This window comes from Streptomyces sp. NPDC014727, from assembly GCF_043083485.1.
Taxonomy (GTDB): Bacteria; Actinomycetota; Actinomycetes; order Streptomycetales; family Streptomycetaceae; genus Streptomyces.
Genome location: NZ_JBIBYR010000002.1, coordinates 367,423 through 482,765, shown reverse-complemented (window position 1 = coordinate 482,765; position 115,343 = coordinate 367,423). Strand labels below are relative to the sequence as shown.

The 115,343-nt window shown below is 69.9% G+C and carries 95 protein-coding genes and 2 pseudogenes (2 of these 97 only partly in view); 45 read left to right on the top strand and 52 right to left on the bottom strand.

Features of this window, described 5'->3' with window-relative positions:
- Positions 1-213: the 3' end of a class F sortase gene (locus ACF1B9_RS05820; protein ID WP_391739266.1), read on the top strand. Its footprint begins 513 nt before the window's first position; 213 of the gene's 726 nt are visible here — the last part of the coding sequence; its start codon lies off the left edge, out of view; it ends in the stop codon at positions 211-213.
- A gap of 122 nt (positions 214-335) precedes the next feature.
- Positions 336-518: a hypothetical protein gene (locus ACF1B9_RS05815; protein WP_391739265.1), complete on the top strand. Its 183-nt coding sequence runs from the start codon at positions 336-338 to the stop codon at positions 516-518.
- 285 nt (positions 519-803) lie between these two features.
- Here the strand turns inward: ACF1B9_RS05815 and ACF1B9_RS05810 are convergent, their stop codons facing one another.
- The 8 genes from ACF1B9_RS05810 to ACF1B9_RS05775 all read right to left on the bottom strand — a co-directional run bounded on the left by ACF1B9_RS05810 (position 804) and on the right by ACF1B9_RS05775 (position 8,384).
- Positions 804-1,415 (bottom strand): response regulator, encoded by a 612-nt coding sequence (locus ACF1B9_RS05810; RefSeq protein WP_391739264.1) that lies wholly within the window; start codon positions 1,413-1,415, stop codon positions 804-806.
- Positions 1,412-2,602, bottom strand: coding sequence for a sensor histidine kinase (locus ACF1B9_RS05805; RefSeq protein ID WP_391739263.1), 1,191 nt, complete (start codon positions 2,600-2,602; stop codon positions 1,412-1,414). Before ACF1B9_RS05805 ends, ACF1B9_RS05810 begins: the two co-directional genes overlap by 4 nt.
- Positions 2,599-3,339, bottom strand: coding sequence for an ABC transporter permease (locus ACF1B9_RS05800; RefSeq protein ID WP_391739262.1), 741 nt, complete (start codon positions 3,337-3,339; stop codon positions 2,599-2,601). The genes ACF1B9_RS05805 and ACF1B9_RS05800 overlap by 4 nt, the downstream gene beginning before the upstream one ends.
- Entirely contained in the window at positions 3,336-4,271 is a 936-nt protein-coding gene (locus ACF1B9_RS05795) for an ABC transporter ATP-binding protein (RefSeq protein WP_391739261.1), read from the bottom strand. The genes ACF1B9_RS05800 and ACF1B9_RS05795 overlap by 4 nt, the downstream gene beginning before the upstream one ends.
- 234 nt (positions 4,272-4,505) lie before the next feature.
- A complete protein-coding gene (locus tag ACF1B9_RS05790; protein ID WP_391739260.1) occupies positions 4,506-6,305 on the bottom strand; it encodes a hypothetical protein in 1,800 nt (599 codons plus the stop codon).
- A 430-nt stretch (positions 6,306-6,735) separates the two neighbouring features.
- The gene (locus ACF1B9_RS05785; RefSeq protein ID WP_391739259.1) at positions 6,736-7,182 is read right to left on the bottom strand and encodes a DUF6113 family protein; all 447 of its coding nucleotides are present in this window, start codon (positions 7,180-7,182) and stop codon (positions 6,736-6,738) included.
- The gene (gene mshB, locus ACF1B9_RS05780) at positions 7,179-8,078 is read right to left on the bottom strand and encodes an N-acetyl-1-D-myo-inositol-2-amino-2-deoxy-alpha-D-glucopyranoside deacetylase (protein ID WP_391739258.1); all 900 of its coding nucleotides are present in this window, start codon (positions 8,076-8,078) and stop codon (positions 7,179-7,181) included. The genes ACF1B9_RS05785 and mshB overlap by 4 nt, the downstream gene beginning before the upstream one ends.
- A 111-nt stretch (positions 8,079-8,189) precedes the next feature.
- The gene (locus ACF1B9_RS05775) at positions 8,190-8,384 is read right to left on the bottom strand and encodes a hypothetical protein (protein WP_093896879.1); all 195 of its coding nucleotides are present in this window, start codon (positions 8,382-8,384) and stop codon (positions 8,190-8,192) included.
- Between the two features lie 166 nt (positions 8,385-8,550).
- Between ACF1B9_RS05775 and ACF1B9_RS05770 the strand changes: the two genes are divergently transcribed.
- Positions 8,551-10,683 (top strand): prolyl oligopeptidase family serine peptidase, encoded by a 2,133-nt coding sequence (locus ACF1B9_RS05770; RefSeq protein ID WP_391739257.1) that lies wholly within the window; start codon positions 8,551-8,553, stop codon positions 10,681-10,683.
- A gap of 29 nt (positions 10,684-10,712) precedes the next feature.
- On the opposite strand, the gene ACF1B9_RS05765 is transcribed toward ACF1B9_RS05770, so the two are convergent.
- From ACF1B9_RS05765 to ACF1B9_RS05740, 6 genes are all read right to left on the bottom strand, one after another.
- The gene (locus ACF1B9_RS05765) at positions 10,713-11,714 is read right to left on the bottom strand and encodes a hypothetical protein (RefSeq protein ID WP_391739256.1); all 1,002 of its coding nucleotides are present in this window, start codon (positions 11,712-11,714) and stop codon (positions 10,713-10,715) included.
- A gap of 197 nt (positions 11,715-11,911) precedes the next feature.
- Complete coding sequence (locus ACF1B9_RS05760; protein WP_391739255.1) at positions 11,912-13,183, bottom strand: ABC transporter ATP-binding protein; 1,272 nt, start codon at positions 13,181-13,183, stop codon at positions 11,912-11,914.
- Complete coding sequence (locus tag ACF1B9_RS05755) at positions 13,173-14,150, bottom strand: ABC transporter ATP-binding protein (RefSeq protein ID WP_391739254.1); 978 nt, start codon at positions 14,148-14,150, stop codon at positions 13,173-13,175. Before ACF1B9_RS05755 ends, ACF1B9_RS05760 begins: the two co-directional genes overlap by 11 nt.
- Before the next feature lie 13 nt (positions 14,151-14,163).
- Positions 14,164-15,138, bottom strand: a complete 975-nt coding sequence (locus ACF1B9_RS05750; protein WP_391739253.1) for an ABC transporter permease — start codon at positions 15,136-15,138, stop codon at positions 14,164-14,166.
- Complete coding sequence (locus ACF1B9_RS05745; RefSeq protein WP_391739252.1) at positions 15,131-16,054, bottom strand: ABC transporter permease; 924 nt, start codon at positions 16,052-16,054, stop codon at positions 15,131-15,133. Before ACF1B9_RS05745 ends, ACF1B9_RS05750 begins: the two co-directional genes overlap by 8 nt.
- 61 nt (positions 16,055-16,115) lie before the next feature.
- A complete protein-coding gene (locus ACF1B9_RS05740; RefSeq protein WP_391739251.1) occupies positions 16,116-17,750 on the bottom strand; it encodes an ABC transporter substrate-binding protein in 1,635 nt (544 codons plus the stop codon).
- Between the two features lie 506 nt (positions 17,751-18,256).
- On the opposite strand from ACF1B9_RS05740, the gene ACF1B9_RS05735 reads away from it, so the two are divergent.
- From ACF1B9_RS05735 to ACF1B9_RS05715, 5 genes are all read left to right on the top strand, one after another.
- Complete coding sequence (locus tag ACF1B9_RS05735) at positions 18,257-19,285, top strand: ABC transporter permease (RefSeq protein ID WP_391739250.1); 1,029 nt, start codon at positions 18,257-18,259, stop codon at positions 19,283-19,285.
- Between the two features lie 75 nt (positions 19,286-19,360).
- Positions 19,361-21,148 carry an ABC transporter substrate-binding protein gene (locus tag ACF1B9_RS05730; RefSeq protein WP_391739249.1) on the top strand — a complete coding sequence of 596 codons (1,788 nt, stop codon included), beginning with the start codon at positions 19,361-19,363 and terminating at the stop codon, positions 21,146-21,148.
- A 92-nt stretch (positions 21,149-21,240) separates the two neighbouring features.
- The gene (locus tag ACF1B9_RS05725) at positions 21,241-22,221 is read left to right on the top strand and encodes an ABC transporter permease (protein ID WP_391739248.1); all 981 of its coding nucleotides are present in this window, start codon (positions 21,241-21,243) and stop codon (positions 22,219-22,221) included.
- A gap of 71 nt (positions 22,222-22,292) precedes the next feature.
- Positions 22,293-23,258 (top strand): ABC transporter ATP-binding protein, encoded by a 966-nt coding sequence (locus ACF1B9_RS05720; RefSeq protein ID WP_391739340.1) that lies wholly within the window; start codon positions 22,293-22,295, stop codon positions 23,256-23,258.
- Positions 23,259-23,284: 26 nt separating this feature from the next.
- The gene (locus tag ACF1B9_RS05715) at positions 23,285-24,370 is read left to right on the top strand and encodes an ABC transporter ATP-binding protein (RefSeq protein WP_391739247.1); all 1,086 of its coding nucleotides are present in this window, start codon (positions 23,285-23,287) and stop codon (positions 24,368-24,370) included.
- 289 nt (positions 24,371-24,659) lie between these two features.
- On the opposite strand, the gene ACF1B9_RS05710 is transcribed toward ACF1B9_RS05715, so the two are convergent.
- The 7 genes from ACF1B9_RS05710 to ACF1B9_RS05680 all read right to left on the bottom strand — a co-directional run bounded on the left by ACF1B9_RS05710 (position 24,660) and on the right by ACF1B9_RS05680 (position 36,010).
- The gene (locus tag ACF1B9_RS05710) at positions 24,660-25,811 is read right to left on the bottom strand and encodes an ABC transporter ATP-binding protein (protein ID WP_391739246.1); all 1,152 of its coding nucleotides are present in this window, start codon (positions 25,809-25,811) and stop codon (positions 24,660-24,662) included.
- Complete coding sequence (locus ACF1B9_RS05705) at positions 25,804-26,862, bottom strand: ABC transporter ATP-binding protein (RefSeq protein WP_391739245.1); 1,059 nt, start codon at positions 26,860-26,862, stop codon at positions 25,804-25,806. Before ACF1B9_RS05705 ends, ACF1B9_RS05710 begins: the two co-directional genes overlap by 8 nt.
- A 14-nt stretch (positions 26,863-26,876) precedes the next feature.
- On the bottom strand, positions 26,877-27,842 hold the full coding sequence (locus ACF1B9_RS05700; RefSeq protein WP_391739244.1) for an ABC transporter permease: 966 nt from the start codon (positions 27,840-27,842) through the stop codon (positions 26,877-26,879).
- A complete protein-coding gene (locus ACF1B9_RS05695; protein WP_391739339.1) occupies positions 27,835-28,761 on the bottom strand; it encodes an ABC transporter permease in 927 nt (308 codons plus the stop codon). Before ACF1B9_RS05695 ends, ACF1B9_RS05700 begins: the two co-directional genes overlap by 8 nt.
- 144 nt (positions 28,762-28,905) lie before the next feature.
- Positions 28,906-30,549, bottom strand: a complete 1,644-nt coding sequence (locus tag ACF1B9_RS05690; RefSeq protein ID WP_391739243.1) for an ABC transporter substrate-binding protein — start codon at positions 30,547-30,549, stop codon at positions 28,906-28,908.
- A gap of 436 nt (positions 30,550-30,985) precedes the next feature.
- Entirely contained in the window at positions 30,986-32,857 is a 1,872-nt protein-coding gene (gene typA, locus ACF1B9_RS05685; protein WP_351087014.1) for a translational GTPase TypA, read from the bottom strand.
- A 717-nt stretch (positions 32,858-33,574) separates the two neighbouring features.
- Entirely contained in the window at positions 33,575-36,010 is a 2,436-nt protein-coding gene (locus tag ACF1B9_RS05680; RefSeq protein ID WP_391739242.1) for an ABC transporter substrate-binding protein, read from the bottom strand.
- Positions 36,011-36,479: 469 nt separating this feature from the next.
- Here ACF1B9_RS05680 and ACF1B9_RS05675 point away from each other — a divergent pair, with 469 nt between their 5' ends.
- Positions 36,480-37,748: an AAA family ATPase gene (locus ACF1B9_RS05675; protein WP_391739241.1), complete on the top strand. Its 1,269-nt coding sequence runs from the start codon at positions 36,480-36,482 to the stop codon at positions 37,746-37,748.
- Positions 37,749-37,812: 64 nt separating this feature from the next.
- Positions 37,813-37,920 (top strand): annotated as a pseudogene (locus ACF1B9_RS05670) (succinate dehydrogenase/fumarate reductase iron-sulfur subunit); the annotation flags it as partial.
- Positions 37,921-37,927: 7 nt separating this feature from the next.
- Here ACF1B9_RS05670 and ACF1B9_RS05665 read toward each other — a convergent pair.
- From ACF1B9_RS05665 to ACF1B9_RS05655, 3 genes are all read right to left on the bottom strand, one after another.
- Positions 37,928-38,479: an isochorismatase family protein gene (locus tag ACF1B9_RS05665; RefSeq protein WP_391739240.1), complete on the bottom strand. Its 552-nt coding sequence runs from the start codon at positions 38,477-38,479 to the stop codon at positions 37,928-37,930.
- Between the two features lie 47 nt (positions 38,480-38,526).
- Positions 38,527-39,942 (bottom strand): MFS transporter, encoded by a 1,416-nt coding sequence (locus tag ACF1B9_RS05660; RefSeq protein WP_391739239.1) that lies wholly within the window; start codon positions 39,940-39,942, stop codon positions 38,527-38,529.
- 65 nt (positions 39,943-40,007) lie between these two features.
- Entirely contained in the window at positions 40,008-40,475 is a 468-nt protein-coding gene (locus ACF1B9_RS05655) for a MarR family winged helix-turn-helix transcriptional regulator (RefSeq protein WP_391739238.1), read from the bottom strand.
- A gap of 170 nt (positions 40,476-40,645) precedes the next feature.
- Between ACF1B9_RS05655 and ACF1B9_RS05650 the strand changes: the two genes are divergently transcribed.
- Positions 40,646-41,698 carry a LacI family DNA-binding transcriptional regulator gene (locus ACF1B9_RS05650; RefSeq protein ID WP_391739237.1) on the top strand — a complete coding sequence of 351 codons (1,053 nt, stop codon included), beginning with the start codon at positions 40,646-40,648 and terminating at the stop codon, positions 41,696-41,698.
- Positions 41,699-41,734: 36 nt separating this feature from the next.
- Here the strand turns inward: ACF1B9_RS05650 and ACF1B9_RS05645 are convergent, their stop codons facing one another.
- A complete protein-coding gene (locus tag ACF1B9_RS05645) occupies positions 41,735-42,727 on the bottom strand; it encodes an acetylxylan esterase (RefSeq protein ID WP_391739236.1) in 993 nt (330 codons plus the stop codon).
- 253 nt (positions 42,728-42,980) lie between these two features.
- On the opposite strand from ACF1B9_RS05645, the gene ACF1B9_RS05640 reads away from it, so the two are divergent.
- From ACF1B9_RS05640 to ACF1B9_RS05615, 6 genes are all read left to right on the top strand, one after another.
- Positions 42,981-44,231: a sugar ABC transporter substrate-binding protein gene (locus tag ACF1B9_RS05640; protein ID WP_391739235.1), complete on the top strand. Its 1,251-nt coding sequence runs from the start codon at positions 42,981-42,983 to the stop codon at positions 44,229-44,231.
- A 5-nt stretch (positions 44,232-44,236) separates the two neighbouring features.
- Positions 44,237-45,229 carry a carbohydrate ABC transporter permease gene (locus ACF1B9_RS05635; protein WP_391739234.1) on the top strand — a complete coding sequence of 331 codons (993 nt, stop codon included), beginning with the start codon at positions 44,237-44,239 and terminating at the stop codon, positions 45,227-45,229.
- Entirely contained in the window at positions 45,226-46,146 is a 921-nt protein-coding gene (locus ACF1B9_RS05630) for a carbohydrate ABC transporter permease (RefSeq protein WP_391739233.1), read from the top strand. The genes ACF1B9_RS05635 and ACF1B9_RS05630 overlap by 4 nt, the downstream gene beginning before the upstream one ends.
- 93 nt (positions 46,147-46,239) lie before the next feature.
- Positions 46,240-47,442, top strand: coding sequence for a glycoside hydrolase family 1 protein (locus ACF1B9_RS05625; protein WP_391739232.1), 1,203 nt, complete (start codon positions 46,240-46,242; stop codon positions 47,440-47,442).
- 279 nt (positions 47,443-47,721) lie between these two features.
- Complete coding sequence (locus ACF1B9_RS05620; protein WP_391739231.1) at positions 47,722-49,203, top strand: glucoamylase family protein; 1,482 nt, start codon at positions 47,722-47,724, stop codon at positions 49,201-49,203.
- A gap of 133 nt (positions 49,204-49,336) precedes the next feature.
- Positions 49,337-51,088, top strand: coding sequence for a TPM domain-containing protein (locus tag ACF1B9_RS05615; RefSeq protein WP_391739338.1), 1,752 nt, complete (start codon positions 49,337-49,339; stop codon positions 51,086-51,088).
- A gap of 76 nt (positions 51,089-51,164) precedes the next feature.
- Here ACF1B9_RS05615 and ACF1B9_RS05610 read toward each other — a convergent pair whose 3' ends face one another.
- The 5 genes from ACF1B9_RS05610 to ACF1B9_RS05590 all read right to left on the bottom strand — a co-directional run bounded on the left by ACF1B9_RS05610 (position 51,165) and on the right by ACF1B9_RS05590 (position 56,413).
- Positions 51,165-53,717: a SpoIIE family protein phosphatase gene (locus ACF1B9_RS05610; RefSeq protein WP_391739337.1), complete on the bottom strand. Its 2,553-nt coding sequence runs from the start codon at positions 53,715-53,717 to the stop codon at positions 51,165-51,167.
- A 193-nt stretch (positions 53,718-53,910) separates the two neighbouring features.
- Complete coding sequence (locus tag ACF1B9_RS05605; protein ID WP_391739230.1) at positions 53,911-54,339, bottom strand: ATP-binding protein; 429 nt, start codon at positions 54,337-54,339, stop codon at positions 53,911-53,913.
- A gap of 226 nt (positions 54,340-54,565) precedes the next feature.
- A complete protein-coding gene (locus ACF1B9_RS05600) occupies positions 54,566-54,967 on the bottom strand; it encodes an NUDIX domain-containing protein (RefSeq protein ID WP_391739229.1) in 402 nt (133 codons plus the stop codon).
- Positions 54,968-55,136: 169 nt separating this feature from the next.
- Positions 55,137-55,319, bottom strand: a complete 183-nt coding sequence (locus tag ACF1B9_RS05595; RefSeq protein ID WP_351079398.1) for an SPOR domain-containing protein — start codon at positions 55,317-55,319, stop codon at positions 55,137-55,139.
- A gap of 341 nt (positions 55,320-55,660) precedes the next feature.
- Entirely contained in the window at positions 55,661-56,413 is a 753-nt protein-coding gene (locus ACF1B9_RS05590; RefSeq protein ID WP_376218232.1) for a GntR family transcriptional regulator, read from the bottom strand.
- 358 nt (positions 56,414-56,771) lie between these two features.
- Here ACF1B9_RS05590 and ACF1B9_RS05585 point away from each other — a divergent pair, with 358 nt between their 5' ends.
- Both ACF1B9_RS05585 and ACF1B9_RS05580 read left to right on the top strand, forming a co-directional pair.
- The gene (locus tag ACF1B9_RS05585) at positions 56,772-57,869 is read left to right on the top strand and encodes a threonine synthase (protein WP_391739228.1); all 1,098 of its coding nucleotides are present in this window, start codon (positions 56,772-56,774) and stop codon (positions 57,867-57,869) included.
- 119 nt (positions 57,870-57,988) lie between these two features.
- Complete coding sequence (locus ACF1B9_RS05580; protein WP_391739227.1) at positions 57,989-60,628, top strand: discoidin domain-containing protein; 2,640 nt, start codon at positions 57,989-57,991, stop codon at positions 60,626-60,628.
- Here the strand turns inward: ACF1B9_RS05580 and ACF1B9_RS05575 are convergent.
- Entirely contained in the window at positions 60,567-61,499 is a 933-nt protein-coding gene (locus tag ACF1B9_RS05575) for a DMT family transporter (RefSeq protein WP_391739226.1), read from the bottom strand. The genes ACF1B9_RS05580 and ACF1B9_RS05575 overlap by 62 nt on opposite strands.
- A gap of 39 nt (positions 61,500-61,538) precedes the next feature.
- On the opposite strand from ACF1B9_RS05575, the gene ACF1B9_RS05570 reads away from it, so the two are divergent.
- Positions 61,539-62,153, top strand: a complete 615-nt coding sequence (locus ACF1B9_RS05570; protein ID WP_391739225.1) for a MarR family winged helix-turn-helix transcriptional regulator — start codon at positions 61,539-61,541, stop codon at positions 62,151-62,153.
- Here ACF1B9_RS05570 and ACF1B9_RS05565 read toward each other — a convergent pair.
- Together ACF1B9_RS05565 and ACF1B9_RS05560 are read right to left on the bottom strand one after the other, a co-directional pair.
- Positions 62,123-63,184 (bottom strand): IPT/TIG domain-containing protein, encoded by a 1,062-nt coding sequence (locus ACF1B9_RS05565; RefSeq protein ID WP_391739224.1) that lies wholly within the window; start codon positions 63,182-63,184, stop codon positions 62,123-62,125. The genes ACF1B9_RS05570 and ACF1B9_RS05565 overlap by 31 nt on opposite strands.
- Positions 63,185-63,470: 286 nt before the next feature.
- Positions 63,471-64,217, bottom strand: coding sequence for an IPT/TIG domain-containing protein (locus ACF1B9_RS05560; protein ID WP_391739223.1), 747 nt, complete (start codon positions 64,215-64,217; stop codon positions 63,471-63,473).
- Positions 64,218-65,227: 1,010 nt separating this feature from the next.
- On the opposite strand from ACF1B9_RS05560, the gene ACF1B9_RS05555 reads away from it, so the two are divergent.
- Positions 65,228-65,962 (top strand): carbonic anhydrase, encoded by a 735-nt coding sequence (locus ACF1B9_RS05555; RefSeq protein ID WP_391739222.1) that lies wholly within the window; start codon positions 65,228-65,230, stop codon positions 65,960-65,962.
- 76 nt (positions 65,963-66,038) lie between these two features.
- Here the strand turns inward: ACF1B9_RS05555 and ACF1B9_RS05550 are convergent, their stop codons facing one another.
- Positions 66,039-67,484: an ATP-binding cassette domain-containing protein gene (locus ACF1B9_RS05550; protein WP_391739221.1), complete on the bottom strand. Its 1,446-nt coding sequence runs from the start codon at positions 67,482-67,484 to the stop codon at positions 66,039-66,041.
- An 824-nt stretch (positions 67,485-68,308) separates the two neighbouring features.
- A complete protein-coding gene (locus tag ACF1B9_RS05545; protein ID WP_391739220.1) occupies positions 68,309-68,809 on the bottom strand; it encodes a hypothetical protein in 501 nt (166 codons plus the stop codon).
- A gap of 135 nt (positions 68,810-68,944) precedes the next feature.
- Here ACF1B9_RS05545 and ACF1B9_RS05540 point away from each other — a divergent pair, with 135 nt between their 5' ends.
- From ACF1B9_RS05540 to ACF1B9_RS05530, 3 genes and pseudogenes are all read left to right on the top strand, one after another.
- Positions 68,945-69,715, top strand: coding sequence for a BTAD domain-containing putative transcriptional regulator (locus tag ACF1B9_RS05540; RefSeq protein ID WP_391739219.1), 771 nt, complete (start codon positions 68,945-68,947; stop codon positions 69,713-69,715).
- Positions 69,716-69,815: 100 nt separating this feature from the next.
- Positions 69,816-70,973, top strand: a complete 1,158-nt coding sequence (locus ACF1B9_RS05535) for a hypothetical protein (protein WP_391739218.1) — start codon at positions 69,816-69,818, stop codon at positions 70,971-70,973.
- A 187-nt stretch (positions 70,974-71,160) separates the two neighbouring features.
- Positions 71,161-71,444 (top strand): annotated as a pseudogene (locus ACF1B9_RS05530) (IS481 family transposase); the annotation flags it as partial.
- A 22-nt stretch (positions 71,445-71,466) separates the two neighbouring features.
- Here ACF1B9_RS05530 and ACF1B9_RS05525 read toward each other — a convergent pair.
- Both ACF1B9_RS05525 and ychF read right to left on the bottom strand, forming a co-directional pair.
- Positions 71,467-72,885: an ATP-binding protein gene (locus ACF1B9_RS05525; RefSeq protein ID WP_391739217.1), complete on the bottom strand. Its 1,419-nt coding sequence runs from the start codon at positions 72,883-72,885 to the stop codon at positions 71,467-71,469.
- Between the two features lie 399 nt (positions 72,886-73,284).
- Positions 73,285-74,373: a redox-regulated ATPase YchF gene (gene ychF / locus ACF1B9_RS05520; RefSeq protein ID WP_391739216.1), complete on the bottom strand. Its 1,089-nt coding sequence runs from the start codon at positions 74,371-74,373 to the stop codon at positions 73,285-73,287.
- 244 nt (positions 74,374-74,617) lie between these two features.
- Between ychF and ACF1B9_RS05515 the strand changes: the two genes are divergently transcribed.
- Positions 74,618-75,223 (top strand): DUF6542 domain-containing protein, encoded by a 606-nt coding sequence (locus ACF1B9_RS05515; protein ID WP_391739215.1) that lies wholly within the window; start codon positions 74,618-74,620, stop codon positions 75,221-75,223.
- 62 nt (positions 75,224-75,285) lie between these two features.
- On the opposite strand, the gene ppgK is transcribed toward ACF1B9_RS05515, so the two are convergent.
- On the bottom strand, positions 75,286-76,050 hold the full coding sequence (gene ppgK / locus ACF1B9_RS05510) for a polyphosphate--glucose phosphotransferase (protein ID WP_391739214.1): 765 nt from the start codon (positions 76,048-76,050) through the stop codon (positions 75,286-75,288).
- A 67-nt stretch (positions 76,051-76,117) separates the two neighbouring features.
- Complete coding sequence (locus ACF1B9_RS05505) at positions 76,118-77,107, bottom strand: 4-hydroxy-3-methylbut-2-enyl diphosphate reductase (RefSeq protein WP_391739213.1); 990 nt, start codon at positions 77,105-77,107, stop codon at positions 76,118-76,120.
- A gap of 48 nt (positions 77,108-77,155) precedes the next feature.
- Between ACF1B9_RS05505 and ACF1B9_RS05500 the strand changes: the two genes are divergently transcribed.
- The 4 genes from ACF1B9_RS05500 (at position 77,156) to ACF1B9_RS05485 (ending at position 81,086) form a co-directional block, all read left to right on the top strand.
- The gene (locus tag ACF1B9_RS05500; RefSeq protein WP_391795892.1) at positions 77,156-78,604 is read left to right on the top strand and encodes an APC family permease; all 1,449 of its coding nucleotides are present in this window, start codon (positions 77,156-77,158) and stop codon (positions 78,602-78,604) included.
- Positions 78,605-78,683: 79 nt separating this feature from the next.
- Positions 78,684-79,898, top strand: a complete 1,215-nt coding sequence (gene xseA, locus ACF1B9_RS05495; protein WP_351079480.1) for an exodeoxyribonuclease VII large subunit — start codon at positions 78,684-78,686, stop codon at positions 79,896-79,898.
- A 135-nt stretch (positions 79,899-80,033) separates the two neighbouring features.
- On the top strand, positions 80,034-80,291 hold the full coding sequence (locus ACF1B9_RS05490) for an exodeoxyribonuclease VII small subunit (protein WP_391739211.1): 258 nt from the start codon (positions 80,034-80,036) through the stop codon (positions 80,289-80,291).
- Between the two features lie 204 nt (positions 80,292-80,495).
- Positions 80,496-81,086 carry a malonic semialdehyde reductase gene (locus tag ACF1B9_RS05485; protein WP_391739210.1) on the top strand — a complete coding sequence of 197 codons (591 nt, stop codon included), beginning with the start codon at positions 80,496-80,498 and terminating at the stop codon, positions 81,084-81,086.
- A gap of 128 nt (positions 81,087-81,214) precedes the next feature.
- Here the strand turns inward: ACF1B9_RS05485 and ACF1B9_RS05480 are convergent, their stop codons facing one another.
- A complete protein-coding gene (locus ACF1B9_RS05480; protein ID WP_391739209.1) occupies positions 81,215-81,733 on the bottom strand; it encodes a DUF4245 domain-containing protein in 519 nt (172 codons plus the stop codon).
- A gap of 142 nt (positions 81,734-81,875) precedes the next feature.
- On the opposite strand from ACF1B9_RS05480, the gene glpX reads away from it, so the two are divergent.
- Positions 81,876-82,907 carry a class II fructose-bisphosphatase gene (gene glpX / locus ACF1B9_RS05475; protein WP_376275067.1) on the top strand — a complete coding sequence of 344 codons (1,032 nt, stop codon included), beginning with the start codon at positions 81,876-81,878 and terminating at the stop codon, positions 82,905-82,907.
- A gap of 158 nt (positions 82,908-83,065) precedes the next feature.
- Here the strand turns inward: glpX and ACF1B9_RS05470 are convergent, their stop codons facing one another.
- Both ACF1B9_RS05470 and ACF1B9_RS05465 read right to left on the bottom strand, forming a co-directional pair.
- Positions 83,066-83,449 (bottom strand): WhiB family transcriptional regulator, encoded by a 384-nt coding sequence (locus tag ACF1B9_RS05470; RefSeq protein WP_391739208.1) that lies wholly within the window; start codon positions 83,447-83,449, stop codon positions 83,066-83,068.
- 298 nt (positions 83,450-83,747) lie between these two features.
- Entirely contained in the window at positions 83,748-84,413 is a 666-nt protein-coding gene (locus ACF1B9_RS05465; protein WP_391739207.1) for a DUF1707 domain-containing protein, read from the bottom strand.
- Positions 84,414-84,598: 185 nt separating this feature from the next.
- Here ACF1B9_RS05465 and ACF1B9_RS05460 point away from each other — a divergent pair, with 185 nt between their 5' ends.
- Entirely contained in the window at positions 84,599-86,266 is a 1,668-nt protein-coding gene (locus ACF1B9_RS05460) for a fumarate hydratase (protein WP_376275061.1), read from the top strand.
- A gap of 110 nt (positions 86,267-86,376) precedes the next feature.
- On the opposite strand, the gene ACF1B9_RS05455 is transcribed toward ACF1B9_RS05460, so the two are convergent.
- Complete coding sequence (locus ACF1B9_RS05455; RefSeq protein ID WP_391739206.1) at positions 86,377-87,363, bottom strand: LuxR C-terminal-related transcriptional regulator; 987 nt, start codon at positions 87,361-87,363, stop codon at positions 86,377-86,379.
- A 70-nt stretch (positions 87,364-87,433) separates the two neighbouring features.
- Here ACF1B9_RS05455 and ACF1B9_RS05450 point away from each other — a divergent pair, with 70 nt between their 5' ends.
- Positions 87,434-88,801, top strand: coding sequence for an MFS transporter (locus ACF1B9_RS05450; protein WP_391739205.1), 1,368 nt, complete (start codon positions 87,434-87,436; stop codon positions 88,799-88,801).
- A 121-nt stretch (positions 88,802-88,922) separates the two neighbouring features.
- Here ACF1B9_RS05450 and ACF1B9_RS05445 read toward each other — a convergent pair whose 3' ends face one another.
- Complete coding sequence (locus ACF1B9_RS05445) at positions 88,923-90,452, bottom strand: ricin-type beta-trefoil lectin domain protein (RefSeq protein WP_391739204.1); 1,530 nt, start codon at positions 90,450-90,452, stop codon at positions 88,923-88,925.
- A 141-nt stretch (positions 90,453-90,593) separates the two neighbouring features.
- Here ACF1B9_RS05445 and ACF1B9_RS05440 point away from each other — a divergent pair, with 141 nt between their 5' ends.
- The 4 genes from ACF1B9_RS05440 to ACF1B9_RS05425 all read left to right on the top strand — a co-directional run bounded on the left by ACF1B9_RS05440 (position 90,594) and on the right by ACF1B9_RS05425 (position 96,656).
- Positions 90,594-92,018 carry a class II fumarate hydratase gene (locus ACF1B9_RS05440; protein WP_391739203.1) on the top strand — a complete coding sequence of 475 codons (1,425 nt, stop codon included), beginning with the start codon at positions 90,594-90,596 and terminating at the stop codon, positions 92,016-92,018.
- A gap of 44 nt (positions 92,019-92,062) precedes the next feature.
- Positions 92,063-92,767 carry a DUF402 domain-containing protein gene (locus ACF1B9_RS05435; protein WP_391739202.1) on the top strand — a complete coding sequence of 235 codons (705 nt, stop codon included), beginning with the start codon at positions 92,063-92,065 and terminating at the stop codon, positions 92,765-92,767.
- A 371-nt stretch (positions 92,768-93,138) separates the two neighbouring features.
- Complete coding sequence (locus tag ACF1B9_RS05430; protein WP_391739201.1) at positions 93,139-95,052, top strand: SpoIIE family protein phosphatase; 1,914 nt, start codon at positions 93,139-93,141, stop codon at positions 95,050-95,052.
- A gap of 134 nt (positions 95,053-95,186) precedes the next feature.
- The gene (locus ACF1B9_RS05425; protein WP_391739200.1) at positions 95,187-96,656 is read left to right on the top strand and encodes a catalase; all 1,470 of its coding nucleotides are present in this window, start codon (positions 95,187-95,189) and stop codon (positions 96,654-96,656) included.
- A 74-nt stretch (positions 96,657-96,730) separates the two neighbouring features.
- Here ACF1B9_RS05425 and ACF1B9_RS05420 read toward each other — a convergent pair whose 3' ends face one another.
- Complete coding sequence (locus ACF1B9_RS05420) at positions 96,731-98,977, bottom strand: transglycosylase domain-containing protein (protein ID WP_391739199.1); 2,247 nt, start codon at positions 98,975-98,977, stop codon at positions 96,731-96,733.
- A 232-nt stretch (positions 98,978-99,209) separates the two neighbouring features.
- Here ACF1B9_RS05420 and ACF1B9_RS05415 point away from each other — a divergent pair, with 232 nt between their 5' ends.
- The 5 genes from ACF1B9_RS05415 to ACF1B9_RS05395 all read left to right on the top strand — a co-directional run bounded on the left by ACF1B9_RS05415 (position 99,210) and on the right by ACF1B9_RS05395 (position 104,131).
- Complete coding sequence (locus ACF1B9_RS05415; protein WP_391739198.1) at positions 99,210-100,181, top strand: SPFH domain-containing protein; 972 nt, start codon at positions 99,210-99,212, stop codon at positions 100,179-100,181.
- A complete protein-coding gene (locus ACF1B9_RS05410) occupies positions 100,178-100,423 on the top strand; it encodes a hypothetical protein (protein ID WP_391739197.1) in 246 nt (81 codons plus the stop codon). Before ACF1B9_RS05415 ends, ACF1B9_RS05410 begins: the two co-directional genes overlap by 4 nt.
- A 104-nt stretch (positions 100,424-100,527) precedes the next feature.
- Positions 100,528-101,052 carry a PadR family transcriptional regulator gene (locus tag ACF1B9_RS05405; RefSeq protein WP_093896792.1) on the top strand — a complete coding sequence of 175 codons (525 nt, stop codon included), beginning with the start codon at positions 100,528-100,530 and terminating at the stop codon, positions 101,050-101,052.
- On the top strand, positions 101,049-101,735 hold the full coding sequence (locus ACF1B9_RS05400) for an ABC transporter ATP-binding protein (protein WP_391739196.1): 687 nt from the start codon (positions 101,049-101,051) through the stop codon (positions 101,733-101,735). The genes ACF1B9_RS05405 and ACF1B9_RS05400 overlap by 4 nt, the downstream gene beginning before the upstream one ends.
- A complete protein-coding gene (locus tag ACF1B9_RS05395) occupies positions 101,732-104,131 on the top strand; it encodes an ABC transporter permease (protein WP_391739195.1) in 2,400 nt (799 codons plus the stop codon). The genes ACF1B9_RS05400 and ACF1B9_RS05395 overlap by 4 nt, the downstream gene beginning before the upstream one ends.
- Positions 104,132-104,193: 62 nt before the next feature.
- Here the strand turns inward: ACF1B9_RS05395 and ACF1B9_RS05390 are convergent, their stop codons facing one another.
- Positions 104,194-105,153 (bottom strand): hydrogen peroxide-inducible genes activator, encoded by a 960-nt coding sequence (locus tag ACF1B9_RS05390; RefSeq protein WP_391739194.1) that lies wholly within the window; start codon positions 105,151-105,153, stop codon positions 104,194-104,196.
- A gap of 131 nt (positions 105,154-105,284) precedes the next feature.
- Here ACF1B9_RS05390 and ACF1B9_RS05385 point away from each other — a divergent pair, with 131 nt between their 5' ends.
- Both ACF1B9_RS05385 and ACF1B9_RS05380 read left to right on the top strand, forming a co-directional pair.
- A complete protein-coding gene (locus ACF1B9_RS05385) occupies positions 105,285-105,839 on the top strand; it encodes a peroxiredoxin (protein ID WP_189542777.1) in 555 nt (184 codons plus the stop codon).
- Positions 105,840-105,851: 12 nt separating this feature from the next.
- Positions 105,852-106,385 carry an alkyl hydroperoxide reductase gene (locus ACF1B9_RS05380; protein WP_351085487.1) on the top strand — a complete coding sequence of 178 codons (534 nt, stop codon included), beginning with the start codon at positions 105,852-105,854 and terminating at the stop codon, positions 106,383-106,385.
- Positions 106,386-106,465: 80 nt separating this feature from the next.
- On the opposite strand, the gene ACF1B9_RS05375 is transcribed toward ACF1B9_RS05380, so the two are convergent.
- The 4 genes from ACF1B9_RS05375 to ACF1B9_RS05360 form a co-directional block, all read right to left on the bottom strand.
- Positions 106,466-107,905, bottom strand: coding sequence for an AI-2E family transporter (locus tag ACF1B9_RS05375; RefSeq protein ID WP_391739193.1), 1,440 nt, complete (start codon positions 107,903-107,905; stop codon positions 106,466-106,468).
- A gap of 135 nt (positions 107,906-108,040) precedes the next feature.
- Positions 108,041-108,754, bottom strand: a complete 714-nt coding sequence (locus ACF1B9_RS05370) for a lytic transglycosylase domain-containing protein (protein WP_391739192.1) — start codon at positions 108,752-108,754, stop codon at positions 108,041-108,043.
- Between the two features lie 389 nt (positions 108,755-109,143).
- Positions 109,144-110,466 (bottom strand): PhoH family protein, encoded by a 1,323-nt coding sequence (locus ACF1B9_RS05365; protein ID WP_391739191.1) that lies wholly within the window; start codon positions 110,464-110,466, stop codon positions 109,144-109,146.
- A gap of 391 nt (positions 110,467-110,857) precedes the next feature.
- Complete coding sequence (locus tag ACF1B9_RS05360) at positions 110,858-111,619, bottom strand: isoprenyl transferase (protein WP_351085479.1); 762 nt, start codon at positions 111,617-111,619, stop codon at positions 110,858-110,860.
- Between the two features lie 200 nt (positions 111,620-111,819).
- Between ACF1B9_RS05360 and mgrA the strand changes: the two genes are divergently transcribed.
- Both mgrA and ACF1B9_RS05350 read left to right on the top strand, forming a co-directional pair.
- Positions 111,820-112,860, top strand: coding sequence for an L-glyceraldehyde 3-phosphate reductase (gene mgrA / locus ACF1B9_RS05355; RefSeq protein ID WP_391739190.1), 1,041 nt, complete (start codon positions 111,820-111,822; stop codon positions 112,858-112,860).
- Between the two features lie 376 nt (positions 112,861-113,236).
- Positions 113,237-114,388: a winged helix DNA-binding domain-containing protein gene (locus tag ACF1B9_RS05350; protein ID WP_391739189.1), complete on the top strand. Its 1,152-nt coding sequence runs from the start codon at positions 113,237-113,239 to the stop codon at positions 114,386-114,388.
- A gap of 109 nt (positions 114,389-114,497) precedes the next feature.
- On the opposite strand, the gene ACF1B9_RS05345 is transcribed toward ACF1B9_RS05350, so the two are convergent.
- Positions 114,498-114,956, bottom strand: coding sequence for a hypothetical protein (locus tag ACF1B9_RS05345; RefSeq protein WP_391739188.1), 459 nt, complete (start codon positions 114,954-114,956; stop codon positions 114,498-114,500).
- A 22-nt stretch (positions 114,957-114,978) separates the two neighbouring features.
- Positions 114,979-115,343: the 3' end of a class I SAM-dependent methyltransferase gene (locus ACF1B9_RS05340; protein WP_391739187.1), read on the bottom strand. The gene runs 499 nt beyond the window's last position; only the last 365 of its 864 coding nucleotides appear in the window; its start codon lies beyond the right edge, outside the window — the gene reads right to left on this strand; it ends in the stop codon at positions 114,979-114,981.

The following is a 115,343-nucleotide window of genomic DNA, read 5'->3' as shown; positions in this document are numbered from 1 at the left end:
ATCACCCGCGCCGACGGCTCGATCGCCACGTTCAAGGTCGACACCGTCGAGACGTTCAGCAAGGCGAACTTCCCTGACAAGCGCGTCTACGCCGACACCCCGTCCGCCCAGCTGCGTCTGATCACCTGCGGTGGCCCGTACAACAAGACGGTCAAGGACTACGAGGACAACGTGGTGGCCTTCGCCCACCTCGAATCCCCCAAGAGCGACTGACGGCCGGTCGGCGGCCGGACGCCGGGATACAACCATCCGCCGGGCCGTGAGGTCGTACGGGGCGACAGGAACCTGAACTCCTGCCGCCCCGACCGGCCTCATGAGCAACGGAGTTGAGCGACGTGCTCGTACTCTCCCACCGACGCCGCCTGACGATCGCAACCGGCATCGCCCTGGTCGCCGGAGCCGTCGCGGCGCCCCTCGGCCACGCCACGACAGAGCCGACCACCCCCGCGGCGAGCACGGCGAGCACGCCGAGCACGCCGAGCACCAAGCGTCTGCATGACGACTTCAATGCGATCTGAACGGTGACGGTTACGCGGATCTGGTCGGCCGGCTCTGGGCGACCACGCCCGACGGCGACAAGGGCACGGTTCTGGCCGTCAACTGGGGCGGTGCATCGAGCCTTCCGTCTCGTTCGGCGCGGCCACGCTCGGCGCCCCCGGCGGCCCGTCCCGTTTCAGCGAGACGCTGACGGACTGACGGACTCACCGTGCGGGGGTGTGCGCCCCCGCAGGCAAGCCGTCACACCAGACCGTCGCCCTTGACCGCCGCGACGAACGGCGTCCGTGCCGGGCCCCGGCACGTCGCTACAGCCAGCCCTTCTCGCGGGCGATGCGGACCGCCTCGGCCCTGTTGCGGGCCGCCATCTTCTGGATCGCCATGGAGAGGTAGTTGCGGACCGTCCCCTGCGAGAGGTGGAGCGCGTCCGCGATCTCCGCGTTGGTGGAGCCGTCCGCCGCCGTGCGCAGCACGTCGCGTTCGCGGTCGGTGAGCGGGCTCGCCCCGTCGGCGAGGGCCGCCGCCGCGAGGGTGGGATCGATGACCCGCTCCCCGGCGAGCACCTTCCTCACCGCCGCTGCCAGTTGGGCCGCGGGGGCGTCCTTCACCAAAAAGGCGTCGGCGCCCGACTCCATGGCCCGGCGCAGATAGCCGGGACGGCCGAAGGTGGTGACGACGACGACCTTCACGGCCGGGAGTTCGCGCCGCAGGGCCGCCGCCGCGTCGATGCCGGTCATGCCCGGCATCTCGATGTCCAGGAGCGCCACGTCGATGCGGTGCTCGTGCGCTGCGGCCAGCACCTCGTCCCCGCGGGCGACCTGGGCCACCACCTCGATGTCGGGTTCCAGGCCGAGGAGTGCCGCGAGGGCCTCGCGCACCATGGACTGGTCCTCGGCGAGGAGGAGTCTGATCATGCTCATTCCGTGGATCCTAGGCCGGATTCGAGCGGCACACTCAAGGTCAGGGTGAAGCCTTTACCGGATCCGGAACCGGCACCGGGGCCGCCGGTCCGGGTGGTCAGCGTGCCGTCGACCGTGGCGAGGCGTTCGGTGATGCCGGTGAGGCCGTTGCCCGGCTTCGTCCCCGCGGCCCCGACGCCGTCGTCCGCGACGGTGAGTTCGAGGACCCTGCCGTCGAGGGTCTGACGCGGGGCGAGGGTGACCGCGCAGTGCCGGGCCTCGCTGTGACGTACGACATTGGTGACGGCTTCCCGCAGCGCCCAGGCGAGCACCTCCTCCGGCTTCTCGGAGAGGTCGTCGGGGGCCTCGGCCGGTACGTCCGCGGCGATGCCCGCGGCGGCGAGGGCGGTACGGGCTCCGGCCAGCTCCCCGGGGAGGGTCGGCCGGCGGTAGCCGGTGACGGCGCTGCGTACGTCGACCAGGGCCTGACGGCTGACCTGTTCGATGTCCGCGACCTGGACCGCCGCCTGCTCCGGATGGTCGGGGAGCATCCGCCCGGCCAGCTCGCTCTTGAGCGTGATGAGCGAGAGCGAGTGGCCGAGCAGATCGTGCAGATCGCGGGCGAGCCTGAGCCGCTCCTCATTGGCGGCGAGCTGGGCGACGGTCGCGCGGGCCTCCCGCAGCTGGACCGTCGTACGGATCAGCTGCCGTACGCCGGTCATCGCGAACCCGCCCAGCAGCGCGGGGAAGACCAGGGCGGTGATGATCTCCCGGGGGTGGTCGCCGGTCAGGCCGATCCCGACCAGGACGGCGGTGACGGCGGGGATCAGCCAACGGGCGGTCCGCAACGGCATGGTGGCGCCGACGGAGACCGCGACGTACACGAAGAGGACCAGCCACGCGCTGCCGAGCGTCAGGGAGAGGACGGCGGCGAGGGTGCCCAGGAACGCGATCGCGGAATGGACGAGGCGCCGGTCCAGGGCCTTCGCCGTCTGGCGGAAGACCAGCACGAGATACGCCGCGACGAACACCACCAGACCGAAGGTGCCGAGCGCCGTCGCCCACGCGGGGTGGTCGCCGTCGATGAGGTCCTTGACGGGGGCGCTCATGAACGCGAGCCAGACACCGATCCAGAGCAGCTTGATCCAGACCTGTCGGCGTCGCGTCGGCGGGCTCCCGACGCCCACGGACGTCTCGTCGTCGTTCACGCCTTCAGAGTGTCCTTCCGGTAGAGCCAGGCCGCGCCGCCCGCGAAGATCAGGAAGTAGGCGCAGAGGATGGCGACGTCCTTGGCGTGGGGCGAGCCGCCCATCTCGATCGCCTGGCCGAGAGAAGCGTACGCGTGTGTGGGGAGCCACTCGGAAATGTTCTGCAGCCACTGCGGGAAGGTCGCGCTGGGCATCCACAGGCCGCCGAGGATGGAGAGCCCGAAGTAGATGATCATCGTGATCGGGCGGACCGCGTCGCCGCTGGCGATGTAGCCGATGGCGACCCCGAGCGCGGCGAACACCAGTGAACCGGCCCAGATGACCCCGGTCAGCGCGAACCACTGCCAGGTGTCCAGCCGTACGTGCTTGACGCCGACGGCGACCAGGAAGACGACGACGATGCAAGGCAGGGTGACCATCGCGGCGCTGGCGATCTTCGCCAGGACGTAGCCGCGACCGGGCAGTGCGGTGAGCCGGAGCTGGCGGACCCAGCCCTTCTCGCGTTCCTTCGCGATGCGTTCGCTGTTGCCCATGAGGACGGCGGTCAGCGCGCCGAAGGAGGCCATCGAGACCATGAAGAAGGCCTGGAGGGTGAGGTCGCTGTTCGGGACCTTGTCCGTGGTGTTCCGGGTGCCGGAGATCAGCAGATAGATCACCGAGGGGTAGATGACCGAGAAGAACATGAACTTCTTGTTCCGCAGGGTGCGGGTCACTTCGAGCCTGATGAGGGTGTTCACGGGGTCCTGGCCTCCTCGGCCTCGGTGATGGCTACGAAGGCCTGCTCAAGGCCGAGTCCCGCGACTTCGAGCTCGCGCGGGTAGAGGCCGAGCCCGTAGACCGCGTGGACGGTCGCGTCGGCATTGTGCGACTGGATACGGACCCGGTTGCCGGTGATGTCGAGCGTGGCGAGGAACGGCAGCCCGCGCAGGGCCGCTTCGTCGACCGGACCGTCCAGCTCGAAGGAGATCCGGCGGGCCCCGGCCTTCGCCTTGATCTCGGCGGCGGTCCCGTCGGCCAGCAGCCGGCCCTTGTGGAGGACGAGGACACGGTCGGCGATCGCGTCGGCCTCTTCCAGGTAGTGGGTCGCGAACAGGACGGTGCGGCCCTGCTCGGCCTGCTCGCGCATCGTGGCCCAGAAGGCCTGGCGTGCGGTGACGTCCATGCCGGTGGTCGGCTCGTCGAGGACGATCAGGTCGTTGGCTCCGGCGGTGGCGAGCGCGAACCGTACGCGCTGCTCCTGCCCGCCGGAGAGCTTGTTGACCATGCGGTCGGCGATCTGCGCGATGCCGGCGCGCGACAGCACCTCGTCCACCGGGTAGGGCCTGGGATGCAGATCGCAGGCGAGGCGGACCAGTTCCTCGACCTTGACGTCCTCCATCAGGCCGCCGGTCTGCAGCATCGCGCCGACACGGCCCGCGGCGATGGCGTTCTGCGGGGTGGTGTTGAAGACCCGGACCGAGCCGGAGTCGGCGGTGCGCAGTCCGAGCAGCAGATCCAGGGTGGAGGACTTCCCGGCGCCGTTGGGGCCGAGGAGCGCCACGGTCTCGCCGGGATGCAGGTCGAGGCTGAGCCCGTCGACGGCACGCACCGCTCCGTACGCCTTGCTGACCTGGTCGAAGCGGACCGCTGCGGTCTTCGCCCCGGTGGCCTCGGTTGCTGTCGTTGTCATGCGTCCAGCGTGGCGGAGGGAGGGGTCCGCCCGGCAGGGTCGCCGATCGTGGAATCGGGATGACAGATGTCATGCCGAGCGCATGACTCCGTGGCCGGGCCCGCGCGTGAACACGGCCCCGTCATCGGAACGCGGCCGCCGCGCACGCACAGGGATCCGCACACGGCCCCGCCCCCGGCCGGAGATCCGGGCGGGGGCGGGGCGAGTGGGGCGCTGTTCGCCGCTGTGGGGCGGTTATCCGTTGCCGTTCAGGTCGATCGTGGCCGTCCGCTCGGCGGTGGTCTTGCCGAGCAGCGCGGTCTGCATGGCCTGCGCCACATCGTCCGCACTGAGCTGGTGCTGCTTGCCGTCGCCCTTGGTGATCATGATGCCGTTGAAGACGCCGTCGCACAGGGTGTCGATGGCCTTCTTGTCGTAGTGCTCGACCAGCCGACCCTTGACCGGCACCATCGTGAGGATCTGCGGCAGCGACTTGGCCGGGCCGAACTGAATCTGCTTGGGACCGGCCTTGATCGTGATCAGACCGGACATCGCGGGCTTCGCGAACTCCCTCATCGCCCGGTCCAGTTCCGCCTGGTTGATCGTGGGCTCACGGGTGGTGACGGGCAGTTGGACGGTGGCCGCCTTGCCGGTCTGCACCTGGGCCCGGTACGCATCACGCACCGAGATCATCGAGCGGTTGACGTCCAGCGTCTTGCCCGATTTGCCGGGTACGGCGACGGCCTTGCCCGGCTCGAACTTGATCGTGCCGTCGTCGGCCGAGCCGGAGACTCCCGCCAGATCCGCCAGCGCGACACCGAGCTTCTCCTCGTCGACCGGGATCACCGGGTCGACGACGCGCTTGCCGCCGAAGAGGGACCCGATGACGGAGACCGGGTTGTAGTCGCTGCCCGCGGCGGACCGCACGGTCGCCTGGCTGTCCAGGCTGAGCCCGGCCTTGTCCGGTGCGAGCTCGGTGTTCTTGCCGTCCACCGACAGCTGGAGGGGTGCCACGGCGCGCTTGCCGAGAGCGGCGTCCAGCTTCGCGACGCCGTCGTCCTTCGTGCCGCCGCCGATGTCGACGCCGAGAACGGTGGTGCCCTTGGGGACGTCGGAGTGGTTCATCAGCAGCCCGGCGCCGTACGCGACACCGAGAAGACCGACGATGCCCGCACACAGGAGGACCAGCTTGGAGCGGCCCTTCTTCGCGGGCGCGGGCGTCGGCGCGGAGCGCGCCGCGGCGGGGGCCGGCGACGGAGCGGCCGGACCGCCGGGCCCCGCCGGTCCGGTGCCCATCGCGTCGTCCGCGATACGGGGCGTCAGATCGGGACGTCCGCCGCCGGGGCCGCCCGCGCTCGCGAACGGGGACGGGGAGCGGGGCTCCGGCGGAACGACGGGGATGCCGCTGGTGAGCGTGTCACCGGAGACGTTGCCGCCCGGCCCGGCGGCGGCCGGGGCCGCGAACTGGGGCGTCAGCACGGCCGTGTCGTCGGACATCCGCGGGGGTGTGCCACCGGGGGCGCCGGAACCCTGCGGGCCCGCGGGTCCGCCGGAGCCCGGTGCGCCCGGTCCGTCGAGGTTCGGGGTGAGGGACGAGGTGCCGGTGACCGGGCCCGTGGTGGGGCCCGAGGGGCCCGGCGTCCGCACTCCGAGGTTCGGCGTGGGGCGCGAGCCGCCCGCGCCGAACTCGTCCAGGGCGCTGCCGCCGGTGCCGGGCGCGTCCTGGCCGCCCGCGTGCTGCGGACCGTCCGAGAAGTACGGCAGGTCGGCGCGGGGCGGGGCGGGCGTGGCACCCTTGGCGCCGTCGGCGCCACCCGGCGCGCCGCCGGTGGCGATGACCGAGGTGTTCACGGGGGCCTTGCGCGGGGCGAACCAGTCGCTGCCGCTCTTCTCCCTGGCCGGCTTCTCGGCGCCCGGTTCCGTGGTCGCCGGACCGGCTGCCGCCTCGGCGCCCGGTGCGGCGTCGGAGGCGTCCGGCGTACCGTTCGGCGCGGGCGGGCCGGGGCGCGGGATGGTGCCCGTGCGCTCGGCGTCGGCGGTGTCGGCGTCGCTCATGGGCGTACGCATGACCACGGGCGGGATGGGACGCGAGCCCGGGATGTTGATCCGGATGCGCGTCGTCAGCGTCGTCTCGGTCCTCGGTTCTTCGGACTGAGGCGGGTCCGCAGGCTCCGGGGCCCCCTCCGGGGCGTCCTGCGAAGGGTGCAGCGACGGATACTGGCGGGATCCGTACGGCGGCGTCCCCGAGGGGTACGCGGCTCCTCCGCGCCCCTGGGGCCCGGAGGACGAACTGTCAGTTTCACGACTCAAAGCAGGTTCTCCCGATTGGCTCCACCGCCCGTACTTCCCCCATGCCGCAGGCCAGGGGACGGCTCGGCGCGCGAACCACCATACTGGCCGCGGCCGACAGACACCCCGCGACCGGGGGAAACGACCGCATGACCGACGAACGGACAAGGGGCATTACGGGATCGGACGTGGCACATTACTTGCCAGGTCGGCCACTGTCGGCGCCCGGTCGGGGCGACCGCGACATGGTGGCACAGATCACAGCGACGGCCATCCCGCCGAGCATGAAGAGGGTGAGGCCCAGCTCATCGCCGAAGACATAGTCGCCCTCCGGCCGTCCACCGAGCAGCAGAACGACCGAAATCAGCCAGCCCGCAGCGGGTGTCAGAGCACCGAGCTGGGTGTCGAAGACGCGGCGCCCGCCGTAGAACAGCCCGGCGCAGGCGAGCAGCGCGAGCAGCAGTCCGGCGGGGAACCACGCGGCCTGGACGAGCGCCCCGGCGATCCCGACGAGCGCGCCGAGGACGAGCAGGCCCACGTAGGCGGCGATCCGCCCAGGGTTGAGGGGGGCGGCCAGGCCGGTCGCCGGGACACCCCCGGAGGGCGCGCCGGAGCGCGGTGCGCGCTGCTTGCCGTCGCTCATCGCTCCGCTCCCGGTACGCCGGCGAACAGGTCGTCCTCGCGTGCCCCTCGCGGGGCTCCGGAGGTGCCGCGCACCAACTCGTAGTACTCGGTGGTGAGGACGGGCTGGCCGAGGTCGTTGGAGAGGGCGAAGAAGGGGCCGTCCACGGCGATCTGCGTGACATGGGCCCGCATCGCCGCGCTCTTGGCCGCGGCATGGGCCGAGCCGTCGATCCGCGCGGTGATCCTCGCGTCGTCGACCACACCCGGCACGTCGTCGATGGCGGCGATCCCCGGGAAGGCGTCCGGTGCCGTGTCCCGCAGGCGCGCGAAGCCCTCTTCGACGACCGAGCGGGGCACCCGGTTCCAGTAGATCTTGGCGACGGTGTGCGGGGCGTCCGGTCCGGGGCGGTACGCGGGGTCGGCGGCGAGCTCGGCGGCGCGCATCGCGACACGGTGGGCCTGGATGTGGTCGGGGTGTCCGTACCCGCCGTCGGGGTCGTAGGTGACGAGGACCTGCGGACGCACCGAGCGGATCACCTCCACGAGGTACCCGGCGGCGTCGTCCACGTCCGCGTTCCAGAAGGCGCCGGGGCGGTGGTTCTGCTCGGCGCCCATCATTCCGGAGTCGCGGAAGCGGCCGGGGCCGCCGAGGAGCCGGTGGTCGGTGACCCCGAGCTCCTTCATCGCCGCAGCGAGTTCACCCCGGCGGTGCGGGCCCAGGGCGTCGTCCCGGTCCGCCGCGAGATGGGCGAGTCCGGGCGGGATGACCTCGCCCTCCTCGCCGAGCGTGCAGGTGACCAGGGTGACCTGGGCACCCTCGGCCGCGTACCTGGCCATGGTGGCGCCGTTGTTGATCGACTCGTCGTCGGGGTGCGCGTGCACCAGGAGCAGACGCCGGGCTGGATGGTCCGTCATGGGGACCACCCTACGAGCCGAACGCCCCCGGGCCGTGCCGGGCGTCGCACCCCCGGCCCCGATCCGCCGACCGGGCCCCGGCCGACCACGCCCGCGTCGACGAGTCGGGGCTCAGAACTTGAGGCTTCCGATCATGCCGGCCACATTCGTGGTCAGGTTCGAGATGCTGGGCGCAATGGACGAGCTGGCGAGATAGAAACCGAGCAGTGCGCAGACCACCGCATGTCCGCCCTTCAGTCCGGATTTCCGGATCAGCAGGAAGACGACGATCGCCAGCAGCACCACCGCCGAAATCGAGAGTGCCACGGCGGTTCACCTCCATCAGTACGGTCGGGACGGGCAGCACACATGGAGCCAGCAGGTTCATACCCACCGAGCGCTACGGATCATAACTATCCGTCGTACCGCATTGATCGGGGCACAGCAGCACGAGGGGCGCACGACCGGGCGGTCGGGCACTAGGTTCGGGCCCATGACTTCGCAGAAGATCTCATTTCCGCGTCAGCACGCCAGGACGATGCGATTCACCCTCGGCGCCCCCCGTGCGTTCACCGTGTCACCCGACGGAGAGCGGGTGATCTTCCTGCGGTCGGGATCCGGCACGGACCGGACAGGACGGCTGTGGGTGCTGGACCTGTCCGGGGGCGGTACGCCCGAGGAGCGCGTCGTCGCCGACCCCGAGAGGCTGCTGGGCGGTTCGGCGGAGCGGTTGTCGCCCCAGGAGCGGGCCCGGCGCGAGCGCAGCCGTGAGGGCTCCTCGGGGATCGTCGGCTACGCGGTCGACGCGGCGGCCGAGTTGGCCGCGTTCGCGCTCTCCGGGAAGGTGTACGTCGCGGAGTTGCGGGCGGGTACGGCGCGGGCGCTGCCGGTGCCCGGCCCGGTGATCGACCCGCGGCCGTCGCCGGACGGGCGCCTCGTCGCGTACGTCGCGAAGGGCGCGCTGCGTGTCGTGGGCGCCGGGGGCGACGGCGATCTGGCGCTCGCCGAGCCGGAGGGGCCGAACGTCTCGTACGGCCTCGCGGAGTTCGTCGCGGCCGAGGAGATGCAGCGCTCGCGGGGCTTCTGGTGGTCGCCGGAGTCGGACCGGCTGCTGGTCGCCCGGGTCGACGACAGCCCCGTGCGGCGGTGGTGGATCGCGGATCCCGCGCACCCGGACCGCAAGCCGGCCGAGGTCGCCTATCCGGCGGCGGGGACTCCCAACGCCGAGGTGCGGCTCTTCGTGATGGGCCTGGACGGCACCCGCACCGAAGTGGTCTGGGACCGGACGCGTTACCCGTATCTGGCGCAGGTGCACTGGTCGTCGGCCGGGGCCCCGCTGATCCTCGTGCAGGCCCGTGACCAGCAGAGTCAGCTGTTCCTCGCGGTGGACCCGGAGACCGGTACGACCCGGACGGTGCACGTCGACGAGGACCCGGTCTGGCTGGAAATCTTCCCCGGTGTGCCCGCCTGGGCGCCGGACGGGCGGCTCGTGCGGATCGTGGACGAGGGCGGGGCGCGGGTGCTCGCGGTCGGCGACCGGCTGCTGACCGGGGCGCAGTTGCAGCTCCAGGCGGTCCTGGACATCGGTGATTCGGATGTCCTGGTGTCGGCGTCGGCGGGCGAGGAGGCCGCGGAGCCGGAGATCGGCGAGAGCCATGTGTACCGGGTCAACGAGCTGGGCATCGAACGGGTCTCCGAAGGGGCCGGGGTGCATTCGGCCGTCCGCGCGGGCGCGGTGACGGTGCTGGTCTCCCACTCCCTGGAGCGGCCGGGGGCCCGTGCCGACGTCCTGCGGGACGGCAAGCGGATCGCCACCGTGGCGAGCTTCGCCGAGGAGCCGGTTCTGTCGGCGCGGGTACGTCTCACCGAGGGGGGCGCACGGCGAATTCCGTGCGCCGTGCTGCTCCCCGATGGGTACAAAGAGTCGGACGGTCCCCTTCCTGTACTGATGGACCCGTACGGCGGACCGCACGGCCGACGGGTGCTCGCCGCCCACCATCCGCATCTGACGTCACAGTGGTTCGCCGACCAGGGTTTCGCGGTGGTCGTCGCGGACGGCCGGGGCGCACCGGGGCGTTCGCCGGCCTGGGAGAAGGCCGTCAAGAACAATCTCGTCCTCACCGTGGACGACCAGATCGAGGCGCTGCACGCACTCGCCGGGCGGTTCCCGCTGGACCTCGGCAAGGTGGCGATCCGCGGCTGGTCGTTCGGCGGATATCTGGCGGCGCTGGCCGTGCTGCGCCGGCCGGACGTCTTCCACGCCGCGGTGGTGGGCGCGCCGGTGACCGACCAGCGGCTGTACGACACCCACTACACCGAGCGCTATCTCGGCGATCCGGCGAAGCAGCCGGAGGTGTACGCGCACAACTCGGTGCTGACGGACGAGGGGCTCTCCGAGGCCGCGGACGAGGCCCGGCCGATGATGATCATCCATGGTCTGGCCGACGACAACGTGGTGGTCGCGCACGCGCTCAGGCTGTCGTCGGCGCTGCTCTCGGCAGGGCGGCCGCACGAGGTGCTGCCGCTCAGCGGGGTGACGCACATGACGCCGCAGGAGCAGGTGGCGGAGAATCTGCTGCTGCTCCAGGTGGACTTCCTGAAGCGGTCGCTGGGACTGCGGGGGTGAGCTGAGCGGGGCGGCGCCGGCCGCGCCCGTCACCAGCCCGGCGGGGGCTGGGACGGGGGCGGCGGACCGAAGCCGCCGGGCCGCGGAAAGCCGTACCCCTGCCCGTAGCCCTGGTGGGGCGGGGCAGGATCGTCCGTGCTGCCCCGCCGGGCCAGCACGATCAGTACCACCGCCGCGGCGATCATCTCGAAGAACCAGCTCAGCAGCGTGAGTTGGTCCTCGGTCCGCAGATCGGCGAAGTGGTCCAGCATCTTGTAGTGCGCGGCGCGGACCACTCCCGGCACCCCGACGGACAGCAGGAATCCGGCCGCGATCAGGCCGAACGGCCGTGCGTGCACGGCGTGGAAGAGCGCGCCCGTCCCCGCGAACAGACAGAGCAGCGCGAGGACCGCGTTGTTCCAGCCGGGCGGTGCGTCGATCAGCCCCAGGAGGAGCCGGTCCCCGCCCACGAACCAGTCGGGGTAGATGAAGGGGAACCGCACCGCCTGGCGGATCTCCCAGGCGATCACCACCGCTCCCGAGGCGCCCAGCAGCAGAAAGGCGGTCACACCCGCACCCTGGCCCGGCCGGGTCGGGGTGCGCTCGGAGAAGTCGTGCGGCGGCCTGCGGCCGGCGCCCGCGGTGATGATCAGCGCGATGCCCACCGCGAGGGCCGCGAAGGCGCAGATCAGGGCGCGGGTGCGGAGATCGTCGGAGAACCGGGCGTTCATCCGGGACGCACCGATGTTCCAGAGCGCCGGCAGCCGTACGGCGAGAGTGACCGCTCCGGTGGCGACCAGCGCGGTACCGGCCACGACGGACCGGAGGGCCGCGAACGCGGCGACGACATACACCAGGAGCAGCACCACGTCGTCGGCCGAGGTGGTGGGCACGGCGGACAGTTGTGCTTCGCGGTAGCCGGCCCAGTACCGCCACAACCGGCCCGGATCGTCGACCGCCGCGACATCCCGTACGAGCCAGCCCGCGACCATCACCGCGAGCAGGACGCAGAGAACGGCGCCGGTGACCCTTGCCCACCGTGTGAGTATCACCCGAGCGATACTCCACCGCCCCCAGCCGCCGGACAAGAGCCGGGCCACGAAGATGCACCAACGGGCAACCGGCCGGGGGGACTTGATGGCCGCCCGGCCGGTTCACGGCACCCGCACGGCCGTACGCGGACCAGGGTGACGCGTTCGTGTATCGGACGTGGGACGGCCGGGTTGCCCCGGTGTTGCCGTGCGGGCCGTCAGACGACCCGGCTGCTGCCGGAGGGCGGCGGCCCGTCCTCCTCGCCCTCGGCGTCCGGCGTGCCCGCCCCGCTCGTCCCGTCCTCGCGCGTCTGCGGTGGCACCCCGGCCTCCTCCACCAGCGTCTCCCCCGGCGTCTCCAGCAGCCCCTCCGGCGGCACCACCTGCTTCTCCTGCGCGAAGTGGCAGGCCGAATCGTGTCCGGCGGGTGTGTCCGCCAGCCGGAAGACCGCCGGAACCGCCAGCAGCGGCACTTCCAGTTCGCACCGCTCCCGCGCCTTCCAGCAGCGGGTGCGGAAGGGGCAGCCGGAAGGCGGGTTGGCGGGTGAGGGGACGTCGCCGTGCAGGATGATCCGCTCCCGGTGCTCGCGGGCCATCGGGTCCGGCACCGGGACCGCGGACAGCAGCGCCTGGGTGTACGGGTGCGTGGGGTGCTCGTAGATCTGCTCGTCGGTGCCGATCTCGACGATCCGGCCGAGGTACATCACGCCGACCCGGTCGGAGATGTGCCGGACGATCGACAGGTCGTGCGCGATGAAGACGTAGCTCAGCCCGAACTCCGTCTGGAGGCGGTCCAGCAGATTGACGACCTGTGCCTGCACGGAGACGTCGAGGGCCGAGACGGGTTCGTCGGCGACGATGATCTCGGGGTTCAGGGCGAGGCCGCGGGCGATGCCGATGCGCTGGCGCTGACCGCCGGAGAACTGGTGCGGATAGCGGTTGATGTACTCCGGGTTGAGACCCACGACGTCCAGCAGGTCCTGGACCTTGCGCCGCCGGTCGCCCTTCGGGGCCACCTCGGGGTGGATCTCGTACGGCTCGCCGATGATGTCGCCGACCGTCATACGCGGGTTCAGCGACGTGTACGGGTCCTGGAACACCATCTGGATGTTGCGGCGCACGGCCTTCAGGGCGCGTCCCGACAGCTTGGTGATGTCCTCGCCCTTGTACTTGATCGCGCCGGCCGTCGGCCGTTCCAGATGCACCAGCATCCTGGCCACGGTCGACTTGCCGCAGCCCGACTCCCCCACGATCCCGAGCGTCTCGCCCGCCGCCAGGTCGAAGGAGACCCCGTCGACGGCCTTGACCGCGCCGATCTGCTTCTTGATCAGGATGCCCTGGGTCAGCGGGTAGTGCTTGACCAGATCGCGGACCTCCAGGATCGGCTCGCGTCCGGCGGCCGGGAACCCGGCCCGCTCCTCGGCCAGCAGGGCGTGGGCCGTACCGCCCCCTTCGCGCGCTTCCTCGCGCCCCCAGTGGTCAGCGTGCATCGAGCGTCTCCTTCCAGAAGTAGCAGGCGCTCTCACGGTGCTCGGCCACCTCGAACAGCGGCGGGACCTCGCCTCGGCAGACCTCCTGGGCCATCGGGCACCGCGGGTTGAAGGCACAGCCCGGCGGGATGTGCAGCAGGTTGGGCGGCAGGCCCTTGATCGCGTAGAGCTCCTGGCCCTTCTGGTCCAGGCGCGGGATCGACCGGAGCAGACCCTTGGTGTACGGGTGAGCGGGGGCCCGGTAGATGTCGTGGACGGGGGCGGCCTCGACGATCCGGCCCGCGTACATCACGGCGATCTTGTCGGCGACGTCCGCGACCACGCCCAGGTCGTGGGTGATGAGGATCAGGCCCATGTTCAGCTCGCGCTGGAGCTCGGCCAGCAGGTCCATCACCTGGGCCTGGACGGTCACGTCGAGGGCGGTGGTGGGCTCGTCCGCGATGATCAGCGACGGTTCCAGCGCCAGGGCCATGGCGATCATGATGCGCTGGCGCATTCCGCCGGAGAACTGGTGCGGATAGTTGCCCACGCGCTCCTTCGCGGCCGGGATGCGGACCCGGTCCATCAGTTCGACGGCCTTCAGCCTGGCGTCCTTGCGGGACATCCCGCGATGGACGACGAACATCTCGCCGAGCTGCTCCCCCACGCTGAGCACCGGGTTGAGGGAGGAGAGCGCGTCCTGGAAGATCATGGCCATCTCCTGACCGCGGATCCTCCGTCGCTCGTCCTTCCGCATCTTCAGCAGATCGCGGTCCTTGAAGAGGATCTCGCCGCCGCCGATCCTCCCGGGCGGCATGTCGAGAATGCCCATGATCGCCTGTGCGGTGACCGACTTGCCGGAGCCCGACTCGCCGAGGACGGCCAGCGTCTCGCCCTCGGCCACCGAGTAGTTGACCCCGTTGACCGCCTTGGCCACCCCTTCGCGGGTGTGGAACTCCACGTGCAGATCGCGCACTTCGAGCAACATGGCTGTGGGCTCCTCAGCGCAGCTTGGGGTCGAGGGCGTCGCGCACCGCGTCGCCGAGCATGATGAACGCGAGCACGGTGACCGCCAGCGCGCCGGCGGGCCAGAGCAGCATGTGCGGGGCGTTGCGGATGTACTGGGACGCGGCGGAGATGTCGATGCCCCAGGAGACGGCGGGCGGTTTCAGGCCGACGCCGAGGAACGAGAGGGTCGCCTCCAGCGAGATGTACGTACCGAGCGCGATGGTCGCGACGACGATCACCGGCGCGACGGCGTTCGGGGTGATGTGGCGCAGCAGCATCCGCGTGTTGGAGGCGCCGAGCGCCCGTGCCGCCTGCACGTAGTCGTGCTGTTTGGCGGTGATCACGGAGCCCCGGGCGATGCGGGCGATCTGCGGCCAGCCCAGCAGCACGATGAAGCCGATGACCGGCCAGACGGTGGCGCTGGTGACCACGGAGAGGAAGACCAGGCCGCCGAGGACCACCGGGATGCCGAAGAAGATGTCCGTGAGGCGGGAGAGGACCGAGTCCCACCAGCCGCCGAAGAATCCGGCCAGGCCACCGAGGAGGCCGCCGAGCAGGGTGACGCCCAGGGTGGCGCAGACGCCGACGGTCACCGAGTTCCTGGCCCCGTAGACGGTCCGGGTGTAGACGTCGCAGCCCTGTCCGTCGAAGCCGAAGGGATGACCGGGCTGGGAGCCCTGCTGGGCCTTGCCGAGATTGCAGTCGAGGGGGTCCTGGTCGGCGATCAGCGACGGCCAGATCGAGATGATCACCAGGAAGAGGATGATCAGGGCGGAGATGAGGAAGAACGGGTTGTGGCGCAGGTCCCGCCAGGCGTCGGACCACAGGCTGCGCGGCTTCTCGGCGGGGCCGGTGCCTGCCGGCCCGCCCGGTGTCTTTTCGAGGGTCGTGCCCTCCTCCAGGGCGAGGTCCATCACGCCTCCTGATCCGGCCGGTGACATCGCCTCGTCCGGTGTCTGATCAGGCATAGCGGATCCTCGGGTCGAGTACGGCGTACAGCAGGTCGACGATGAGGTTCGCCGCCAGGAAGACGAGGACGAGAATGGTGACGAAGCCGACGACGGTCTGCGAGTTCTGCCGCAAGATGCCCTGGTAGAGCTGGTAGCCGACGCCGTGGATGTTGAAGATCCGCTCCGTGACGATCGCCCCGCCCATCAGTGCGCCCACGTCCGTACCGATGAAGGTGACGACCGGGATCAGCGAGTTGCGCAGCAGATGCCGGATCACGACGCGACGCCTGGGCAGTCCCTTGGCGACGGCGGTGCGGACGTAGTCGGCGCGGGCGTTCTCGGCGATCGAGGTCCGGGTGAGCCGGGTGACGTACGCGAGGGAGACCGAGGCGAGGACGAGTCCCGGGATGAGGAGCTCGCTGAAGGGCGCCTGAGGGGAGACGGACGGTTTGATGACGCCCCACTGCACTCCGAGGAGGAGCTGGAGCAGCAGACCGGTGACGAAGGTCGGGATGGAGATGACGACCAGGGTCAGGATGAGCGCGCCGGTGTCGACGGGGCGGCCGCGGCGCAGGCCGGTGACGACGCCGAGGCTGATACCGATGACGATCTCGAAGACGATCGCGACGACGGTGAGCCGGATGGTGACGGGGAAGGCGGTGCCCATCAGCTCGGTGACCTTCTGTCCGTTGAACGCGGTGCCGAAGTCGCCGGTGAAGACATTGCCCATGTAGGTCGCGTATTGCTGCCAGACGGGCTTGTCGAGACCGAATTCCGAGCGGAGTCGGGCGGCGGTCGCCGGATCGCACTGGCGTTCGCCGCAGAGGCCCGCGATGGGATCGCCCATCACGTTCACCATGAGGAAGATCAGCAGTGTGGCGCCGAAGAAGACCGGGATCATCTGCAGCAGCCGCCGGATCACATAACGTCCCATGAAGGGCTCCGGGGGTCGCGGGGGTCAAGGGCTCGGGGCTGGGGAGTGACGCCTCGACGGGTCACTTGACCTTGATCTGCTCGTACACCGGGACGCTGAACTGGTTCAGCGACACATGGGTGACCCGGTCCGAGTAACCGGCGCTGCCGTTCTGGTACCAGAGCGGGATAACGGGCATCTGCGCCACCAGGACCCTCTCCGCGTCCTGGAAGGTGGAGACGGCCTTGGCCTTGTCGGACTCGGCGTTGGCCTTGTTGATGAGGCCGTCGAACTGCTTGTTGCTCCACTTGCCGTCGTTGGACGAGGCGTCGGTGTAGTACACCGGCTGCAGGAAGTTCTGGATGAGCGGGTAGTCCATCTGCCAGCCGGCCCGCCAGGCGCCGGTCAGCTTCTGCTGGGAGACCTGGCTGCGGAAGTCGGCGAAGGTGCCGACGGGCCCGCCGACGCACGCATTGTTGTTGCCCATCACCTTGTTGATGCTGTTGCAGACGGCGTCGACCCACTCCTTGTGCGAGCCGGTGTCCGCGTTGTAGGAGATCTTGAGCTGGCCGCCGGGGATGCCGCCGCCCTCCTGGATCAGCTTCTTGGCGTTCGCCGCGTTGTACTCGCAGGGCGCGCCGCACAGCCCCTTCTTGAAGCCGCCTGCCGCGCCGAGGACCGGGGAGGTCCAGTCGGAGGCGGGGGTGCGGGTCTGCTGGAAGATCTGGCTGGTGATCTGCTCACGGTTGATGGCCATCGACAGGCCCTGGCGGACCTTGATGCCGCCGGGGGTGTCCCACTTCTTGCCGTAGAAGGGGAATGCGAGGGTCTGGATGATGCCTGCCGGGGTGTTGATGTACCGGTCGCCGAGGTCCGCCTTGACGTTCTTCAGCTGCGAGGCGGGCACATCGTCGACGAGGTCGAGGTTGCCGGCGGTCAGGTCGGTGTAGGCGGTGTTGTTGTCGGTGTAGACCTTGAGATCGATGCCACCGTTCTGCGCCTTGTCGGCCCCGGGGTACTTGTCCCACTTGCGCAGGCTCATCGACGAGCCCTTGGTGTACGTGTCGATGGTGTACGGGCCGTTGCCGATCGGTTTGGACAGCCAGGCGGCGTGGTCGGTGAAGAAGGCCTTGGGCAGCGGGGCGAAGGCCGGGTAGCCGAGAGTGTCGGGCCAGAGGGAGAACTTCTGCGACAGCTTGACCGTGAAGGTCCTGTCGTCGACGAGCTTGAGGCCGGAGAGCGTGTTCGCCCTGGAACTGCCGGTGTCGGGGTGGACCTTGTCGTATCCGTCGATGTACCCGAAGAAGTAGGCGTTCTTCTGATTGTTCTTCAGCAGCGCCCCGTAGTTCCAGGCGTCCACGAAGGACTTCGCGGTGACCTTCTCGCCGTTGCTGAAGGTCCAGCCGTCCTTCACGGTGATCGTGAAGTTCTGGTTGTCCTTGGACTCGACCTTCTCGGCGAGCATGTTGATGGCCGCACCGGTCTTCGGGTCGTACCTCTTGAGCCCCCGGAAGACCATGTCGAGGACCTTGCCGCCCTGCACCTCGTTGGTGTTCGCGGGTTCCAGCGGGTTCTGCGGGTCGCCCCAGGAGGAACTCACGATTCCGTTGACCCCGCCGCCGCCACCACCGCCGCCGCCCCCTCCGCCGCAGGCCGTCGCCGTCAGGGCGACGGCGACCGCGCATGCGGCCCACTTGGCCTGTGTGGCTCCGCGCATGGAGTGCCTCCTCTTGGTGCTCCGTCTCACTTGGAGTCAAATATCACCGCATAACGCGCATTGTGCATATTTTCTCCACCCATTCGGGCGCGAGGGAAGCGCTCCGAGTGGCGCGCGGGGCCCGGATCCCGCACGGATCGACTCCGCCACCGCACGGCCACGTCCGACCGAACACCGCCCCGACGGACATCGGAGCGATAACAGCCCCGCATCGAATGCGCATCGACGAGGTGCCCATCTGACCGGATGTACGAATTCCGAGACACTGCCGCCCGAATATCGAACTCATTGCCGGATTTAATCCCTTTAGTGACGAACATATCTTCGAAAATGAACAAACGGAAGCAAGGATACGCCCACGTAAAGGTAATGGATGAGTCAAATCTCCAAAGAGCAGCTCAAGGGCGGCAGACATTCATTGACCCTGCATGAATTGCGTTGAAAAAGTCCGGGTAGCCCGTAGGTGTGCCCTGCGGAGTCCTTCGACCCTCCGGGCCAGGAGCACCATGACGATTCCAACCCCGCACGCAGCCACTCCACTTGAGGTGGAGGACGCGAAGCCGCAGCAGATACCGGACCCTTCGCCGCTCAAGGGCGGTGACGGCCGTTCACCGGGCAAGCTGGCCTGGCGACGCTTCAAACGCGACCGTGCCGGCGTGATTTCGGCCTATGTGGTCATTTTCTTCTTCCTGGTGGCCATCTGCGCGCCGCTGATAGCCAAGGTGTACGGCAAGGATCCGTACACGACGTACGGCCAGGACCAGGAGGGCCTGCTCAACGACTTCGGCTTTCCGATCAAGCCCAACGGCGGTATCAGTGGCGATTTCTGGTTCGGCGTCGAACCGCAACTCGGCCGCGACCTCTTCACCCTGCTCGTCTACGGCATCCGCAACTCGCTGTTCATCGCCGGTGTGACGACGCTTCTGGTGACCGCCTTGGGCATCGTCATCGGCGTCACCGCCGGATACCTGGGCGGGAAGACCGACTACTTCATCGGCCGGGTCATCGACATCCTGCTGGCGTTCCCCTCCACGCTCTTCTTCATCGCGTTCTGGCCGGTCCTCATCAACATCCTGGTCTCCCCCGAGGAAGCCATTCCGACCTGGTTGACCGTCACCAGCCTCATCCTGGTGATGACCGCCTTCGGCTGGGCGTCCATCGCGCGACTGCTGCGTGGCGAGGTACTCGCCCTGCGTGAGCGGGAGTTCGTCGAGGCGGCGAAGGTGACCGGTGCCTCGCCCGCCCGGATCATCTTCAAGGAACTGCTGCCCAATCTGTGGACGCCGATCCTCATCCAGGCGACCCTCGCTCTTCCCATGTTCGTGACCGCGGAGGCCGGACTCGCCTTCCTCGGTGTCGGACTGACGGCGAAGACGCCCGACTGGGGCGTACTGCTCCAACGCGGCGCCGACATCTACCAGGACGACATCACCTTCATGCTCTTCCCGGGGGTGACGATGGTGGTCTTCGTCCTCGCCTTCAACCTCCTCGGGGACTCGGTCCGCGACGCTCTCGACCCGAAGACCAAGCGCTGACAGTTCCGCCCCGGCCCGGAGCGACGGGGCTCCGCCGGATCATTCGTCCCTCTTCATCGACCAGGGCAGGTTGCCATGTCTCTCTCCCGCAGAAACTTCGTCATAGCCACATCCGTCGCGGCGGGCGGCTCCTTCGTTCTCTCCGCGTGCAGCAGTGGCGACGCGGGCGGAGGCGGCGGCAAGGACACGCCGCACGCGGGCGCCACCGAGTACACCGGCGCCACCGTCAAGATCGGCACCAAGGAGGACTCCACCGGCCCCGCTCCGGAGGTCCCCGGTGCCAAGAAGGGCGGGACGATCTACGGCGTCTCCGAGGACGACTTCTCCCACCTCGACCCGCAGCGCATCTACTTCGCGTTCAACTCCAGCGGGGCGCTCATGTTCGCCCGTGGCCTCACCGGCTACAAGATCGACATGAAGGGTGCCATGACCCTGGTCGGCGACCTCGCCACCGATGTCGGCACCGCGTCCGCCGACAACAAGACCTGGACCTTCACGCTGAAGGACGGGCTCAAGTGGGAGGACGGCAGCGAGCTGACCGTCGACGACGTCCGTCACGGCATCGAGCGCGCGTGGGCGCCGTTCATCACCGAGGGCGCCGCCTACGTCCAGCAGGCGCTCACGGGCAAGGGTGACTGGCGCAAGGGGTACGAGGGTCCGTACGGCGGCAAGCACCTGGACTCGATCGTCACCGACAAGGCGAAGAAGACGATCACCTTCAAGCTGGCGGAGGCCCGCCCGGACTTCAACTTCACGCTGGCCATGAGCTCCTACGCGGCCACGCCGGTGAAGCTGGACACCAAGGAGAAGTACGACAAGCAGCCTGTCTCCTGCGGCCCGTACATCGTCAAGCACCGCTCCATCGACAAGTCGATGACGCTGACGCGCAACAAGCACTGGGACCCGGCCACCGACCCGATCCGCAACGCCTACCCGGACAGCTTCGAGTTCGAGTTCGGCCCCACCTCGCTGGAGTCCGCGGACCGCTTCATCGCGGACCAGGGCAAGGACCAGCAGATGGTCTCCATCTACAAGTCCGTGCCGGCCGAGCGCATGCAGAAGGTGCTCACCGACCCGGAGCTGAAGAAGCGCACCTTCAACGGGCTGCTCACCGGCACGTACTACTACGCCATCAACTGCAAGCGCGTCACGGACGTCGAGGTGCGCAAGGCGCTCAACACCGCCTGGCCGCTCGAGCAGATCCGCAAGATCTACGGCGGTCCCTCCGCGGGCGACTACGCGACCACCATCCTCAGCCCCGACATCCTCGGCCGCGAGGAGTTCGACCTCTACGGCAAGCTGAAGTCGCCGCAGGGCGACGCGGAAGCGGCCAAGGCGATCCTCAAGAAGGCCGGGAAGCTCGGTCAGAAGGTCATCTACAGCTACCCGCAGAGTCCGACCTACGACAAGACGGCCGTCGTCATCGAGAACGCGCTGAAGAAGGCCGGCTTCACGCCGGTCATCAAGCCGGTGGACTCGACCTCGTACTACGACCAGATCCAGCAGGTCGACAACAGCTTCGACGTCATGTGGTTCGGCTGGTCCCCGGACTGGCCCACCGCCTACACGATGATCCAGCCGCTCTTCGACAGCGCCTCCATCGGCAACGGCCAGAACAACGTCTCCCAGACGAAGGTCGACTGGATCGACGCGGCCATCAAGGAGAACGTCGTCATCGGCGACCAGAAGAAGGCCGGCGCGGCCTGGGCGGCGCTGGACAAGCGGATCATGGACGAGGTCGTCCCGATCATCCCGGAGACCTTCCAGCGGCGCTTCTACCTCTTCGGCTCCAAGGTCGGCGGCGCCATGATGGACCCGCAGTTCTCCGCGACGCTGCTCTACAAGACGTACGTCAAGGCCTGACGAACGGCCCCCGCGGGGACAGGGCGGCTCTCCACCGGAGGGCCGCCCGCTCCCCTCCTCCCTCTCGGCATCCGTCAGGAAAACCCACTGCCATGCTGCGCTTTCTTCTCCGCCGTATCGTCGGCGCCGCGGTCATCCTGCTGATCATCAGCGCCCTGGTCTTCGTCCTCTTCTACACCGCCCCGCGCGACCCCGCCCGGGTAGCCTGCGGCAAGGTCTGCACCCCCGAGACACTCGCGCTGGTACGGCACAACCTGGGGATAGCCGACCCGATTCCGGTGCAGTACTGGCATTGGCTGCAGGGGATCTTCGTCGGCCGCGAGTACCAGTCGTACGGGCACTGCCCCGCTCCCTGCCTGGGGTACTCGTTCATCAACCGCGAGCCGGTCTTCGGCACCATCGTCGACCGCTTCCCGACCACCCTCTCGCTCTCCGTCGGCAGCGCCATCGTGTTCGTCATCTTCGGCGTCGGCACCGGCATGCTCGCCGCGGTCAAGCAGGGCAAGGCGCTCGACAAGGTCGCGTCCTCCGCGTCGCTCGTCGCCTCCTCGCTGCAGATCTACATCGTCGGCGTGGTCGCCATGTACTTCCTCACCGACCAGCTGCACCTGCTGGACCGGCCGAGCTACACCCCGCTCAGCGAGAATCCGGGGGCCTGGTTCTCCGGACTCCTGCTGCCCTGGCTGGTCCTCTCGGTCATCTTCACGGCCAACTACACGCGTATGGCCCGGTCCCAGCTGGTGGAGTCGCTGAGCGAGGACTACGTACGGACGGCGCGGGCCAAGGGCCTGTCCCGGCGGACCGTCTTCTTCAGATTCGCCTGGCGCGGGGCCATGGGCCCGATCGTCACCATCTTCGGCCTCGACCTCGGCGTCCTCCTCGGCGGCGCCATCATCACCGAGAAGACCTTCAGCCTCCAGGGCATCGGGGCGCTCTCGGTCAAGGCCGTCAACACCAACGACCTGCCGACGCTCCTCGGCGTGATGATGGTGGCCGCCGTCGCGATCGTGCTCCTCAACATCGTCGTCGACGCCGTCTACGCCCTCATCGACCCACGCGTCCGCCTCGCCTAGGGAGAGATCCAGTGAGCACCCCCTTCCTCTCCGTACGCGATCTGCGCGTGCACTTCTCCACCGAAGACGGCATGGTCAAGGCCGTCGACGGGCTGTCCTTCGACGTCGAGAGGGGCAAGACCCTCGGCATCGTCGGCGAGTCGGGCTCCGGCAAGTCCGTCACCAATCTGACGATCCTCGGCCTGCACCACCCCGACCACACCGAGATCGAGGGCGAGATCCTGCTCGACGGCCAGGATCTGCTGGCCGCCTCGGAGCGGGAGCTGGAGCGGCTGCGCGGCAACAAGATGGCGATGATCTTCCAGGACGCGCTGGCCTCGCTCTCGCCGTACCACACCGTCGGCAAGCAGATCGGTGAGACGTTCCGCAAGCACACCGGCGCCTCCAAGCGGGACGCCAGGGCGCGGGCCGTCGAGATGCTCACCAAGGTGGGCATCCCGCAGCCCGACCTGCGGGTGGACGACTATCCGCACCAGTTCTCCGGCGGCATGCGCCAGCGCGCGATGATCGCCATGGCACTGGTCTGCGACCCGGCGCTGCTGATCGCGGACGAACCGACGACCGCGCTGGACGTCACCGTGCAGGCCCAGATCATGGACCTGCTCAAGGACCTCCAGCAGGAGACCGGCACTTCGATCATCTTCATCACCCACGACCTCGGGGTCATCGCCGACATCGCCGACGACGTGCTGGTGATGTACGGCGGCCGGTGCGTGGAGCGCGGCACCAAGAAGGAGGTGCTGCGGGCGCCCCAGCACCCGTACACCTGGGGCCTGCTGGGATCCATGCCGAGTCTCGAAGGCCCGGTGGACGTACCGCTGTCGCCGATCCCCGGCTCGCCTCCGAGCCTCCTCAACCCGCCGTCCGGCTGCCGCTTCCACCCACGGTGCTCCTTCACGGAGCAGGTCGGCGGCAAGCGCTGTGCGACCGACCAGCCGCCGCTGGAGCTGGTGGCCGGGCGCGGGGCCGCCTGTCACCTCACTGCGGAGCAGCGCACCGAGTTCTTCGCCGACTTCGCCGGCACCCGGCCCAACTGACGTACAAGAGACGGGACTTCCCCACGATGAGCAGCACAGATCCCCTCCTGGACGTCTCCGGACTCACCAAGCACTTCCCGATCAAGGGCGGCTTCCCGATCCGGCGGACGGTCGGCGCGGTGCAGGCGGTCGACGGGCTGGATTTCACCGTGCACGAGGGCGAGAGCCTGGGCCTGGTCGGCGAGTCCGGCTGCGGCAAGTCGACGACCGGCCGGCTGATCACCCGGCTCCTGGAGCCGACGGCCGGCCGGATCACCTACCGCGGGCAGGACATCGCCCACGCCTCGCGCAAGCAGCTGGCCCCGGTCCGCTCCGAGATCCAGATGATCTTCCAGGACCCGTACGCCTCGCTGAACCCGCGGCAGACCGTCGGCAAGATCATCACCGCGCCGATGGAGATCAACGGCATCGACCCGGCGGGCGGCCGGGAGGCGCGGGTGCGGGAGCTGCTGGAGACCGTCGGCCTCAACCCGGAGCACTACAACCGCTTCCCGCACGAGTTCTCCGGCGGTCAGCGCCAGCGCATCGGCGTGGCCCGCGCCCTCGCCCTGGAGCCAAAGCTGATCGTGGCCGACGAGCCGGTCTCGGCGCTGGACGTCTCGATCCAGGCCCAGGTGGTGAACCTGCTGCAGAAGCTGCAGAAGGAACTCGGCATCGCGTTCCTGTTCATCGCCCACGACCTGGCCGTCGTGCGCCACTTCTCGCAACGCGTGGCGGTCATGTACCTCGGCAGGATCGTGGAGATCGCCGATCGCGAGGACCTGTACGGCAACCCGCGTCACCCGTACACCAGGGCGCTGCTCTCCGCCGTGCCCGAGGCGACCGCCGACGAGGCACCGGCCCGGGAACGCATCCTCCTCACCGGCGATGTGCCCTCCCCGGTCAATCCGCCCTCGGGCTGCCGCTTCCGTACCCGTTGCTGGAAGGCGACGGACAAGTGCGCGAGCGAGACGCCGCCGCTGGTACGGGTGGAGGGCAGCCGGGAAGGCCATCTGACGGCCTGCCACTACCCCGAGGACTCCCAGGCCGTGCCGAGCGTTCCGAAGGCCCGTGAGGCCTCGCAGGGGCCGGAGCCCGACAAGACCACCGAAGACCCCAAGGCCGGGGCCTGACCCCCTGGCTCCGGCCCCGGGGTGCCGTCACCGACCCGGACCCGACCGGTCCGCGGAGCGCGGGGCTCCCCCGGCCCGAGGAACCGAGCACGTGAGCCCCTTGACCCGAGCCACCCGCGAGCCCGGTTCCCGGACCTACGGGAAGGGCGCCCGGAACCGATCGGTTCCGGGCGCCTCCGCGTCCGGGTACGAACGGCCCGCCGGGCGCGGCGGTACGCACGGCCGCCGGGCACGGCAAAGGGCCCGGAACCTTCGTGGGTTCCAGGCCCTTTGTGTCACACGCTCCGTACTACGAAGCCGCGCCGACGACGTCCTTCTCCTCGGCGAAGTGGCAGGCCGACTCGTGCGCGGCCGGCGTGTCCGAGCCCTTGAAGCGCTCGGGGATCGCCAGCAGCGGCATCTCCGTGGCGCACTTGTCCTGGGCCTTCCAGCAGCGCGTACGGAAACGGCAGCCCGACGGCGGGTTCGCCGGCGACGGGACGTCACCGGTGAGGATGATCCGCTCGCCGCGCTCGCGGGCCTCCGGGTCGGGGACCGGGACCGCCGACAGCAGCGCCTGGGTGTAGGGGTGCGTCGGGTGGTCGTAGATCTCCTCGTCCGTGCCGATCTCGGCCATCTTGCCGAGGTACATCACGCCGACCCGGTCGGAGATGTGCCGGACGATCGACAGGTCGTGCGCGATGAAGAGGTAGGAGAGGTTGAACTCGTCCTGGAGCTTCTCCATCAGGTTGATGACCTGCGCCTGCACCGACACGTCGAGCGCGGAGACCGGCTCGTCGCAGATGATGATCTCCGGGTTGAGCGCGAGGCCGCGGGCGATGCCGATGCGCTGGCGCTGACCGCCGGAGAACTGGTGCGGATAGCGGTTGATGTACTCCGGGTTGAGACCCACGACGTCCAGCAGGTCCTGGACCTTGCGCCGCCGGTCCCCCTTCGGCGCCACCTCGGGGTGGATCTCGTACGGCTCGCCGATGATGTCGCCGACCGTCATACGCGGGTTCAGCGACGTGTACGGGTCCTGGAACACCATCTGGATGTTGCGGCGCACGGCCTTCAGGGCGCGCCCGGACAGCCGGGTGATGTCCTGGCCCTTGTAGAAGACCTCGCCGGACGTGGCCGTCTCCAGCGTCATCAGCAGCCGCGCGACCGTGGACTTGCCACAGCCCGACTCGCCGACGATGCCGAGCGTCTCGCCCTGGTAGAGGTCGAAGGAGACCCCGTCCACGGCCTTGACGGCGCCGATCTGGCGCTTGAAGAGGATGCCCTGGCTCAGCGGGAAGTGCTTGACCAGATTGCGCACCTGGAGGATCGGCTCACCGCGTTCCACCGGGGCCTCGATCGCCGCGACCGCCGCCGTCTCGTCGGCGGCCTCGACCTCCACGACGTCGGTGACGTTCGGAGTGCTGTCCAACGATCCGTCCGTCTTGTCGAGCTCAGCCATGGATCGTCTCCTTCCAGAAGTGGCAGGCGCTGCCGCGGCCGGGCAGTTCGCTGCCGTCCTGCTCGGAGACCGGCGCCAGGGCCGGAATCTCCGTGCGGCAGATGTCCTCCGCCTTCGGGCACCTGGGGTTGAAGGCGCAGCCGGACGGAATCTTGAGCAGGTTGGGCGGCAGCCCCTTGATCGCGTAGAGCTCGTGGCCCTTCTGATCGAGGCGCGGGATCGAGTCGAGCAGACCCCGGGTGTACGGGTGCGCGGGCCGCTTGTAGAGCTCGTGCACCGGTGCCGTCTCGACGATCCGGCCCGCGTACATGACCGCGATCTTGTCCGCGACGTCGGCGACGACGCCGAGGTCGTGGGTGATCAGGATCAGACCCATGTTGAACTCGGTCTGCAGCTCCTTGAGCAGGTCCATGACCTGGGCCTGAACCGTCACGTCGAGCGCGGTGGTCGGCTCGTCCGCGATGATCAGGTCCGGCTCCAGCGCCAGCGCCATGGCGATCATGATGCGCTGGCGCATACCGCCGGAGAACTGGTGCGGATAGTCGTTGACCCGCTCCTTGGCAGCGGGGATCTTGACCCGCTCCATCAGCTCGATGGCCTTGAGCTTCGCCTGCTTCTTGGAGAGTCCCTGGTGGACACGGAACATCTCGCCGAGCTGGTAGCCGACCGAGAGCACGGGGTTGAGCGAGGAGAGCGCGTCCTGGAAGATCATCGCGATCTTCTGGCCACGGATCTTCCGCCGCTCCTCGTAGCCCATCGTGAGCATGTCCTGGCCGCGGTACAGGATCTGGCCCTGCGGGATCTTGCCGGGCGGCATGTCGAGAATGCCCATGATCGCCTGAGCGGTCACGGACTTGCCGGAGCCGGACTCGCCGAGCACGGCCAGGGTCTCGCCCGAGTCGACGCTGTAGTTCACACCGTTGACGGCCTTGGCCACTCCGTCACGGGTGTGGAACTCCACGTGCAGGTCGCGCACTTCGAGGAGCGGGCCGTCGTCCGGTCCCCCGGCACGGGGCGCCGGGATGTCTGCTGTCTTGTCCATGATGGTCACGTCGTACGCCCTCCTCAGCGCAGCTTCGGGTCGAGGGCGTCGCGTACCGCGTCGCCGAGCATGATGAACGCGAAGACCGTGAGGCTGAGCATTCCTGCCGGGAACAGCAGCACATGCACGTTGTTACGGATCTCTTCGCTGCCCGACGCGATGTCGATGCCCCACGAGATGGTCGGGTCGGCGAGACCCAGGCCCAGGTAGGACAGCGTCGCCTCGGCCGAGATGAAGCCACCGAGAGCGATGGTGGCGACGACGATGGTCGGCGCGAGGGCGTTGGGCAGGACATGGCGGAACAGCATCCGGCCGGTCCCCGCGCCGAGAGCGCGTGCCGCCGTCACATAGTCCGCCTGCTTCGCGGTGATCACCGATGCACGCATCACACGGCAGATCGAGGTCCAGCCGAGGAAGGCGAGGGCCGCGATCACGACGTACACCTTGCGCTCGGCGAAGGCGTTCAGGACGACCATCGTGCCGAGCAGGAAGGGCAGACCGAAGAAGATGTCCGTGATGCGGGAGATGATCGCGTCGAGCCAGCCGCCGAAGTATCCGGAGAGCAGACCCAGCAGACCGCCGATGACGGTGATGGCCGCGGTGACGCCGACGCCGACGAGGATCGAGGCACGGGTTCCGTAGATCACCCGGGCGTAGATCGAGCGGCCCTGAACGTCGTAGCCGAACCAGTCCGCCTTGAAGAGGTGCCCCAACTCGGGCTTCTGCAGGTAGTGGTTGGTGAGATCGCCGGCGCGCGGGTCGGCGCTGGTGAACAGGCCGGGGAAGGCCGCGATCACCAGCAGCAGGACCAGCAGGCTCGCCGAGATCCAGAACATGGGGCGGTGGCGCAGGTCGAACCAGGCGTCACCCCACAGACCACGAGGCTTGCCGGTGGATTCCCTGACGGGGCTCTCCGCGTCCGCCGTCGCGGACGCGACCGCGTCCACTTCGGCGTCCTTGATGCTCTGGTCCTTCGTCACGTCAGGCATACCGGATCCTCGGGTCCAGGACCGCGTACAGCAGGTCGACAATCAGGTTGATCACGAGAATGATCAGAACGAATACGGTGACGACACCGACGATGGTGGAACCTTCACGCTGCTGGAGCGCCCGGTAGAGAAGGTTTCCGACACCCTGGACATTGAAGATGCCCTCGGTGACGACCGCGCCGCCGATGAACCCGCCGACGTCCGTACCGAGGAACGTGACCACCGGGATCAGTGAGTTGCGCAGCAGGTGCACCCCGACGATGCGACGCCGCGGCAGCCCCTTCGCGAGCGCCGTGCGCATGTAGTCCGCGCGCAGGTTCTCGGCGAAGGTCGTACGGGTCAGTCGGGCGACGTATGCCATGGAGAGCATGGCCAGGACGAAGCCCGGCAGGAACAACTGCGTGATGTCCATCGAGTCTTCGACGTTCGGCGCGACCCAATGCAGTGTGTCCGCGAAAATGAACCGGGCCACGTAGCCGAGGATGAACACGGGGATCGAGATGACGACCAGCGTGAAGATCAGTACGCCGGTGTCCGGTGCCTTGCCCGCCTTCAGGCCGGCCCACGCGCCGAGGCTGAGACCCACGATCATCTCGATGACCATCGCGACGACGGTCAGACGGATCGTGACGGGGAAGGCCCTCGTCATCTCGTCCCAGACGGGACGGCCGCCGAAGGTCTCGCCGAAGTTCAGCTGGAACAGGTCCTTCATGTAGTTGATGTACTGCATGGGAATGGACTGGTCCAGCCCGAACTTGTGACGCAGCTCCGCGACCTGTGCGGGGTCGGCCGCCTTGTCACCCCACATCGCCCGGATGGGATCACCGGGAAGGATGTGGACCATAAGGAAAATCAACAGAGTAGTCCCGATGAACACCGGGATCATCTGGAGCAGTCGCCTAGCGACGTAGCGCCCCATCATGCCTCCATGCCGTGAGGGGTCGGCGATGGCCTACACATGGTCTCCACCGCGGGGTTGTGGGGGGAGGTTGCCGGGCCAACGCCCGCGAGCCGGTGCCGCCATCCGTTCCGGAGGGCGGCACCGGCCGGCAGGTCCCGAAACTTACTTCTTCGACTTCACCTGAACGTCGGTGAAGATGGGGTCGCCGTCCTGACCGTAAACGATCTTGCCGAACACGTTCTTCGACTGGCCGGAGTTGACCTTGTAGAACCACAGCGGGATCGCCGGCATGTCCTTCGCCAGGAGCTGCTCGGCGTCCTGGTACATCTTCACGGTCTCGTCAAGGGTCTTCGCCTTGTCGGCCTTGGAGGTGAGCTCGTCGAACGCCTTGTTGGAGTAACCACTGGTGTTACCGGCGGCCGTCGTGCCGTACAGGTCGCGCATGAAGTTCGAGTTGACCGGGTAGTCGAGCACCCAGCCACCGCGGTACATGGACTTGACCTTCTTGCCGTCACGGGCGTTCAGGTCGGTCGCGAAGTCCGGCTTGGAGTCGCCGACGCAGTCGACGCCGGTGGCCTGGCGGATGCTGTTGCAGACCGCGTCGACCCACGCCTTGTGCGGCTGGTCCGCGTTGTACTGGATCGAGATCTTGTTGCCCGGGACGCCGCCACCCTGCTTGATGAGGTCCTTGGCCTTGGCCGGGTCGTACTTCACGATGTCGCCGAGGGCGCCGGCCTTGTAGCCGAGCACACCGCGGGCGACGTACGAGTCGGCCGGGGTACGGGTGCCGTTGAGGACGGTCTTCGTGATCGTCTCACGGTCGATCGCCATCGACAGGCCCTGGATGACCTTGGGGTTGATGTTCTTGAACTGCTTGGTGTAGAACGCCGGGACGATCGACTGGACCGCGGAGTACTCCTGGTCGATCGCGCGGTCGCCGAGGTCCTGCTTGTAGTTCTTCAGCGAGGTCACGGGGACCTGCTCGATCCAGTCGAGCTGGTCCGAGCGCAGGGCCGAGTAGGCGGCCTCGGCGTTCGTGTAGTTCTTGAAGTCGATGCCACCGTTCTTGGCCTTGTTCGGGCCCTGGTAACCGTCGAACTTCCGAACCTTGATCAGCTTGTTGTGGTCCCACGAGACGAACTTGTAGGGGCCGTTGCCGATCGGGTGCTGGCCGGCGGCCTTCGGGTCCTTGAAGAAGGACTCGGGCAGCGGCGCCCAGACGTCGTAGCCCAGCTTGTACGCGAAGTACGAGACCGGACCGGTCAGGGAAATCGTGAAGGTGTTGTCGTCGACGACCTTCAGACCGTCCATCTCGGTCTTCTTCGGGTCACCCTTGTCCGGGTGGACATCGGCGTAGCCCTTGATGTCCTGGAACCAGCTGGAGTTGGTCTGGTTGTTCTTGACGTTGGCGGACCAGTTCCAGGAGTCCACGTAGGACTTGGCGGTGACCGTGGTGCCGTCGTGGAACTTCCAGCCCGGCTTGAGCTTGACGGTCCACACGGACGAGTCGGCGTTGGGCGTCACGGACTCGGCGTTGACGTACGTGAGCTTGCCGGTGCCGGGCTCGTAGTCGACGAGGCCGGAGAAGATGGTGCGCAGGACACGGCTGCCCTGGCTCTCCTTGGCGTTCGCCGGCTGCAGCGGGTTCTGCGGCTCACTGAGCTGGGCGGTCAGGATCCCGTTCGGGTCCGCCTTGCCCGAGTTCATGCCACTGTCACTGCCCTTGTCGCTACCACCACAGGCGGTCGCGGCCAGGGCGATGACGGCCGCTCCCGCGACCCACTTGGCGCTCTTGGCACCACGCATGGGTTTCCTCCTCATGAGTCCACTTTTGACTACAAGAAGGGCACTGGAGTGATACACCGACACCCCTGACGGTGATCGTTTCAGTGCCCTGAGTGTGCTCGTGAGTCGGCACTCCCCACAGTGCGTGACCCATTGACCCGAGCTCAATGGAGCCAACTATTGAGTACGAGCGGGCCATAAACCACACTTAAAGGGTCTCGGTTTGACAACATCGACAGGGCGCCGCTGACCGAAATCCGGACAAAGCGATCCCAGACAGACACGCCCGAAACGGACCGTTAACACATGTTCCGGAGAGCGACGCTCGATAACCGGACACCCCGGGCAGAAAAACGAGTTGACGAAAAGACCGGGCCCCCACAGTCTCTGCGGGGGCCCGGGTCTCATGTCAATGGCTCGAACGGCTCTTGCCGACGAGCCGTCGGCCTGTGCGGCGTCAGCGCTTGGCGCGGGACGCGGCGCGGCCGCGCTCCTTCTGGTCCAGGACGACCTTGCGGATGCGGACCGTCTCCGGAGTCACCTCGATGCACTCGTCCTCGCGGCAGAACTCCAGGGACTGCTCCAGGGAGAGCTTGCGGGCCGGGACCACGTTCTCCGTGGTGTCCGCGGAAGCCGCACGCATGTTGGTGAGCTTCTTCTCCTTGGTGATGTTCACGTCCATGTCGTCGGCGCGGGAGTTCTCGCCGATGATCATGCCCTCGTAGACCTCGGTGCCGGCCTCGGTGAAGATGACACCGCGCTCCTGGAGGTTGACCATCGCGAACGGCGTCACGGAGCCCGCGCGGTCGGCGACCAGGGAGCCGTTGTGACGGGTGCGCAGCTCGCCGAACCACGGCTCGTGGCCCTCGAAGATGGAGTGCGCGATGCCCGTGCCGCGGGTCTGCGTCAGGAACTCCGTACGGAAGCCGATGAGGCCGCGGGACGGAACGATCCACTCCATGCGGACCCAGCCCGAACCGTGGTTCGTCATCGTCTCCATACGGCCCTTGCGGGTCGCCATCAGCTGGGTGATCGCACCGAGGTGCTCCTCGGGGGAGTCGATCGTCATGCGCTCGATCGGCTCGTGCGTCTTGCCGTCGACCTGCTTGGTGACGACCTCCGGCTTGCCGACCGTGAGCTCGAAGCCCTCACGGCGCATCTGCTCGACGAGGATGGCCAGCGCGAGCTCACCGCGACCCTGGACCTCCCAGGCGTCCGGGCGCTCGGTGTCCAGGACGCGGAGCGAGACGTTACCGATCAGCTCGCGGTCGAGGCGGTCCTTCACCTGGCGGGCGGTGACCTTGTGGCCCTTGCCGCCCTTGCCGACGAGCGGCGAGGTGTTCGTGCCGATGGTCATCGAGATGGCCGGCTCGTCGACCGTGATCAGCGGCAGCGCGACCGGGTTCTCGGGGTCGGCCAGGGTCTCGCCGATCATGATGTCCGGGATGCCCGCGATGGCGCAGATGTCGCCGGGGCCCGCCACCTCGGCCGGCTTGCGGGTGAGCGCCTCGGTCATCAGCAGCTCGGTGATGCGGACGTTGGACATCGTGCCGTCGCGCTTGATCCAGGTGACGGTCTGGCCCTTGCGCAGCTCGCCCTGCTCGACGCGGCAGAGCGCGATACGGCCGAGGAAGTTGTCGGCGTCCAGGTTGGTGACGTGGGCCTGCAGCGGGGCCTCGTCGTCGTACTCCGGGGCCGGGACGTGCGACAGGATCGTGGAGAAGAACGGCTCCAGGTTGTCGCTGTCCTGCGGGACGGTGCCGTCCTCGGGCTTGGTCAGCGAGGCCACGCCGTCACGGGCGCAGGCGTAGACGATCGGGAACTCGATCTGGTCCTCGTCCGCGTCCAGGTCCAGGAACAGGTCGTACGTCTCGTCGACGACCTCGGCGATCCGGGAGTCGGGGCGGTCCGTCTTGTTGATGCAGAGGATGACCGGCATCTTCGCGGCGAGCGCCTTGCGCAGCACGAAACGGGTCTGCGGAAGCGGGCCCTCGGAGGCGTCGACGAGCAGCACGACCGCGTCCACCATCGACAGACCGCGCTCGACCTCGCCGCCGAAGTCGGCGTGGCCGGGGGTGTCGATGATGTTGATCGTGATCGGGTCCCCGCCGTCCTTGGGGTGATACTTCACCGCCGTGTTCTTGGCGAGGATCGTGATGCCCTTCTCACGCTCCAGGTCGTTCGAGTCCATCATGCGTTCGTCGAGGTTCTCGGCGGCGTGCGCGGCGAAGGCGCCGGCCTGCCTGAGCATGGCGTCGACCAGAGTGGTCTTGCCGTGGTCGACGTGGGCGACGATGGCTACGTTACGGATGTCGTGGCGCGTGGGCATGGGTGGCTAGCGCTTCTCTCGGGTCGTGGGATCAGGCGTCTCAGTCGGTCTCGGGTCCTCGTACGCCCGCCGGGCGGACGCGCCACGGCTACCCACCATGGTACGGGGCTGGCGCCGTGGCGGCTTCCCGGGCGATTCCTACCGGCCGCAGGACAGGCGCACGGCCTCTCGGGCTGCGGCGGACGCGTGCTTGCGGAGCGGCTCCTCACAGCGGAGGATTCCGCCGACCGGGGCGGTGGCGGTCACCACATGCCCGAAGGTCGGCTCGTGCTGCTCGCCGTGCCCGCAGGAGTAACGGAAATCGGTCTCGATCAGCTGGAATGCGCTGTACGAGACATAGTGGCCGACGGAACCGCTGAACTCACCGGCACCGGTGTCGAGGGGCGGGTACTCCCCCGGCTGGTGGTGGCGACAGTCCGTGTCCGCTTCATGTTTCCGTCCCCGTGGTCATGGCTTGCGGTGAATTTCACCGGTGGTCATGGCCACGGTCCCCCGGGCGGTCGGCCGGGGCGCCGGATTTGAGCAACTTCAGAGGTGGGGCTCCGAAGCGGCGGCTCCGAGCCCCCGCCCCGGAGCCGGGGCTCGGGGGTGGAGGGCCGGAGGTGGGGGGAGTGAGCGGCCACCCGGGTCAGCGGGTGGGCACGACCTTGCCCGCCGGGGAGTCCGGCGGGCAAGGGACTTGAGCCAGTTCTGAGCTTCCGATTCGTTTCTGACCTGCTACTTCTTCTTGTTCGCCGGGGCTCCGGCGGCCTGCGGCTCCTTGAACCCGATGTCCTGGTAGTGGGGTGCCCCGAACCCGAAGGCGCCGACGTTCGCCAGCTTTCTGTTCGTCGCGACGAGCTGCGGACGCTGATAGAGCGGAATCGATCCTGCCGCGGCCCAGATCCGGGCGTCCGCCTTCTTCATCAGGTCCTGGGCGGCCCCCTCGTCGAGCTCCGACGCCGCCTGGTCGAAGAGCTGGTCGATGTGGTCCGTACCGACGCGGGTGTAGTTCTGCTCGACCAGCAGCGAGCCGTCGGTGGCGGGCACCGGCTTGGCGAAGATCGGGCGGTCGTCGGTGGCCGGGTAGGCGGTGGCCGGCCAGGAGTACAGCGCCAGGTCGTAGTCGCCGGAGGCGATGTGGTCCTTGAAGTAGCTGTCGTCGGCGACCTTGGTGACCGATGTGCCGATGCCGATCGAATCGAGCATCGCGGAGATCCTCTGCCCGACCGCGCGCAGCGGCTCCGACCCCGGACCCGACGGCAGGACGAAGCGCAGGGTCAGCGGCTTGCCGTCCTTGCCGAGCGGGCCGCGGCGCGCCTCGGCGGCGTGGGCGGGGGCCGCGGTGCCCGCGGGGGCGTACGCACCGGTGGCGCCGCCCGGCCGCTTGTCCTGGGCGGTGACCTCGGAGACGGCGTCCTCGGAGGCGCCGGACCCGGCCAGGTGTCCGGCCTGGCGCAGCAGAGCGGCGCTGTGGAACGCGGCGGCGTGCGCGGGGGCGAGGACCTGGCGGGCTTTCCCCGCTCCGTCACCGGGCTTGTTGTCGTCGCCCACGATGTACAGGCCGTCGTCGGCGGCGGGCTCACGCCTGTGGGCGGCGTTGCCGGGCTTGCCGTCGTCGCTCCCGGTGCCTGGGGTGCCGGTGCCGGGCTTGCCGTCGTCGCCCTCGGTGCCGGGCTTGCCGCCGGGCGGGCCGGCCTTCTCGGAGGCGGCCGGCTTGTCGTCCTTCCCGGCGGTGGCCTCCTTGTCCTTCGTGCCCTTCTTCCCGGCCTCGCTGCCCGCCTTGGTGCCGTCCGGCTTCTTGACCGCACCCTCCCGCGTCCAGCCCGCATCGGCCAGCAGTGCCCGCGCCTCCTCTGTGTCCTGGCCGCCGAGCGCGCCGCTGCCGTCCTTGTACCCGGGCTGTCCGGCCAGGGCCAGGTGGCTGCCGAGCGGTGCGGCGGGCAGGCCGAGCGGTTTGAGCACGGTGTCGACGAGCTCCTGCCGGTTCAGGGCGCGGGCGACCGCCCGGCGCACCCGTTCGTCGGCCAGCGGTCCGGACTCGCCGTTCAGCGCGAGCTGGGTGTACGCGGGCTCCAGCGACTTGCGGACCACGTACGAGCGCAGCTTGCCCTGCTCGGCGGTGTACGCCTCGGCCGCCGCCCTGGCCTTCTCCCTGGCCGCCTGCGCCGCAGCCGCCTCCTCCTCGTTCGAGCCGTGTGCCACGGCCCAGGAGCGCAGTGCGGCGGCCGGACCGTCCCCGGAGCCGGGGCCCTGGGCGAGCGGCTGCCCGTTCGCGCCGCCGTCGCGGCCCGCCTGCACGATCCGGTGCGCCGCGGCGGCATCGACATCGGCGACGTCGATCTTCCCTTCGGTCAGCGCTTGGGCGCGGTCCTGCGGCTTGACGGCACGGAAGACCAGCTTGTCGAGCTTGGCGGTCGCGCCCCACCAGCGCGGATTGCGGACCAGGGTGACCTCGCCGGCCTTCGTGTCCACGCCGCCCAGCCGGAACGGTCCGGCAGTGGCCTTGAGGGTGGTCCGTGCGCCGTCGTTGAAGGAGTTCGGGGAGCCGGTCACCTCCTTCGGGTACAGCGGGGAGAAGAGCGAGCGCCAGTCCGCGTACGGCTTGGCGAAGGTGACCCGGACCTCCAGGTCGTCCGCGCCCCGCTCGATCTTCTCGATCCGCTCGTAGCCGGCGTTGCGGGCGGTCCAGTACGCCGAGTCCTTGCCGCTCAGCGCCCGCCACTGGGCGACGAAGTCGGGCGCCCCGATGTCCCGTCCGTCGCTCCACACCGCCTGCTGGTTGAGCCGGTAGAGCACCACCTGTCTGGGCTCGCGCTCGACCACCTTCGCGGACTCCAGATAGTCCGGATTCAGCCGCGGCCTGCCCTTGGCGTCCAGGGGGAACAGCGTCGGCAGCAGGGCGCCGGTGATCCGGGTGGTGGCGCTGTCGGCGTCGGCCTGGAAGGCGTTGAGGGTGGTGGGCATGGTGTCGATCGCCCAGTTGGCCGTGCCCCCCTGGGCGACCAGATCCCGGCCCGCGACCGCGATGTCCTGGGGGACGACGGCGCCCGCCGTGCCGCCGTCGTCGGAGCTGCAGCCCGCCAGCACCGGGAGCGTCAGCACGCCCGTCGTGAGGAGCGCGAGCGAGCGGCGCTTTCGGGCCGTCACCCGCGGGACGCCGACGTGGGACATGGCTGATACCTCCGGGGCCGGACCGGCCCACCCGCACCGGAATGGGTCGGATTGTGCATTCTTGGTGTCATATGTAGCTGATCACACTGGTTTCGTTCGTCCACTGAAGGCGCCCCCGCGTGAGCGGCGGCGCAGACACGGCGCAGCGGCCCGTAACCTCACCCGGGCGGCGCAACGCCGCGCGGGACCGGGAAGGCCCGCACTCTTCACCACGCGGGCGTGACGCCCGACACCCTCAGGCGCATGAACATGACCGCCCACGACCGCGGAAGTGGGAGCAAGTCATGTGGAAACAAGTGGAATTGACGGCTTTTCAGCAGCGAGCGCGGTGGGTTCGGCGGCGTCGCGGCCCGGCCGCTCCATCTCGTACACGGTGTCGTCGGCGACCGCGCCGCCGGCAAAGGGTCGTTGGTGAGAAGCGACTTGGTGAGGACGGGGCAGCGCGGAGGTCTCCGTACAGTGGGTGTTTGTGCTTTACGGAAGATCCGCGGAAATCAGCGCACTGGACGAGGTCATCGCGCGGGCTCGCGACGGCTTTGGCGGCGCGGTGGTGTTGCGAGGTGAAGCAGGCGCGGGCAAGACGGCCCTGCTCGACGCGGCGGCCGTGCGAGGCGGCGCGATGCGCGTGCTGCGGACCACTGGCGTCGAGGCCGAGTCCGACCTGGCGTTCGCGGCGCTGCACCAGGTGCTGTGGCCGGTGACCGGCTCGCTGGACGCGCTTCCCGTACCGCAGCGCGACGCTGTCCGCGCTGCGTTGGGGCTTGCCGTCGGGAGCGACGGCGATCGGTACTTGCTGGGCGCGGGCGTGCTGTCGTTGCTGGCCGAGGCCGCCGCTCCGGACGGTTTGCTCTGCGTGGTCGACGACTTCCAGTGGACCGACCGGGCCTCGGCCGACGCACTGCTGTTTGCCGCCAGGCGGCTGAGGACAGAGAAGATCGCGATGTTGTTCGCCGTGCGCGGGAACGCTCCGGTCAAGGGTGTGCCCCTGACGGTGGAGGTGCGTGGTCTGCCCGGAGCCGCAGCGGCCGAGATGCTGGAGTCACGCTGGGGTGTGCCGCCCGGTGTGGTGCGGGAACTCGTCGCACTGACCGGCGCGAACCCGCTCGCCCTGGGCGAGATCGCCGCCCGCCTGACACCGGCGCAGCTCGCGGGGCGCGAACCGCTGCCCGACCCGCTTCCCGGTGGTGTCCGGTTGTTCGGCGATCGGGTGGCTGCGTTGTCCGCCTCTGCCCGGCGGCTCGCTCTGGTCGCCGCGGTGGAGGCCGACCTCGGCCTGGTTCTGCGCGCCACCGACCGGTTGTCCGCCGAGGGAACGGTACGGCCCGGGGAGAACACGGGGGCCGGGACCGGGCGGTCGGCGCCGGCCGAGCTGGAGGAGTCCGGGCTTGCGGAGTTCTCGGGCGCGCGTGTGCACTTCCGCCATCCGCTCATCCGGTCGGCGGTGTACGAGGCGGCCACCGCCGCCGAGATCCGCCGGGCGCACGCCGTGCTGGCGGAGCTGGCCGAGGGCGACCGCCGCGCCTGGCACCTGGCCGGAGCCGCGATGGGCCAGGACGAGCAGGTCGCTGCCGAGCTGGTGGCCGCCGCGGAGCGGGCGCGTGACCGTGGTGGGTACGGTACCGCCGCTACCGCCCTGGCCAGGGCCGCCGAGCTGACGCCCGAGCCGCGTGCCCGTGCCGTCCGTCTGAAGGACGCCGCCGTCGTGGCCTGGCTCGGTGGGCGCCCGGGGCAGGGGTGATGTCTGCCCCGGGCTGCGCCCTCCGCATCGAACCGGCCCACGCGCCCTGTCGGTGCTCAAGCCGAGGAGCTCCGACCACGCGCTGATCCCGCTGGAGGAACGGGCCGTGGACCGGAAGTCCGACCCGCTGGTGTGGCGGGGGAACAGGATCCGGCGGCGGGAGACTCCCTGATCCCCCCTCAACCGAGCAGCTTGACGATCGCCTCGGTGCTGTCCGTCTCGCCGAGGCGCGGGAAGATCTTCTCGACGCCGTTGCGGTGGGCGTCGCCGTCCATGTCGGTCACCGCGTCGGTGGCCACGGTGACGTGGTAGCCGTGCTCGTACGCGCAGCGGGCGGTGGACTCGACGCCGATGCTGGTCGCCACGCCCGTCACCACGACCTGGGTGACGCCCCGGCGGCGCAGCTGGAGGTCGAGGTCGGTGCCGTAGAAGGCTCCCCACTGCTGCTTGGTGACGACGATGTCGCCCTCGCGCGGGCCGAGCTCGGGGATGATCTCGGCCCAGTCGGCGGGGAGCGTGCCGGAGTGACCGGGCGTCTCGGTGCGGCCGGGGGCGCCGCCGGTGACGCGGACCAGGACGACCGGGAGGCCCTTGGCGCGGAAGGCGTCGGCGAGGGTCGCGGAGTTCGCGACGATGTCGGCGGCGGGGTGGACGGTGGGCAGCGCGACGATGCCCTTCTGCAGGTCGACGACGACCAGGGCGGTCTTCGGGTCCAGGGCGGTGGCGGTCACGGTGGTGCTCCTGTGGTTCGGGAGGGGAAACGGTTCGGGGGAACGGTTCAGGCACGGGTGCGCAGGGCGCGGTCGGTGACGGTCAGGACGATCAGCAGCAGGCCGAGGACGACGGAGACCGCTGCCATGAGGTGGAGCCCGCCGTCGCTCGCCGACCGCCCGTAAGCGAGGGCGATCAGGCTGGACGCGGTGATGGCCCCGATGTACTGGGCGGTGCGCTGGAGTCCGGCGGCGGAGCCGATGCTCTCGGGCGGGGCGTACGACTGGACGGCGGCCTGGTTGCTCGTACCGATCAGCCCCTGCGGTATGCCGAAGCAGGCTCCGGCGAGCAGCAGTACGGCGAGCGGGGTCGAACCGGAGAAGAACGCCAGCACCCCGGCGCCGACGGTGAGCAGCACACAGGCCAGGGCGAGCGGACCGCGGATCCCCTTCGTACGGGCGCCGAGCAGCGAGCAGACCAGCGCGGCGAGCGACATCGGCAGCATCAGCAGTCCGGTGTGCCCGGAGGAGTAGCCCCGTACCTCCTCCAGCCACTGCGTGTAGCCGTACATCACGCAGTAAATGAGCAGATAGCTCACACCGTGGCGCAGATACGTACGGGCGAGTGCTCCGTTGTCCGCGAGCATCCGCAGATCGATGAAGGGCCGGGGAGTGCGCAGCTGCCACCACACCAGGCCGCCGGTCAGCGCGGCGAACGGCGCGAGCAGCCACCACATGGGATGGGAGAGATCGAGCAGGAAGACGACCAGCACGGTGAGCGCGGTCGAGAAGAGGCCGATGCCGAGCGGGTCCAGGTCGAGCTTCGGCACGCTGCCGTCGGCGGCGCGCCCGCGCGGCGGGTCCGCCGGGATCCAGAGCAGCGCGGACCCGAACGCGAGGAGCGCGACGGGCACGTTGACGGCGAAGATGCCGCGCCAGCCGACGGCCATGACGAGCAGCCCGCCGAGAGTGGGCCCGACGGCGGCGCTGCCGAGCGCGGCGAAGGAGAGCCTCGCCAGGACCGGACGCGGGGTCGCGCGGCCGATCCGCCGGGACTCGTCGCGCAGTACGGCCATGGCGGCCGGATACGCCGCCGACGTACCGATGCCGAGCAGCAGCCGGGAGACCAGGAGCCACCGGAAGTCCGGCGCGAACGTGCCGACCAGGCCGGATGCCATCACGACGACCAGCCCGGCGAGGAAGACCCGGCGGGGGCCGAGGAGATCGGCGAGCCTGCCGAGTACGGGCTGGGCGACGGCGCTGGCGAGATAGAGGACCGAGATCAGCCAGGCGGTGTCGGCGGCACCGATGCCGAAGTGGTGCCCGATCGCCACCAGGGCCGTGGAGATCATCGTGGTGTTGAGCGGGTTGAGCAGGGAGCCGATGAGGAGCGGGGCGGTGAGGCGGGCGCTGAATCCCGGGGCGGGTGTCGGTGTGGATGCCCGCGCCGGCGCGGAGGTCGCCGTCCCTGCCGGTGCCGGCACCGTTTCGCGTATCGCCGGCGTGGACGCCTCGCGGCCGGTCGGCTCCCGGCCGCAGGGCCGGCCGGTCACTTCCCGACCAGTCGGTCGATCAGCTCGGCCGCCTCGGCGACCGTGCGGCGTTCGGCGCCGTCCAGCTCGGCGGCGATGGCCTCGGCGAGCCAGTTGTGCTTGGCGGCCCAGACCGCGGCGAGCGTGGTGCGTCCGGTCCCGGTGATCGATATCACCGACTTCCGTCCGTCGGCCGGATCGGGCGCCCGCTCGACGAGTCCCTGGCTCTCCAGCGCGCCGAGGGTCAGCCGCATGGACTGCGGACGCACGTACTCGGCGCGGGCCAGCGCGGCCGTGGTGGCCGGGCCCTCACCGTCCAGCCTGGCGAGCACCGAGCGCTGGGTCGGCGTGAGCAGGCTCTCCGACGACGTGGTGCGCAGCCGTCGCAGCAATCGGCTGACCGCGGCGGTGAGCTGCGTCGCCAAGTGCTCGGCGGTCGGCTCGGCGCGAGGGTCCGCGGATCGGGCTTCGGTCGGTTCCGGCATGCCTTCACCGTAGAAGATGCACAGGCCATCTTGCAAGGTTACCTGTCTGTTTTGGGACGGTCTTGCCCGTCGAGCAGCCAGCGATCTAGGGTGAATGCGCTTTCAAAAGAGGGTCGGTACATGCAACAGCAGGTACTTCGGTACGGAAGAAGAAGCGGACGGTCGGTCGAGTGAGCGCCCCAACGGTGTACGACGTCGCCGAGCGGTCGGGCGTCTCCATTGCCACGGTCTCGCGGGTCTACCGCACCCCCGATTCGGTGCGCGCCCAGACCCGTGAGCGGGTCCTCGAAGCCGCGCGGCAGCTCGGCTACGTACCCAGCGGGAACGCCCGGGGCCTGGCCAGCCGGACCACCGGCGTGCTCGGCCTCTGCTTCCCCGACATGGCCGATCCCGACGCCGAGGCCGACGCGGAGGCCGACAGCGACGCCGACGACGCGGTGATGCTCTACTCCGACCAGATCATCCGCGGCATGGAGCGGGCGGCACGCCGGCACGGCTACGCGCTGCTGATCGCCGCCTCGCTGGAGGGCAGACCGGAGAGCGTGGCGAAGGTCGCGGGACGGGTCGACGGCTTCGCCGTGCTGGCGCGGACCGTGCCGACCGAGGACCTCGAAGTGATATCGCGCCGGCTTCCGGTGGTGATGCTCGCCGGACCGCGCGAGATCGACCACCTCGACCACATCGTCGTCGCGAACGCCGACGGGGAGCGTGAACTGGCCCGCCATCTGATCGAGGACCACGGGCTGCGCAGACTGGCGTTCGTCGGGGGCGAAGCCGACTCTCCGGACGCCGAGGCGCGGTTCCTGGGCTTCCAGGAGGCATGCCGCGACGCCGGACTGCCGGTGCCGGACGAGCCCGATCTGCGGGCCGAGCCGATGACGCAGGCCGAGGGCGCGCGGGCCGCGGAGGCGCTGCTCGACCGGCCCGGCGAACGGCCGGAGGGGGTGCTCTTCGCCAACGACCAGATGGCGGTGGGCGCGCTGCGCGCACTGGAGCGGCGCGGGGTGCGCGTGCCGGAGGACGTCGCGGTGACCGGTTTCGACGGGATTCCGCTCAGCCGGATCGTACGGCCGCCGCTGACGACCGTGCGCCAGCCGATCCGCCAACTCGGCGAGCAGGCCGTCGAGTTGCTGGTACAGCGGCTGGGCAACAGCGGGCGCGAACCGGTGTCGCTCATGCTCCCGGTATCGGTGATCCGCCGCGCGAGCTGCGGCTGCGGCTGACGGGAGCGGCCCGCCCGGCGGTCCCCGGGGCGGCCCTCAGGCCCGCCCCAGCCGCTCCCCGAAGAAACGCCGCCGGGCCGCCTGGAGCTCGGCCACCTCCGCTGCCGTGCCCTCGTGCTCGAAGTGCCCCGCGCTCAGCACCAGCAGCTCGCGCTCACCGGCCAGCGCGTTGTGCACGGCGAACTGTCCCGGCGGTGGCACCGAGGGGTCGAAGAGCGCCGCGGCCACCAGCGTGGGTATCTCCAGCCGTGTCGCGGCCGTGGCAGCGTCGAAGTACGGCAGCACCTCGGTGACCTCGGGGTGATCCTGGCGGTACCCCCGCACCGACTCCCCGCTGCCGATGCACGGCAGGGTGAGCCGCAGCGGATGGTTGCCGAAGGTCGGCACCGTCAGCTGCGCGGCCCCGAACCGGTCGTCCCAGGGCATCGCCAGCGCGCCGAGCCCGCCGCCGAAGCTCTCCCCGAGGTATCCGAGCCCCAAGCCGCCCGGCTCCGGCGCCAGTTCCGGCACCAGCTCGCACAGCGCCGACGCCGCGCACCACAGGTCCGCCACGCAGTCGCCGATGACATATGTGTCGCGCGACTCGATGCCGTGCAGCACATGCGCGGCGGACACGTCCGGGATGCGCGGGTGCAGACCGCGCGTCCCCATGCCCCGTACACACGGCAGGATCGCCGCGGCCCGGGGCAGCGGCAGCGGCACATCGGGGCCCGGCTCCTGCCGGCCGCCGTAGCCGTGTCCGATGACGAATCCGTACTCCGCCGGGCCCTCGACGGGCAGCGCCACCCAGCCGCCGAGCCGCACCCCGCCCACCGAGGTGAAGGTCACGCCGTGGATCCGTACCCCGTCGCGCTCCTCCTCCGGCGGCCCGAGTTCCGGCTCCGTGGCGACCTTGCGGGCCTCCTCGTAGCGGGCCTGCCAGAAGGAGTCGAAATCGTCCGGAGCGGCCGGAGCGGGGACGCCCAGCAGGTCCTGGAGCGTACGCCCGTAAGCCGGGTCGAAGGGGAAGTCGTGTTCGAACGAAGCCATGGATCCGACCGTATCGGCCGCGCCCGCGGCGGTACAGGCCGTTGATCATCATGTGGACCTCAGCGAAATCGGTCACATCGTCCACAATTTCGCAAACAGCGCACTTACCGTGCCAAGTTGAACATTCAGATGTCCGACACGTTGCACGAGTGTGACCTAGCACCCTCTTGCGGATTCCCGAATCTCTGTCGCAGAGTAATGTATGCGCTTACAGGCAGCGCATACATCCGGATTGCTCGAGGAGGAGCCCTCCATGTCCCGCACCGCCAGAAACACCTCGATCGGTATCGCAGTCACGGCTGCGCTCACTCTCGGTCTCACCGCGTGCGGCAGCTCCGGTGGCGACGACGTCGCCGCGGACAAGAAGCAGACGATCACCGTCTGGGCCATGGGGGCCGAGGGCGAGAAGCTCGCGGATGTGGCCAAGGAGTACACCAGGGCCAACCCGAACGTGACCGTGAAGGTGACCCCGGTCGGCTGGGACGTCGCCCACCAGAAGCTGGTCTCCGCGGCCGCCGCCGGCACCCTGCCGGACGTGGCGCAGATGGGCGGCAGCTACATGGGCGAGTTCGCCGAGCTCGGTGTGCTGGAGCCGGTCGACACCAAGACGTTCGACGAGAAGGACTTCTTCCCCTCCGGCTGGCAGCAGGGCGAGGTGAACGGCAAGGCGTACGGCGTGCCGTGGTACGTCGACACCCGTGTCCTCTACTACCGCACCGACCTGGCCGAGAAGGCCGGCGTCAGCAAGGCTCCGACCAACTGGAAGGAGATGCAGGACCTCGCCTCGGCCTACCAGAAGAAGGCCGGAACCAAGTGGGGCCTGTCCATCCAGCCGAGCGGCCTGGACACGGTGCAGAACTTCTACTCCTTCCTGTACTCGGCCGGCGGCGAGATCGTCAACGACAAGGGCGAGGTCGTCATCGACAGCCCCGAGGCCGTCAAGGCGCTCAAGGAGTACGGCTCGTACTTCGACAAGGGGCTCTCCAACAAGTCCGTGCAGCCCGGCTACGACGTGGTGAAGGACTTCGGCAACGGCCGTGTCCCGATGTTCTTCGGCGGCCCCTGGCACGTCACCCTGCTGAACGAGGGCCAGCCGCAGCTCAAGGGCAAGTGGGCGGTGGCCAACGTGCCCGCCGACAAGTCCTCCGTCTCCATGGCCGGCGGCTCCTCCCTGGTCGTCTCCAAGGACAGCAAGCACAAGGCCGCCGCCACCGAGTTCATCAAGTACCTGACGGACACCAAGGGCCAGGCCGACTGGTACAAGCGCACCAAGGACCTGCCCGCCAACACCGCCGCCTGGACCTCCGGCGACCTCGCCGACGACGCCGGCCTCCAGGTCTTCAAGAAGCAGATGGACACCGCCAAGTCCTCGCCCTCGCTGTCCAACTGGACCGAGATCACCGACAAGGTCGACCAGGCCATCGCCAAGGTGACCCAGGGCAAGGCGTCCGCCGAGGACGCGCTCAAGACGGCCCAGTCCCAAATCGAAGGCCTCGTGAAGTAGGAGTCATGCGCACCATGACCTCAAAGGCCGCGGAGTCGGCCAAGGTGCAGGCCGGGCCGGGGGGCTCCACGCCCCCGGCCACCGGGCCCGCGGGTCGCCGGGGTGGCAGGAAGCCATCGATGGGCGTGCAGAACGTGGCCGGCTGGCTGTTCTCCACTCCCTTCCTCGTCCTCTTCCTCGTCTTCATGGCGTTCCCGATCGTCGCCACGCTGGTGATGAGCTTCACCGACTTCGGGCTGCGCAATGTCACGCACCCGCTGGACGCGAACTTCATCGGCTTCGAGAACTACGTCAATCTCTTCAGCGACGACAAGTTCCTCACGTCGCTGTTCAACACGGCGTACTTCGTGGTGATCGGTGTCCCCCTGACCATCTTCCTCGGGCTCGTCGTCGCCGTACTGCTGAACAACGGCATCGACCGGGCACGGACCTTCTTCCGTGTCGGCTTCTACGCACCGGTGGTCACGACCATCGTCGCGGTCGCCGTGGTCTGGCGGTTCGTGCTCGACCCGAGCGACGGGCTGATCGCGGGACTCTTCTCCGAAGTGGGCCTCACCTCACCCGACTTCCTGGGCTCCGAGACGCTCGCCATGCCGTCGATGATCGCGATGGCCGTCTGGCGCAACCTCGGCACGGTCATGGTGCTCTTCATCGCCGGTCTGCAGGCCATCCCCACCGAGGTGCGGGAGGCCGCGCGGCTGGACGGTGCCGGTGTCTGGCAGGAGTTCAAGGGCATCACCGTGCCCCTGCTGCGGCCCACGCTGCTGTACGCCACGGTGATCACCACCATCGGTTACCTCAATGTCTTCGAGGAGCCGTTCGTGATGACCCAGGGCGGTCCCTCGGACTCCACGCTCACCGTCTCGCTGAACATGTACCGCGAGGGCTTCAACTTCTTCCACATGGGCTATGCGAGCGCCATGGCGTATGTCCTCTTCGTAGTGATCATGGGCATCACGGTGCTGCAGCTCCGACTGCTGAAGGACAACACGAAATGAGCGCCACCAGTGCACCGGGCGCCGTCTCGACGGCGCCGTCGAAGGAGCCCGGGGACACGCGGCCGGCCGGGGCGGAGTCCAGGCCGAAGAAGGCCCGCAACCCCAGGCGCCCGCTCGTCCACGTCCTGCTCTCGGTCGGTCTGCTGATCATGTCGGCGCCGTTCCTGTGGATGGCCCTCTCGGCCTTCAAGACACAGCAGGAGCTGACGGCCAGCCCGCCCGTGTGGATCCCGACCGAATGGACCCTGGAGAACTTCCGGGACCTGCTCGACAAGCTCGACCTGCCGCTGTACTTCATGAACTCGGTGATCGTGGCGGTGCTGGTCACCGTCTCGAACCTGGTGTTCTGCTCGATGCTCGGGTACGCCCTGGCCAAGCTGAACTTCGCCGGCCGCAACAAGATCTTCGGCCTGGTCCTCGGCGCCCTGATGGTGCCCGGCAACCTGATGCTGCTGCCGCTCTTCGTGCTGATGAGCAAGCTGCACCTGATCGACTCGTACGCCGGTCTGGTGCTGCCGTTCGCCGCCGGAGCCTTCGGTGTCTTCCTGATGCGGCAGTTCATGCAGTCGATCCCGGACGAGCTGCTGGAAGCGGCCCGGATGGACGGCGCCGGTGAGTGGTACATCTTCTGGCGGATCGTGATGCCGTTGGTGAAGCCCGCGCTGGCGACGCTTTCGATCTTCACGTTCCTGGGGTCCTGGAACAACTTCGTCTGGCCGCTCATCGCGACCAACGACCCCGACAAGTACACCCTTCCGGTCGCCCTGGCCACCTTCGCCACGGACCCCAACAAGGCGGGCGGATCCAACGGCATGCTGATGGCCGGGTCCCTGCTGGTCGTCCTGCCCGTCGTGGTCCTGTTCATCGCGCTCCAGCGGCACTTCACCCAGGGCATCGCCACGGCGGGCATGAAGTAGCCCGCCCCGGGCGGCCGCCCCACCGAAACGTACGAGGCCGCGCCCCGCACTCCGCCGGCCACACCCCTTCACGCACCAGAAAGACAGTTTGCGATGACTCACACCCAGGTCCCGTTCCCCGAAGGCTTCCTGTGGGGCGCCTCCACCGCCGCCCACCAGATCGAGGGCAACAACATCAACTGCGACTGGTGGGTCAAGGAGCACGCCGAGGGCACCCACATCCAGGAGCCCAGCCTGGACGCCTCCGACAGCTACCACCGCTGGCACGAGGACATGGACGCGCTGGCCGGTCTGGGCTTCACCGACTACCGGTTCTCCATCGAGTGGGCGCGCATCGAGCCCGTCGAGGGCCGGTTCTCCCGGGCCGAGCTCGCCCACTACCGCCGGATGGTCGACGGCGCGATCGAGCGCGGCCTGCGCCCCATGATCACCCTGCACCACTTCACCGTGCCGCAGTGGTTCGAGGCGCGCGGCGGCTGGACCGCCGAGGGCGCGGTCGAGCTCTTCGCCCGCTACGTCGCGGCCTGCGCGCCGGTGATCGCCGAGGGCGTCAGCCACGTCTGCACGATCAATGAGCCGAACATGATCGCCGTGATGGCCGGGCAGGCCAAGCGGGGCGACAACAGCTTCCCGCCCGCCGGGCTCCCGACCCCCGACGACGAGACGACCCGGGCCGTCATCGCCGCGCACCACGCAGCCGTCAAGGAGGTCCGGGCGATCGACGCCGGCATCCAGGTCGGCTGGACCATCGCCAACCAGGTCTACCAGGCCCTGCCCGGTGCCGAGGAGGTCACCGCGGCCTACCGGCACCCCCGCGAGGACGTCTTCATCGAGGCCGCCCGCGGCGACGACTGGATCGGGGTGCAGTCCTACACCCGGACCAAGATCGGCCCCGAGGGCCCCATCCCGACGCCGGACGACGCCGAGCGCACCCTCACGCAGTGGGAGTACTACCCCTGCGCGGTCGGCCACGCGCTGCGCCACACCGCCGAGGTGCTCGGCAACGACGTGCCGCTGATCGTGACCGAGAACGGCATCGCCACCGACGACGACAGCCGCCGCGTCGACTACTACACCGGCGCGCTGAACGAGGTCGCGTCCGCGCTGGAGGACGGCCTCAACATCCAGGGCTACCTGGCCTGGAGCGCGCTCGACAACTACGAGTGGGGCTCCTACAAGCCGACCTTCGGCCTGATCGGCTGGGACCCGGAGACCTTCGAGCGCCTGCCCAAGCCGTCCGCCGTCTGGCTGGGCGAGATGGGCCGCACGCGCGCGCTGCCGCGCATCGCCGACTGACGTCGGCCCCCCCGACCGGGAGCGACCTGACCGCTCCCGCCCGTACGGGAACCGGCGTACCTGACGGACGCCGGTTCCCGTACAGCCGGGCCCCGTCCGGCCCTGATCCGCCGGACAGGCCCTTCGCCCGCGTGGGCGCCGCACGTATCCAGCCCCGCCCACGTGCGGCACCCACGCGGGTGCCGCACGCGCGGCACGGCGTCCCGCGCCCTCAGTCACGACCGACGAACGAAATCCGCCCACCGCCCACAGTCGGTGGCTCTTCTTCGAGGGGTTCTGATGGACCGTCGCACGTTTCTCACCGCCGCGGGAACAGGGGCTGCCGCCCTGTCCCTCGGAGCCGTCTCCGTGCCTTCCGCGGGCGCCGCGCAGTCCGGACAGTCCGCGCAGGGCCCGGACACGGCACTGCTCCGGCGCTGGTTCCGCGACACATACCGTTCGATCGAGGCGATGACGACCGACTTCGGTCTCGCCGTCGACAAGATCGACGTCAGCGGCCCCGGCGCCCCCGTGCAGTCGCGCCAGACGTCGCCCACCAACATCGGCTGCGGCCTCTGGTCGACCGTCGCCGCGGCCGGGCTCGGCGTGATCGACGACGCCACGATGCGGCGCCGGCTGGAGCACACCGTCCGGGCCGTCGAGAAGCTGGAGCGCCACCACGGCTTCTGGCTCAACTGGTACGACGCGCACGACGGTTCGGTCCTGACCCAGTGGCCCGGCACCGGCGACCCGGTGCGTCCGTTCCTCTCCTCCGTCGACAACGCCTGGCTGGTCACCGGTCTGCGCATCGCCGCCGACGCCTCCCCCGCCCTGCGTCCCCGTGTCGCCCGCATCCTGGCCACCGCCGACTGGTCCTACTACTACACGCCGTACGACCCGGCCGACCCGGTCGCCGGCCCCGGCCAGCTGCGCGGCGGGTTCTGGACCGACACCGAGGAGCCCACCGGCCACCACTACGGCGCACTCAACACCGAGCCCCGCATGGCCAGTTACCTGGGCATCGCGGACGGCTCCCTGCCCTTGGACCACTACTGGCACCTGCTGCGCACGATGCTCCCCGAGCACGGGCAGGAGCAGCACCCGCAGGGCAGTTACGTCGCCATGGACGGCGTACGCGTCTGGCAGGGGCACTACACCCACCGCGGCCGGAAGATCGTGCCCAGTTGGGGCGGGTCGATGTTCGAGGCTCTGATGGTGCCGCTGTTCGTGCCGGAGCCGGAGTGGTCGCCGCGTTCCTGGGGCCGGACGCACCAGCGCTATGTCCGCAGCCAGATCGAGCACGGCATGGCGGAGGCGCAGTACGGGTACTGGGGCTTCTCCCCCGCGAACATCCCCGAGGGCGGGTACCAGGAGTACGGGGTCGACGCGATCGGCATGCAGGTCGACGGCTACGCCTCCAACACCGACCGCACGTACACCACGGACGGCGCGCCGCTGCCGCCCCCTTCGGCGTTCACCAACGGAGTGGTCACCCCGCACGCCTCCTTCCTCGCCCTGCCCTACGCGCCGGACGAGGCGATCGCCAACCTGCGGGCACTCGACCGCGACTTCGGCGCCTACCACGACGGCTACGGATTCCGGGACTCCGTCAACGTCGGCACCGGCCGGGTCAGTGACTACATGCTCGCTCTCGACCAGGGCATGATCGCGGCGGCGCTGGCCCAGGCGATCCGTCCCGGCCTGCTGCAGAAGCCGTTCCGGACCGGCGGATTCCAGTCGAGGGTGCGCCCGCTGCTCGCCAAGGAGCGGTTCTCCATCTGATCCGCGTCGCGGCGACGTGCGCGGAGGGGGCGTTCCCGGCCCTTCCGGTACGCCGCCCGGTCCGGTTCCGGGTCCGGCCGCCGGGTCGCGGGTGACCGGGAGTGGACATAGCCTCGCAAAGGTGACGCCGCTCGTGACCCGCACCCGGATGTCCCCACCGGGCCGGGCCCTTCTCGCCGTGCTGCTGACGGTGTGCTGGCCGGTCCTCGGCACCGCGTCGACCGCTCGCGCCGACGATCCCGTCACCCTGTCCCGGGAGGGGCGGATCACCGACCGGGTGGGGGCGCTCGGGAACCGCAAGGACCAGGTCACGGCAGCACTCGACCGGCTGTACGACAGCCGCCGCATCCAGCCCTTCGCGGTGTACGTACGCGATCCGGGAACCGGGAAATCGAGCGGGACGAGTGCGGTGGACCTGATCCTGCCGGTGGTCGTCGTCGGCGGCGCGGCGGTGGTCGCCGGTTACGCGTACACCCGGCGCAGGAGGCGCGCCACGACCCGCACCACGCCGGGTGCGACCGGCTGGGGCCCGGGGCCCGCCGGACCGGGCGGCCCGGCGGGCCGGCCGACCCCGTTGCCGGAGCTGGACGGCCGGGCGATGCGGACCCTGGTGGACACCGACGACGCGGTCCGCACCAGCGAGGAGGAACTGGGCCACGCCACCGCGCAGTTCGGCGAGGAGGCCACGGCCCCCTTCACCGACGCCGTCGACTGTGCCAAGGGCGAGCTGACGACAGCGTTCCGGTTGCGCCAGCAGCTGGACGACGCCCTTCCCGAGGACGACGCGACGCGGCGCCGGATGCTGGACGAGATCATCGGCCGCTGCACGGACGCCAACTCCCGCCTCGACGCCGTGTCCGAGGACTTCGACCGGCTGCGCGCGTTGGAACGCAACGCCCCGCAGGCCCTGGTCACGGCCGAGAGCGCATTCCGCGCGCTCGCCGCTCGCGTCCCCACCGCCGAGGCCGCTCTGACCGCGATGCGCGGCCGGTACGCGGACTCGGCCTCCGCGCCGGTCGGCGGCGCCGTCGAACAGGCCAAGGACCGGCTCGTCTTCGCCACGTCCCATCTCAATCGCGCCCGGCAGTCCGTGGACACGGGGAACAACACCGCGGCGGCGGTGCACGTACGGGCCGCCGAGGGCGCCGTCGACCAGGCGACCGTCCTCGTCGACTCCGTGGACCGGCGCAGCCGGGAACTCGCGGAGGCGGCGGACCGGCTGTCCACCGCGCTCACCGGGACACAGGCCGACCTGGCCGATGCGGGCGGGCTCCTCGAAGGCACCGCCGAGGGCATCTCGACGGCGGACCTACGGGGCCGGATCGCGCGCGCGACATCGGTGCTCGACGACGTACGGGAGGCGATGGCGGCCGGTCCGTACGACCCCATCGACGCGCTGCGCAGGGTGGAGGAGGCGAACACGGCACTCGACAAGGCGCTGGCCGGTGCCCGCGGACGGGAGCGGGGCGACCGGCGGACACGCTCCCTTCTCGACCAGGCCACGCTCACCGCGCGTTCGACGACCGCCGCCGCCGCCGACTACGTCACCACCCACCGCGGAGCCGTGGGCAGCCGGGCCCGGACTCGGCTCGCGGAGGCGCAGCGACGGCTCGGCCGGTCCCGTGAACTGGCCGGAACCGACGATCCCCAGGGCGCACTGGCCCAGGCACAGCAGGCCGACTCCCTGGCCGGGCATGCCCGGAGCCTGGCCGAACAGGATGTGCGCGGGTACGGGGGCCGGGGCGGTGCGGGCGGTGTGCCGGGAGGGGGCGGCAGGGTCGGTGACGCGGTGCTCGGAGGCATCATCCTGGGCGGCGGGGGCGGCGGTCCGGGCAGTTTCGGCGGCGGGGGCACCCGCGGCCGGCGCGGCGGTGGCCACTTCTGAACTGGTGGAACGGGATCCCCGGGAGGACATCGAAACGGCCGAGGAGTGGGCCGCCCCCGACCATCTGACACCTTCCTCAGAACATGCTCAGCAACTGCTCCACCGTGGGCTCGGCGGCCGGCTCCCCGTCGGGCAGCGCCAGTTCGAACCAGACGGTCTTGCCGCGCGGTGTCCGCCTCGACCCCCAGCCCACGCTCAGCAGCCCGACCAACTGCAGTCCGCGCCCGCCCTCGTCGGTGTCGCGGGCCCGCCGACGCCGCGGCTGGACGAGCCCCGCGTCCCAGACCTCGCACACGAGCGTACGGTCGCGCAGCAGCCTGAGCCTGATCTCGCCCTCCCCGTACCGCAGGGCGTTGGTGACCAGTTCGCTGACCAGCAGTTCGGTGGTGTCCACCAGCTCGCCGAGATCCCAGGCGAGCAGTTGGCCACGGGCCAGTTCACGGGCGCGGCCGACGGAGCGGGGTTCACGGGGCAACCGCCAGTCGCCCACCGCGTCGGCCGGCAGCCCCTGGATGCGGGCCATGAGCAGGGCTATGTCGTCCTCGCCGTGCCGGGTGTCGAGGGTGGTCAGTACGCGGTCGCAGACGTCTTCGAGCGGCCGTTCCGGTTCGACGAGCGCCCGGCGCAGGGCGGCCAGCCCCTCGTCGAGCGGATGGTCGCGGGACTCGACGAGGCCGTCCGTGTAGAGGGCGAGCAGGGAGCCCTCCTTCAGTTCGACCTCGACCTCCTCGAAGGGTTCGCCCCCCACACCGAGCGGCATCCCGGGCGGGACGTCGAGCAGCAGGGCGGGTTCGCCCGGCTCGACCACGGCAGGGGGAAGATGACCGGCGTTGGCGAAGGTGCACCGCCGGGTGACCGGGTCGTAGACCGCGTACACACAGGTTGCCAGGTACACCTCGGAGAGGTCCACCTCGCGGGACTTGTGGGCGGCCCGCGAAGGCCACTGGGTGCCGCCGGAACCGCCGGAGGAGGTGCCGCCGGGAGTGCCGAGCCCTCGGGCGACCTCGTCGAGCGCGGAGAGCACCTCGGCGGGTTCCAGGTCCAGCAGGGCCAGGGTCCTCACCGCGGTGCGCAGTTCGCCCATGGCCACGGCGGCCCGCAGTCCGCGCCCCATGACGTCGCCGACGACGAGGGCTGTGCGGTGGCCGGGGAGCTCGATCACGTCGAACCAGTCGCCGCCCACCTCGGTGGCGGTGTTGCCGGGGAGGTAGCGGCAGGCGATGTCGAGGCCCGCGGCCACGGGGTCGCCGGGGGGCAGGAGGCTGCGCTGGAGGATCAGCGCACGCTCGTGTTCGCGCCGGTAGAGGCGGGCGTTGTCGATGCAGACCGCGGCGCGGGCGGCCAGTTCCGTGGCCAGCGCCCGGTCCCGCTCGCCGAAGGGTTCGCTGCCCTTGGTGCGGGAGAACCGGACGAGACCGACCACCGTGTCGTGGGCGACCATCGGCACGGCGAGCGTGGACTGCACGAAGCCACGGTCGTCGCCGGGCACGTCCTCGACATGCCCGGTGCGCAGGGCGATGGCGCAGGGCGAGTTGTACGGGAAGCGGTGTACGGCGCCGAGCACGGGCGGCTCGCCGCCCGTGTCGGGTGCGCCGGTGTCCGCGGCCGCGGGCAGGGCGTCCGACACGGCGCTGGCGAGAGCGACGCGGCGCAGTTCGGCGGAGCCTCCGACGGACTCCTGACGGAGCGAGTCCCAGCTGCCGGGAGGCGCGTCGTCGCCGGTGAGCAGCCCCTGGTAGAGGTCGACCGAGGCGAGGTCGCAGAAGCCGGGCACGGCGACATCGAGGAGTTCGCGGGCGGTGGTCTCCAGGTCGAGGGAGTTGCCGATACGGGCACTGGCCTCGTTGAGCAGGGCGAGATTGCGGCGGGCACTGGCGGCCTCGCGGGCGGCGATGTGTCGTCGGGTCACATCGGTGGCCAGCCCGGCGATGCCGATGGGGCGGCCCGACCCGCTGTGCACCCGGTAGAGGTTCATGGACCAGTGGCGGCTGACCGGGTCGCCGGGCGCGGTGCCGATGAGCTGGAGGTCGGTGACGGACGCGCCGGTCTCCAGCACGCGCTCCAGGGTGGCGGTGAGCCGGTCCGCCTCGGGACGGGCGAGGTAGTCGTCGACCGTACGGCCGCGATGGTCGGCGGCCTGCCCCCCGAAGACGGTGGCGAAGCGCTGGTTGGCGCGCACCACGGTGAGGTCGGTGCCGAACAGCACGAAACCAAAGGGAGATTGGCCGAATATGGCCTGTGACGCGGCGAGATCCGTCTCGATGCGACGCAGCGCACGGACGTCCACGACGATACAGATCGCGGCCCGTTCCCCGGTCTCCGTCCCGCTCGGCATCACATAGATCTCGGCGAGCCCGTGCACGGTGTCCTCGCCCGGCATCCGGAACGGGACGAGGCCCGTCCACTCCTTGCCGTCGAGGATCTCGGCGACCCGGCGGCGGCCGTCCACGCGCAGTTCGGCAGGCATGAACACCTCGACCGGATCCAGGCCCACCGCTTCGTCCGCGGCAATGCCGAAGAGGCCGGCGGCCCGCCGGCTCCACTGCTCGATCAGGCCGTCGGGGCCGATCGAGAAAGAGGCGACCCTGATGTAGTCATAGATCGAGCCAGGCGGGCTGCTCTGCCACACGATATCGCCCGCTGTCCCAGGTATTTCGCTCACGCGACCGTCCCCTCCAGCTCACACACCGGACCGGTCCTGCCCGCAGTATTCAGCACTACGGCCCCTACCGACACGGCGTTCACGATCACAGCACGGTCTCAGTCCCTTTCAGCCAGGTTCTGCCCGACCTCTGGTGATCGCTGTGCGTCCCACCCCACTCCTAACCAGGCAGGGCCAGCTCGAACCACACGGTTTTGCCGGTCTTTCCGCGTCTGGTCCCCCAGCGGCGCGCGGAACAGGCCACCAGCTGCAGCCCTCTGCCGCCCTCGTCGTCCGGTCCCGGCATGCGTTCGGTGGGCGGATCCGGAAGCGGATCAGAGACTTCCACGAGCAGTCCGGGGCGGGTGGCGGGGCCGTCACCGTTGGGATGGGGGCGCTGCAGCCGCACCCCGATGGGACCCGATGTGTACTGCATGGAATTGGTGACCAGCTCGCTGACCAGCAGGACTGTCACATCGCCCAGGGAGGCGTCGAGCCCCCAGCCGCGCAGCGCCTCATGGACGGCGTGTCGCGCGGAGCGCACTGCGCCCGGCTCAGCCGGAAAGGTCCACTCGGCGCAGTCGCCTTCGGTGTCGATCACGCCGATCACTTCCCAAAACCAGCAACGGGAACGTCCTGTTTACGGGGGTTAATCAGCACATACCCGATATTTGGTGCGAATTATCGCGGCGACCGACACGTGGGGCGTACGGGTGTACGGCCGCGCGCACGAATCGATGCACACGGGGAGAGGGGCGCACGAGGCAGCCGGCACGCGCCGCCGGAACACATGTCAGCAGCACCGGGTCGGCGGGCACGCCGACGCCCGGACCGGCTCAGTCCAGCTCCCCCGATGCCTTCAGGTCATCGAAGAGCAGCTGATCGACCGGTGGGACCAGCGGGCGGTCCGCGTACGAGAACCAGGCCATCTCCTCGATCTCACTGCTCACCGCCAAGGTCCCCTCGTAGTCCGCGGTGTAGCAGCTCATACGGACCACGCCACCGCCCGGCAGATCGGGCACCTCGGCCTCGTAGGTACCCACATGCACCGCGGTGCGCGGTTCGAGGAGCACCGTGAGCTCCTCCTTGATCTCGCGGACCAGGGTCTCCAGATCGCTCTCCACACCCTCCCGCTTGCCCCCGGGGATGTAGAAGACGCCCTTCCCCCGCGGCCGCGCGCAGAGAATCCTGCCGCCCTCCACACGCACCCACGCCACCGTGTCGATCAGGACCGACATCACTCGACCTCCACCGTCCGGAACCCGCCTCAGGCAGGAACTTGACCATTCAGCCCCTTGACGCCGGGCACGGCGGCCCAACTCGCCCTTGCGTGCGGCCGGTCGGGGTCGGGACTGCGCGGCATCCGCGCCGGAGCGTCACACCCTGCCCACTCCCCCCGTGAACGCTCTACGGCCGGGCCCGCGCCCCGACGCGCTCCACCCAGTAGAGCTGCTTGTGGCCATGGGTGTCGAGCTTGTCGGCGACCTTCTGGGCCTCGCCCTGTGTGGCATACCTGCCGACGCGGTAGCGGTTGCCGTTGTCGTCCTGCCGTATCACCAGCCATGGGAGATCGGCACCGTTGTCGGTCATTGCGCCCCTCCCGGTCATTGCGCCCCTCCCTCGAACGGCATGTACGTTTCTAAGGATCCCCAGGAAACCGCAGTACGCATATGCCGGACCCTACGCCTGACCTTCACTCAACGGATACGTAATTTCACAAAGAGATACCGATCCGGCCATAAAAAAGGGGGCGCATCCAGCTGGATGCGCCCCCAGGGGCAGCCCTTCACCGATCCCGCAGGCGGGCACGAACGGCGATCAGGACCAGGACATGACAAGCCCTGACGGTCGTCGATCGACTGCCGCTCAAGGCACCCGACGAGGCCTCGGTCCGTCGCACCCGAAGCCGGACGCCGCCCCTCGCACGCCGGTCACCTGACCGGAAGGTGGTAGGCGATCCGGAAGCGATCGGCGGGCACCACCACGTCCGCCGTCTCGACCGGGCGACCCGACGCGTAATACGTACGCTCGATCACCATCACCACATGGCCCGGAACACCGCCGAGCGCCAGGAGCTCCTCCGCCAGCCCCGGACGCGCGCCGACCTGCTCGGCCACGTTGTCCACGACGACGTCGATCGCGGCCATCCGCTCGACCACCCCGCATCCGCCCAACGGGCCCTCCTCCGGCAGCATCACCGGCGTACGCCCCGTCACGGCGAGGGGTTCCCAGGAGGTGGAGAGCATCATCGGCTCCCCGGCCTCCCGGAAGGTGTATCGCGTACGCATCACCCGGTCACCCGGTTCGATGCCCAGGCGCTCGGCGATCTCGGCGCTCGCGCCCTCCTGCTCACTGCGGGACTCCCACGTCCCGCGCACCCCTTCCGCCGTCTGCTCCTGACGGAACGGGCTGGCCCCGGCGCCCGGCCGGTAGCCGGAACGGGCGATCCGACGCGGGACCGGGCGCTCGCGCACATACGTGCCGGAACCGGAGCGCCCCTCGACCAGCCCCTCGGCCATCAGCACCTTGCGCGCCTCCAGCGCGACGGTGTCCGAGACCCCGTACTCCTCGCGGATACGGGCCTGCGAAGGCAGGCGCGTATGCGGCGGCAGCGAACCATTGGCGATCTTCTCTCTCAGATCGCTCGCAACACGCAGATAGGCGGGCTGCTCACCGAAAGCCACAGGCCACTCCCAACAGATTGACAGTCTGCAACAGCCTGACAACCGTCGGTTGTGGATCGCAAGCACGGGCCAGAGTTTCACCCGAAGTGATGATTCGTCATGGCCGCGCGCATGCCCCGCCGACGGCACCCGAGCCGCGGCGGCGCCCTGGGCACGCGCTTCGCCGCACCGACGGCCGGGCGCAGATGTGCGGGGCGGCCACGGATGCGGCCGAGTCGAGCCGAGCCGTACCGGACCGCACGCACCGCACCGCACCGCACCGCACCGATCAGCACCGCACCGCACCGATCAACATCTATCACCATGGGCACGACAATCGCTTCCGTTCGGCCGCCACACGCCTGGCATGCTGGCGGGCATGGCCATGTACATCTGCCCGCAGGACGGCACTCGCGCCGAAACCAACGCCCTCACCTGGTGTTGCCCGGTCTGCCGCGGTCCCTGGGACCTCGATTTCCAGGTCACCGATCCGCTCCCGCTCAACTCTCTTGCGGAACGCGTCAATTCACTGTGGCGTTACGAAGAGGCGCTGCCCCTCGCCGCGCCCACGACCACCCTCGGCGAGGGCCGCACCCCGCTCGTCCCGCTCACCAGCACCGTGTCGGCCAAGCTCGACTTCCTCATGCCGACGCTCTCCTTCAAGGACCGCGGCGCCGTGATGCTCGTCGAACTGGCCCGCCGCCTCTCGCCCGAGCGCGTCGTCGCGGACAGCAGCGGCAATGCGGGCACCGCCGTCGCCGCGTACTGCGCCCGCGCCTCGCTCCCCTGCACGGTGTACGTACCCGAGGGAACGTCGCCGAAGAAGACCGAGCAGATCCGGGCGCACGGCGCGCAGCTGGAGATCGTCCCCGGCGACCGCGAGGCCACCGCGCTGGCGGCCCGTACCGCCGCCGACACCCCGGGCACGTTCTACGCCTCGCACGTCTACAACCCGTACTTCCTGCACGGCACGAAGACCTATGTGTACGAGCTGTGGGAGGACCTCGGCGGCCGGCTCCCGGACGCCCTGGCCGTACCGGTCGGCAACGGTACCCTGCTGCTCGGCGCGGCCCTGGCCACGGCCGAACTCCACGCCCTGGGCCTGATCGAGGAACGCCCGGCACTGATCGCCGTGCAGGCCGAGGCGGTGTCACCACTGGCCGCCGCCTTCCGCGCGGACGCGGACGCGTTGCTGGACGCCCCGGCCGGCGCTGCCGCCCCCACCCTCGCCGAGGGCATCGCCATCCCCCGCCCGCCGCGCGCTCGGGCCGTCCTGGCCGCGGTACGGGAATCGGGCGGCACCTTCCTCACGGTGACCGAGGATCAGATCCGGGCCGCGCAGCTGGACCTGGCCGCCCGTGGGTTCTACGTGGAGACAACCGGCGTCGCCTGCTGGGCCGCGGTCGGCGGCTGGACGGACCGGAGCGTCGTCGTACCGCTGTGCGGCGCGGGCCTCAAGACGGGCCTCGCCGACTGACGCGGGCCGCCCGCCCCGGCCGGCCGTTCACCCGCGCGCCGCGCGCCCCGGCCGGCCGTTCACCCGCGCGCCGCGCGCCGTGCTCCGCCGCCCGGCGCGCGCTTCCCTACCTTCGTACGGTGAGCCTCTCGCGCATCTGTCTCCTCACGTCCCTGACGTCCCTGGTCGCGGGCGCCCTGATCGCACCGCTGCCGCCCCTCTCGTACGCGGCCGCTCCCCTCCCGCCCACGTCCACCACCTGCGGCCGGGACACCGGCCCCGCCTGGGCCCCGACCTCCACCCGGTTCGGCGGGACCGACGGTTACGACCCCTACGTGGGCAACGGATATCTGGGACACCGCGTGCCTCCCGCGGGCGCCGGCTATGCCGCGTCGGGCGAGAAGACCGGCTGGCCACTGTTCACCCCGCGCTACGACGGCGCCTTCGTCGTCGGCCTGTTCGGGCGCGAGAAGGACCTGGCGGCCGGCCGCGAGGTGATCGCCGCGCTGCCCAGCTGGACGACCCTCGACCTGCGCGTGGGCAACGAGACGTACGGCTCCGGCACCCCCGCGGCCCGGATCTCGCGCTACCGCCAGACGGTGTTCCTGCGCTGCGGCCTGGTGCGTACGTCACTGCGCTGGACCACGGCCGACGGACGCGCGACCGACCTCGTCTACGAGGTGCTCGCCGACCGCTCCGACGTGCACACCGGCGCCGTACGGCTGCGCATGACACCGCACTGGAACGGTACGGCGACCGTCACCGGCCGCCTGGACCCGCGGGGCGCACGCCGGATCACGCTCAAGGGCGACGGAACGTTCCGGACGCGGGGCACGGGGACAGCCGGCGCGATCGTCCAGACGCTGCGCACCGACGGACCGGGGCCGGCGCGCGGCAGGGCACCGGCACCCGGCACGCCCCGCCCGCACCGCGAGCTCCGGGTGCGCGCCGGGCGCACGTACTCCGTCGAGAAGTACGTCGGAATCGACACCGCGCTCACCTCGTCGGCCCCGCCCGCCGCCGCCCGTGAGGCGTCCGTGCGCGCGGCCCGGCGCGGCTGGTCCGGCGTCCTCGCGGCGAACGCCGCCGCCTGGCGGCGGGCCTGGGCTGCGGACATCTCCGTACCCGACAGTCCCGAGCTGCAGAAGTGGCTGCGGTCGGCGCAGTACGGACTGCTCGCCGCCACTCGGACCGGGTCTCGTGACAGCATCGCCCCGGCCGGTCTGACCAGCGACAACTATGCGGGCATGGTGTTCTGGGACGCCGAGATCTGGATGTATCCGGGACTGCTCGCCACCCGCCCCGAGCCGGCCCGTCCGGTCGTCGAGTACCGGTACCGCACGCGCGCGGCCGCCCGTGCCAACGCCCAGAAGCTGGGGTTCCAGGGGCTGTTCTACCCGTGGACGAGCGCGAGCAGGGGCGACCTCTGGTCCGAGTGCCAGAGCTGGAACCCCCCGCACTGCCTCACCCAGAACCATCTCCAGGGGGATGTCTCGCTCGCCGTCTGGCAGTACTACCTGGCGACCGGGGACCGCGACTGGCTGGCCGGCCACGGGTGGCCACTGCTCTCGGGCATCGCCGACTTCTGGGTCTCGCGGGCCACCGCCAACGACGACGGCAGCTACTCGGTCAAGGAGGTCGCGGGCCCGGACGAGTACAGCAACGGTGTCACCGACGGGGTCTTCACCAACGCGGTCGCGGCCACCGCTCTGCGCAACGCCACACGCGCGGCGCGGCTGCTCGGGCGTCCCGCGCCGGCCGGGTGGACACGGGTCGCGGACGGTCTGCGCATCCCGTACGACCCCAAGCGGAAGCTCTTCCTTCAGTACGCGGGCTACAACGGCTCGACGATCAAACAGGCCGACGCCGTCCTGCTGATCTACCCGCTGGAGTGGCCGATGGAGCCCGGCGCCGCGGCGGCCACGCTCGACTACTACGCCGCGCGCACCGATCCGGACGGGCCGGCGATGACGGACTCGGTCCACGCGATCGACGCCGCCGCGATCGGGGAGGCCGGCTGTGTGACGTACACCTATCTCCAGCGCTCCGTACGCCCGTTCATGCGCGGCCCGTTCGCCCTCTTCAGCGAGGCCCGGGGCGCGAAGTCCGGCGCGCAGGACCCGTTGTCGGGTCGTCCCGCGGAGGATTTCCTCACCGGGAAGGGCGGATTCCTCCAGGTCTTCACGCACGGTCTGACGGGCCTGCGCCTGCGGGAGGACGGGGTGCGCCTCGACCCCCTGCTGCCGCCGCAGCTGGGCAAGGGCGTCACGCTGACGGGCCTGCGGTACCGGGGCCGTACGTACGACGTCGCGATCGGCCCGCTGACGACGACGGTCCGGCTGACCACCGGTGCTCCGTTCACCGTCCACACCCCCACCGGTCCCCGTCTCCTCACCGGCACGCTGACCCTGCCCACCCGCCGCCCGGACCTCGCCGCGACGACGGACGCGGCCCGTTGCCGCCCGGCGACGGCTACCTCCGAGACGCCCGGCCTGTACGCGGCCGCGGCGGTGGACGGCAGCGCGGCCACGGCGTGGTCCCCGGACGGTGCGACGGGCGCGCTCACGGTGGACCTGGGGCGCACGGCCCCGGTGACCTCGATCGAGCCGGAGTGGACGGACGCCCGCTCGTCCTCGTACCGGCTGGAGACATCGGTGAACGGCACGGACTGGCAGCCCTACCGGTCGGGGGCGACGGCTCGTCGGGTGCGGCTGACAGTCACGTCGGAGGACGCGGAGAAGCCGGTGGGAGTACGGGAGTTGAGGGTCGCGCAGCCGTGACCGACGGCGCCCCGCGCCGCCGCCTCCCGGCCTTCGGCCGTCCGAGAAGGATTCCGGCCAGGACCAGGGCCGCCCCGCAGAGCTGCCTGGGACTGAGCGCCTCGCCGGCGAGGGCGGTACCGAGCAGTACGCCGGTCACCGGGTTGAGCAGTCCGACCAGTCCGACCGTGGCGGCGGGAAGGTGGCGCAGACCCGCGAACCAGGCGGCGAAGGCGAGCGCGGTCGCCACCACGGTGACGTAGCCGAACCCGAGGAGGGCCGGTCCGTCGAGCGCGGGCGGCGCGCCCTCGACCAGGGCGGCGAGAGGCAGCAGCAGAAGCCCTCCCGCGATCAGCTGCCAGGCGGTCGAGGCGAGTACGTCGACCTCGGCGCCCCACCGCTTGGCCAGGACGTAGCCGAGGGACGACATGAGCATCGCGGCGACGGAGGCGAGCACTCCACGCACGTCGGTCGACGCCGTCCCGCCGAGCAGCATCAGGCACACCCCGCCGAGTCCGACGGCGGCGCCGGCCAGCGGCAGCAGGCGCGGGCGTTCGGCGAGCAGCGCCCAGGCGATCAGCATCATCACCATCGGCGAGGTCGCCATGACCGTCGACGCGGTACTGGTCGGCAACAACTGGGCGGCCACGTAGACGAGGGCGAAGAACCCGCCCATGTTGAGGGCGCCGAGAACGAGGGATTTCCACCACCAGGGACCCCGCGGTCGTTCCCGGCGCACGGCCAGGAGCAGCAGCCCCGCCGGCAGGGCCCTGATCGCGGCTCCGTACAGGGGGTGACCGGCGGGCAGATACGCGTGGGTGACGAAGTAGTTCGTACCCCAGGCAACGGGCGCGATCGCCGTGATCAGGACCCATCGAAAAGTAGCTTCCATGGAAGTTATTATGTCTTCCGAGGAAGCTACAGTGAAGCCATGCGCCTCGACAGCACCGGAGCCGCCTCCACGCCTCCTCCCCCGCCGCTCGACCACATCGCCCGTATCCAGTCGGAATGGGCCAGGGAACGACCGGATGTCGACGTGAGCCCTCAAGGAGTGATCGGCCGGCTCCACCGCCTGGCCGGAATGCTCACCGAGCAGCTCTGCGTGGTCTACCGCAAGTTCGGACTGAACGAGGGCGAGTTCGATGTGCTGGCCGCTCTGCGCCGCGCGGGCGAGCCGTTCGAACGGGCCCCCGGCGAACTGGCGGTGCACACCATGGTCACAACTGGGGCGATGACCAAGCGGATCGACCGCCTGGAGCGCGACGGCCTCGTCACCCGCCGCCGCTCGGCCGGTGACGGCCGGGGCCGGGTGGTCGCACTCACCCCCGCGGGCCGGGAACTGATCGACCAGGCCTTCACCGAGCACATGCGCAACGAACGCCGCCTCCTGGACGCCCTGCCCCCGGAGTCGGCGGCACAGCTGGAAGCACTCCTGACCACATGGCTGGCCCACGTGGAACCGCCGCACCGCGCGCGCGTCGCGACGGATCAGGCGGATCCCACGTGCCGGACCGCTCAGATGCCGGGCGGGGCGAGGCGGGTGTAGGGAAGGCCGATACTCGTGCCGCCGGGGGTGACGACCCTGACCGTGACCGCCCCCACCGCCCCGGGCGGTGCCGTGGCGGTCAGTTGAGTGTCGGAGACCACGGTGAAGCCGGCGGGCACGGCCGCGAACAGTACCGCGGTGGTGTACGTCAGTCCGACGCCGGTGACAGTCACCGTTGTTCCGCCTGCCGACGGCCCCTGGTCGGGCACCAGACTGGTGAGGACCGGGACACCGAGATACGTATAGGTCACGCTGTCGCTGGTGCCACCGGGCGTGGTGACGGTGACCGGGACCGTGCCGGCGACACCGGGCGGCACCACCGCCCTGATCTCCGTGGCCGAGATGATGAAGACGGTGGTCGCCGCCGTCGCGCCGAAGCGAACCGCCGTGGCCTGGAGAAGATTCGCACCGGTCAGCGTCACGGAGTTGCCACCGGCCACCTGCCCGGACCCTGGGGTGACCGCGTCGAGAACCGGCACGCCGAGGTAGTAGTAGAAGACGGCTTGGGTGCTGGTACCACCGGGAGTGGTGACCGTGACGGCAACCGGACCCGGGCCGCCGGTGGGGACGGACGCGGTCAGCTGGGTCGGTGAGACGACGGTGAACGAACTCGCCGCGTTCGCGCCGAAGTGCACAGAGGTCGCTCCGGTGAAGCCGGTCCCGGACAGGGTGACGGTGTTGCCACCCGCGAGTGGCCCCTGGGCCGGAGCCACACCGCTCAGCACCGGAGCGGCGACATACGTATAGGGGACCCCGGCACTGGTGCCGCCCGGAGTGGTGATCGTGACGTTGACGGTGCCGGCGGGCGCGGCGGGGGCGACCGCGGTGACCTGCGTCGCGGAGACGGCGATGAACGCGGCTGCCACGCCACCGAAACTGACCGAGGTGGCGCCGGTGAAGCCGGTTCCGGTCAACGTGACCGTGTTCCCGCCCTCGACCGACCCCTGATTGGGGACGACGGAACCGATCACGGGCGCCGCGAGCACGTAGGTGAAGCCGGAACCACTGCCGGCTGCGTCGGGTGTGGTCACCGACGGTTGTGTAACGCGGGGGATTGAGCTGTCGGAGCTCTCCACAGCCGTTCTCCTGTCGAGATGATGTGATGGGGGCGTTGTGGACGGGTCGCCACTTGGGAACATGACGGCCGGCGCGCCGCCCGGACCTCCTGACCGGGCGGCGGTGAGCGAGTCGCGTCGAGCGGTTCGCCCGCCCGGCCGGGCGCGGAACGTCCCGGACCGGGCGGACATCACGCGTCTGGAAGCGGCACCGACGCCGGGTTCGTTCCGCGTCGGCAATCGGTGCCGCGCCCGAGGCGGATCAGATGCCGGGACCCGCCACATACGTGAAGGCGCCGACGTCCGTGGCCGTGCCGGCGGGGTTCGAGAGAGTGACGTCGACCGCACCGAGGGCGCCGGGCGGGGTGACGGCGGACACGGTTGTCGCGTTGATGACCGAGAACGGTGCCGGCACCCCGCCGAACGTGACCTGGCTCGTCGAGGTCAGGCTGGTGCCCGTGATGGTCACCGCGGTCCCGCCGGACGTCGGTCCGGAGGTCGGAGTGAGCGCAGCGATGGTCGGGGCGTCGATGTAGGTGTACGACAGGCCGTTGTTGGTACCTCCGGCGGTCGTCACGCTGACCCCCACCGGCCCGGCTGCCGCACCCGCGGGCACGATGACGCTGATCTGGCTGTCCGACACCACCGTCGGCGTCGCGGAGTTGGCACCGAAGGACACCGACGTGGCCGTGGACAGTCCGGTGCCGCTGATGACGACGTTGTTGCCGCCCGCGGTGGGGCCCGAGCTCACGCTCAGACCGGACTTGAACGGGGCGCCGACGTAGAAGAACGGAAGCGGGTTGCTGGTTCCGCCCGGCGTGGTCACCGTCACGCCGACCTCGCCGGAGCCGGACGGCGAGACAGCGGTGACCTGGGTGGGTGAGACGTTGGTGACTGCGGTGGCCGGCTTGGTACCGAAGAGCACAGCGGTGGTGCCCGTGAGGTTGGTGCCGGTGATGGTGACGGTGGTGCCGCCGCCGGTGGAACCCTGGTTCGGGCTGATGGGCATGGTCGTCCTCCGTGTGTGAACTGAACTTTCGAATAAGAGAGTTGACTCAGAGCCTGGTCCGGCTCAGGCCTCGGGGGCATGACCCGGATCTCCGGGCCACCGCCGGGCCCGGCCGTCCTCGTTCACCTCCTCCTCGGTCTGTCCCGCGGGATGCCGGAGCACCCGGGAAGGCGTCTGGAAGCTGTTTGCTCGGGGAAGACACCGTCATCGGATGTCGCGGCGCGGGGTGCCCGGAGCCGTGATGAACCCTGTCGCGGGCCCGCCGGGCACCGGACGCCGCTCCGTGCGAGCGGGGGCCGCCCCCACGGTCGAAAACTGATAGCGATCGCACTGCCCTCGCCGTGTGGCCGAGGCGTTCACATGACCGGTGCAGGCTCGCTCACGGCGGCGATGCCGCACGCGGGTCGCAGGGTCCGCGGCCACGCTCATGGCCTCGACGACGAGGTACTCGGCTGTGCGCGAATGGCTCGCGCACCGCTCCCTAGCAGAGGCCGGAGGCTGTCCCATCAGTCCCTGCCACTACCTGACAGGGGCGACTGGTCGGATCCAAGTCCTCTACAGGGGCGCCCATCGCGGCCGTCCGGAGCAAACGATGCCGAGGTCCGTCACGCAGGGACGGGTCGGCGGCCAGAACGGTTCCGCGCTCCCCCGGAGAGGGATGGGCGGCCCACCGGTTCGGTTACCCAAGTGACCCATACAAACGAAATATGACTCAAGCATCTTGACGGCCAATCACCTGATTGGACGAGCGCGCGAAAGGCATACCGTTCAGTGCGCCGGAGGAAGGCGAATCCGCCACCCACCCCACCGCACGCCCCCCACCTCACGCCACGCAGGACCCGCCTCGCGCATCAGCCGCCCACCGTCGCCACCCGAGCCGGCTCTGTGGGCCGTCGTGGCGAAAAAGGCCCGAGCCCGCTTGCGCCTGCCGTCGGGCTTCCCCACCGCACTGAACAATCGCCCTGGTCAACAAGCATGGACACGTCCCAGCGGACCGAGGGGAACGACCGATGGACAGAGCGGGACACCCGGATCGCAGAGCGCTGCTCGTCGGCGGCCTCGCGGTCGCCTCGGTCACGCTTGCGGGATGCTCATCGACGAGCGCCACCCCGTTGGCCGCCGACACTTCGCCGGAAGGGCGGCCCAACACGCCCGTCGCGGCATTCACGAGGCTGATGGACGGCAACAAGCGCTGGGTGAGCGGAGACCTTCGACATCCCGACCGGGATCCGAACCGGCGCCAGTTCGTGGCCCAGAAGCAGGAACCCTTCGGGGCGGTCCTCTCGTGCATCGACTCCCGGGTGCCACCCGAGCTCCTCTTCGACACCGGGCTGGGTGATCTCTACGTGATGCGCACCGGCGGGGAGGCGGTCGGCCCCGTGGTCACGGGGTCCGTGGAGTACGGGCCCATGACGAGCGGTACTCCGCTCGTCGTGGTCCTCGGGCACCAGCGTTGCGGCGCCGTCGCGGCGGCGTACAAGTCCATCCGCGACGGCAAACCGTTGCCGGGAAACCTGGAGGCGATCGCCAAGGCTCTGCGGCCGGCGTACGAGCAGGCGGTCCGGGAAGGCGGTGCGGACCCCGTCGAGACCATGGCTCGCGCCCAGGTCGAGCTGACCGCCGCCGACCTGCGCTCCAACCATGATCTGGCCCCACTCGTGAAAAAGGGGGCCCTTGCCGTGGTCGGCGCCTACTACTCGCTCGACACCGGCAAGGTGGAGGTCCTGGCCGGTGCGCCTTCCTGACCGGCCGGACGCGACGGACGGGCGTCTTCCCGTCCGAGCCGCAGGCCGGACCTCGGAAGATCCCTCCTGACGCGTGTCACAACACCCAGCACCCGTCCCCTACGGAAGCACAGAGCTGCCACCTGCACCGGTGCCATTCCGACGCTGCCCGTCCCAGCACCGTCCCGGTGCGGTGCGTCCCGGCCTCAGGAAGGAAGCGAAGAGCGCGCACCTGAAGGCGCAGCGGCCCGCAGGCGGAGCAGGACAGTTCCGATGAGCTTCGGAGTGAGGTGAGCCGGTCGTGGACGTGGCGTTCGGCGACCGCGTCGAGGCCGGTGCTGGGTTCGTCGAGGATCATGAGATCCCGTTCGGAACGCATCAGGGCCCGGGCGAGCGCGAGGCGCTGCCACTGGCCGCCCGACAGCTGGACACCAGGGCTGGTGTCCTCGGTGTCGTCGGCGAAGAACATCCGGCTGAGCATGGTGTCGTACCCCTGTGGAAGGCGGGCGAGGGCGGTGTGGATGTCCGCGTCGGCGGCGGCGTGGATGCGCCCGTGGTCGTGGAGGGAGCCGAGGTCACCGAGGCCGATGTTCTCGCCGGCGGTGAGGTCGTACTCCATCGGGTCCTGGAAGACGACGCTGACTCGTCGGCGCAGTTGGTCCGCCGGGAAGTCCTTGAGGTCGATGCCGTCCCAGTGGATGCTTCCCCGCTGCGGGTCGTACAGGCGGCACAGCAGTTTGACGAGGGTGCTCTTGCCGGCCCCGTTGAGACCGACGACGGCCAGGCTGGTGCCGTGCGGGATGGTCAGGCTGATTCCGCGCAGGATCCACGGTCCGTCGTCGGTGTAGCGGAACCAGACGTCCCGGAGTTCGAGGCCGTGGCTCAGAGGCGGTGGGGCGATCGGGGCAGCCGGGGCGGGGAGGTCGTCCGGGACCTGGGTGACATGCAGGTAGTGGCTGAACAGCAGGGCCGTCTGGTGGCTTTGGGCGATGCACCCCACCAGGCCGACGAGGGCCGTCTGCATGCCGGCGAGGGCGGCGACGAGGAGGGACACGTCACCGGCGGTGAGGGCGTGGGTGGCTGCCTGGTGCACGCCCCAGACGAGTGCGCCGGTGGAGACGCCGGCTCCGAGGACGGCGAGGGCCGTCTCGTAGGTGGCGAGGCGGCGGTCGAGGCGTTCCTCCTGCTGGTTGATGCTGTCGAGATCGGTACGCATGCGCTGCGCGAAGTAGCCACCGAGGCCGTAGAGGCGGATCTCCTTCGCCGCTTGAGTATCGGTGAGGAGCCCTCGGTAGAAGATCTGGCGGCGGGCGAGGTTGCTGGTGCGCCAGAACATGTCCGCGCGATGCCGGCTGTTGGCCAGGTGGGCGAAGAGGGCCGGGACGGCCGCGGCGACGAGGACGGCGGCCAGGATGGGGCTGATGAGCAGGAGACTTCCCAGGAAGCCCGCCAGGGTGAGGACTCCCTGGGCGCCCTGGAGTGCTGCACGTGAGCAGGCCGATTCCGGCCGCGGCCCCATTGAGGTCCGAGGCGCGGAACTCATCCGCGGTGAGGCTGTCGACCACGTACTTGAGCAGCCAGGATGCGGCTACGGGGGCTGTACCCGCGATGACGACGGTGGCGACGCGGACGGCGAGGGCCCCGGGGCAGGACCGCAGCGTGAGGGCGAGTACGGCGGTGAGACCCCGCAGGAATTCGGCCGTGCGGGAGGTGGGGTGCCCGCTCATGCGGTGAGGAGGTCGAGCGCGGGCAGGGAACCTTGGCCGATGCCTGTCTCCGTGATGGTCCCGTCGGCGTCGAGGAGGACGAAGGTGGGGTGGTGGCGTACGCCGAAGGCGTCGGCGACGGGACCGTCCGGGGGTTCGGTGGCGGTGAGTTCGGTGAGCGGACCGACTGCTTCGAGCAGGGGGCCGGCTTCGGTGGGCTGTCCGTTGATGACGGCGACGAGACGCGCGCCCGACGGGGTGTTCGCCTCGGCCCACCTTGGATCTCGGGGAGGCTTTCCCTGGTGGGCCCGCAGTCGGGGCGGAGGAAACAGATGAGGGCGGGGTGGCCGGCCAGGGCGGATTCGCCGACCTCGCCCCGGGGGGTGTGCAAGGTGAAGGCGGGGGTGTGGTCACCTTCGCGTACGGCGAGGGCCGGCGGGCCCGGGGCCGAGGCGGCCGGGGCGGGGGCGGCCGGGGCGGGGGCGGCCGGGGCGGGGGCGGCCGGGGCGGGGGCGGCCGGGGCGGGGGCGGCCGGGGCGGGGGCGGCCATCGTGGCGCGCCAGCGTTTGGTGACCGCGAAGGTGAGGAGGGCGTTGACGAGGGTGACCGCGGCGAGAAGGGCGAGGCCGCTGATGGCGTAGTTCACTCTGTGATCGTCCTTTCAGCGTTGGCCGGCGCGGGCGGAGAAGAAGGAGGCGAGGTCGTCGGTGAAGACGGCGAACGCGGTGAATAGACGGCGACGGCGGCGGCGAGCGCGAGTGCGGGGGCGCCCCCGCGGACCGACGAGTTGGGCGGTCAGGCTGCTCTCCCCGGCCTCGGCGCCGATCACCAGGGCCAGGACCCGGCCGCCTGCCGCCCGTGCCCGGTCGGCCCGTTCGGTGAAGTCGGGCAGGCTGTCGGTGCAGGACGGGCAGTCGTGGGAGAAGATGCCCAGCAGCAGCTCCCCGGAGCAGGAGTCGTCCTGGGTCAGGATCCGGCCGCTGAGCGCGGTGGCGGTGAAGTCCGGTAGTCCGTCTCCGGGTTGCGGCCCCTGGGCTGCGAAGTCGTCGCGTCGGCGTACGGCTGCGAGCTCCTGCCAGCGGCGCAGGATGACCATGAGCAGGACGAGGTTGAGCAGGGCGACGGCTCCCACGAGCACCAGACCCGCAATGACGTAAGGCAAGTTGCGACCCCCTGGCCGGTTGCACGGGAGAGCAGTGTGATAGGTGAGGCCTGTCGGAAGGATGCCAAGACCTTGCCAGGAACATGACGAGCTGAGCAGGATTGCGCCATGCTTGCCACGGGGTCGCATTTTCGAGTGCTGGGCAGAGTTGAGTGGTCCGTCGACGGACGCCCCAGAGCCATCGGTCGCCGCCGCGAGCGTCTGCTGCTGGGTTTGTTCCTGCTGGAGATGGGCCGGCCCCTCCCGATGGACCGGCTGATCGATCTGCTGTCGGACGAGGACGAACGCCCGCCGTCCCGGGCCGATCTGTATGTGCATGTCTGCCGGCTGCGGGCGAGCCTTCGCCAGGGCGGGTGCGACGGGTCGGTGCGGCTGGTGCGGAGCGGTTCGACGTACGCCCTGACCGGCGATCCGCAGCTGGTGGATCTGCACCGCTTCACTCGGCTGGTCGACCTGGCTCAGCGTGGCACCGAGCCGCACGAGGTTTCACGACTCGCCTCGTCCGCCCTGGCCGAGTGGCGGGGGGCGGTGCTGGAGGACGTCGCATCCGAGCGGACACGCCCAGGTGTCGGCACCGCTTTCGACGAACTGCTGCTCTCGGCGCAACTGCTCCGTGTCGCGGCGGAGTTCAAACTGCGTAACTACTGGTCGCTCGCCGCGGACCTCGCGCGGCTCACCGAGGACCATCCGGAACACGAGATGTTCTTGGCCTTCCGTGCGGCCACGCTCTACGAGTGCGGCCGTCGCGCGAATGCGCTGCGAGTGCTGTCCGCGGCGCGAACCCGAATGACCGCGCGGCTGGGGTTGGATCTGAGCCGCGAGCTGCAGGATCTGCGCGAGGCGATCCTGCGGGGCATTCCCGTGGACCGCCGTATCTTCCGCTGTGGCGCCCTCGGCGCCGTGTGACGCACCGCCGCGTCTGGCACCCACCCGGCATGGCAGGGATGGAGCCCATTGTCCGCACCGGCTGCGCCGGGTTGTCAGTAGCGGCTGCTTTCATGGCGCCATGAGCACTGTGCACGAGACCGCCGCACTCCTTCCCGACCCCGCCGACCTCCGCGCCCACCTGCGCGCGCTGGCCGTCCTGGACGCCACGCTCGGCGGCGATCCGCAGTTCTGCTGCTACACCTTCGACACGGCTTGGGGCCCCGGCGAAGAGGCAGCCCTGGTGGAGAACGGCTCGGGGGACGAGTTCTCCGTCCTCTTCACCCCGGCCGGGGTGCTCATACGCGGCTTCGACCACGAGTCGGAGATGAGCCCGTACGCGACGGATGACGAGCGGGTCTGGCCCGGCGTCATCGACGAAGTCCCCGCCGCGCTGCGTCCGATCCTGGATGAACCCGCCTTCCACGGCGAGGGCATCGACGCCCCTCGGGTCACCGTCTGCCTGTGGCGGGAGACCGGCGACACGGCCTGGCGCGCCGGCTCCGCCATCGCCTTCCCGCCCGGCAGCGAGGACCCCGACGGCTCCGGTTTCCTCTTCCACCTGCTCACCGACCGTTCCCCCGAGGCGGTCCAGGCTCACTTCGAGGACTACTACGAGCGCCCCGTCCCTCTCGACGCCGTCCGCCATGTCCTCGCCGGGCGCCCCCTCACTCCTGCGATCGCCGCAGCCCTCAACCCGGAAGCACTCTCGGACAACGCCCTGCTCCGCAGGGTCGCCGAACACTCCGAGGCCGCTTCCTACCTGGCCTGCGACGGCGAGTTCGACCTCGCCCGCACCGACCCGATCGAGCCGATCGCCCTGCCCAACGGCCTCCCGGTGGAGCCCATCGCCGGCTGCAACGCGGGCGGCACCCACTACCTCTGCGGCCCGGCCGTCCCCGGCGACCCCCGCCCCGTCCTCTACACGGACTCCGAGGGCCGGGCCTCGCTGATCGCCGAGTCCCTGGCCGAGGCCCTGACCCTCGTCGTCGTCCTCCCGTCCTGGCACGACGCCCTGGCCGGCTTCCGCCCCCCGGCCCTCAACTCCGACCACCTCGACGACCACCCGGACCACCCCGCGGTCCGTGATCGTCTCCTCACCGCCCTGGGACTCCCCCCGGCCACCGAACGGGAAGTCCTCGACCGCCTCCTCACCACTGCGGCCCGCACCGTCCCCGACGGCTTCCTCCCGCACTGCCCCGATGAGGAGGACTCCTCCTTCCAGCCGATGCTCGCCTAGAGCCCGGCGACACATTCGACCCGCAGGTGGCGGCACGTCAGAAGATCCAGCACCTGTCCAGCACGGGAAGCGGCAAGGGCCGACTCCCGAGGAGCCGGCCCAATCTGCTCCGACGGAAGCTTGCGAGCGTCCTGCGGACTCTTCAGCCAACCGCCGTCGACCGTCGCGCAATGCCTGTCGCAGAGGCTGGGCTGATCGGTTCCGGCTGTTCGGCGAGTCAGGCATGGCGGACCGGTCAAGCCGTCCGCGCACCAGCCCACGCCGGACCCCGACCCGCACCGAGCGGCGGATCATCAAGGTCCGCCTCGCACGCCTGTGGGGCCGTGCCCGCATCGCTCACCTGCTGGGGCCTGGCGCCCTCCACAGTGCACGCATACTGGCTCGCTTCGGCCTGGCCAAGTGACCCACCTCGACCGGGCAGCCGGCCGCGTCATACGCCGCTACGAACGCGACCGACCCGGCGAACTAGTGCTCCTCGCCTGCTATCCGCCGCTCACAGCGGCCAAGCGGTCAGCAAATCGCCGGGGCCGTAGGCGGCATCGAGCCCCGGACAGTCGACTCCGCTGCGCGAGACCGCCACGACTGGAACGGGTTCATCGGTGAGGGCGGCCCGGTGTCGATGGAGAGCTGCCAGGTCGTGCCGGTCGAAGGGCGACTGCTCCAGCCACTTGATGGAGCCGACGAAGATCAGCTCCTTGGCAATGGGAGCCCGGTCCGCACCAACGATGTCGATTTCGACGTCGTTGGTGCGGGTCCAGTAGCCCCCCACTGCGCGGACCGCGGGGAGCCGGTCGTCGGGCAGTATCCGGGCAAGCGCGTCGCGGATGAGCGGCTCGATCGCCCGGCCGCGCCAACTGGTCCAGCTGTCCCGGATCCGCGCCAGGCTCAGATCACCCCGCCCCCGCTCGATCTCTTCCATGGAGGGGCCGAGCAGGTGCAGCCAAAAGCGCAGGTAGGGATCTGCCACCCGGTAGCGGCGATCCTTCGACGGACGCAGCGACACGGGCAGCTCCGCGGCGACGATCCGCTTGTCCGTAAGCAGTTCCAGCGCTCGCTGCAGCGGCGTGGCCCCGATTCCGCCGGCTGCACGGGCAATGTTGGTGAAGGTCCGCTCGCCGCTACCGATGGCCGCCAGCACCGTACGCGCCTGAGCCTGCGGGGGGAATTCGGCAACCAGTGAGCGCTCGGCCGACACCAGCAGGGCCGAGACCGGGTCGCTCAGCGCCTCGCCGAGGAAGTCCCACAGCCCTGCGCCGTGCGGCCACTCCGCGCAGATCAGCGGCAGCCCGCCGGTGACCAGTGCAGCGTCGAAGGCCTCCGCCGGATCGAGCCCGAGCATCTGCCCCACTTCGGCGGGGTTGAGCGGTCCCAGCACCATCTCCCGGCCGCGCTGATGGAAGGGCCGTCCGTAGCTGTTCAGTGCCTCCATCATCGACAGATCGGAGCCGATGAGGACCAGCAGCACCGGCTTGGTCTCGAGCACCCGGTCCCAGGCCCGTTGCAGCATCCCCTCAAAGGCGCCATCGGCATCCATCAGGTAGGGCACCTCGTCGATGATGAGCACGCTCGCCCGGTCGGCGGGCAGCGCCGCAGCCAGCACATCGAACGCGGCATCCCAGCTCTCCGGTCGCGCGGCGGCCACGAGCCGCGCCATCGGCAGCGTCGATACCTGGGCGTCCCGGGCGAGCCGTGCAAGATCATCTCTAGGGGACGCACCGGTCGCCGCGTAGAACAAGAACGGGGCCCCGGAGCGCTCCGCGAACCGCTCGACCAGCCGCGACTTGCCCACCCGGCGCCGCCCACGCAACATCACGCACCGACCGGGCCGCTCCCCGCCAACCCCTGCCGCCACCTTCTGGAGCTCTCGCTCCAGCGTCGCCAGCTCCTGCCGACGACCTACAAAGTTCACCATGCCCGCCGACCTCCACGCATGATACTAACAACGACGTTACTAACGTAGACGTTAGTAAGTTCACTCGGACTCGCCAGTTGCCGCTCGTGATCACGAGTCATGGACATGCTTTTCGAGGACCGTGCCGCACCGGGCCGGTCGCGCACAGCAGGGGCCAGGGCCGGCATCCAGACGAACGCGCCCTTGGGCGCAGCCAAACAAAGAAGTGTGAGCGCAGGCTGCTCGACTGCCCCGCAACCCCTCCCACCAATGCTGCGGCCCACGAGCCGGCACGGGAACCTCGCTGGTATCCCAGCACCATCCCAGCACGCGAACTGACTCGGGGCCCGACCTCGAAAGGCCGGGCCCCTTCTGACCTGAATGTTTGCCAGATCATCGATGTAGCGGTTTCGCCACCCGCTACACGTTGAAGCGGAACTCCACCACGTCCCCGTCCTGCATCACATAGTCCTTGCCCTCCATGCGCGCCTTGCCCTTGGCGCGGGCCTCGGCGACCGAGCCCGTTTCGACCAGGTCCTCGAAGGAGACGATCTCCGCCTTGATAAAGCCCTTCTGGAAGTCGGTGTGGATCACACCGGCCGCCTCGGGGGCCGTGGCGCCCTTCTTGATCGTCCAGGCACGGGCTTCCTTCGGGCCTGCCGTGAGGTAGGTCTGCAGGCCCAGGGTGTCGAAGCCGACGCGGCCCAGGGTGGCGAGGCCGGGCTCCTCCTGGCCCATGGACTGGAGCAGTTCCAGGGCCTCGTCGTCGTCGAGCTCGATCAGCTCGGACTCGATCTTGGCGTTGAGGAAGATGGCCTCGGCGGGGGCGACCAGGGCGCGCTGTTCGTTCTTGAAGTCCTCGTCGACCAGCTCGTCCTCGTCCACGTTGAAGACGTAGAGGAAGGGCTTGGTGGTGAGGAGGTGCAACTCGTGGAGGAGCTTGCCCTTCTCCGTGCCCGCGGTGATACCGGAGGCGAAGAGGGTCTGGCCGGACTCCAGGATCTTCTGGGCCTCCTCGACCGCGGCGAGGACCGCGACCTTCTCCTTCTGGAGACGGGACTCCTTCGTGAGGCGCGGGACGGCCTTCTCGACGGACTGGAGGTCGGCGAGGATCAGCTCGGTGTTGATCGTCTCGATGTCGTCCTTGGGCGAGACCTTGCCGTCGACGTGAACGACGTTCTCGTCCTTGAAGGCGCGGATGACCTGGCAGATCGCGTCCGACTCACGGATGTTCGCGAGGAACTTGTTGCCCAGGCCCTCACCCTCCGAAGCGCCCCGGACGATACCGGCGATGTCGACGAAGTCGACCGTCGCGGGGAGCAGCCGCTGGGAGCCGAAGATCTCCGCCAGCTTGTTCAGACGCGCGTCAGGGACGCCGACGACCCCGACGTTCGGCTCGATCGTGGCGAACGGGTAGTTGGCCGCCAGCACGTCGTTCTTGGTCAGGGCGTTGAACAGGGTCGACTTGCCGACATTCGGCAGGCCGACGATTCCGATCGTGAGCGACACGTTGGCGACTTCCTGAGGAGTGAGGAATGAGGAGTGGGGCGGGGGTGGTGAGCGGGTGGAAAGGCGTCGGCCCGGGTGGGCCGATTCTCCAGTTTACGGGCGGGTGCAACCGGGTAACCACGGGTTCGGTCCGGGTGACGAATCGGTTCCCGTTCGGCCGTGTGGCATCGAACTCACCCCCAAGGTCACCCAAAGCGCGTGTCCCGCACCCGTTTCCTCCCGTTCGGCGACCTACGTTGTCCCGGTGGAGCAGCACAGGACACGTCCCCCGCAGCGCAGCCGGTCTCGGCAGGCCCCGCTGTCCCCGCAGGGCACCATCGACGAGGCCGCGGCCGTCTACCGGGTGGTGGAAACGAAGCCGGAGGGCCGGTCCCGTCCGGTGCCGCCCATCGTTCTCGCACTGCGCAGGCTGCCCAACCCCCGGCTGACCGGTATCGGCGCCGGGCTCTTCGCCACCGCCGCCATGTTCGTACTGGCGTGCCTCGACCAGCTGATCCTGGACGGTTCGTCTGCCGTGTTCGGCGCACTGTTCCTGCCGGTCAGCGCGCTGACCGCGCTGTGGGTGCGGCCCGCGGACCTGGTGACCGCGCCGATCATCGTGCCGATCGCGTTCGCCGTCGGAGTCATCCCGATCTCCGGCGGCCCGAGCGGCTTCGCGGGCCAGACCATGGCGCTCGTCACCGCACTCGCCGTGCACGCCGGGTGGCTGTACGGCGGCACTCTCGTCGCCGGGCTCATCGCAACCGTACGGAAGGTACGGCTGATGCGTCAGCGCCAGCGGCAGCGTCGGACGCAGCTCGCCGCACAGACGGCGCGGGCCGCACAGCCGCCCCGCCACCCCCAGCGCTGACCGGGGGAAGAACAGAGGAAGGGGCGGGGCGCAGCCGTCCTGTGCGCCGCGGCCGCCACCGCCTACGCCGTACCCGCTGCCGCCGCCTGCACCGTGCCCGCCGCCGACATCGCCGCGCCCACGATGCCCGCGTTGTTCTGCAGCTCCGCAGGCACCATCTCGGCCCGTACGTGCTCGATCAGGGGCAGGAACTTGTCGGCCTTGCGGCTGACTCCGCCACCGATGATGAAGAGCTCGGGCGAGAACAGCATCTCCACGTGGGCGAGGTACCTCTGCACCCGGTGCGCCCAGTGGTGCCAGCTCAGCTCCTCGTCCTCCTTGGCCTTGGTGGAGGCGTGCGTCTCCGCATCGTGGCCGTTCAGCTCCAGGTGGCCCAGCTCGGTGTTGGGGACGAGCTTGCCGTCGATGAAGAGGGCGCTACCGATCCCCGTACCGAGCGTCAGTACGATCACGGTCCCGTTGCGGCCACGCCCCGCGCCGAAGGCCATCTCGGCAACGCCGGCCGCGTCCGCGTCGTTCAGGACGGTGACGGGCAGACCGAGTCTGTCGCCGAGCAGGCCCCGGGCGTCCGTGTCGATCCAGGCCTTGTCGACGTTGGCCGCCGTACGGGTGCAGCCGCCGGTGACGACGCCCGGGAACGTGATGCCCACCGGGCCGGACCAGTCGAAGTGGCCGACCACCTCCGCCACGCACTCGGCCACGTCCTTGGGCGTGGCCGGGTGCGGTGTCAGTACTTTGTGGCGCTCCTGCGCCAGGTCTCCGCGGTCCAGGTCCACGGGAGCGCCCTTGATCCCGGTTCCGCCGATGTCCACGCCGAAGATCTGCATGCAATCCACGGTACGGGCAGGTGGCCCGGCTCACTTCCCGGAGCGGGAAGCCGTCGCTGCGCAGTCGTCACTTCTCCGCGAGTGCGGCGGCCTCGGCCCGCAGGTCACGGCGGAGTTCCTTGGGCAGCGAGAAAGTGATGGATTCCTCGGCCGCCTTGACGATCTCCACGTCCTCGAATCCGCGCTCCGAGAGCCACGCCAGGACTCCGTCGACCAGCACCTCGGGAACGGACGCGCCGGAGGTGACACCGACCGTGGAGACACCCTCCAGCCAGGCCTCGTCGATCTCCTCGGCGAAGTCGACCAGATGGGCGTCGTTCGCACCCGCGCCGAGGGCGACCTCGACCAGGCGGACGGAGTTGGAGGAGTTCTTGGAGCCGACGACGATCACGAGGTCGGCGTCCGCGCCCATCTGCTTCACGGCGATCTGGCGGTTCTGCGTGGCGTAGCAGATGTCGTCGCTGGGCGGCGAGACCAGGAGCGGGAACTTCTCCTTGAGCGCGCCGACCGTCTCCATCGTCTCGTCGACGGAGAGCGTGGTCTGGGACAGCCAGACGACCTTCGACGGGTCGCGCACCTCGACACCCGCGACGTCCTCGGGGCCGTCGACCAGCGTGATGTGCTCGGGGGCCTCGCCGGAGGTGCCGATGACCTCCTCGTGCCCCTCGTGGCCGATCAGAAGGATGTCGAAGTCCTCCTGCGCGAAGCGGACGGCCTCCTTGTGGACCTTGGTGACCAGGGGGCAGGTCGCGTCGATCGTGGCGAGCTTCCGCTCGGCGGCCTCCGCGTGCACGGTCGGCGCGACGCCGTGCGCGGAGAACATCACGATCGAGCCCTCGGGGACCTCCGCCGTCTCCTCGACGAAGATCGCGCCCTTCTTCTCCAGGGTCTGTACGACGTACTTGTTGTGGACGATCTCGTGGCGGACGTAGACCGGGGAGCCGTACTGCTCCAGGGCCTTCTCCACGGCGATCACGGCACGGTCCACGCCCGCGCAGTAGCCACGGGGAGCGGCGAGCAGGACGCGGCGGTGTGTCGGAGCAGTCATGCGTCCCATCGTAAGGCCGCGTCGGACGCGCGGAAGATCGGCGGGGTGGCGAGACTGATGCGTACGCGACTCAACGGAGGGCTCATGTCGGGGACGGGCGGCGGCAGCGGCAGCGGCAGCGGCAGCGGCAGCGGCAGCGGCGGGGTCACGGAGGCGGAGGGGGCGAACGGGGCGCACCAGGAGAAGGGCAGGCTGCGGCGGACGCTCGGCTTCCGCGATCTGGTGGTCTACGGGCTCCTCTTCATCGCGCCGATGGCACCTGTCGGTGTCTTCGGCACACTCGACGCGAAATCGGGCGGTGCGGTCGCGCTGGTCTATGTCGCGGCGACCGTCGTGATGGCGTTCACGGCCTTCAGTTACGCCCAGATGGTGCGCGTGGCCCCGCTGGCGGGCTCGGTCTTCGCGTACGCGCGCAGGGGGCTTGGGGAAGGACCGGGGTTCGTCGCCGGGTGGATGGCGATGCTCGACTACCTCCTCATCCCCGCCGTCGCCTATCTCTTCTCCGGGATCGCGCTGAACGCGCTCGTGCCCTCGGTGTCGCGGTGGGTGTGGACGGCGCTCGCGGTCGTCGTCACCACACTGCTCAATCTCTGGGGTGTACGGGCCGCCGCCCGGGTCGGTTTCGCGGTGCTCGCGATGGAGATCATGGTGCTGCTGGTGTTCCTGGTGTCGGCGGTGGCGGTGCTGGTACGGGGCGGGGCGCAGCGCGGCTGGCTGACCCCGTTCACCGGTGATTCCGGCTTCTCCGCGTCGGCGGTGCTGGGGGCGGTGTCGGTGGCCGTGCTGTCGTATCTGGGCTTCGACGCGATCGCCTCGTTCGCGGAGGAGGTGACGGGGGGCCCGTCGAAGGTCGCGCGGGCGCTGCTGTTCTGCCTGGCGCTCGCAGGCGTCCTGTTCGTGGCGCAGGGGTATCTGGCGGCGCTGCTGGAGCCGCTGACGTCGGCGGAGCTGGCCTCCGATCCGGCCGCGCAGGGCTCGGCGTTCTACGACACGGTGGACTCCTCGGTCGGGACCTGGCTGCACGATCTGGTGGCGGTCAGCAAGGCGATCGGAGCGGCGTTCGCCGCGCTGGCCGGGCAGGCGGCCGCGGGGCGGCTGCTGTTCGCGATGGCCAGGGAGCGGCGGCTGCCCCCGCTGCTGTCCAAGGTCGACGCGCGGTCCGGGGTGCCGCGGATCGCGATCCTGCTGGCCGCGACGGTGACGCTGGTGGCGGCGGTGTGGGCGGCACGGCGCGCCGACGGTCTCGACCGTCTGGTGTCGGTCGTCGACATCGGAGCGCTGACGGCGTTCGTGCTGCTGCACGCGTCGGTGGTCGGCTGGTTCGCGGTACGCCGGATGGAGGGGCCGCCGAGTTGGTGGCGGCATGTGCTGGTGCCGGTGGTGGGTGCGGGGGTGCTGATCGCGGTGATCGTGGAGGCGACCGCGAGCGCCCAGGTGGTGGGGGTGTGCTGGTTGGCGGTGGGGCTGGTGGTATTGGTGTTGCAGCGGGGGCGCCGCACGGCCTGAGGGGGCGGTGTCGCGCCGACAGCGCGTGGCTGTCGGCGTGGACGGCTGATTGTCGGTGGGGGCGGTTACGCTCGCTCGCATGGCTCTCCAAACGTCCGCGGAAGCTCCGCTGCCCGTCGGTGATGTGTCGCGGCTCATCGGGGGGTGGATCGACCGGCTCGGGGCGGTCTGGGTCGAGGGGCAGATCACCCAGCTGTCGCGGCGGCCCGGTGCCGGCGTGGTGTTTCTGACGCTGCGCGACCCGTCGCAGGACATCTCGGTGAGCGTGACGTGCTTCCGCCAGGTCTTCGACCGGATCGCGGACGTGGTGACGGAGGGGGCGCGGGTCGTCGTCCTCGCCAAGCCCGAGTGGTACGCGCCCCGCGGCCAGCTGTCCCTGCGGGCCACGGAGATACGGCCGGTCGGCATCGGCGAACTGCTGGTCCGTCTTGAGCGGCTGAAGACGTCACTGGCCTCGGAGGGGCTCTTCGCGCTCGACCGGAAGAAGCCCCTGCCGTTCCTGCCGCAGCTGATCGGACTGGTCTGCGGACGGGCCTCGGCAGCCGAGCGCGACGTCCTGGAGAACGCGCGACGGCGGTGGCCCGCGGTGCGTTTCGAGGTGCGCAACACGGCGGTGCAGGGGGTGCACGCGGTCAATCAGGTGGTCCAGGCCGTGAAGGAGCTCGACGACCTGCCGGACGTCGACGTGATCGTCGTGGCGCGGGGTGGCGGCAGCGTGGAGGACCTGCTGCCGTTCTCGGACGAGCAGCTGATCCGGACGGTCGCCGCGTGCCGTACGCCGGTGGTGTCGGCGATCGGCCATGAGCCCGACTCCCCGCTGCTCGACCTGGTCGCGGACCTGCGCGCCTCCACGCCGACGGACGCGGCGAAGAAGGTCGTGCCCGATGTCGGCGAGGAGCTGGACCGGGTGCAACAGCTGCGGGACCGTGCGCTGCGGACCGTGCGCGGGCTGCTGGACCGGGAGGAGCGGGGGCTGGCGCATGCGCTGGGCCGCCCGTCGATGGAGCGTCCGCAGCGGATGGTGGACGAGCGGGCGTCGGAGATCGATGCCCTGATCGGGCGGGGCAGGCGGGTGCTGGGGCATCTGCTGGACCGGGCGGACTCGGAGCTCGCCCACACCCGGGCGCGGGTGGTCGCGCTGTCGCCCGCGGCGACGCTGGAGCGCGGATACGCGGTGCTGCAGCGGGCCGACGGCCATGTGGTGCGGGCCCCCGCGGACGCGGGGGCGGCGGGCGATGTGCTCCGTGCGCGGGTCTCGGGTGGCGAGTTCGCGGTGCGGGTCGCCGGTGAGTGAGCAGGAGCGCGGCAGGGGCGCTCCGGACGGTGGATGCCCGGCGCGCGGGCGCCGGACGGGTTCGAAGGGCGGGCCCGCGGATGACGACGGACGAGATCGAGGGCTCCTGGCGGGCCGGAACGTAGGGTGGGGCGCATGACGGACGACGGGACTACGGCGGCTGCCGCGGGCACGCTCGGATACGAGCAGGCCCGTGACGAGCTGATCGAGGTGGTGCGCCGCCTGGAGGCGGGCGGTACGACGCTGGAGGAGTCCCTCGCGCTGTGGGAGCGGGGCGAGGAGCTGGCGAAGGTGTGCCGGCACTGGCTGGAGGGCGCGCGCGCCAGGCTGGACGCGGCCCTGGCGGGACCGGCCGACTCCGAGGAATCCGCCACGGCAGCCGACAACGGCTGAGACCGCCCGGCCGTGCGCGAGAGCCACGACGGGCGCCGCACCGGAGGAGCCGTCGACGGCACAGAAGAGTCGACGGCGGCGCAAGAGGCCCATGCTGTGGAACGGGTCACTCCGCTCCAGTTTTAGTTGAAAGTTAACCTACCTCTCCCGTACCGTGGCCGTCGTTGCTTGATCCACGTGTACGTCCGGAAGGTATTACGCACGATGTCCCTCGCTCTTGACCCCGCCGCCCAGGACCTCCTCTTCCGCGAGGCCCGCACCGCCAACACCTTCACCGACGAGCCGGTGACCGAGGAGCAGGTCCAGGCGATCTACGACCTGGTCAAATACGGCCCGACCGCGTTCAACCAGTCGCCGCTGCGCGTCGTCCTGGTCCGCTCCGACGACGCCCGCGCGCGCCTCGTGAAGCACATGGCCGAGGGCAACCAGCCGAAGACCTCCACCGCCCCGCTGGTCGCCATCCTGGCCACCGACAACGAGTTCCACGAGGAGCTCCCGGCCCTGCTCCCGCACTTCCCGCAGGCCAAGGACGCGTTCTTCTCCGAGCGCCCGGTCCGCGAGTCGGCCGCCGCCCTCAACGGCGCGCTGCAGGCCGCGTACTTCCTCATCGGCGTCCGCGCCGCCGGTCTGGCCGCGGGCCCGATGACCGGCTACGACGCCGCGGGCATCGAGAAGGAGTTCCTGGACGGCGACCACAGCGTGCTGATGGTCGTCAACATCGGCAAGCCGGGCGAGGACGCCTGGTTCCCGCGTCTGCCGCGCCTCGCCTACGACGAGGTCGTCACGACCGTCTGATCGTCGCCGCGCGTACGGAGAAGGCCCTGGAGACCTGATACGGCTCCAGGGCCTTCTCCGTGCGCCATGCACGGGGCTCCGTACGCCGTGCGCGCGGCCGCGTGGCCCCGCGCACGGCCATCAGGCCCTCAGGACGTCTTGAGCGCGGCAGCCATCTCCGCCAGCCGCTCGGGCGACGCGGACCCCGTGACCACGGTGGTCGCGCCCTTGTCGTGGCGCACGAGGGCGTCGTACTTCTCGCCCTTCCAGTGCTGCCAGCTCTCGCCCGCGACCTGCTGCGTACGCCCGGTGTCCCTGGCGTCCTGGCTGACCTCGGTCACGTACTTCTTCGCCGCCGAGGTCGACTGCTCCACCGCGACGTACTTGCCCTCCGGGTCGAGGAAGCCCAGGTGCCAGCTGTTGCCGGCCTTGCGGTCGTAACTGACCGAGGTCGGCTTCCACTCCTTGGCCAGTCCGTCCGGCGCGGCCACCGGATAGGGCGCCGCGCGCCGCGCCGTCAGCAGCTCCACCCGGTAGTCGACCGGCTTGACCGGGTTGGCGTTCTCGTCATGCGGAACGAAGATGTAAACAACCCCCGCGGCGGCGGAGATCACCGCCATCGACAGGAACATGTCCCGCACCGTCTGCTTGCCTCGCTTGCTAGCCACGGGTCCATGGTCGCATCAGACCCACTGGATCCGATTCGGGGGGCAGCCGCTCAAAAGTGACCCGGTCTGCTCATTTTGTCGACCTGACGATAGAGTCAGAGCACCCTCTTCCGGTCGTCGTCGTACAGAAAGGTGCGCTCCGATGTCCGAGCATCATCTGCCGTCTCAGCTGGAGGTCTCCCCCGAGGCCCCCGACCGCAACCTGGCCCTGGAGCTGGTCCGGGTCACCGAGGCCGCCGCCATGGCAGCAGGACGCTGGGTGGGCCGCGGCGACAAGATCGGCGCCGACGGTGCCGCCGTGAAGGCCATGCGGACCCTCGTCTCGACCGTCTCGATGAACGGCGTCGTCGTCATCGGCGAGGGCGAGAAGGACGAAGCCCCCATGCTGTTCAACGGCGAGCGCGTCGGTGACGGCACCGGCGCCGAGGTCGACATCGCCGTGGACCCGATCGACGGTACGACCCTGAACGCCAAGGGCATGCCCAACGCGATCGCCGTCCTGGCCGCAGCCGACCGCGGCGCCATGTTCGACCCGTCCGCGGTCTTCTACATGGACAAGCTGGTCACCGGACCGGAGGCCGCCGACTTCGTCGACATCAACGCGCCGGTCTCGGTGAACATCCGCCGTGTCGCGAAGGCGAAGAACTCCGCTCCCGAGGACGTCACCGTCGTCGTCCTGGACCGTCCCCGCCACGACGGCATCGTCAAGGAGATCCGGGAGACCGGCGCCAGGATCAAGTTCATCTCGGACGGCGACGTCGCGGGCTCGATCATGGCCGCCCGCGAAGGCACCGGCGTCGACCTGCTGATGGGCATCGGCGGCACCCCCGAAGGCATCATCTCGGCCTGCGCCATAAAGTGCCTCGGCGGTGTCATCCAGGGCAAGCTCTGGCCGAAGGACGAGGCCGAGCGGCAGCGCGCGCTGGACGCCGGGCACGACCTGGACCGGGTGCTGTCCACCGACGACCTGGTCAGCGGCGACAACGTGTTCTTCGTCGCGACCGGTATCACGGACGGCGAGCTGATGCGCGGCGTGCGGTACCGCGCGGAGACGGCGACCACCGAGTCGATCGTCATGCGGTCCAAGTCCGGCACGATCCGGAAGATCGACTCGACGCACCGGCTGTCGAAGCTGCGTGCCTACAGCGCCATCGACTTCGACCGCGCGAAGTAGGCCCGGTCCCGGAAGACCGGTCCGGCCCGGGAGCCGGATCCGCGACGCGGATCCCCCGAGAACGCGAAGAGGCGCCCCCCGTGTGCGGTGGGGGCGCCTCTTCGCGCGTACGGGCACGGCGGCTACGCGCCCGCGCGGACCGGCACCCGGCCGGCCGTTCAGCCCGCCGCGGCGATGCGGCCCGTCACTCCGGAGGACGCGGAGGATGCCTTGAGCTCCATCTCGCGCCGTCTCCGGCGGGCGAGCACCACGCGGCGTTCGGCGGCGGTGAGGCCGCCCCACACCCCGTACGGCTCCGGCTGTATAAGGGCGTGTTCCTGGCATTCGACCATCACCGGACAGCGCGCGCAGACCCGCTTCGCGGACTCCTCGCGCGCGAGTCTGGCAGCAGTCGGCTCCTTCGACGGGGCGAAGAACAGCCCGGCCTCGTCCCGGCGGCACACCGCCTCCGAGTGCCAGGGACCGGTCTGGTCCTCCCGAGCGGGGGCGCGCTGGGGAGGAACGGCGGCGACCTGCAGGGGCTGATGCGACAGTTGCAGCACGGTCTACTCCTGACGACGGCTTCGCGTGCGAGAGACGATGCAGCAGTCCCTACCCGCTGTGCGTACGCCTATGCACTGCGTGGCACTCGGTTCCAGGGTGCGAAATTGCGTCCGGTCAGGAATTTGGCTTGTTTTCGAAGGGCTCGGAAGGGCTTCGAAGGGCTTACGCGGACTTCGACGGACTTCGGCGCAGACCGAAAGGGTTCGGAGAAGCCCGGAGAAGTCCGAAACGGTTCGGAGCGGCTCGGAGCGGCTCGGAGCGGTTCGGAAGTGTACGAAGGAGCGCGGACCGAGCCCCTCAGCCGAGGTATTTACGCAGCCGGTCCTGGAGATCCGCGATGAACTTCCCGCGCTTGGGCTTCGCTTCGACACTGCCGAACACCGAATAACCGTTGACGACGACCACGGGCGCCTCGGGGTCCGCGGATTCCAGTGTGGCGACTTCGAAATTGCCGAAGACACCTGTGCCGCTGCCGCGCAGCGAGATGTTCTCCGGAACCTTGATCTCGACACTCCCGAAGATGGCGGTCGCATTGATCACCGTGAGCCTCTGACCGAAAAGCGCCTCGGTCAGATCGATCTCCACGCTACCGAAGAGCGCGAAGGCGTTCGTACGGCCCCCGACCCGCCAACGACCCTTGCGGGTGGAGCTGCTGAAGACAGCCACCAGATTCTCGGCGGGGCCCGCCGGGCCCTCCGCGCCGTGGACGCCGGGCATGGCGGCCGAGCGGGCAGCCCCTCCGGCGGCGGGCAGATCCCGCACCAGCGGTTCGAGTTCGCCGACCGTCTTGGCGCGGTAGACCGAGTCGACCCGCTCGGCGTGTTCCTCGGCGGTGAGCCGGCCCTCGGCCAGGGCCTCGCGCAGGATGTCCGCGATCCGGTCGCGGTCCGCGTCGGAGGCACGGATACCGGCCGGCTCCGCCGGAGCCGCGGAGGGTTGCTGGGGGTGCTTTTCGAGGTCCACCGGCCCAGCGTACCCAAACGCGATAGATCGCGACTAGTCCCCGCCTCGTCTCCGCCGTGTCGCCCGTGCCCCGGCGCCGGACTGAGCCTTACCTCACAGCTTCGGCCTCCGTTCGGCGCTCTACCCTGGTGGGTGCGCTGCCCAAGGGAGGTCAGCCGCCGTCTGCCGAGTGAGGAATGGCCGTAATGCCAGAGTTTGCGTACTCCGATCTGCTCCCTCTGGGAGAGGACACCACGCCGTATCGTCTGGTGACCTCCGAGGGTGTCTCCACCTTCGAGGCCGACGGCCGTACGTTCCTCAAGGTCGCCCCGGAGGCGCTGCGCACCCTGGCCGCCGAGGCCATGCACGACATCTCGCACTACCTGCGCCCCGCCCACCTGGCGCAGCTGCGGCGGATCGTGGACGACCCCGAGGCGTCGTCCAACGACAAGTTCGTCGCGCTCGACCTCCTGAAGAACGCGAACATCGCCGCCGCGGGTGTCCTGCCGATGTGCCAGGACACCGGCACCGCGATCGTGATGGGCAAGCGCGGGCAGAACGTACTCACCGAGGGCGGTGACGAGGAGGCCCTTTCGCACGGCATCTTCGACGCGTACACGAAACTGAACCTGCGTTATTCGCAGATGGCTCCGCTCACCATGTGGGAGGAGAAGAACACCGGCTCGAATCTGCCGGCCCAGGTCGAGCTGTACGCCACCGACGGCGGCGCGTACAAATTCCTCTTCATGGCGAAGGGCGGCGGCTCGGCCAACAAGTCGTTCCTCTTCCAGGAGACGAAGGCCGTGCTGAACGAGGCCTCCATGATGAAGTTCCTGGAGGAGAAGATCCGTTCGCTGGGTACGGCAGCCTGTCCGCCGTACCACCTGGCGATCGTCGTCGGCGGTACGTCGGCCGAGTTCGCGCTGAAGACCGCGAAGTACGCCTCCGCGCACTACCTGGACGAGCTGCCCGCCGAGGGCTCCCCCACCGGCCACGGCTTCCGGGACAAGGAGCTGGAGGAGAAGGTCTTCGAGCTGACGCAGAAGATCGGCATCGGCGCCCAGTTCGGCGGCAAGTACTTCTGCCACGACGTGCGGGTCGTCCGCCTCCCCCGCCACGGCGCCTCGCTCCCCGTCGCGATCGCCGTGTCCTGCTCGGCGGACCGCCAGGCCACCGCGAAGATCACCGCCGAGGGTGTCTTCCTGGAGCAGCTGGAGAAGGACCCGGCCCGCTTCCTGCCCGACACCACCGACGAGCACCTCGACGAGGCGGGTGACGTCGTCGAGATCGACCTGAACCGGCCGATGGACGACATCCTCGCCGAGCTGACCAAGTACCCGGTCAAGACCAGGCTCTCGCTGACCGGCCCGCTGGTCGTGGCCCGCGACATCGCGCACGCCAAGATCAAGGAGCGGCTGGACGCGGGCGAGGAGATGCCGCAGTACCTCAAGGACCACCCGGTCTACTACGCCGGCCCGGCGAAGACGCCGGAGGGCTACGCCTCCGGCTCCTTCGGCCCGACGACGGCGGGGCGGATGGACAGCTATGTCGCGCAGTTCCAGGCAGCGGGCGGCTCCAAGGTGATGCTCGCCAAGGGCAACCGGTCCAAGCAGGTCACCGACGCGTGCGACGCCCACGGCGGTTTCTACCTGGGCTCGATCGGCGGCCCTGCGGCGCGCCTCGCGCAGGACTGCATCAAGAAGGTCGAGGTCGTCGAGTACGAGGAGCTCGGCATGGAAGCGGTGTGGAAGATCGAGGTCGAGGACTTCCCCGCGTTCATCGTCGTCGACGACAAGGGCAACGACTTCTTCACCGAGCCCGCTCCGGCGCCGACGTTCACCAGCATTCCGGTGCGGGGTCCGGGTCTCGCCTGACGCGTCGAGACGTACGGGACGCGGGCGACGTACGCGAAGCGCACGGAGTCGGCGTCCCGCGGGGGCGTTCCGCCGGATGAATCACGGCGGGGCGCCCCCGTGGGCGCTTCTCACTGCTCCAGCAGGCCCGACGTCGCGATCAGATAGCCGAGCTGGGCGCGGCTGTTGCTGCCGAGCTGCTCGGAGACCCTGCGCACGTGCTCCGCGACGGAGCGGCGGCTCATGCCGATCCGGCGGGCGATCGACTCGTCCGTCTCACCGCCCACGACCGCCTGCAGGATGGCCCGTTGCAGGTCGGAGGTGACGACGGGGGTGCGCAACGGTACGCGTTCCGGCCGCACCGGGACCGAGCGGGCCCAGGCTTCGTCGAAGTGCCGGACCAGGAAGCGGACCAGCGACGGGTGCCGGATGCGCAGAGCGCTGTGCGGCTCGTCGGAGTACGGGACGAACGCGAGGTTGCGGTCGAAGACGATGATCCGGTCGACAACCTCGGCGAGCGTTCTGACCTCGGCGCCCTCGGTGGTCACCCGCTCGATGTAGGCGAGCGTCGTACGGTCCGAGCGGACGGTGTGCTGATAGATCGTCCGCTGCCGGATGCCTCTGCGCAGATTTCTCAGGTCCCGGCGCAGCGCGACCTCGAGCGTATGCGCGGGACGGCCGCCGCCGGGCTGGGCGGTGCGGACCTCCTCGCGGCAGCCGGCGACGCCCGCGTCGAGCGCCTTGCCGATGACGGCCGCGCCGGAGAGCCGAGTGAGGGCGGGCTGTTCGAGCCGGTGCACATCGGCGTACAGGCCCTCGAAGACGGCCAGCGCGGCGCGGGCCGAACGGAGCGTGCGACGCTGCCGGGCGATCGTCTCCTCGATGGGCCCGAGCGCGTCGAACGAGGCGGTCTCGGGCGGTACGGGAATCAGGTACCCGGGTGAGTCCCGGTCCTCCACCATCAGATGAAGGCCGCTCAGACAACGGGGCACGTCGTCGGCCGGAAGGCTTCCCTCCGTGAGCGCGCGCCGATAGGCCGCGAGGGCCGTGTCGCAGACACGGTCCGATGACGATTCGCGGCAATCACACGCCCGTGGGCCGGAATGATCGTCCTTCACAACCATGCAGATTACATTCGTGCAGTCCGCAGGCCATGGGCGAGCGCGGCCTCTCGGTGACGATGAGCCGGTGACGCACGACATCGAGCACGGGAACGACCGGCCGGACCGCGCGCCGGACATCGATCGGCCCGAAGCGGTACGCGGCGAGCGCCGTTTTCGATTCCTCGTCGCCGGATACTCGCTCTCCTCGTACGGCACCTTCCTGAATATGGTGGCGCTCAATCTGTTCGTCTACGAAACGACGGGCAGGGCGCTCGCGATGGGCCTGTTCATGGCCGTGCGTCTGGGGTCCGGATTCGTCGCCGGCCTCGCGGCCGGTGTTCTCCTCGCCCGGTTCACGGCCAAGAGCGTCATGCTGTGGACGAATGCGGCGCAGGCGGCGGTGATGCTGTCGCTGGTCCTCGCACCGGAGGGGATGCGCTCGGCCGCGTTGATGGCCGTTTCCGTGGTGGTCGGCGCCTGCGGAACGCTTTTCCTGGTCTCGCTGCGCAGCTCCATTCCCGAGATGGTCGGCGACGACCGCCGGTCCTGGGCGAACTCCCTCTCCATCACGGGGCGTTCGCTGGCCATGGTGGCGGGGTTCGCTTCGGCGGGAGTGGTGGTCTCGCTGGTCGGTTACACCGCGGCGTTCGTGGTGGACATGGCCACCTTCGTGGTCTGCGCCGTGACGGTGGCTCTGCTGCCGATCGCGGGCGGCGGCGGAGGGAAGGGCGCCCGGCCGGAATCGGAGGGGGATTCCGGCGGGCGTCCGCAGGAGGGGAAGAAGGGGGCCGGGGCGGGACGGCGGCGGTTGCCGGGGGCGTTTCTCTGGTCCGCCGCCGCACCCGGCCTCGGTCTGATGGTGGTGCTGCGCGGTGTGGACGCCTTCGGCTCGTCCTCCCACAACGCAGCGCTGCCGGTCCACTCCGCCGGGCTCGACGCCTCGCACCCCGCCGTGTTCGTCAGCGCGTTCTGGTGTCTGTGGGCGCTGGGGAACGTCGTCGCCCAGCGGCTGGTCCAGCGGTACGCCGCACGCACCGGGCGGTCGGTGGGGGCACCGGGTTTCGGGTACGGCACATGTCTGATGTCCGGGGCGTTCATCCTGGCGTTCGCGGGGTTCCCGTACGCGGCGACGGCGGTGATCGCACTGGTCGCGGGCGCGGCCGACGGACTCACGGAGGTCTCGTACACCTCCCATCTGCAGACGCTCCCCACGGATCTGCGCGGTCATGCGTTCGGCCTCTCCGCGACCGTCGAGAACCTCGGGTTCGGCGTCGGCATGATCCTGGTCGCGGCGGCGCTCGACAGCCACAGCCCGCTGACCGTCGTCGCCTGGTCGCACGGGGCGGCCATCGCGGTCGCCGTCCTGTTCCTGATCAGGGTGAGGGGGCTGCGGAGCGGGCGTCGTGTCCCCGCTCCCCGCTCCGGCGCCGATCGCGACGGGCAGGTGCGCTGAGGCTTCGCCTACGACGGTATTCAGCCAATCTTGAGACGGTCACCGGAAGACCGGCAACGCCGGGAAGGGTGGGGCGGGGGCCCGAATCCGCTCCCCGCCCCACCCCGCACCGGCGTACGGACTACGCGAACCGCTGCTGCGCGCTGCCGTCGCAGCTCTGCAGCCTCAGCGGGTCCTTGGCCGCCGCGAGCGTCAGGCACAGCCCCGTCGAGGCCGCCGGGCGCAAGGTCCCGGACTGCCTGACGAACTGCTGGTTGGCCGCGCCCGAGCAGTCCCACAGGATGAGCGTGGCGCCCGCCTTGTAGCCGGCGCCCGGCACGTCGAGGCACCGGTCGTGGCTCAGCTCGGTACGGATGTTCTTCGTGCCGGAGTCGTACCACCAGCCCTGGTTGCGGCCGCCGTGACAGTCCCAGCCGGCGATCCGGGTGTTGTTGCGGGTCACCGAGGCGGGAACGTCCACGCAGGTGCCCGTGGCCTCGTTCTTCAGGGGCTTGAAGACGTCGTCCCATGCCGCGGCCTGGAGAACCGGCTGTCCGGTGCTCGCCGGGTCGGCGCAGCTCGCCTCGCGCAGGGACGAGTTGTAGATCTGGGTCAGGCAGGAGGCGAAGGCCGCGTGGCCGCGCGCGTTCGGGTGGAAGGACTGCCGGACGGAATTGGAGTCCGGCGGGAAGTGCGACAGGTCGATGTAGAGGCCGCGGGCCCAGGTGTTGTCGCTGCAGACCTCGTGGCCGTGGAAGAGCCGGGAGTTGTCGAGGTAGACGGCTCCGGTGTCGGCGGCGGCCTTGCGCATTCCGCGTTCGAAGGCGGGAACCGCGACGTCACGGCCCCAGGCGGCGTCGGAGTCGTATCCGGCGCAGCCACCGGGAAGCTTGCCGGGGAAGTTCGGGTTGTCGTAGAAGTCCGGGCCGATCGGGCTCGGGTAGCCCATGACCACGAGCTTGTAGTCGCCGGTGGCGTACCCGGCGTCCGACATGACGGTCTTCAGGTCACGCACCGTCTTCTCGACCTTGGGGACGAGCCCGTCCACGCGCGCCTGCCAGCCGCCCTCGTACTTCGGCTGACAGGTGCCCTGGGAGAGCACCCAGCGCTGGACGCAGTCCGTCATGACCGGGCCGAACTGGAGGTCGTCATTGGCGCCGGCGACCAGCACGATCATCTTGATGCGGGTGTTGCGGGCCTTGATGGCGAGGTTGTCGCTCTGCACGAGCTCGTCGGCGTACTGCTTCGATCCGCCGATCGCGATGTTGCCGGTGTACGCGCCGGAGCAGGAGACGTTGTACGTGACGTCGGCCGGGATGCCGGTGCGGTGGATGGCGGAGTCGGGCGAGCGGTGGCACCAGTTGTCGGGACCGTTGGTGCCCGCCTCGTACGTGCCGACGCCCTCGCCGGAGATCTCGCTGTCGCCGAGCGAGATCAGCCCGGTCTTGCGGTCGGCGAGCGGACGCTCGGCCGGGTCGCCGTACAGCCGGGTGGCTTCGGCGGCGCGGATGGCCTCCAGTTCGGGTGACAGGGGGGTGGATGCGGTAGTGGTGGTGCCGGACCGGTCCGCCGCGCCCGCCGGTCCCGCGGCGAAGGCCGTACCGCCCAATGCCGCTGCCATGGCCGCGGCGGCCGCGACCGTACAGCGAAGTCTGTGCCTGGTGCGCCTCATTGCGCCTCCCCGGGTTGCTGCATGGGGGTACGGGGGTCGTCCCCCGGGAAAATGCAGCACCCCCGGTATTTACTGGTCGGTAGGCGACTTGGGAATAGAAGGAACAAGACAAGTGCTCAACTTTTTCAGGAGGTTGCACCCATGGACGAGTCACAGGCCCCCGCACCGGCCCCCGCCGACGGCACGGATTTCCGCGTCGAGCACGATTCGATGGGCGAGGTGAGGGTGCCCGCGGACGCGAGGTGGCGGGCCCAGACGCAGCGCGCGGTGGAGAACTTCCCGATCTCCGGACAGCGCCTGGAGCGGGCCCACATCGAGGCCCTGGCCCGGATCAAGGCGGCCGCCGCCAAGGTGAACGCCGAGCTGAAGGTGCTCGACCCGGACATCGCCCTGGCCATCCAGGGGGCCGCCGAGGAGGTCGCCGAGGGGCGCTGGGACGCCCACTTCCCGATCGATGTCTTCCAGACCGGGTCCGGCACCTCGTCCAACATGAACACCAATGAGGTCGTGGCCACTCTCGCCACCGAGCGTCTGGGCCGCGAGGTCCACCCCAACGACCACGTCAACGCCTCGCAGTCGTCCAACGACGTCTTCCCGTCGTCCATCCACATCGCCGCGACCGCGGCCGTCACCGGTGAGCTGATCCCTGCGCTGGACCACCTGGCGACCGCCCTGGAGCGCAAGTCCGCCGAGTTCGCGACGGTCGTGAAGTCGGGGCGTACGCATCTGATGGACGCCACGCCCGTCACCCTGGGCCAGGAGTTCGGGGGCTACGCGGCGCAGATCCGGTACGGGATCGAGCGACTGCGCGCCTCCCTTCCCCGCCTCGCCGAGCTGCCGCTGGGCGGCACGGCCGTCGGCACCGGCATCAACACCCCGCCCGGCTTCTCCGCCGCCGTCATCGCCGAGGTCGCCCGCACCAGCGGGCTGCCGCTCACCGAGGCCAGGGACCACTTCGAGGCGCAGGGCGCCCGGGACGGGCTCGTGGAGACGTCCGGCCAGCTCCGCACGCTCGCCGTCTCGCTCACCAAGATCTCCAACGATCTGCGCTGGATGGCGTCCGGACCACGCACCGGTCTGGCCGAGATCAGCCTTCCCGACCTCCAGCCCGGCTCGTCGATCATGCCCGGGAAGGTGAATCCGGTCGTTCCCGAGGCCGTCCTGATGGTCGCGGCCCAGGTGATGGGGAACGACGCGACGGTCGCCGTCGCGGGTGCGGCGGGCAATTTCGAGCTGAATGTGATGCTGCCGGTCATCGCGAAGAACCTGCTGGAGTCGGTGCGGCTGCTGGCCAATGTCTCCCGGCTGCTCGCGGACCGCACGGTCGACGGCATCACCGCGAACGTCGAGCGCGCCAGGGAGTACGCGGAGTCCTCGCCGTCCGTCGTCACCCCGCTGAACACGTACATCGGTTACGAGGAGGCGGCGAAGGTCGCCAAGAGGTCGCTGGCCGAGCGCAGGACGATCCGCGAGGTGGTGCTGGAATCGGGATATGTCGAGCGCGGCGACCTCACGGTGGAGCAGCTCGACGAGGCGCTGGACGTGTTGCGCATGACCCGCCCGTGACACGCGTCGCGGCAACGGGTCCGCGGCATCCCTAAGATCTGCCCATGGCAGGTACGGACAGCGGACACATCGAGCACTGGGCGCCGGGCGATCACATCCTGTGGCGCTACCGCGGCAACGTCCCGCGACCACGGGGCGCCGCGCCGGAGCACGCCCCGGACCCGGTGCACATCTGCCGTCCCGTCACCGTCGTCCAGGACACCGACGAGCTGCTCGCCGTGTGGGTGGCGCCCGGCACCGAGTGTGTGAAGCCGGTGCTGGCGAACGGCACCGAGGTGCACGACGAGCCGCTCGCCACCCGCTACACCGCCCCGCGCACCACCGCCCGCGCGCCCTGGCTCGGCAACGGCGTTCTCAAGCTCGCCCGTCCCGGTGAACCCTGGTCGGTCTGGCTCTTCTGGGAAACCGGCTGGCAGTTCCGCAGCTGGTACGTGAACCTGGAGGAACCGCGCACCCGCTGGGCGGGCGGCACCGATTCCGAGGATCACTTTCTCGACATCTCCGTCTACCCGGACCGCAGCTGGGTCTGGCGCGACGAGGACGAGTTCGCCCAGGCGCAGCGGGTCGGTCTGATGGCCCCGCGGACCGCGCGGCGGGTGCGGGAGGCGGGCCGCGCGGCCGTCGAAGTGATCCAGGACTGGGGCGCGCCGTTCCGGGACGGCTGGGAGGACTGGCGGCCCGATCCGCGCTGGCGGGTTCCGGCGCTCCCGGATGACTGGGACCGTACCCCCTCGCACATGGCGTCATGAGACCCTTGTTGCACCCCAGGGGGGCAAACGTAGGATCGTCCTCCGGAGCGCGCCTCCGCCCCAACCGACGGACAGCGCACCGGACCTGATCACAAGTCACCGCACGAGCACCACGCACTGCATGAGCTGTATGAGCCACATCAGTCGTATGAATCGCCTGAGCCACTACGAGGGGGTGGAGACGTGCTCGCTGTCGCTCGCCCCGTCGCCGGAAACGTTGTCACCGGGCCGCCCCGCGGACATCCGGTTTCGGCCCCTCGTTCGAGGGCATCCGGTGACAGCCGTTGTTATCGCCGCTCTTGCCGGGGCACAGTAGCGCCCCACGAGGTGATTGCCTCATACAACCGGCCCGGACGGACGGAACCCCACGCGTGACGGAGCACCCCACCTCCCACGAAGGCCGGCAGCCTCTCGCCGCCCGGTCGCAGGAACGCGCCCGGCCGCGGCAGCAGGATGCCGCGCCGGCCGCTTCCCCTGCCACCGCGGCGATCCCCGGCCCGGCCCCGGCGCCGGGCGCGGGAGCGAGTCAGGCGGCCCCCGCGGGACTCGACCCACAGGCCGCGGCCCGTCGCGAGGGCGACCGGCTGCGTTTCGTGGGGGCCGCCACCCGGCGGATCGCCCGTGGCATAGACCTGGACGAGATCGTGCTGGGTCTGTGCCGGGCCAGTGTGCCGACCTTCTCCGACGCCATACTGGTCTACCTCCGCGACCCGCTCCCGGTCGGTGACGAGCGGCCGGTCTCCCCGTTCGTGCTGCGGCTGCGCCGGTCGGACCGGCTGCGCCTGAACGAGGACGAGACCGAGACCCCGTCGGAGATCGAGCGCCTGCGGCTGCCCTCCCTCGACCCGCACGGCGACATGCCCCCGGCGGCCGAACTGTGCGAGGTCCGCTCGGGCGGCGCGCTCGCCGAGGTGCTGCGCGGTGTGCGGCCGGTCTTCGGGGACTCCGCGGCGGCCCGCGCCGCGCTGCCCGAACTGCTCGGCGCCGGACGGGCCGTACCCACCGGACACCGCGCGATCCTCGCCCCGCTGCGCGGCCGGCGGCGGGTGATCGGCGCCGCCGTCTTCCTGCGCGGCACCGAGCGGCCGTCCTTCGAGGCCAACGACCTGCTGGTCGCGGCTCAGCTGGCGACGCACACCGCGCTCGGCATCGACAAGGCCGTGCTGTACGGGCGCGAGGCGTACATCGCCGACGAGCTGCAGCGCACCATGCTGCCCGACTCGCTGCCGCAGCCGACCGGCGTCCGGCTCGCCTCCCGCTATCTCCCGGCCGCCGAGACGGCCCGGGTCGGCGGCGACTGGTACGACGCGATCCCGCTGCCCGGCAGCAGGGTGGCCCTGGTCGTCGGCGACGTCATGGGCCACTCCATGACGTCCGCGGCGATCATGGGCCAGCTGCGCACCACCGCTCAGACCCTGGCCCAGCTCGACCTGCCGCCGCAGGAGGTGCTGCACCATCTCGACGAGCAGGCGCAGCGGCTCGGCAGCGACCGCATGGCGACCTGCCTGTACGCGGTGTACGACCCCGTCGCGCACCGCATCACGATCGCCAATGCCGGGCATCCGCCGCCCGTGCTGCTCCACCTGGGCGGCCGTGCGGAGGTACTGCGGGTACCGGCGGGCGCCCCGATCGGCGTGGGCGGTGTGGACTTCGAGGCCGTCGAGCTGGACGCGCCGGCGGGCGCCACGCTGCTGCTGTACACCGACGGTCTGGTGGAGTCCCGGCTGCGGGACGTCTGGACCGGGATCGAGATGCTGCGCGAACGGCTCGCCGCCACCGCCCGGCTGACCGGCCCGGACCACTCGCCACCGCTGGAGGCCCTGTGCGACGACGTCCTGGACATGCTCGGCCCGGGTGACCGGGACGACGACATCGCGCTGCTCGCCGCCCGGTTCGACGGGATCGCGCCGAGTGATGTCGCGTACTGGCACCTTGAACCGGAGGAGACCGCGCCGGGCCGGGCCCGCAGGCTGGCCCGCCGGGCCCTGAGCCGATGGGGGCTCGACGAGCTCTCCGACTCGGTGGAGCTGCTGGTCAGCGAGGTGGTGACCAATGCCGTGCGGTACGCGGAGCGGCCGGTGACACTGCGGCTGCTGCGTACCGACCTGTTGCGCTGCGAGGTCGGCGACGACGCCCCGCAGCTGCCCCGGCAGCGCCGGGCCCGGGACATGGACGAGGGAGGCCGGGGTCTGTTCCTCGTCAACCGGATGGCCAGACGGTGGGGCGCGACGCGTCTGTCGACCGGCAAGGTGGTCTGGTTCGAGATGCCGACCCGGGGCCAGTAGGAGGGTCCGGGCGGGGCGCGTGGGAGAGCCCTGCACGGACGGTAGCCAAATGTTGCCGACCTCCTGGCGGCGGAGTTGACTTCAGTCGTGAACGAGGCGACCTGACCGAAACCCCCACCGACGGGAGGACGCTCGTGCCCGAGGAAACGAAGACCAAGAACACCCCCTACACCACGAACAACGCCGGAATCCCGGTGGAGAGCGATGAACACTCGCTCACTGTCGGATCCGACGGACCGATCCTGCTCCAGGACCACTACCTCATCGAGAAGATGGCCCAGTTCAACCGTGAACGGGTCCCCGAGCGAGTGGTTCACGCCAAGGGCTCCGGTGCCTACGGCGTTTTCAAGGTGACCAACGACGTCAGCCAGTTCACCAAGGCCGACCTCTTCCAGCCGGGCAAGCAGACCGCCATGCTCGCCCGCTTCTCCACGGTCGCCGGCGAACAGGGCTCCCCCGACACCTGGCGCGACCCCCGTGGGTTCGCCCTGAAGTTCTACACGGAGCACGGCAACTACGACATGGTCGGCAACAACACGCCGATCTTCTTCGTGCGCGACCCGATGAAGTTCCAGGACTTCATCCGTTCGCAGAAGCGCCGTCCGGACAGCGCGGTGCGCGACCACGACATGCAATGGGACTTCTGGACGCTGTCCCCCGAGTCCGCCCACATGGTGACGTGGCTGATGGGCGACCGGGGCATCCCGAAGACGTACCGCCACATGAACGGCTACAGCTCGCACACCTATATGTGGGTGAACGCGGGCGGCGAGCGGTTCTGGGTCAAGTACCGCTTCAAGACCGACCAGGGCATCGACTTCTACCCGCAGGCCGAGGCCGACGAGATGGCCGGCGTCGACGGCGATGTCCACCGCCGCGACCTGTTCGAGTCGATCAAGCGCGGTGACCATCCGAGCTGGACGCTGTATGTCCAGATCATGCCGTTCGACGACGCGCCGGACTACCGGTTCAACCCGTTCGACCTCACGAAGGTGTGGCCGCACGGCGACTACCCGGAGATCGAAGTCGGCCGGATGACGCTCAACGAGAACCCGGAGGACTTCTTCGTCCACATCGAGCAGGCGTCCTTCGAGCCGTCGAACCTGGTGCCCGGCATCGGTCCGTCGCCCGACAAGATGCTGCTCGGCCGGCTCTTCTCGTACCCGGACACCCACCGGTACCGGATCGGCCCGAACTACGCGCAGTTGCCCCCGAACCGTCCGCGGTTCGGCCGGAACTCGTACGCGAAGGACGGTCCCATGCGGTACGAGCCGACGCGTACGGGAGCGGTCTACGCGCCGAACTCGTACGGCGGTCCGGCCGCGGACACCGACCGCTTCGGCGACCCGGCGGGCTGGGCCACGGCGGGCGAGATGGTGCACGAGGCGTACAAGCTGCACCGCGAGGACGACGACTGGGGCCAAGCGGGCACGATGGTGCGCAAGGTCCTGGACGACGCGGCCCGCGACCGGCTGGTGTCAAACATTTCCGGCCATCTGCTGGACGGGGTGAGCGCCCCGGTCCTGGAGCGGGCGCTGCAGTACTGGCGCAATGTGGACAAGGACCTCGGCGACCGGATCGCCAAGAAGGTCAACGGCGGCTGACCCCGTCGTACGCGGCGGACATGGGTGAGGGGCGGTGCCGGCCGGCACCGCCCCTCACCCATGTCCTCACGAGTTCACTGTCCGGGCGGGTTCTTCGCGACGTTGTTGCCCACGACGTTGTTGCTGTTGCCCGGCCCTGCGGGGTCGCCGCCCTCGCCCGGCAGATCCGGGGACTGGCTCGGTGGCGGCTCCGGGGACTGGCTCGGCGGTTCCGGCGACTGGCTGGTCGGCTGGCTGGGCTTGTCGCTCGGGCTCTGCGCCGGCCGGCTCGGCTCCTGGGACGGGGACTGCGTGGGGCTCTCCGGTGCCGAGGGGGTGTTCGACGGGGTGTTCGGCACGGTGGCCTCGCCGCGCTCGACGTCCTGCAGGTCGAACTGGTTGCTGGAGCCGCCGTTCAGCGCGCCGAGGGTGTAGTCCGCCCAGATCTCCGCCGGGAAACCGCCACCGTTGGCGCGACCGGAGTTCGCGGTGCCGGTCAGGCTGACCTGGGTGCCGCCCTGGGGGGATTCACCGAAGAGCGCGACGACCGTGGTGAGGTCCGGGGTGTAGCCCGCGAACAGGGCGGCCTTGTTGTTCTCCGAGGTGCCCGTCTTGCCGGCCGCCTCGTAGGCCGAGGTGTCGGCCGCCCGGCCGGAGCCGCTCTTCACGACGCCCTGCAGGACGGAGGTCACGGTATCGGCGGACTTGCGGCTGATCACCTGGTCACCGATGCCCTTGACCGGCTCGACCGTCCGGTCGCGGTGGATGGCGGACTTCACGATGAACGGGGTGACCTTCTTGCCGTGGTTGTCGAGCGTGGCGTACGCGCCCGCCATGTCCCAGGTCGAGGCGTTCATCGTGCCGAGCGTGATGGCGGGGCGCTCGGGGAAGTTCTTGTCGGGCAGACCGAGCGCCAGCGCGGTCTTCTTCACCGCGGCGGGGCCGACGTCGACGACCATCTGCGCGAAGACCGAGTTGATCGACTTGTTCATCGCGGTCTGCACGGTGACATCGCCGTAGCTCTGGTTGTCCTCGTTCTCCGGGGCGAACGGGGTGTCGCTGCCCACGACGGGCCGCTTGCTGGTGCCGTCGTAGCGGGTGTTGACGCCGATCAGGTCGCCGTCCTGGGTCTTCGACTCGTTCTCCAGCGCGGAGGCGAACACCAGGGGCTTGAAGGTGGAGGCGGGCTGGTAGTCCCGGCGCGTGGCGTTGGAGTAGTAGTGCTTGACGTAGTCCACGCCGCCGTAGAGCGCGACGACGGCGCCGGTCTTCGGATCGACGGAGGTGGCGCCCGCCTGGACGGTCGCGTCGACCTTGTTGTTCTTGCGGTCGAGCTTGGACTCCAGCTGGCGGTCGACCGACTGCTCCAGCTGCTTCTGCCGCTTCTTGTCGATGTTGAGCGTGAAGGTCCAGCCGCCGGCCTGCCGCATCTCGGCCGTGATGCCCTGCTTCTTCAGCTCCTCGTTGGCGGCCTCTACGAGGTAACCGGTCTGGCCGTTCATGCCGGGGGCGGGCTTGGGCTTGTCCGGGACAGGGAACTTCAGGGTGTCGCGCTCGGCCTTGTCGAGCCAGTGCATCTCGACCATGTTGTCGAGCGTGTAGCCCCAGCGCTCCTTGACGAGCCGCTTGCCGGTCGGTGACGCGACCGCCCAGTCGTACTGGCTGGGGGCTTGGAGCAGCGCGGCCAGATAGGCGCCCTGGGAGACGTCGAGGTTCTTGGCGTCGACCCCGTAGTAGGCCTGCGCCGCGGCCTGGATACCGCTGGCGCCGCGGCCGTAGTACGAGGTGTTGATGTACCCGGCGAGGATGTCGTTCTTCTCGTACTTCTGGTCGACCTTGAGGGAGATGACCAGCTCTTTGAGCTTGCGGCTGACCGTCGGGTCCTGCGTCAGGTAGTAGTTCTTCACGTACTGCTGGGTGATGGTCGAGCCACCCTGCTTGCCCTTGCCGGTGAGGGTGTTCAGGATGCCGCGCGCGGTGCCCTTCAGGTCGACGCCCTTGTCCTGGTAGAAGGACTTGTTCTCGGCGGCGACGAAGGTGTGCTGCACGTCCTTGGGGACCTCGGCGAGATCCACGTTCTGGCGGTTGACCCCGTCGCCGGTCCGGGCCAGCACGGAGCCGTCGCTGTACTTGTAGACGTTGCTCTGCCGCTCGGCCAGGGCATTGGCCTTCGGTATGTCCACGTACATGTAGAGCGCCACGAAGGCGCCCATGATCAGCAGGCAGAAGACGAAGAAAGCGCCCAGCATCTTCCGCCAGGTGAAGAGTCTGCGTATGCCGCCGCTCTTCTGGGCCCGCCGCGCTCCGCGCTGCTGGGCTCGTCGCGCATCCGCTCGACCCATCGCTGTTTTGCTCCTGTTTCTCTGCTCGACCAGATCAGCTCAGCCCAGCCAGCTAACACCGTCGGCAAGGACGAAAAGCAAGCGATGTGGCCTTTTCCGGACGTGACAATCAGCACCCGCTCTGTAGGGAACCGACTCCCCAGAGGCGCTCAAGGTTGCGAAGGCAGGTAATGTGTAATCACATTGCTAGCACCGAATCAGTCGCTGCCGGCCTTCCGAAACGGGGGATTCCATGTCCGACCACGGCAATCCGTACGAGGCGTCCACTCTGACCGCCGACCTCGCACCCGATGCCCCTCAGATGCCTGAACCACAGGTGAGAGAGGTGACGGCGCACAGCATCCCGGGCGGTCTCGGCCTGCTGCTGACCGTGGTCGGAGTGATCGCCGGCATCGGGCTCGCGATCGTCGGCGGCGTCATCGGCTCGAACGGGAACAACGGCGTGGGCGTCCCGGTGTGCATCTTCGGGATCCTGCTCGCCATCGCCTCCTTCTTCTGCATGACGGGTGTGAAGATGGTCGCACCGGGCGAGGCACGGGTGATCCAGCTCTTCGGCCGGTACGTCGGCACGATCCGCACCGACGGGCTGCGCTGGATCAATCCGCTCACCAGCAGCCGGAAGATATCCACCCGGGTCCGCAACCACGAGACCGCCGTCCTGAAGGTCAACGACGCCTACGGCAACCCGATCGAGCTCGCCGCGATCGTCGTCTGGAAGGTCGAGGACACCGCGCAGGCCCTCTTCGAGGTCGACGACTTCCTGGAGTTCGTCGCCACCCAGACCGAGGCGGCCGTCCGGCACATCGCGATCGAGTACCCGTACGACGCCCACGAGGAGGGCGGCCTCTCGCTGCGCGGCAACGCGGAGGAGATCACCGAGAAGCTGGCCGTGGAACTCACCGCCCGGGTGCAGGCCGCCGGTGTACGGATCATCGAATCGCGCTTCAGCCATCTCGCGTACGCCCCCGAGATCGCCTCCGCGATGCTCCAGCGCCAGCAGGCCGGAGCGGTGGTCGCGGCCCGGCAGCAGATCGTCGAGGGCGCGGTCGGCATGGTCGAGATGGCGCTGACCCGGATCGCCGAGCAGGACATCGTCGAACTGGACTCGGAACGGAAGGCGGCCATGGTGAGCAACCTGATGGTGGTGCTGTGCGGTGACCGCGCGGCGCAGCCGGTCCTCAATACGGGCACTCTTTACCAGTGACGGAAGAGACCCCCGGGCGCAGGCCGCCGCCGCAGCGCAAGCAGATGCTGCTGCGGCTCGACCCCGCGGTCCACGATGCGCTGGCCCGCTGGGCGTCCGACGAGCTGCGCAGCGCGAACGCCCAGATCGAGTTCCTGCTGCGCAGGGCGCTGGCGGAGGCGGGCCGTCTGCCGGGCACGGCCCGCCCGATCGCCCGCCGGGGGCGCCCGCCGAAGGAGAGGCCGGACCCGCCCGGCGGCTGAGGCCCGGGGGCGAGGGGGCGGACCCGGGAGGCGCGCGAGCCCTCCCCGGTCCGGTCCCCCCGGGGTATACACCCGAGGTATACACACCGTGTACAGTGCTCCGCATGTCTATCGGCCACACCCTGCTCGGGCTCCTGGAGTCCGGCCCCCGCCACGGCTACGACCTCAAGCGGACATTCGACGAGAAGTTCGGCCACGACCGCCCCCTGCACTACGGGCAGGTCTACTCGACCATGTCCCGGCTGCTCAAGAACGGCCTCGTCGAGGTCGACGGCGTCGAGAGCGGCGGCGGCCCCGAGCGCAAGCGGTACGCGATCACCGAGGCGGGCATCACCGATGTCGCCACCTGGCTCGCACAGCCGGAGAAGCCCGAGCCGTACCTCCAGTCGACGCTCTACACCAAGGTCGTCCTGGCGCTGCTCACCGGCCGGAGCGCCGAGGCCCTGCTGGACACCCAGCGCGCCGAGCACCTGCGCCTCATGCGCATCCTCACCGACCGCAAGCGCCAGGGCGACCTCGCCGATCAGCTGATCTGCGACCACGCGCTCTTCCACCTCGAAGCCGATCTGCGCTGGCTGGAACTGACCGCCGCCCGGCTGGACCGACTCGCCGCGGAGGTACGCGCGTGAACCCCGCCGGCTCCCTGCTCAGCGCCGACAACCTGCACAAGTCGTACGGATCGACCCCCGCGCTCGACGGCGCCTCGTTCTCCATCCATCCCGGCGAGGTCGTCGCCGTGATGGGCCCGTCCGGCTCCGGCAAGTCGACCCTGCTGCACTGCCTCGCCGGGATCGTCACCCCGGACAGCGGCACGATCACCTACGCGGGCCGCGAGCTCTCCGCGATGTCCGACGCCGAACGCAGCGCGCTGCGCCGCAACGAGTTCGGCTTCGTCTTCCAGTTCGGCCAGCTCGTCCCGGAGCTGACCTGTGTGGAGAACGTCGCCCTGCCGCTCCGCCTGAGCGGAACCAGGCGCAAGGACGCCGAGCGCGCCGCCCGCCACTGGCTGGAACGCCTGGAGGTGGACAACGTCGGCGCCAAGCGTCCCGGCGAGGTCTCCGGCGGCCAGGGGCAACGCGTCGCCGTGGCCCGTGCGCTGGCCGCGTCCCCGAAGGTCGTCTTCGCCGACGAGCCGACCGGCGCCCTGGACTCCCTCAACGGCGAGCGGGTCATGGAGCTGCTCACCGAGGCGGCCCGGTCCACCAACGCCGCCGTGGTCCTGGTGACCCACGAGGCCCGCGTCGCCGCCTACTCCGACCGCGACGTCACCGTGCGCGACGGCCGGGCACGCGACCTGGAGCACGCGGTATGACTCTGCTCGACCACAAGAACGTCCCGGTCGACGCCCAGCCGCGGGCCACCGGACCCACCGGCCTCGCCGCCCTGCTGCGCGACCTCGGCCTCGGTGTCCGGTTCGCCGCGTCCGGAGGGCGCGAGGGCTGGATCCGCACCCTGCTGACCGCCGTCGGCGTCGGCCTCGGCGTGGCGCTGCTGCTGGTCGCCGCCTCCGTGCCGAATCTGCTCGACCACCGTTCCGCGCGCGACCAGGCCCGCTCCGAGACCAAGATCTCCGCATCACCCGACGCCCAGGCCGAGAAGACCGACACCTCGGTGCTCCGGATCAACGCGGAGACCGAGTACCGCGGCCGGACCGTCGGGGGTTACCTGATGCGTGCGGATGGTGCGCATCCGGTCGTCCCACCGGGTGTCGCACGCTTCCCCGGCGCGAACGAGATGGTGGTCTCCCCCGCTCTGAAGAAGCTGCTCGGCTCCTCGGAAGGCAGCCTCCTCAGGGAACGGCTGCCGTACCGGATCAGCGGCACGATCGCCGACGCCGGCCTGATCGCTCCGGGCGAGCTGTTCTACTACGCGGGCAGCGACACGCTGACTCCCGCCAACGGCGGCCATCGGATCGCCGGTTACGGCGACCCGGGCCCGTCCGATCCCATGTCGCCGATCCTCGTCGTGCTGACCATCATGATCTGCGTCGTCCTGCTGATGCCGGTCACGATCTTCATCGCGACGGCCGTGCGGTTCGGCGGCGAGCGGCGCGACCGCAGGCTCGCCGCGCTGCGTCTGGTCGGTGCGGACATCCGGATGACCCGTCGGATCGCGGCCGGCGAGGCGTTCTTCGGGGCGGTACTCGGACTGCTGGCCGGCCTGGCCTTCTTCCTGGTGGGGCGTCGCTTCATGGGCTCCGTCGAGGTGTGGGACGTCAGCGCCTTCCCGGCGGACCTGGTCCCCGACCCCTGGCTGGCGGCGCTGATCGTGGTCGCGGTTCCGGTGGCGGCGGTCCTGGTCACGCTGGTCGCCCTGCGTTCGGTGGTCATCGAACCGCTCGGGGTCGTGCGCAGCGGCCGCAACCGCAAGGGCCGGATCTGGTGGCGCCTGCTGGTTCCGGTCGCGGGCCTGGCGGTGCTCCTGCTGTCCGGCAGGACGGACCACGAGGTGAACCCGTATCCGATCGCGGGCGGCGCCGTGCTCGTGCTCGCCGGGCTCGCCCTGCTGCTGCCGTGGCTGCTCCAGGCGTGCGTGAACCGGTTGCGCGGCGGCCCGGTGCCCTGGCAGCTCGCCACCCGCAGGCTCCAGCTGAGCAGCGGCGCGGCCTCCCGCGCGGTCAGCGGCATCACGGTCGCGGTCGCGGGCGCCGTGGCGCTGCAGATGCTGTTCGCCGCGGTGGGCGACGAGTTCAGCCGGACGACGGGGCAGGACCCGACACGGGCCCAGTTCTACACGTACTCCGGGAGCGTCACCGGCGACGCGGCCACGCGGACCATCGAGAAGTTCCGGGCCACCGAGGGGGTGACCGGGGTCATCGGGATGGTCGAGACGTACGTCGTCAAACCCGGCACGTACAAGGGCGACGACGTCCAGCCCACCACCTCGCTGGCCGTCGGCGACTGCGCGACCCTGCGAGAGATCGCCCGGATCGGCTCCTGCAAGGAGGGCGATGTCTTCGTCGTCCACCCCCGGGACAAGGAAATGACCGAGTGGACGGACGAGACGGCCCGCAAGGGCAAGCCGGTGGAGCTCAACTCCATGGCGGGGGAACCCGGCGAGAAGTCGAAGCTGTGGACCCTGCCCGCCGACGCCCGGACCGTTCCGACCCGCCCGGATCCGATGGGCCAGGAACACTGGGGCATCGTGGCCACGGTCGGCGCGATCGACCCGACCACCCTGCCGCACGCCCTGACCAACGCGCAGATCCGGGTGGACCGGAGTGTCGAGGACGTCTCCGAGTACGTACGGAACACGGCGGCCGAGCTCGACCCGGGGATGCGTATCGTCGCCGTGAACTCGGTGGTCCGCGACCGGCAGTACGCCAGTGTGCAGAGGGGTCTCCAGGTCGGCGGGACCGCGACGCTGCTGCTGATCGCCGTCGCGATGCTGGTCTCGCAGCTGGAACAGTTGCGGGAGCGCAAGCGCCTGCTGTCCGTCCTGGTCGCCTTCGGCACCCGGCGGACCACGCTCGGCTGGTCGGTGCTCTGGCAGACCGCCGTTCCCGTCCTCATCGGACTGGCGGTCGCGATCGCCGGGGGTCTCGGCCTGGGCGCCGTGATGGTCCGCATGATCAGCAAGAAGGTGACCGACTGGTGGCTCTTCCTGCCGATGGCGGGGGCGGGCGCGGCGCTGATCGCGCTGGTCACCCTGGTGTCGCTGCCACCGCTGTGGCGCTTGATGCGTCCGGACGGGCTGCGCACGGAGTGACATCGCCGTAGCCGCGAGGGGTGCGGTCCCCGGAACGGGGGACCGCACCCCTTTCCCGCGCCCTACCTGCCCGTCGTCACCCGCACCGGCAGTGTCTCCATCGCCTCCCGCAGCGCCACCGCGAACTCCTCGAACTCCTCGTGCCGTGCCGCGCCCGTCCGCATCCCCAGCGCCACCCGCCGTGACGGTGCGGGTTCCGCGAAGTACCCGGTGGCCAACGCCTCGTTGCGGCCGGTCTCGACCGTCACCGCGGTACGCGGCAACAGCGTCACCCCGAGCCCGCCGGCGACCAGCTGCACCAGTGTGGAGAGCCCGGCCGCGGTCGTGGTGACCGGCGCCCCCTCCGTGCGCCCCGCCTCCCGGCATATGTCGAGCGCCTGGTCGCGCAGGCAGTGCCCCTCGTCGAGCAGCAGCAGCGGCAGTTCGCGCAGCGCCTCGCGCGGGATGTCGCTGCGCCCGCCCAGCCAGTGGTCCCGCTCCATGACGAGCACGAAGTCCTCGTCGAACAGCGGGAGTTCGGTCATGCCCGGCACTCCGAGCGGCACGGCGAGCAGCAGCAGGTCCAGCCTGCCCGCGGCCAGCCCCTCCAACAGCGAGGAGGTCTGCTCCTCGTGCACCTGGAGGTCGAGTTCGGGATAGCGGTCGTGGACCAGCCGCAGCACGGTCGGCAGCAGATACGGGGCGACGGTCGGGATCACTCCGAGTCTGAGCACTCCGGTGAACGGCGCCCGGACCGCCTCGGCTTCCTCCATCAGCTCGCCGACGGCCTCCAGCACCACCCGGGCCCGGACCGCGAGCCGCTCCCCGGCCGGCGAGAGCAGTACCTTGCGCGTCGTACGCTCGATGAGCTGGACACCCAGTACCTCCTCCAGCGCCGACACGGCCCCGGAGAGTGCCGGCTGACTCATCCCGATTGCTGCCGCCGCGTCCCTGAAATGCAGATATTCAGCGACGGCCGCGAAGGCACGCAGCTGCGACAGACTGGGCTGTTTGGTTCGATTGCCCTGATTGCTCTGCGCCACTGATAGGCACCTCCGATCATCACGACCGAGTGTAGCTATTTCCGCTATCAATGCACTCTGTGCCAAGGTGGATCTCGTCCAACCCTCAGGAACTCCCGTAAAAGGGAATTCCACCCCTGCAAGGAGAGCGCGTGCTCACTGTCGGTGACAAGTTCCCCGAGTTCGACCTGACTGCTTGTGTTTCGCTGGAGAGCGGCAAGGAGTTCGAGCAGATCAACCACAAGACCTACGAGGGCAAGTGGAAGATCGTCTTCGCGTGGCCGAAGGACTTCACCTTCGTGTGCCCCACCGAGATCGCCGCCTTCGGCAAGCTGAACGACGAGTTCGCCGACCGTGACGCCCAGATCCTCGGCTTCTCCGGTGACTCCGAGTTCGTGCACCACGCCTGGCGCAAGGACCACCCGGACCTGACCGACCTGCCGTTCCCGATGATGGCCGACTCGAAGCACGAGCTCATGCGTGACCTCGGCATCGAGGGCGAGGACGGCTTCGCGCAGCGCGCCGTCTTCATCGTCGACCAGAACAATGAGATCCAGTTCACGATGGTGACCGCCGGTTCCGTGGGCCGTAACCCCAAGGAGGTCCTGCGGGTCCTGGACGCCCTGCAGACGGACGAGCTGTGCCCGTGCAACTGGACCAAGGGCGAGAACACCCTCGACCCGGTCGCGCTCCTCGCGGGCGAGTGAGCTGACAGCGACATGGCACTCGACGAACTGAAGGCCGCCGTCCCGGACTTCGCCAAGGACCTGAAGCTGAACCTCGGTTCGGTCATCGGTAACAGCGACCTCCCGCAGCAGCAGCTGTGGGGCACCGTCCTGGCGTGCGCGATCGCCTCGCGCTCGCCGAAGGTGCTGCGCGAGCTGGAGCCGGAGGCGAAGGCCAACCTCTCCGCGCAGGCGTACACCGCGGCGAAGTCCGCCGCCGCCGTCATGGCGATGAACAACGTCTTCTACCGGACCCGGCACCTGCTGTCGGACCCCGAGTACGGGACGCTGCGCGCGGGGCTGCGGATGAATGTCATCGGCAACCCGGGCGTGGAGAAGACCGACTTCGAACTGTGGTCGCTCGCCGTCTCCGCCATCAACGGCTGCGGCCAGTGCCTGGACTCCCACGAGCAGGTGCTGCGCAAGGCCGGCGTGGACCGTGAGACCATTCAGGAAGCCGTCAAGATCGCCTCGGTGATCCAGGCGGTCGGCGTGACCCTCGAAGCCGAGGCCGTGCTCGCCGAGTAGGACCAGCGGTACCCCTTGCACGAGAAGGGCCCCGAGGACGACCGACCGTCCCCGGGGCCCTTCTTCTCATCCGTCCCGCGTCACTTGCCGGGCCCGTCCTCGGTGCCGCGGTCCCCGACGGCCTCGTCGTCGCCGTGGTCGATGTCCTCGGGCGGCGAGCCGGGCGCGGGGGTCGGAGCGATGCCGAGCGCGGTCGCCCCGTGCGGGGCCGGCGCGTGCCGCAGGGCCTCCTCCTGCCCGTACGCCCGTAGATAGCCGACCACCGTATTGGTGACCGCCACCAGCGGCACCGCGACGACCGCTCCGCCGATGCCCGCGATCATGCCGCCCGCGGCGACGGAGAGGACGACGGCGAGCGGATGCACCCGTACCGCACGTCCCAGGATGAACGGCTGCAGCACATGCCCCTCGATCTGCTGCACCGCGAGCACCACGACCAGCACCATCAGCGCGGTGAACACGCCCTCGGTGACCAGCGCGACGACCACCGCGAGCGCTCCGGAGACCACCGCGCCGATCAGCGGGATGAAGGCGAAGAGGAAGATGAACACGGCGAGCGGCACCGCCATCGGCACCTTGAGGAACCAGATTCCGAGCCCGATGAAGATGGCGTCGATCAGCGCCACCAGGACCGTGCCCCGCACATAGGCGGTCAGGGTCCGCCAGGCACGTGGCCCGGCGCCCGCGACACCCGGGCGGGCCTGGGCGGGCACCAGCTTGAGCACCCAGTGCCAGATCCGCTTCCCGTCGTACAGCAGGAAGAGCGTCGAGAACATCGCCAGCAGCATCCCGGTGAGGAACTCCACCATCACGGTGACGCCCTGGAGTCCGGCGGAGGTTATCTGCTCGGTGTTGGTGCCGATGGTGTCGCTGAGGTTCTTCGCGACGTCGTTGATCTGCTGCTCGGTGACGTGGAAAGGACTGTCGAGCAGCCAGTTCTTCAGGTCGTCGATACCCGTCCGGACCTTGTCGGAGAGGGTGTCGATGTTGTCCATCACCTGCCAGACGACGAACCAGCCGACCAGCCCGATGATGACGAAGCCCAGGATCGCGGTGACGGCGGTGGCCAGTCCGCGCGGCAGACCGTACCGCCGCAGCCGGGCGACGGTCGGCTGCAGCATCGCGGTGACGAGCAGCGCGGCGACGAAGGCCAGAACCACCAGCTGGACGGCGCTGATGACCCGCATCATCACCCAGAGCGTGCCCGCCAGGACGAGCAGCCGCCAGCCCGCCTCCGCCGCGACCCGCATGCCCCAGGGGATCGCCGCGACCGGATCGGGCCGGGCGGCCACGGACGGGGCGTACGCGGGCGGCGGCGGCACATGGTCGGCCACGGCCTCGCGCCGGGGCGCCTCGGCCGGTACGGGCCCGGCGGGGACAGCGGCGGGCACCGGCGGTTCGGCCGGCATGGTCGGCACGACCTCGTCCGCCTCGGCCTCGACTCGACGCCGCTCCAGACGCTCGCCCAGTTCGGTCAGTTCGACGCCCAGCCGGCCGAGCCACCCCGGAAGTTTCGACATGATCGTTCCTCTTCCCCCGCTCTCGCTCCCCACCGCTCCCCCGGCGAGCCGTCCGGACCGACCGTACACGCGCGAAGCCCCTCACTGTAGGACAGCGAGGGGCTTCACAAGGTTGAGGCCGAGGCCTCGGAAGTTCTAGTACCAGTGGTTGGCCTGCCAGAAGGACCAAGCACCGCACGGGCTGCCGTACTTGGCGCCGTTCATGTAGCTGAGGCCCCACTTGATCTGGGTGGCCGGGTTGGTCTGCCAGTCGGCTCCGGCGCTCGCCATCTTCGAACCCGGCAGCGCCTGCACGAGGCCGTAGGCACCGGACGACGGGTTGCTCGCCCGGTAGTTCCAGCTGGACTCGACGTTCACGATGTTGCTGAAACACTGGAACTGGTCGGCGGGAACGATCTGCCGCGCGATCGCCTGGATCTCGGCCACGGTGTACGAGCCCTGCTGGGCGAAGGAGGAGGCGCTGCGGACCGAGGAGCGGCTGGCGCGCTCCTCCGCCTCCCTTGCCTTCTTCTCCTTGCGCTCCTGCTCCAGCTTGTCCTCGGCCGCCTGCTTCTTCGACTTGGCGTCCTTGGCGGCCTGGATGCGGGCCGCTTCCTCCACGGACTTCTTCGCCGCGGCGTCGGCCGCGGATGCCTGGGCGTCGGCCTGCTGCGTCAGCGAGGCGGTCTGCACCTGGGCCTGCTGGCCCGCGGGGATGTCTGCGAGCAGCGTGGTGTCGGCTGCGGTCGCCTCGAAGTTGTTGTCGTCGACAGCGGGAGTGCTGCCCGAAGCAACGCCTACGACGGCGCCAACGGTGGTTACGGCAGTGGCGGATGCCACGGCGAACCCCCGGACCGAGATCCGGCTCACACGGTGTCCTTCCAGCATCGCCCGCTTAGGTGACCTCGCGGACGCAATCGTGCCCCTGGCGCTGGCCTCCCTACTGCTTGGGTCACGGGAGGCACGGACCCGGTGGGCGACTCCCCGGAGGAAGTGCCGCGTGGTGCTCGCGGGCGGCATACGGACGGCGATTGTTGAGTTGTGTGGTGCGTGGCACCTCTGGAGGTGCGGGTGTGCCGTATGCGGGGCCTGACGGAAGCAAGACTCTGCCGGACCGGCACACCGGGAAGCAATTCTCCGTTGCGTGTGAAAGCTCACATCCCGTTTGGAGCAAGTGTTTTACGAAAGTGCCACGCAACACGATGCCGCCCGGCTAAGCTGCTTCGCTCGCCGGGCGGCACCAACGGTCGTATCCCGTATCAGATCTGGCCTTCCTCCAGCATTTCGGTCACCAGCGCGGCGATCTGCGAACGTTCGGAGCGGGTGAGCGTGACGTGCGCGAAGAGCGGATGCCCCTTCAGCTTCTCGACCACGGCGACGACCCCGTCGTACCGGCCGACCCTGAGGTTGTCCCGCTGGGCCACGTCATGCGTGAGCACCACCCGGGAATTCGTCCCGATCCGGGACAGCACGGTCAGCAGTACGTTCCGTTCGAGCGACTGCGCCTCGTCGACGATCACGAAGGAGTCGTGGAGCGAGCGGCCACGGATGTGGGTGAGCGGCAGGATCTCCAGCATGCCGCGCCCCAGCACCTCCTCGATCACCTCGCGCCCGGCGACCGCCGAGAGCGTGTCGAAGACGGCCTGCGCCCAGGGGCTCATCTTCTCGGCCTCGGTGCCGGGGAGATACCCGAGCTCCTGTCCGCCGACCGCGTACAGCGGACGGAAGACCATCACCTTCTGGTGCTGCCTGCGCTCCAGGACGGCTTCGAGACCGGCGCAGAGCGCCAGCGCCGACTTGCCGGTGCCGGCCCGGCCGCCCAGCGACACGATGCCGACGTCCTGGTCGAGGAGCAGATCGAGGGCGATGCGCTGTTCGGCGCTGCGGCCGTGGATGCCGAAGGCCTCCCGGTCACCGCGCACCAGGCGCACATTTCCCTCGGCGGTGACCCGGCCGAGCGCCTTGCCGCGCTCGGACCGCAGGACCAGCCCGGTGTGCACGGGCAGCTCGGCGGCTTCGGGAACGTACAGCGTCTCCTCGCCGTAGAGCAGATCCACCTGCTCCGCCCCGAGGGGCAGTTCCGTCATACCCGTCCAGCCGGAGTCCGTGATGGCGAGTTCGGCGCGGTACTCCTCGGCGAGGAGGCCGACCGAGGACGCCTTGATGCGCAACGGCAGGTCCTTGGAGACGACCGTGACGTCGTACCCCTCGGCCTGGAGGTTGCGCGCGACCGCGAGGATCCGTGAGTCGTTGTCCCCCAACCGGTAGCCGGCGGGCAGTACGCCGGGGTCCGAGTGGTTGAGTTCGACGCGCAGCGTCCCGCCCAGATCCCCGAGCGGGATCGGGGCGTCCAGTCGGCCGTACCGGGTCCGGAATGTGTCCAGCAGGCGCAGGGCCTGCCGGGCGAAGTACCCCAGCTCCGGGTGGTGCCGTTTGGCCTCCAGTTCCGTGACCACGACGATCGGGAGCACGACTTCGTGCTCGTCGAAGCGGGCCAGGGCGTTCGGATCGGCCAGCAGGACGCTGGTGTCGAGAACATAGGTGCGCCTGTCGGACATGCGGCGCTTCGTGCTGGTCACCACGGAAGGACGTACCCCCTCGGACGAGGTTGGGGTGCGACGGCGTCGCGGAGCATCCCAATGGGAGAGGACGGACCGGGCTGCGACCCAGATGCACGGGCCGAGCACCGGCCCTCCGCGTCGGCCGCACTGTGTGTACGGTCCTTCGTGTGCAAAGGGCCTCCCGGGCGAGCGGACTCGATGCCGCTCACTTGGACACGACGTCCGCCTGGTTGGTGACCGGACGTCGACCTGTCAGGGGTATTCCCTCGAACACGCGAAGCCATGCCGACCGGGGCGGGCGGGGTGGGCGGGGCCGGTGCGTCCGGGCACGTCAGCACGGGCGCGCCGCCGCGGCGGCCCTGCCGGGGACATTGCTCCCTCCGGGGGACGGGAGCCCCGGGAACAGGCGGTGTCAGCCGCCGTAGCGGCGGTGCCGGGCCGCGTAGTCGCGCAGGGCCCGCAGGAAGTCGACGCGGCGGAAGGCCGGCCAGAAGACCTCGCAGAAGTAGTACTCGGAGTGTGCGCTCTGCCAGAGCATGAAGCCGGACAGCCGCTGCTCACCGCTGGTACGGATGACCAGATCCGGGTCGGGCTGGCCCCGGGTGTAGAGGTGCTCGGAGATCAGGTCGGTGGAGACGATCTCCGCCAGGTCCTCGAAGGACGTCCCCTTGGCGGAGTGGTCCAGCAGCAGCGAACGGACCGCGTCCGCGATCTCCTGGCGTCCGCCGTAGCCGACGGCGACGTTGACCAGTATCCCGTCGACTCCCAGCGTGGCCTGCTCGGCCTCCTTGAGGACGGTCTGGGTGTGGGCGGGCAGCAGATCGAGCGTGCCGACGTGATGGACCCGCCAGCGCCCGTCCGCCGCGAGGTCGCGCACGGTGTTCTCGATGATGCCGAGGAGCGGGGTCAGCTCGGACTCGGGCCGGTCGAAGTTGTCGGTGGAGAGCAGCCAGAGTGTCACGACCTCCACATCGGTCTCGCTGCACCAGCCGAGCAGCTCCTGGATCTTGTCCGCGCCGGCCTGGTGTCCCTGCGCGGCCGTGCCGCCGGACGCCTTCGCCCAGCGCCGGTTGCCGTCGAGGATGACGCCGATGTGCTTGGGCACCTGGGTGTGGTCGAGGCGCGCCTCGACCCGGCGTGCGTAGAGCCCGTACACCAGGTCGCGCAAGTTCACTGAGTTCACCTCTCGGTTCTGTGCGGGCCCGCCCGCCCCGATGCCCGGGGGCCGGGGTCGTCCCCCTGGGGATCGCCGCACGACTCCACGGAGTCCATCGCCCCGCCGTGTCGCGGCGGTCCCCGAAGCCGCCACACTACTGCGCAGGCGGCACACCGGCCCAACCCGGCCTGTCACAAGTCCGTGATAAGGAGAGAAACGTGACTGATTCTCCTCTCTTCTACCGCGCAGCCGGTTCGCGCTACGACTCCATGGAATACCGCCGCACCGGCCGCAGCGGTCTCAAGCTCCCGGCCGTCTCCCTCGGCCTCTGGCACAACTTCGGCGACGACCGCACGCTGGACTCCCAGCGGGCGATCCTGCGCCGCGCCTTCGATCTCGGGGTGACCCACTTCGATCTGGCCAACAATTACGGGCCGCCGCCCGGCTCCGCCGAGCTCAACTTCGGCAAGATGTTCCGGCAGGACTTCGCCCCGTACCGGGACGAGCTGATCATCTCGACCAAGGCCGGCTACGAGATGCACCCCGGCCCGTACGGCGAGTGGGGCTCCCGTAAATATCTGCTGTCGTCGCTGGACGCCTCGCTGAAGCGGATGGGGCTCGACCACGTCGACATCTTCTACTCCCACCGCTTCGACCCGGACACCCCGCTGGAGGAGACGATGGGGGCGCTGGCCTCCGCCGTGCAGCAGGGCAAGGCGCTGTACGTGGGTGTGTCCTCGTACAACGCGGAGCAGACGGCCGGGGCGGCCCGGCTGCTCAGGGAGATGGGCGTACCCGCCCTGATCCATCAGCCGTCCTACTCGATGATCAACCGCTGGATCGAGGACGACGGGCTGCTCAGCACCCTGGAGACGGCCGGTATGGGCTGCATCTCCTTCGTGCCGCTCGCGCAGGGCCTGCTCACGAACAAGTACCTGACGGGCATCCCGGAGGGTTCGCGGGCCACCCAGGGCAAGTCCCTGGACCCCGGTCTGCTCTCCGACGAGGTGATGCGCCGGCTGAACGGGCTGAACGACATCGCCCGGCGGCGCGGCCAGTCGCTCGCCCAGCTGGCACTCAACTGGGTGCTGCGGGACAGCCGGATGACATCGGCGCTGATCGGCGCGTCGAGTGTGCGGCAATTGGAGGAGAACGTCGCGTCGCTCTCGGGGCAGCCGTTGTCCGACGAGGAGCTGAAGGAGATCGACACCTTCGCCGTGGACACCGCGGGCACCAACATCTGGGCCGAACGGGGCTGACGGGGGCGGTCCTCGCGGGCCGGTCGGCGGGGTCGTACACGCGGCCGGCCTCTGGTCGGACGCGGTCCGCCCGGGGGCGGCGCCACGCGGCCAAAAAAAACGGGCCGGTCCGTGGGGGGGGATACGGACCGGCCCGAGGGGGGGTTTCCACCATAACCCTTCGTAAGTGATGCTGCGTGCCACGCCACTCCACAATCACTCTCCGAATTCACCGGACTCCGCTGCGAGCACGGTGTCCGGTTGACGTCTCAGTGGCCGCCGACCTCCGCGGTGGACCGGAAGGCGTGGTTCTCCCGGGAGTGCGGCGCTCCGTCGCCGGCGCCGACCGCCGAATATAGGACAGATCCTGGCCTGATGGACCCCTAGTTTCCGGAACATGACGACACGAACCGCGATCGTGACCTGGACCGAGGCGAACGCCCGTCGGATGGAACGCCAGGGGCTCGCCTCTCCGACACGTCTCGCCCCGGCCGATGTGGTCGGCGCGCTGCCGGCCGCGCACGCCCAGGTGCTGTCGGCGGCCGAGCTCTCCGTGGGGTTGCGGACGGCCGGTGTGACCCGCACCGATGTGCGCGAGGCGCTGTGGACACAGCGCACCCTGGTCAAGACGCACGGCCCGCGCGGTACCGTCCATCTGCTGCCGATGGCCGAACTTCCCTTGTGGACGGGCGCGTTGTCCGCCGTACCGACCGGGCGCAGTCCGTTCCCCGCGGATGTCCGGATGACCCCGGAGCGGACCGAGGCCGTGATCGAGGCGATCGCGGACGCGCTGACCGGCGCGGAACTGACCGTCGACGAGCTCTCGGAGGCGGTGGTGGAGCGTACCGGGGCGTGGGCCGGGGACCGGGTGATGCCCGCGTTCCAGGACATGTGGCCGCGCTGGCGGCAGGTGACGCACCTCGCGGCTCATCGCGGCGCGCTGTGCTTCGCACCGGATCGCGGGCGCAGGGTCACCTACACCCGTCCGGATGTCGTCCCGCTCGACGGCCCGGAGGCGCTCGCCGGGCTCGTGCGCCGCTATCTGCACGCGTACGGTCCGGCCACACCCCTGCACTTCGCGAAGTGGCTGGCGGCGCCCGCTCGTTGGTCCGCGGACCTGTTCGCGGGAATGGCCGCACGCGGGGAGATCGAGGAGGTGCGGTACGAAGGGGAACCGGCCTGGCTGGTGGCGGGCGACACCGACTTTCCGTCGGAACCGGTGCGCGGGGTGCGGCTGCTCCCCTACTTCGACGCGTATCTCATCGCGTCCCAGCCTCGCGAGAAGCTCTACCCCGGCGCGGCCCACGGCCGCGCGCTGGCGGGTGGTCAGGCGGGGAACTTCCCGGTGCTGCTGGTCGACGGGACCGCGGCCGGGGTCTGGCACCAGCGCCGGTCGGGGCGGCGGATCGCCGTGACGGTGGAGCCGCTGTCGTCGCTGACGGGCGGGCAGCTGCGGGGGCTGGAGGAGCAGGTGGCCCGCGTCGGCGCAGTACTGGAGGGGAAGGCGCAACTGACGGTCGGAAAGGTGACGGTGGGAGCGCACGCATAGCGTCCGCCGGTGCGAGCGGCGCGGTGACGGCTCGGGGTGTCACGGCCCGTCCGGTCGCCGTTCCGTCCCGCGGCCCGAGGGGTGCGGCGCCCCTGCGGCGGGCCTGCCGTCAGCTTCTCGCCGGTGCGCCCCGGTGGCCGCGGGTGAAGCGGATCGCCACCGTGTCGCCGCCGATGACCACGAAGCGTCCGCCCTCGCACCGGATGACGGCCTCGTGCACCTCGCCCCGCTCGTCCCTGCGCTCCTCGGTACGGGTGACGGTCCAGCCGCCTTCGGGCGGTCGCGGCAGGTTCGGCACGGTGGCGAACTCCCACTGTCCCGACGGTACGCACCAGTCGGGCAGCCTCGGCCAGGCGCCGGGGCCGACGTGCAGGGTCCAGTCGGAGGCGCAGGTCAGGAGCACCGACTGGCCGTCGGCCAGCAGGAATTCCACGGCTTCCGGCTCCCCCATCCGCCCCTCCGGCCGGTAGTAGACGCCGAGTACCTCGACGATCCGCTCGCCCCTGAGCCAGTCGGCCCTGCCCTGCCGCGGGACACGCGGTGCCTCGTCCTCGTCGCCCACCCTCATGGCCAATTCCCTCCCCATCCGCTCACCGTCCAGGGTCGCATCCTCCGGGCGAAAGCAGGGGGCCCGGTTTACGAGCCTCGATCAGGAACCGGGTGGTGTGGGCGACGAACGGCCCCTCGGTCTCGATCCGGTGGTGCAGCTCGGCCAGCCGCGGCCGGTACTCCTCGACGGTGAAGCCCGGCACCATCCAGATCACTTTCCGCAGGAAGTAGACGACCGCGCCGATGTCGAGGAATTCGGTGCGCAGTCTCTCCCCGCGCAGGTCGACGACCTCCAGCCCGGCCGCCTCCGCGGCTCCACGTGCCTGCTCCGGGTCGCGGGCGCGGCGCACCTCGGGCGGCTGCGGGCCGAGGAAGTACTCGACGAGTTCGAAGACGCTGGCCGGGC

Excerpts from the sequence above, each read along its gene's own strand:
- ACF1B9_RS05625 (WP_391739232.1), top strand. The coding sequence starts at position 46,240 with ATGACTCACACCCAGGTCCCGTTCCCCGAAGGCTTCCTGTGGGGCGCC.
- ACF1B9_RS05730 (WP_391739249.1), top strand. The coding sequence starts at position 19,361 with ATGTCTCTCTCCCGCAGAAACTTCGTCATAGCCACATCCGTCGCGGCG.
- ACF1B9_RS05795 (WP_391739261.1), bottom strand. The coding sequence starts at position 4,271 with ATGACAACGACAGCAACCGAGGCCACCGGGGCGAAGACCGCAGCGGTC.
- ACF1B9_RS05725 (WP_391739248.1), top strand. The coding sequence starts at position 21,241 with ATGCTGCGCTTTCTTCTCCGCCGTATCGTCGGCGCCGCGGTCATCCTG.
- ACF1B9_RS05505 (WP_391739213.1), bottom strand. The coding sequence starts at position 77,107 with ATGGGACGCATGACTGCTCCGACACACCGCCGCGTCCTGCTCGCCGCT.
- ACF1B9_RS05445 (WP_391739204.1), bottom strand. The coding sequence starts at position 90,452 with ATGAGGCGCACCAGGCACAGACTTCGCTGTACGGTCGCGGCCGCCGCG.
- ACF1B9_RS05785 (WP_391739259.1), bottom strand. The coding sequence starts at position 7,182 with ATGAGCGACGGCAAGCAGCGCGCACCGCGCTCCGGCGCGCCCTCCGGG.
- ACF1B9_RS05570 (WP_391739225.1), top strand. The coding sequence starts at position 61,539 with ATGCGCCTCGACAGCACCGGAGCCGCCTCCACGCCTCCTCCCCCGCCG.
- ACF1B9_RS05620 (WP_391739231.1), top strand. The coding sequence starts at position 47,722 with ATGGACCGTCGCACGTTTCTCACCGCCGCGGGAACAGGGGCTGCCGCC.
- ACF1B9_RS05560 (WP_391739223.1), bottom strand. The coding sequence starts at position 64,217 with ATGCCCATCAGCCCGAACCAGGGTTCCACCGGCGGCGGCACCACCGTC.
- ACF1B9_RS05405 (WP_093896792.1), top strand. The coding sequence starts at position 100,528 with ATGTCTATCGGCCACACCCTGCTCGGGCTCCTGGAGTCCGGCCCCCGC.
- ACF1B9_RS05595 (WP_351079398.1), bottom strand. The coding sequence starts at position 55,319 with ATGACCGACAACGGTGCCGATCTCCCATGGCTGGTGATACGGCAGGAC.
- xseA (WP_351079480.1), top strand. The coding sequence starts at position 78,684 with ATGGCTCTCCAAACGTCCGCGGAAGCTCCGCTGCCCGTCGGTGATGTG.
- glpX (WP_376275067.1), top strand. The coding sequence starts at position 81,876 with ATGTCCGAGCATCATCTGCCGTCTCAGCTGGAGGTCTCCCCCGAGGCC.
- ACF1B9_RS05500 (WP_391795892.1), top strand. The coding sequence starts at position 77,156 with ATGCGTACGCGACTCAACGGAGGGCTCATGTCGGGGACGGGCGGCGGC.
- ACF1B9_RS05490 (WP_391739211.1), top strand. The coding sequence starts at position 80,034 with ATGACGGACGACGGGACTACGGCGGCTGCCGCGGGCACGCTCGGATAC.
- ACF1B9_RS05690 (WP_391739243.1), bottom strand. The coding sequence starts at position 30,549 with ATGCGTGGTGCCAAGAGCGCCAAGTGGGTCGCGGGAGCGGCCGTCATC.
- ACF1B9_RS05575 (WP_391739226.1), bottom strand. The coding sequence starts at position 61,499 with ATGGAAGCTACTTTTCGATGGGTCCTGATCACGGCGATCGCGCCCGTT.
- ACF1B9_RS05535 (WP_391739218.1), top strand. The coding sequence starts at position 69,816 with ATGAGCACTGTGCACGAGACCGCCGCACTCCTTCCCGACCCCGCCGAC.
- ACF1B9_RS05715 (WP_391739247.1), top strand. The coding sequence starts at position 23,285 with ATGAGCAGCACAGATCCCCTCCTGGACGTCTCCGGACTCACCAAGCAC.
- ACF1B9_RS05695 (WP_391739339.1), bottom strand. The coding sequence starts at position 28,761 with ATGGGGCGCTACGTCGCTAGGCGACTGCTCCAGATGATCCCGGTGTTC.
- ppgK (WP_391739214.1), bottom strand. The coding sequence starts at position 76,050 with ATGCAGATCTTCGGCGTGGACATCGGCGGAACCGGGATCAAGGGCGCT.
- ACF1B9_RS05655 (WP_391739238.1), bottom strand. The coding sequence starts at position 40,475 with ATGCCGGAACCGACCGAAGCCCGATCCGCGGACCCTCGCGCCGAGCCG.
- ACF1B9_RS05630 (WP_391739233.1), top strand. The coding sequence starts at position 45,226 with ATGAGCGCCACCAGTGCACCGGGCGCCGTCTCGACGGCGCCGTCGAAG.
- ACF1B9_RS05600 (WP_391739229.1), bottom strand. The coding sequence starts at position 54,967 with ATGTCGGTCCTGATCGACACGGTGGCGTGGGTGCGTGTGGAGGGCGGC.
- ACF1B9_RS05710 (WP_391739246.1), bottom strand. The coding sequence starts at position 25,811 with ATGGCTGAGCTCGACAAGACGGACGGATCGTTGGACAGCACTCCGAAC.
- ACF1B9_RS05350 (WP_391739189.1), top strand. The coding sequence starts at position 113,237 with ATGACGACACGAACCGCGATCGTGACCTGGACCGAGGCGAACGCCCGT.
- ACF1B9_RS05555 (WP_391739222.1), top strand. The coding sequence starts at position 65,228 with ATGGACAGAGCGGGACACCCGGATCGCAGAGCGCTGCTCGTCGGCGGC.
- ACF1B9_RS05735 (WP_391739250.1), top strand. The coding sequence starts at position 18,257 with ATGACGATTCCAACCCCGCACGCAGCCACTCCACTTGAGGTGGAGGAC.
- ACF1B9_RS05380 (WP_351085487.1), top strand. The coding sequence starts at position 105,852 with ATGGCACTCGACGAACTGAAGGCCGCCGTCCCGGACTTCGCCAAGGAC.
- ACF1B9_RS05700 (WP_391739244.1), bottom strand. The coding sequence starts at position 27,842 with ATGCCTGACGTGACGAAGGACCAGAGCATCAAGGACGCCGAAGTGGAC.
- ACF1B9_RS05640 (WP_391739235.1), top strand. The coding sequence starts at position 42,981 with ATGTCCCGCACCGCCAGAAACACCTCGATCGGTATCGCAGTCACGGCT.
- ACF1B9_RS05435 (WP_391739202.1), top strand. The coding sequence starts at position 92,063 with ATGGCAGGTACGGACAGCGGACACATCGAGCACTGGGCGCCGGGCGAT.
- ACF1B9_RS05525 (WP_391739217.1), bottom strand. The coding sequence starts at position 72,885 with ATGGTGAACTTTGTAGGTCGTCGGCAGGAGCTGGCGACGCTGGAGCGA.
- ACF1B9_RS05440 (WP_391739203.1), top strand. The coding sequence starts at position 90,594 with ATGGACGAGTCACAGGCCCCCGCACCGGCCCCCGCCGACGGCACGGAT.
- ACF1B9_RS05760 (WP_391739255.1), bottom strand. The coding sequence starts at position 13,183 with ATGCACGCTGACCACTGGGGGCGCGAGGAAGCGCGCGAAGGGGGCGGT.
- ACF1B9_RS05720 (WP_391739340.1), top strand. The coding sequence starts at position 22,293 with ATGGTCAAGGCCGTCGACGGGCTGTCCTTCGACGTCGAGAGGGGCAAG.
- ACF1B9_RS05395 (WP_391739195.1), top strand. The coding sequence starts at position 101,732 with ATGACTCTGCTCGACCACAAGAACGTCCCGGTCGACGCCCAGCCGCGG.
- ACF1B9_RS05790 (WP_391739260.1), bottom strand. The coding sequence starts at position 6,305 with ATGAGCGACGCCGACACCGCCGACGCCGAGCGCACGGGCACCATCCCG.
- ACF1B9_RS05550 (WP_391739221.1), bottom strand. The coding sequence starts at position 67,484 with ATGAGTTCCGCGCCTCGGACCTCAATGGGGCCGCGGCCGGAATCGGCC.
- ACF1B9_RS05345 (WP_391739188.1), bottom strand. The coding sequence starts at position 114,956 with ATGAGGGTGGGCGACGAGGACGAGGCACCGCGTGTCCCGCGGCAGGGC.
- ACF1B9_RS05375 (WP_391739193.1), bottom strand. The coding sequence starts at position 107,905 with ATGTCGAAACTTCCGGGGTGGCTCGGCCGGCTGGGCGTCGAACTGACC.
- ACF1B9_RS05420 (WP_391739199.1), bottom strand. The coding sequence starts at position 98,977 with ATGGGTCGAGCGGATGCGCGACGAGCCCAGCAGCGCGGAGCGCGGCGG.
- ACF1B9_RS05635 (WP_391739234.1), top strand. The coding sequence starts at position 44,237 with ATGCGCACCATGACCTCAAAGGCCGCGGAGTCGGCCAAGGTGCAGGCC.
- mshB (WP_391739258.1), bottom strand. The coding sequence starts at position 8,078 with ATGACGGACCATCCAGCCCGGCGTCTGCTCCTGGTGCACGCGCACCCC.
- ACF1B9_RS05745 (WP_391739252.1), bottom strand. The coding sequence starts at position 16,054 with ATGGGACGTTATGTGATCCGGCGGCTGCTGCAGATGATCCCGGTCTTC.
- ACF1B9_RS05460 (WP_376275061.1), top strand. The coding sequence starts at position 84,599 with ATGCCAGAGTTTGCGTACTCCGATCTGCTCCCTCTGGGAGAGGACACC.
- ACF1B9_RS05645 (WP_391739236.1), bottom strand. The coding sequence starts at position 42,727 with ATGGCTTCGTTCGAACACGACTTCCCCTTCGACCCGGCTTACGGGCGT.
- ACF1B9_RS05680 (WP_391739242.1), bottom strand. The coding sequence starts at position 36,010 with ATGTCCCACGTCGGCGTCCCGCGGGTGACGGCCCGAAAGCGCCGCTCG.
- ACF1B9_RS05485 (WP_391739210.1), top strand. The coding sequence starts at position 80,496 with ATGTCCCTCGCTCTTGACCCCGCCGCCCAGGACCTCCTCTTCCGCGAG.
- ACF1B9_RS05755 (WP_391739254.1), bottom strand. The coding sequence starts at position 14,150 with ATGTTGCTCGAAGTGCGCGATCTGCACGTGGAGTTCCACACCCGCGAA.
- ACF1B9_RS05770 (WP_391739257.1), top strand. The coding sequence starts at position 8,551 with ATGACTTCGCAGAAGATCTCATTTCCGCGTCAGCACGCCAGGACGATG.
- ACF1B9_RS05750 (WP_391739253.1), bottom strand. The coding sequence starts at position 15,138 with ATGCCTGATCAGACACCGGACGAGGCGATGTCACCGGCCGGATCAGGA.
- ACF1B9_RS05810 (WP_391739264.1), bottom strand. The coding sequence starts at position 1,415 with ATGAGCATGATCAGACTCCTCCTCGCCGAGGACCAGTCCATGGTGCGC.
- ACF1B9_RS05740 (WP_391739251.1), bottom strand. The coding sequence starts at position 17,750 with ATGCGCGGAGCCACACAGGCCAAGTGGGCCGCATGCGCGGTCGCCGTC.
- ACF1B9_RS05585 (WP_391739228.1), top strand. The coding sequence starts at position 56,772 with ATGGCCATGTACATCTGCCCGCAGGACGGCACTCGCGCCGAAACCAAC.
- typA (WP_351087014.1), bottom strand. The coding sequence starts at position 32,857 with ATGCCCACGCGCCACGACATCCGTAACGTAGCCATCGTCGCCCACGTC.
- ACF1B9_RS05415 (WP_391739198.1), top strand. The coding sequence starts at position 99,210 with ATGTCCGACCACGGCAATCCGTACGAGGCGTCCACTCTGACCGCCGAC.